The organism is Armatimonadia bacterium (genome assembly GCA_039679385.1).
In the GTDB taxonomy this organism is placed as follows: domain Bacteria; phylum Armatimonadota; class Zipacnadia; order Zipacnadales; family JABUFB01; genus JAJFTQ01.
The window spans coordinates 1-87,076 of sequence record JBDKVB010000128.1; the positions used below are offsets into that span (position 1 = coordinate 1).

Sequence of the window (87,076 nt, forward strand, 5' to 3'; positions counted from 1 at the left end):
GTTCGCTCCGCCGTGACCAGTCCCCAGAACTCGCGTGCGTCCGTATCCTCCTGCACCTCCGGCTTTCCTGCGCGGGCCCACTGGTCGCAGTACTCGTACAGGCCGATTCCGGCGACCTCAGGGTGCAGCAGGATGCAGGCGATGCTCTGCTTGAGGGTTCGCGCTGCCTCCGCCGGGTCCACATGGAGCGTGTGCACTCCGGTCTGGCTCACCAGCACCGGTCTTCTGCCTGCCGAGGACACCAGCCGGTCGATCTCCGCGCAGTAGGTTGGCCAGCTCAGCGCCTGCTCACGGAACACGTCCCCCGAGAGGAGGTCGAGGAAGCGCAGGCAGCTGCCCTCGGAGGCCGGATCCCAGCGCACCCCGCGAGCGAACTGGTAGGTCGTCGGGCAGTCCCAGCCGATCGCCCGCACACCCTCCTGGGCCTGCTGCAGGAAGCCTTCGAAAGCCTCGCGCATGAACCGCCACCACTCCCAGAAGGCCGGTGACCGCTGCCACTCGACGGGTGGGAGTGCCTCGTCCAGGCTAGAGAGGCTCTTCCCGGTCATCTCGTTGTACTGCTCAGCGGTTCCGAAGCGCCCCTTGAGGTAGCTCCGGTAGGCCGCCAGCGTATCGTCGTCAAAGCCGCCGTAGGTGAAACCCAGGTCGCCGCTGTAGGCGCTCCAGGCGTACTCACTGCCCAGGCTCATGGCCAGTATGCCCGAGCTACCCTTGAGGGCGCTGGCCTGGTCGCGTGCAGCGTCCCGAAGGCCCTTGCGGTTCTCCTCCGACACGTAGACCGGCACCGGGCAGTCGTAACCATTGGCAAAGGTGCTCACCTTTGCCGGGCTGTAGAGGATCTGCGGGATCGTGTAGACGCCCAACTTCTTCCAGGCGGCGACCTCGGCCAGCGTTGTTGCCTGCGTGGGCAGGATGCAGTTCGCACCCAGACCCACGATGAGGCGCTGATCCAGGCCCCTGGTCGCCGGCGACAGCTCCCAGCCTTCGCGCGGATGGTAGGGTGACAGGCAGACGCCGCGCACGAAGACGGTCTTGCCCTCCGGCGTTCGAAGACCCCCGGCTGCCACAGGAGGCAGTGCTAGGAGTAACAACGCCAGCGACAAGAGCAGGCCGGACGTGATAGGATGGGGAATTGTGTACGAGCGTGGGCCAAGCATTTCGGGTTGTTTGACCGACGGGGGAGAAGAAGGTTCCGCCTTGGGGGCGGCGATACCCTGTCGGCATGTCCCTTCTGGAGGGTTGCGGCCGCACCTTCGCCCGGATCGGGGGTCAGCTCCAATGTGCAGATATGCGTTACTGTTCCTGCTTGCCTGCGGGCCTGTCTTCAGCGCGCCTAATCCCCTGGTGCGCGAGGCGGTTCAGTTCGCCCTCTGGCACAGTGGTGACAGCCGCGAGCGGCGCACCATCAACGAGGTCCTGGCCGGCGCCCAGCGCAGCCGTCCCGGCCTGAGTGTCGTCGCAGAAGGTCATCCCGGCACCGATCCCTATCGCCAGATGCAGCTTTGGTGCAAGACCGGCGCTGCAGGTGTGCCCGATATCGTGGTGCTCCGCGACCAGTGGCTCCCCGACTTCGCTGCCTTCCTGGAGCCGCTCAACGCTCGCCTGTATGCAACCGACCTGCGCAACATCCCCGAGGCCGTGCGGTCCCGTCTGCGTTTCGCCGGGAACCTCTACGGCGTGCCCTGGCAGGTCAACACCTTCGCCCTCTACTACCGTCCCGACCTCCTCGATGCGGCCGGTATGCTTCCGCCCCGCACCTGGGAGGAGTTGCTCATCTGTGCCCGACGGGTCCACAACCCGCCCGAGGTCTATGGCTTCGGCCTCCCGGGCAACCTTGACGGCGGCGCCGCTGAAGCGCTGCTGCAGATGCTCTGGTCCTATGGGACAGACCTTCCGGGCCTCGATCGCCCTTCTGCCTTGCCCGCCGAGGTGCTCTCGCGCTGCCTGCAGTTGTACAGCGACCTGCACGCGGTTGCCGAACCCGAAGTGCTGTCCTGGAGTCAGGATGCCCTGGAGGACCACTTCCTCAAGGGTAAGCTGGCGATGATCGTCGCCGACAGGACCTTCCGCGACCGCCTGGAAGCGCAGACCTCGGCCCCGAAATGGGCAGTGACGTCGCTTCCGGCGGGAACCTCCTCGGCCGGTCGGCTCACCGTCGATGTGGCCTGTGTTTTCAAGTCCTCGACCCATCGCGAGGCGGCCGCCCATGTGCTGCGATGCCTGACGACCTTCGAGGCCGTCACTGGGCTGACCAAAGTCGGGAGCGTTCCCTTCCACACCGACTTGGTTCGCGACTTGCGCCTGGACCCACTTCAGGCCGCCTTCAGCGCGAACCTCGAGCAGTCCAGGGGACTACCCTTGCAGCGCTGGCCTTCAGCCCGCGACGCCTTCTCGGAGGGCCTCGTGTACTTGCTCTCGGGCCGCATGTCCGTCGCCGAAGCTGCCGACCTGATCCAGAAGCGCCTGGCCGAGGGCGAGGCACCGCACACTCCCTGACGCAGACCCCGCAATCCGCTTGAAGACCGGGCTCTGCCTCCTCACCAGCCGACCGGTGGCGTCCAGGTGTCCGGCACCTTCAGGTCCACCCCATCCAGCCGTCCCCGACGCTTCACTGGCCAGATGATCCGTGTCGCTCGACCGATCACCTGCTTCGCGGCGAGGGTGCCGATGTCTCGGCTATCCTCGCTCAGATTGCGGTTGTCTCCCATCAGGAAGAGCTGGCCGTCAGGCACCCTGGTGAACACGGGGCGCTCCGGCAGGTCCGGCGCCTTCTTGATGTACGGCTCCACCAGCCATTCGCCGTTCACCCACGCATGGCCATTCACCACGCTGATCCAGTCGCCACCCACGCCGAGAACCCGCTTGATCAGGATCTCATGCCCCTGCGGGTGCTTGATCACTAGCACGTCGCCATGCTGGGGTCCTCGCTTACGGTAGGCGTCGATGCGAATCAGGTAGTAGTCGCCCCGCTGCAGTGTTGGCTTCATGGAGTCCGACACGACCATCCCGACCCGCACATCCCGCCAGACCCAGAGGACCACCAGCAGCGCCAAGGCAAGGACAACTGAGCTGCCCCAGCGGCCTACGGGGCGGTTCAGGCGTTGCCAGAGCGTTAGCTGACTTCCAGCCCGTTGTGAAAGCATGCGGGACAAGGGTGTACGCCTCCAGAAAGGCCCAGGGTATGCCGATATGGCCCAGGGACTTTCGAGTCACAACGTCCGCTTCCCTAAGCGGGTTCCATGGACAGCCCAGGCCCAGTGTAGACCGTACTATATTGCTGATTAACTTGAGCAATCAGTAAAGGCATAGTATAACAGTCCATGTAACAGTTAAGCCGACCGCATCAGTAGGGGGAAACAGAATGAAGCGCCGTGCAGTCGTTCTTGTCGCACTCATGGTTGTCATACTGTCGTTCGTCGGCTGTGGGGGAGGAGGCGGCGGTGCGTCGACACGTGTAGACGCCGCACTCGTCGGAACCTGGAGCATCCAGAGCGTAACGCTGGACTCCGCGCCCCAGGCAGTCAACTGGTCAGAGGTCCTGGTTGTTAACTCAAACGGCACCTTCCGCAACGACAGCAACGAAAGCGGGACCGCGCACTTCATCAGTGGAACGCTCAACGCCGCCGGCGGCAGTTTCTCCGCCAGGGTAACCAAGTCGTCGGACCCGGCACAGGTCGGCAACACCCACAGTGGCAGCTACACGGCCTCATCTGGGCAACTGAGCATGACGACGAACGAGGACGGCCACCAGCGCACCGTCGTCTACACGCTCTCCGACAGTGCCGACTGGGCTGTCAACGCGTCCTTCACCGGGCGCTGGGTGCTTGCCTCTCGCACCAGCGACGGTGTGCCCTCCTCGCCCGACACCGCGGTGCTGGAGGTCACGGCGGACGGCTCCTTCCAGCGCTGGACCGACAATGTCGACAACTGGGTGAAGGGCCTCGTCCTGACCAAGGGCAATCAGGTTCGCCTCCAGTGCACCGATGTCCACACCTCCCAGGGGCCCGGCACTCTGGTCGAGGGCACCTACACGCTTGGCAACAACAGTATCCTCCTGACCATGCAGGATGGCGGCCACACCGTGGTCGAGACCTACTCGAAGCTCCAGACCACCACCTCGGCCATCGCCGGAGAGTATCTCCTGGTGTGCGCCAAGAAGGGCGGCAATCTGGAGGGCATCGGCGCAATGGTCATCACCCTGGGCGCCGACAGGTCCTACAGCGTTGTCGACAAGAACTCCGGCTCCACCGTGGAGTCCGGCGTCCTGGAGTTCTCCTCCAACGGTCAGGTTGTGATGCGGGTCACGACTAGCGACGATGCGGGGGCCGTCGGCTCCTTCAAGACTATGTCCTGCACCCAGGCCGACAACTTGCTGCAGTGCACGGAGATCGCGGACGAGACCAGCATGATCAAGCTTGCGAAACTGACCGGCAACGTCGGCGCCGCCTCGCAGGGCACCTGGCTTATCACCGCGTCGAAGGCCCCCAGTGGTACGACAGAGGCACCACTTGGTGACAACGGGACCACCGTCAACGTGAACGCCTCCACACTCCGGGCCACGTCGTGGAGCACCACGCACCGAACCGGCAGCACCCTTGAGGCCTCGGTCGTCGTCTATGGCGGCCAGTACTGGCTCGTGCATCGCACGAGTGGAAGCTGGGATGGCGTTGGTCCTACCTCGGTGCGTCCGACAGTGGTCAGCGACTGGCAACTGTTGGTCAGCAAGCCTGTGGGCAGTCCCACTCAGCTCTATGCCACCCCGTTGGGTCTCAGTGAGGATCCCTTCGAGTACTGCGCGGTGTTCGACAGGTGCGATGCCTCCCTGCCCACAAGTCTGGTCGGCACCTGGACACTGCAGAGTTGCACCGTGAACAACGTCCCGCAGAGCGTCACTGCCGATAGCTTGCAGGTTACCGGCGGCGGGTTCTACACCTACACCAGCGGGAGCTTCTCAGAGACCGGCGCTGTAAGGACCTTCGCAGGCAAGGCCGGCGAGACCACCGTGGCCAGCAACACCCAGACGGGCGATGTTGGCAAGCTGAGCGCCTTCCGCTACTCGGTGTCCGGGAACCAGCTCACTATGCGGCAGCACCAAGACGGAACCGGGAACATCGTATCGATCTACACCAAGTAGTCAGCACCCATAGCCGCCACCCGGAGGGGCGGAGCCGATAGGGTTCCGCCCCTCTTCTGCGCCTATGGCCATCTCACCAGCACGGGGGTAACAGAAGCATGCGTAGAGCAATCGCCGCTGCCGTACTTGCCGTTGCCGTGATAGCACTCGTCGGCTGCTCGGGAAGCAGCGAACCCGTCTCCCGAGTCCCTTCGCCTCTTGTCGGCACCTGGCGTGCCGCGTCAATAGCCCTGGACTCAGAGCCCCAGGAACTGTACTGGGCCGAGGTCGTTGTCATCAACTCGGACGGCACCTTCCGCATGGATAGCGATGAGGGCGAGACCCCTCACACCGTCAGCGGAACCATCTCCGCCTCCAACGGAACCTTCACCGCCAGGATCACCGAGTCCTACGACGCCTCTCAGGTGGGCACGACTCGCACCGGCACCTACTCGATCACCTCCGGCCGCCTCACCCTCACCACCAACTCAGGTGGCCATGAGCGCGTCGTGGAGTTCGACCCGCTCGGCGATGCAGACTGGTCCGCGAGCTCGTCCCTCACGGGTCGCTGGGTGCTCGCCTCGGAGGCCACCAACGGTGTCGTCTCCGCGACAACGGCCCCGGTGCTGCTGCAGTTGGGCGCGGATGGGGCCTTTGTCCGCTACGAAGGCCGCACTGACAACGGCGTCAAGGGCCGCATGCTGACCAAGGGCGACAAGTTCCGGTTCCAGTGCACCGAGATCATCACGGCCCAGGAGCCCGGAACCCTCTCCGAGGGCACCTACGCGCTGCGAGGCAACCAGTTGGTCCTCACCATACCTGAGGACAGCGGCACGAAGATGGAGACCTACGAGAAGCTCCAGCCCACCACCACTTCCGTCGCCGGCGAGTACCTGACGGTGTACGCCGAGGCTGACGGCCAGTCGAATCTGCGTGGTGTCCCCATCTTCACCCTGGGGGCAGACAGGACTTTCAGCATGGTGGACAGGAATAGCAGGCTTGGGGGTGCGTCGGGGATCCTAGAGTGCTCCTACGCAGGCCACCTTGTGCTGCAGTACCGCTGCTGCGAGGGCGACCGCTGGAAGGAAGGGCGCTTCGAGACACTGTCCTGCACCCGCGACAACAACCTCCTGAAGTGCGCTCTCCTCAGCGAACCCACTAATCTCACCTGGCTCGCGAAGCGCGTTGGGAACATCAGCAATGGCGCGCGAGGCACCTGGCTCTGTGTCGGCGCGACAACTCCCTACACCTCCGTCGAGCAGGTTGGCGACAGCGGCATGACTCTTACCGCAAACGCCTCCACCCTTCGCATGAGGACGTGGGCCCCGTGGAGCCCAAAGGAGACCACGCTTGAGGCCGATGTCGTCGTCTATGGCGACTACTACTGGCTACTGCATCGGACTGCTGGTGAATGGGACCATCTGGGCGTCAACGCAGCTAACACCGCGGCAACAGCTAGAGACTGGCGGGTCCATGCGGTCGACGCTGCGAGCCGCACCGGCGACCTGCGCCTTGCCACCTTCTACGAACACAAGGACCCCTTTGAGGTCCACCTATCCCTCAAGCGCTGCGACGGCTATCTACCCGCCGGCCTGGTGGGCGCCTGGACGCTGCAGAGCTGGACCGTCGACGGCACGCCTCAGACCGTCACTCCTGACACGCTGCAAATCAACAGTGGCGGCACCTACTCCTACTCGACCGCCGGCTCCTTCGAGTCCGGTACCGTGGCGACCTTCGGGGGCAAGGCCGGTCAGACCGTCGTGACGAGCTGCTCCGATCCACAAGGCATCGGCAGGCTCAATGCCTTCTTCTACACTCTCTCCGGCAACCAACTCACCCTTCGCATGAACCGTGAGCTCGAGGGTGACGTTGTGCAGGTCTTCCGCAAGTAGCTGCAAGCTGTAGTCTAGACCTCGAGGGGCGGCAGCCACCAGGCTTCCGCCCCTCTTCGTATGTGCCGGGCAAGCAGTGACACCGCAGGCCCGAACCGGGTACAATGCCATGAGCCGCCCAAAGGCGGCCCAGGGAGATCACTTGACCCATTTTCTCGACGACGAGACCTACCTTGGCCTCAAACCCGTTCGCGACAGGGGACGGGCCGTGCTGCTGTTCCCCAATGCCTACCGGCTGGGGATGTCCAGTCTCGCCCTGCAGACTCTCTACGCCCTGCTCAACAACGCCGGACTGGTCTGCGAGCGCGCCTTTCTGCCGGACGCAAAGGCACGCAAACCCCTGGCGACAGGCCTTCGCTCTCTGGAGTCCGAGACCCCACTCGGCGGCTTCGAGTTCGTCCTACTCTCCAGCTCCTTCGAGCTGGACTGGCTGCTGATGCCCGCGCTCCTGGAGGCCGGTGGGATCCCCGCTCGCCGCGAAGACCGCGACGAGATGCACCCGATTGTCCTTGCAGGGGGAGCAGCCGTCACCGCCAATCCCGAGCCCCTGGCCGGGATCGCCGACGTCCTGGTGCGAGGAGAGATCGAGCCGATCGCGGCGCAGTTCCTGGCCATCCTCATGGGTGCCGAGTCACGCGAGGAGGTCTTCGCCGGCCTTGCGTCCCTGCCCGGCGTGTACCTCCCGTCACAGGCCTCCTCGGCACAGACCGTGGAGCGCCTCGTCCAGCGCCAGCTAGATGAGGTTCTCACGGAGACCTCGGTCCTCACCCCACACACCGAGTTTGCGAGCCGCTTCCTGATTGAGGTCAGCCGTGGATGCGGACGCACCTGCCGCTTCTGCATGGCACGACAGCTCTACCATCCGCTGCGGGTGCGTCACCTGGATGCTCTGATGCCGCGCCTTGAGCGCGCCCTGGGGTATACAGACCGCGTCGGCCTCGTTGGGGCAGCCATCTCGGACTATCCCTGGGTCGATGAGCTGGTCAGCCTGCTGCGCGAACGCGGCGCCAGCCTCTCGGTCTCCTCCGTGCGCGCCGAGAACGTCAGCGAGGCTCTGGTCAGGGCGCTTGCACAGTCCGGCCAGGACACCCTGACGCTGGCTCCCGAGACGGGCAGTGATGCTCTGCGTGCCGCCATCGGCAAGACCTTGACCCGCGAGCATCTGCATCGCTGTCTGCGCCTTGGCCTGGCCGCCGGGATCTCTCACTTCAGGCTCTACTTCATGCTAGGCCTACCGGGTGAGCAGCCGGAGGACGTCGAGGCGATCCCGCAGCTCGTTGCCCACCTGCGCGAGGAGAACCCTGGCGCCCTCCTCAGCGCCTCCATCAATCCCTTTGCACCGAAGCCACACACGCCCTTTGCCCAGGCCCGAGTCTTGCCCGAGGCCGAGGTTACTCGCAGGCTGCGCCAGGTGGCCAATGCCCTCCGCAAGGCGGGTGTCCATGACGTGACCACCGATTCGCCCCGTGCAGCCGAAGCGCAGGCAGTTCTCGGTCGCGGCGGACGTGAGCTCAGCGAGCCCCTGATCGCCGCCTCCTTGCAGGGGGCAAGCCTCGGTGCCTTCCGCCGTGAGGTCAACCGCACCGACCGCACCTGGGGCGACTACCTGACACCGGGCGAGGACCGCAGCTGAAGGCTGACCTTCCGGGTACCAGTCCCCCGGGTACTGCACTCACCTTCCCAGCACCTGCAGGAGGCCGCCATGACTTCCGATGCTTCCGCCACGAGCCCCAGGACCCTCACGGGTCTCGATGTTCTTGAGCGCGATGGCTGCAGCGCCCTCTCCGGAGCCCGCGTCGCACTCATCACGAACCCGACCGCCGTCACCCGCAGTCGCCGCCACCTCCTCGATGTGCTGATCGAGGGCGGCGTGAACCTCGTGGCCCTCTTCGGCCCCGAGCATGGGATCCGCGCCGACCATGATGAGACCTTCCGGGTCACCTCCAGCGTCGACGAGGCCACCGGGCTGACGGTCCACAGCCTCTTCTCCGACATCACCCGACCCACGGCCGACATGCTGCGCGATGTCGATGTCCTGCTCTTCGACATCGCCGATGTGGGTGTCCGCTACTACACCTACACCACGACCATGGCTTACTGCATGGAGGAGGCTGCAGTACACGGGCTGCGCTTCATGGTCCTCGACCGTCCGAATCCCATCACCGCCACCCGTGTCGAGGGACCGGTGCTCGATCCTCCCTTCCGGGGTCTGGCTGCGCACCACAGGGTTCCGACCCGGCACGGTCTGACGGCTGGCGAGTTGGCCCGGTTCGCGAACCACGAGTACGGCATCGGCTGCGACCTTGAGATTGTGCGTTGTGAGAACTGGCAGCGCGACCAGTGGTTCGACGAGACCGGTCTGCCCTGGGTCAACCCCTCACCCAACCTGCGCAACCTCAACCAGTGCCTCCTCTACACGGTCTGCGCCGGGATTGAGTTCTCGCAGATTGCCGTCGGGCGTGGCACGGACAGCCCCTTCGAGGTCTTCGGCGCACCCTACATCGACGGAGTTGAGCTATCAGCCCGCCTCAACGACCTCACCGATTGGCCGCTGCGCTTCGTCCCAATCGAGTTCACGCCTCGCTCGCACCGGTTTGAGGGTGAGCGCTGTGGCGGCTGCTTCCTGTTCACCACTGACCGCGAGAAGCTCCGGCCCGTGGAGGCCAACCTCCGGATTGCCTGTGAACTGGAGGCCCTCTACCCGTCGCAACTCGACGCGCGACGCAGTGAGCGCCTTCTCGGCGGCCCGGCCATCGCCGAAGCGATCGCGCAGGGAAGCTCTGCCGACCAGATCATCGCCTCCTACCAGGAGGGCCTTGCCGACTACGAAGCCAGGCGCCCTCAGTATCTTCTCTACGCCTAACGGGTGCCTGTGTTCGGCCATGTCCAGAATCGACGAACCCGCCGCGATGGTGCGCGGCGGGTTCGCTACTTCGTGAGCTCTACCCGGGCGGCCAGGTGTCTGGCTCCTGGCCCGGAGGTCTCATACCGTCTAGAACGGTGGCGGCGGCGGCCCGCTTCCGGTAGGCGTCATGTACACATCGCCGAGGGCGTTGGCGCCCATGACTACCGTGATCGCGCTAGTCAGATTGTCGTAGTTCGTCGCGGTTGCCGTCAGTGTCTGCGTCCCCACCGGTACGTTCGTGATCGTGAAGCTGCCATCAGACAGCGAGGTTGCCGAGAGCGTGCCGATGGCCACCGTGGCGCCGGCGATCGCCGCGCTCGTGGTGAGGTTCTTCAGTCGCCCTGTCACAGTACCGACCGGAGTCGGCGTTGCCATTACCGGGCCGACCCACGCCGTCATCTGCGTGCCGTTCGTCGCTCGAATTCGGTAGTTGTAGGTCGTGCCCATTGCTGCGGTGCTGTCTGTGTAGGTCGTCTGTCCTACCAACGTGGTGACCAGGGCCACCCAGCTTCCGCCCGAGGCCTGTCGCTGGATCTCAAAGGGGGTCAGACTGTCCGAGGCGTTGGTGTCGGTCCAGGCCAGCGAGACCGAGCTGCTCGTGAGGGCAGTCACCCGGAAGTTGCTCGGTGCCGATGGCGGCGTCAGCGTACCTGAAGTCGTGACCGAGACCGGTCCGGCCCAGGACGAGGCGCTGGAGGTCCCGACCGCACGAACCTGGTACTCGTAGGTCGAGGCCGCGTTCAGCCCCGGGTCCGTGTAGGTGCTGACGTTGGCGCCCAGAGTGGCCACCGTGGCCCAGTCCACCGTCAGGGGAGAGGTCTGGCGGCGCTGCACTTCGTACGCAACCTCACTGCCCGCCCGGTCGACCCACGTGAGCGTCACGGAGGTGTTCGTGTGACCGGAGGAAACGAAGTTAGTGGGCGCCGCTACCGTCGTCGTGTCGCCTCCGCCACCTCCCCCGCAACCCACAAGCACAAAGACACCTGCAAGGCAAAGAACGATCGCGCTATCGCGCACAAGCCTGAACATTGGCCGCTCCTCTTACCCTTATCGATAATGGCAAAGTCGCTGGTCTGCCACGTGTGCTACACGAGGAAACGCCCGGCGTGCTGCTCCGGTCCTAGACGGGCATTGTACCCGTTGCTGTCGCCGCTTGGCAACCGCCCCGGGGTCGCCTTGTTTGACGGTTCCCGTCTCACCTAGGTTCCACGCAGGTCCAATCCGTTACCATGGCGAATCCACCTCCGTTGCGTCTTCAGGATCCGCGCAGGAGCAGGCTCCAATGGCAGGGCTGCCACTACCTTCGCTCACGCTTGTGGTGCTGCTGGTATGGCTACCAGTAGCCTCGCCGGCCGTGGAGGCAGGACCCGTGGTCAGCACCCCGGTGGTCTTCCAGGAAGACTTCTCCCACGGCATGCAGAACTGGTGGGCCGAAGGTGGCGTCCGTGTGTGGGTGCAGGACGAGCGTCTTCACGTCAACGCCGATCCGACCCCCGAGGAGGCCGACAAGCCGGCGGTCTGTACCGTGTGGTGCAAGCAGCCCTTCTCCGGAGATGTGCGCGTCGAGTTCGATGCTCATGTTGTCTCCTCCAGCACGAACACGAACAACATCAACCTGTTCCTGCACTACTCAGACCCTTCCGGCAAGGCGCTCTACGAAACCCGCAACCTGCGCTCGACGGCTGACTACAAGCTCTACCACGTGCTCAGCGGCAACATCCTGACCTTCCTGAACGATACCGACACAAAGCCCACACCGCCGGCCGATCAACAAAAGGCGCGGGTCCGTCTACGCCACTGCCCGGGCTTTGAGCTGCTCGGCCAGGCCTACACCTACCATTGCCGCCAGGGCGTCACCTACCATGTAGCCCTGGTCAGACAGGGCACGCGTCTGGCCTGCTACGTCGACGGCAACCTGCTGCTCGAGGCGCAGGACCCAAAGCCGCCATCCAGTGGCCTTCTCGGTCTACGCACCTTCCGCACCTATCTGTGGTGGGACAACATCAAGGTAACAGCTCTCTCAGGTGCCGAAACGCAGACCCGCTAGGCCGCCGCACCGTCAGCACCCAGCCACTTGTTGCCCAGATATCTTCGGCCTCTCCAGCGCCCCGGGGACCGCTCATCACTGCCCGGGTCAGGGAATCTCCTTCATGGAACCGGATGGGCTTTTCTCACAGGAACCCAAGTCATCCTCAACCCAGACCTCACGCGACGGGACGCCTCTGCGCAGGCGGCTCCGCAACTGGTGGAGTCTCGCTCGCGTTGAGCTCGGGCTGCGGCGGCTGCCGGAGGGTACGCGAGCCGACTACGTTGCTCCCGTTGCCACCCGGGCTGCGGAGGAGGACGACCCCGAAGCGGTACGGCGCATGCTTCCCTATGCGTTGTCGGGCCTCGGCTTTGCGGTGCTGGCGGCCCTGATCTTCTGGGTCTACGGCCTGCTAACCGCGCAGCCAACTCCAGGGGCCGCCACCTCTGCCCAGGAGTACGTCCTGCGGTCCCTGGACCGCGTCGCCGCCGGTGATCTCGCAGGTGCCCAGACGCTGCGCGACGAGGCCCATCACAGGTTCCCGCGCACACTCCAGATCTACCTGCTCGACGGCTATCTGCTGTCAGCCGACCGCCGGGCGGGTCCCGCCCAGGCCAAAGACCTGCTTGAGAAGATGAACGCCGGCCGCGCCAACCTCAGCCAACTGGTCACCCTTGCCGGCTACGGCCTGTCGGTCGGGCAGACCGACACCGCGCTGAAGGCCCTTGAGACTGCAGTCAAATGCTCTCCTCGCAGCAGCGAACTGGGCCTGGTGCGGGCCTCTGCCTACCTCATCGCAGGCAAGACACAGGAAGCCCTGGACGAAGCGAACCGTCTCGAAGAGCTCATGGGCCCTTCGGCGCCACCCTATGATGTGCGTGGACGAGCCTACATGCAGATGGGACGTCCCGACCTGGCTCGCCCTCAACTCGCCGCCGCTGTGGAGTACTCACCCAGCACTGCCCATCTGCGTCTGGCGCTCGCCGATGCCCTGACCCAGTTGGGCGACACCACGGGCGCCCTGACCCAGATCAACGACGTCCTCAGCTACTACCCAGACAGTGCCGACGCCTACGTTGGAATGGCGATCCTGAAGGACAAGCACGGCTCCACAGATGACGCCGAGAAGGCCCTGCGCGAGGCGCTCAAGATCAACCCGAACCACGTCAAGGCTCTGAACAACCTCGCCTACCTCCTCGCCGTCACCAGGAGCCGGCCGGCTGACGCCTTGCCCTTCGCCGAGCGGGCCGCCAGGCTTGCTCCCAACGTCCCCCAGGTCCTCGACACTCTAGGCTATGCCTACAGCCTTCTGGGCCGCAACAAGGAAGCACTGCCGCTGCTCGAGAAGGCGGCTGCCTCGCTTCCTGATAACCCCGACGTGCAGAACCATCTGTCACGCACCCGAGCCGCTCTCAATCACTAGGTGCGGCGGTTCCCTCAGCCCAGTCTCCAGTCTCTCGGCAGAACCACAAGAGGAAGTCGGGTGTCCCGCTGGAAATAGTGTCCCTGTAGACCCCTTGGCCGCGAGATCCTGTCTCCAGGAGGCGATTGCATCACCATGTCACCCGATTTCGCCCCAGACCGCTATGATACGATGCCCTATCGCCGTTGCGGATGCAGCGGACTGAAGCTCCCGGCACTGTCACTGGGGTTGTGGCAGGCCCTCGGTGAGCCGGGCAAGGAGGACCTTTGCCGCGAGACCGTCCACTATGCCTTCGACCACGGTGTGACCCACTTCGACCTCGCCAACAACTACGGGCCACCGCCGGGCAACAGTGAGCGCATCATGAGCAAGATCCTCTGCCACATGCCGCGCGACGAGGTGATCATCTCCACCAAGGCCGGGTATACGATGTGGGAGGGTCCCTACGGTGACTGGGGCTCCAAGAAGTACCTCGTCGCCAGCCTCGATCAGTCCCTGAAGCGTATGGGCCTGGAGTACGTGGACATCTTCTACCACCACCGGCCTGATCCCGAGACGCCGCTGGAGGAGACGCTTGGGGCCCTCGACCTGATCGTCCGCCAGGGCAAGGCGCTCTACGTCGGCGTCAGCAACTATCCGGGCGATCGCTTCTGCGATGCCGTCGACACGGTTCGGGCCCATGACTGGGCTCCGCTCACAATCCACCAGCCTCGCTACAACCTTCTGCAGCGTGGCATCGAGACGAACCTGCTGCCCTACAGCACTCGTCTGGGCACGGGTGTCATCGCCTTTGGCCCGCTGGGTGGCGGCGTCCTCACAGACCGCTATCTCAAGGGACTGCCGCCGGACTCGCGCTGGGGGAAGAGGGGAGACGAAGGCCACCGGTGGTGGGAAGACCAGAAGGACAAGGGCGTGTGGGACAAGGTCGAGGCCCTGACGCAGATCGCCGACGAGCGCGGACAGACCCTGGCCCAGATGGCTCTCGCCTGGGTTCTGCGCCTTCCCGGAGTCACCAGCGCCCTTATCGGGGCTTCTTCCGTCGAGCAAGTTCGCCAGGACCTCAAGGCCCTCGACAACCTCGACTTCAGCTCCGAGGAGCGAGCGCGAATCGACGCCTTGACGCAGTAGCGGGGCTCCCGCGAAACCGACCACAGCTTGACGCACCGAGGCCAGTGGGGCATCATGGCTCTCGGTTTTGGACCCTGAGTGCGGAGGTTGCCTACGTGTTGCCTGGAACCGCGAACCGAGCCTTCCTGCTTTGTGCTGCCCTGCTTTGCACGACCTTTCTGATCACGCTGCCAACCTCCGGGGCCATCGCTGCCTCGGGTTCGGTGGCACGGGTCGTCACCACCGACCTGTGCGTCTACGGTGGCACACCGGCCGGAGTCATGGCGGCCGTACAGATGCGTCGCATGGGTCATACGGCGGTGATCGCCGAGCCCGGTAAGCACCTCGGCGGCATGTCCTCTGGAGGCCTGGGAGCTACCGACATCGGCAATGCCGACGCTATCGGGGGAATCTCGCGCGAGTTCTACAACCGCGTGGCCGACTACTACGCCACGGTCTACGGCAAGGATTCTGCGCAGTTCAAGGCCTGTCACGGCGGCTTCCGTTTCGAGCCCCACATCGCAGAGAGGTTCTTCAACCAGTTCGTGGCAGAATCCCAGGTGCCGGTCTACTACAACCAGCGCCTGCAGGAGGTCCGCACCCGCAGCCGCATCCATGAGATCCGCATGGAGGACGGCACCGTCTACCGCGCCCGCATGTACGTCGATGCGACCTACGAAGGCGACCTCATGGCCATGGCGGGCGTGTCCTTCACCATCGGGCGCGAGGGCAACTGGAAGTACGAGGAGACCCTCAACGGGGTGCAGTTCGGCCGCGGCTCTCACAACTTCCGAGTGCCCATCGATCCCTTCCGCAAGCCTGGTGATCCTGCCGGCGGCCTGCTCAAGGGAATCTCCCCGAATGACCCCGGCGTGCAGAACGAGGGCGACGACCGTGTCCAGGCCTACAACTTCCGCATGTGCCTGACCAAGGATCCCGTGCTGCGTGTGCCCTTCCCGAAGCCCAGAGGCTATGACCCGGAGCGCTACACGATCCTGGCGCGCTATATCGAGGCCGGCGTCTGGGATGCCCTGAACTCGAGCATCCCCATGCCCAATGCCAAGACCGACACCAACAACTGCGGCGCGTTCTCCACCGACAACATCGGCATGAACTACGAGTGGCCCGCGGCCGACTGGAAGACGCGAGAGCGGATCTTCCAGGAGCATCTCACCTACCAGCAGGGCCTGATGTGGTTCCTCTGCCACGACCAGCGAGTCACCAAGGATATCCGCGATGCGGTCAACCAGTGGGGCCTGTGTCGCGACGAGTTCACCGACAATGGCGGATGGTCACCACAGCTATACGTCCGTGAAGGCCGCCGCATGGTGTCCGACTACGTCATGACTGAACACAACTGTCGCGGTGCCGCCAAGCCGCTTGACTCGATCGGTCTGGCCGCGTATACAATGGACTCCCATCATACCCAGCGCGTGGTCAAGGACGGGCGAGTGGTGAACGAAGGGGATGTCCAGGTCGGTGGGTTCCCACCCTACCCGATCTCCTATCGCGCGATCGTCCCCCGCTTCTCCGAGTGCCGCAACTTGTTCGTTCCGGTCTGTCTGTCCTCGTCTCACATCGCTTACGGGTCGATCCGGATGGAGCCGGTGTTCATGGTTGTCGGCCAGTCCGCCGGGACGGCAGCAGCCCTGGCCCTGGAGGGCGACGTCTGGATCCAGCGCGTCGATATGAGCCGGTTGCAGGCCCGGCTCCGCGCCGATAGCCAGGTTCTGGCGTGGACCAGGGTCGCAGCCCCCGCGCCGGTTTTCGAGGCCCCGGCGATCGCCGCCTCTTCGCTGAAGGGAGTGGCTCTGGACGACCGCGACGGAGTGAAGCAGGGACAGTGGACCTCCTCGAACATGGCCGCGAGTCGTCGCCTGGGCGTCGGCTACCTTCACGACGGCGACATCAACAAGGGCTCCTGCTCCATCAGCTACACGCCTGATATCCCCACCGAGGGTGAGTATGAGATCCTCGTGCTCGGGCCGCCGCATGCGAACCGTGCGACCAACGTGCCCGTCACGATCAGGGTTGAGGGGCGTCCCGACGTAACCGTCCACATCAGCCAGAAGATCGACACCACCGAAGGCTTCTTCTCTGTGGGCAAGTTCAGCCTGCCGGCAGGGAAGGCCACTACTGTGACTATCTCCAACCGCGACACCGACGGTTTCGTCGTTGCCGACGGCATCCAATTCCTTCCGGTCGGTCGCTGACCCTCAGGGCACCGCCAACCAGGATACGCGTTCAAAGGTGTGCATCGTGAATACCGTACAGGCCCCTGAAGTCGAAGTTCAGACGCCGCCCAGTCCCGCTCCCACCGAGAAGCCCGCTGCCCCCAAGTCAATCTGGCCCGGCCTCCTACTCGCGGTGCTCATCGCCGCGCCCTCAGCCTGGCTGGGCAGCACGGCCCTCAAGCTCATCGGCGGCCCGGTGATAGCCATCATCCTCGGCATCCTCATCAACAACGTGGTGAAGGTTCCGGCCTCGGCTCGTCCAGGCATTGCCTTCTGCAGCAAGAAGATCCTCCAGGGCGCCATCATCGTTCTTGGTGGCAGCCTCAGCCTCAGGCAGGTCTGGGAGACCGGCCGCAGTTCGCTGACGGTCATGCTCCTCAGCCTCTCGGCAGCCCTTGTCGCCGCCTTCGTGATCGGCCGCTTGCTGAAGGTTAGCAGCAACCTCATCAGCCTGGTCGGTGTCGGGACCGGCATCTGCGGCGGATCGGCCATCGCGGCCGTCGCGCCCATCATCAAGGCCGACGACGACGAGATCGCCTTCTCCATCTCCACCGTCTTCATGTTCAACGTCATCGCCGTCCTCATCTTCCCGCTCATCGGGCACGCCCTGGCGATGAACGACAACAGCTTCGGCCTCTGGTCCGGGACTGCCATCAACGACACCTCCTCCGTCGTGGCGGCCAGCTACTCCTTCAGCAAGGAGGCCGGCGACATCGCTACGGTCACCAAGCTCGCACGCACCACAATGATCGTCCCGATCTCTCTGGCCTTCGCTCTGCTGGTCTCACGTCGCCGCGGTCAGGGCAGCTACAGCCTGCGGAAGGTCTTCCCGTGGTTCGTTCTGGGCTTCCTGGTGGCTTCGGTGGTGAACACGCTCGGAATCCTGGGCCCGCACTTCCCCCCCCTTGCGGGGGAGGCAGGTAAGCTCATGATCGTTCTTGCGCTGGCGGGAGTGGGGTTGGGTGCTGACCTGAGGAAGATGATCCAGATTGGGCCGCGCCCAATCCTCATGGGGTTGCTTGTGTGGGTCGTCGTGGCCCTCTCGAGCCTGGGGGCACAAAGCCTCACCGGGCAACTATAGGTCCTTGCAGCCGGGCCCTGTCCTGGGGTCCGGCTTAGCTGTATCCACGAATCAATAACCCCCGCGACCTGAGTCAGCGGGGGTTATTGGTTGTCGATGAGGTTTGCTTACCCTACGACGGTCACGTTTTCGGCGCGCGGACCTTTGGAGTCCGACACGACGTCAAACTCGACCTCGGCACCTTCGCGAAGACTGCGATAGCCCTCGCCAACGATAGCAGAGAAGTGCACGAAGACATCGGTGCCGTCCTCGGCAGCGATGAAACCGTAACCCTTCTGGTCGTTGAACCACTTGACCTTGCCAATAGCCATGGTAGAAGCGCACCTCCTTTTTCCAGTGTTGGCTAGTCGTTCACCTGCAGCCAGGACTGGAATGGTGCGCCTGTCCAGCGAGACAGCAAGATGGAACTTAAGCCCATTTTCCCTCCGGGCCACCTACGTGGGGCGGAGCGAGACAACGGTACCATAAGGCCCCCTCCGAGTCAATCCTTTTTTTGTTCGTGTTGCCGATTGGGTGCGGAATGGGGTCTTGACAACCAGAAAAGACACGATACACTAACACCTGTCCGCAGAACGGGTGGGCCAATCAAGTTTGCGGCCCGTCCGTATACGTTTTCATATCCGGTTCCGGCCCTGTACCACCGGCTGCCCTGGTGCTGATCCGCGATGCCCAGACCCTACGAGTACCTTGATCACACTGCCGACTACGCTCTACGGGCCTGGGGCAAAGACTTCCCACAATTGCTCGCCAACGCGCTCGAGGGGTTCCTCTGCCTTCTCGCGGACACGACCAACCTCACGCCCTGCGCGGACCAGACCTTTGAGGTTCAGGGCGATTCCCGCGAGCAGGTAGTCATCCGGGCGCTCAAACGGGTCCTGGAGCTCCGCGACGATGGGGACATCGCGCTGAGGGCCCGCGTCCTGTGGGCCGATGCGGCAGAAGCCTCCGTGACGGTGGGTACCGTGCCTCTTGGCGAGCACCGCGACCGCCTGGGAGCGGCCGTCAAGGCAGTGACTTACCACAACGTCCAGATCCGCGAACACGAAGGCGGCCTCGCCGTTGAGTTGGTCTTCGACACTTGATCGAACTGGTGCTGGGGGAGACGCCCTCGCCGTATGTGGCGCTGCGTAGTCCCTCGTCAACTTAACTCTCACATAAGATCGGCTTAACCGGCGCCTAGTCTCCGCCGATAAGGCTTATGTTGGTCGGCCGCCTGAGCGGTCGGCTTCGCACAGCTTCACTTGCTCCCCAGGTACGGACCTGCGGTGGCTTGTTACCATGCACTGGTGGTCGAGATAATGCAATCTGCACAACCCAGACGAGAAGAAGACGCCGGGCTTGCCCCACATCTGGTCCACTTGCTGACAGCCGCACGCAACCGCGTCGGCCTGCACATGCTCCTGCTCTTCGGGCATGACCCAACGGCCTGCGACACCGCGAGCGGATTCGCCCTGCGCCTCCACTGCCCGGTGGCCGAGGTGGACGATGCTCTGCGCGCTCTGCGGGATCGTGGCATCCTTGGCGCCTCTCGCTGCCCGGGAGCGGATGCGCCTACGGCCTACTGGCTCTCCGAAGATGCAGGCCTGTTCCGCAGCCTGGGCGACCTCGTCAAGACCTACTCCTCAGACCCGGACGGGCGTCGCCATCTCTTCCGCGCTCTCGGCGCCTGATCTCCGCCGCCCCAGGAACACGATAGGGGACAGGTCCACTGCGACCTGTCCCCTTTGCTTGCTGCACTGGTGACGGTGACCTGATGGACACCATCGCTGCTACGGCACGACTTGCACCAGGTCTCCCAGTACCGTGCTGAGCCGGTTCTCATCTGCGGACGAGAACCCGACGTGCAGTCGCTGCCGGAACCCCTCGCCGTAGGCGACCGGCTTCGGCGCGAACTCGGCCATCTCCGCGCAGTTGTCGCGCATGGAGATCAGGTATGCGTCCTTGCCCTGGCTGACGTCCAGCCAGTCCTTCTGCGAGGCGTGACGCCGCAGCATCTCCTCTTTGACGCCGATCTTCTCGCTGATGTCCACTAACAGCCCCGGCTTGATTGCCTCGCGCAGCGGACCAAGGTTCCCGTAGGGCTGAGCATGGTAGAGGAACACATCCTGCATCGTTGCCTGAACATAGGGGTGAGACGCCCAGTTCGGCATGCCACGGCTGAAGCAGGCAGTCACCGTTAGGCGGGCGGCGTTCTGGTGATCCTCCATGTAGTCCTGCGGAGACTGCGTCAGGACGATCTCCGGCTCGATCTCCCGGATGATCGCCGTGACCTGCCGCAGCACTTCGGCCTCGTAGAAGATCTCGAGGTCATTGACCAGGCCCTCATGATAGGTGGCGCCGATGACCGAAGCCGAGGAGTGTGCCTCGGAGGCCCGGATGCGCTTGATCTCATCATGGGAGTGGACTGCCGAACCGCAGTTGCCGTTGGCAATCGTGAAGATGTGACACTCGTAGCCGGCGTCCTTGAGTAGCGCCAGGGTGCCGGCCATCATGAACTCTACATCGTCTGGATGGGCTGCGGTTGCTAGAGCAACCTTCGAGTCTGGCATTCTCGCATCGCTCCTGACCTTGCTAAGTCCCACGACCGCGAATCCTTCCTCGCCTGCGGGCTCAGACCTCCTGTCCCTTCACCAGGAGGAAGTGTGCCCTCCTCGCAGGAACACAACCAGCGAGTTGTTGCTGCCCGCCGCCCTTACCGCTCCTGGCTGAAGCACACCGCCCACACTAAGTGGAGACTGGCCCATGGACACTTCGCCGCAAGCTCGCTATGACCGCGTGCGGAGGGCTGTGAACCTGCAGCGTCCCGAGTGCCTTCCCTGCTCCGACTGGACCTGGATGGAGTACCGCCCCGAGCTCTACCACCTGGGCAGCATGGAGGTCGTCCCCGACGAGATCGGACAGGTCGTCGTCTCGGCCGATGGCAAGCGGCGGTTCACTCGTGACGGCGGCGTCTGGGCAGTGGGGGACAGGGAGCGCTTCCGAACCTACGAGGACGTGCTCAGCGTCGCACCGGATGGCTTTGAGGTCGAGGCCGTCGGCCCAGAAATGCTCACCAAGATGGACCGTCTGCTTGTCGACGCTCGCACGCGGGGCTATCCAATGGCCCTGCACTACGCGACCTTGCTCACTCGGGCGACCCTCGAGTTCGGCTGGGAACCCTTTCTGGTCGCGGCAGCACTTGAGCCGGAGCGTTTCGGGGCTCTTCTGGAGCGCTTTGCCCTGGCCTCTCTGTCGGTGATCTCCGGCTGGTGCTGCGTCGAGGGCGTCGAGATGATCGCGATCCACGACGACATCGCCGCGACGCGTGGCCCCATCTTGAGCCCCGACTGGTGCCGACGATGGCTATTCCCCTGGTATGGCCGCTTCTTCGAGGCCATCCATGCGGCCGGTCGGAGGGTCATGTATCAGTCCGACGGCAACTACCTGCCGGTCCTCGACGATCTGCTCGCCCTGAAGCCCGACGGCCTCTTCGTTGAGAGCTCCTCCCTCGATCCGGCCGAAGTGATGCGGCGAGGTGGGCCCGGGCTCCTCTATCTCGTCAAGACGGATTCGCGGGCCATCGACGTCGGGACTCCGGAGCAGATTCGCCGCGAGTTGGAGAAGCTGCGCTCCCTGCATCAGCACTACCCGGGGATGCTGATGTACCGGGGTGGAGGCAATCCCTCGCCGGAGAACGCCCGGGCCTTCTCTGAGCTGTACCAGGAGCTGCTGGTCTACTCCTAACCCGCTGCCCGTCTTGCCCCAGGCACGAAACGGCCTCGTGGACTTCTGCCGGACGTGCCGGCGACCACGAGGCCGTTGACTACCACTCAGCTTGTGCAGCCCGTCGACAGGCCGCTACTCCTTGATCCAGGCTCCGTCGCACTGGCAGGCCTTCAGACAGCCTTCCAGGATGCAGGTCCAGTGCTTCTGGATCGGGTCCTTCTCGGCGAAGGCCGCGGCGATCTGCTCGGGCGTGACCTTGCCCGCCGGCGGCTCGGCGTTGGTGATCTGGCCGCCCCACTTCGGACCCTCATCACCCAGCAAGGCGTACTTCTTGGCCCACTCACAGCGCAGGCGGTCCCACTTGCCCAGGCATGCCTCGAAGCCGTTGCAGCCGATCACCGTGCACTCGTCATCGGACAGCGCCGCGACCGGGCACGCCTCGATGCAGGGCGCCTCGCAGTCCTTGCACGGCGAGATTTCGGACAGCGGCTCATCGATGGGCAGCGCAGCGTCGGTGACGATAGCGATGAACCGTTGCGTCACACCGTACTCGGGGGTGATCGCGGCGCCGTGCATGCCGATCCAGCACAGACCGGCTGCTGCCGCCGCGAAGCGGTTCGAGAGCGCATCCGGCTGGGCTCCGCGCGGATTGGCGACCACACTTCCCGAGTCGGACAGGTCGGTGGTGATGACGGACTTGAAGCCCATCTCCTCCAGCCGTCGGGCGGCCTTGACTGCCATGTACCGCAGCCAGCGGTTCGCCTGGTAGGTGGCGTAGGAGTACGGGCCTACAGCCTCCGCCGGCGCCTCGGCTGCTCGCTCCAGGTTCAGCGTCGGGAAGTGGTAGCCGATGACCAGAACGCTCTTGGCGTCCGGCAGATAGTCGCGCACGTTGCGGAGGCGGGCATCCTCTTGAGGTGCAATCTCCGCCTTGACAGGCTGGTGCATGCCGCCCTTGTCGACCACGTTGACCTTCAGCGCCCCTGCGTCGACGGTCGGCCGGTACTGGTCGATCAGTTTGTCGATGCAGGCTGGATCGGCCACGCCCACCATGTCCGCTCCCTCCTCAAGCAGGATCGCCTCGAGGTCGTAGCGGGCCTCGTCCATGTCCTGCGGCGTCTCCGGTTTGACCGGATGTGCGCGCTTGCCCGACTGCAGGTATCCGCTCGTGGCGATGCATGACCAGTAGACCCGCGTTCCGAACTCGGGGGTAACGGTGCGGCCCTTGGCGTTCGACTCGCCAAGACCGGTCGCAGCAATCGCTTTGGCGATGTCGATCTCGGTCCCCGGCACTGCGGAGTAACCCAGGCTCTCCAGGTACCGCGAACCATCCAGGCGCATGAACCAGAGCCAGTCGACGAGGACGCTCCCGGTCAGCGGCTCGGGGCGTGCATCGTCGGCCGGCGTCTTCGGATCCTGCAGCGACTCGGGCACGCGGATCCCGAACACGACCACCGACTCCGCATCCGGCAGAGCTTCGCGCAGGTTCAGCCCGGCCTTCTCGCACTCGGCCCGCGAAGCGATGCCGATGATGTCGGCCTCCATGTCAAACAACTGCTTGCACAGGTTCTCCGTCGCCGGTCGATCCGGAAGTATCGGATCCGGGTCGTTCACCCGATCCTTCATCGGCCGGGCGTCCATGCCCCGGCGGAGTCGGCGGAAGGGACGGCAGTAGTCGGGATCCTTCAGCCGCAGGTGCGGGGGCAGGCAGAACCGGAGGCAGGAGCCGAACTCGCCGCCACGCTTCCCATGCTCTGCCAGTTGCTCCAGGATGACCTGCTCGTTCACCACCTCCGGCTTCGGCAGGTCCAGGTCCAGATCGAAGTGCTCGCCCCAGGCGCAGCGCCACTTGTTCTTGTTGCAGTACCGGACTTCCTTGCCGCCGATATCCAGCACATGCTCGCCCTTGACCTCCTTCGAGAAGGCCTCGGTCGGGCACCACTTCCGGCACTGCATGCAGCGGTCGCACAGGGCCGGGCCGTCGTACAGCGGCGTCGGCTCCAGGTCGGCGTCGCACACGAGGCAGCACAGGCGGACGCGCGGGCCGTACTCCGGTGACATGAACAGCCCGTTGAAGCCGATCTCGCCCAGTCCGGCGGCAACCGCTGCGTGGATGTCGGAGAGGTCCGGCGTGAAGGTCTCGTCGATGTCCTTGTAGGGCCGGAAGCGCCAAACGTTGGTGGCCGGAATCGCCACCACCTTGTACCCGCAGTCGTCGATGTAGCGGGCGAGCTGGAAGCTGATGCACTCCAGCTTCGTGTTCATCGCGTACTGGACCGCATAGGGCCCCACATGCTGGGGCGTGTTCTTGCCGTCTTCCTCGCCGCCCATCTCCACGGCTGCATCGGGGTGGTGGATGCCGATCACAACCACGGTCTTGGCCTCCGGGAGGTGCCCCTGCGGAGACATCATCAGCGGCGCGTTGGCCCAGCGCTCAACCGGCGCGACGCCCACGAGGTCCGCGCCGAGCTCCATGGCCATGGCTTTCAGACTGTCGGTCAAGGCAACGTCTGCCATCTGGAACAACTCCTCTTTGTGGATCGGCCAGAGCCCTCCGGCCGTCCTCTGAGCCCTTGCCTTGCGGCTAGGCCTAGAACTGCATCTCGTAGATATGCACGCCATGGGGAGCGAAGTCCACCGTGAGCTGCCGGCCCTTGGCGGCGATTGCCCCTGCCTGGCCTTGCAGCCGTACAGACTTCGGTGTCGCTCCCAGATCGAAGGTCGCCTGATGCGGCTGAGCGTCGCCACTCGCCGCGATCAGGTATACGGTACCACCAACGCGTCGCGTTGTGAAATGCAGCCACGTGCCCTCTGCGTCAGCCTTCACCGTGAACTCCGGGGCCGGCTCCACCGACAGGATGACCGGGATCATCGGCTTGACCTCGGCGGCCATCTGCTTCACTCGGCCCCACTGGGTGTCGAAGGGCGAGCTGGTGTCTCGGCGCAGGTCCATGAAGGAGTAGTAGATCAGCCCCTTGGCTCCCTCGGCGATGCACTGCCAGGTCATCGAGCGCATCTCCTCCGGGGTCGGCGGACGCTTGCCCTTCCTATCCTCCTCAGTCTTGCTATAGGTCCCCCAGTTGAACACCTGGGGCACCATCCATACCGGCCGCGTGTTGCCCACACTGGCCACGCTGGCACGAGTCCACTCGCCTGCTCGGTTGGCGCTGCTGCTGGGGATCGGGTAGGGGTCCGTCCCGATCGCATCAAAGGTGCGCCGGTACTTCTCTAGCAGGCCCACCTGGTAGAGCACGATCCAGGTCGGGTGGTTCGGGTCGAGTTCCCGCATCCACTGCTGGTGCGCTTCGAGGCGAGGCATGTGCTCGAGTCCCAGTTCGTCGTTCAGATACCAGGCCAGGAGCGCCGGGTGCTTACCGTAGGTCTTCACCTTGCCCTCGAGGAAGGGCCGCTCGTCCTCCACCGACTTGATCTCCTTCGGGCACCAGGTGGTTCCGAAATAGGCATCCTTCACGCTGTAGATGATCTTCAGCCCGAACTTCGCCAGCAGGTCCATCTGCTCCGGCGTCGCCGCCCCGTAGGGCATCACGCAGTTGAAGGGACTGTCCGCCCAGAGCTCTGCATCTGTCTCGTTGACGCCGCCGGCGTACATGCCCAGCGGGAAGAAGGGCTTCCCGTCGACGATCAGCCGGTTGTGCGAGTCGATGTAGTTCCTTCCGGAGTTGGCGGGCTGGGAGGCCAGCACCTGGATTGGCCAGGTCTGCGCTCCGAGTTCCTTGTCGCCCTTGGCCAGCAGGGACACCGTGAGTTGGTAACTCCCCGGAGCCAGGTCAGCCGTCCGGACTGTGATCGGCTGCGGGCTGCCCGTCGGGACGACGCGGTTGGTGCTAAGGGCCTCGCCCTTCGACCCGAGAACCTGGCACTGGATGGTGACCTGCTCCGGCTCAAGCTCGTAGTCGGTCAGATTCATGTCTACCCGCAGGACAGCCTGCGGCGTTCCCTGCAACATCTGTCCGCGGTAGTTCGGCGACAGCAGCACCGTGTCCATGGGCGACTCGCGGTGCTGGCGCACTTCGACGTCATCCCACCAGGCCTTGCCTGTCATCCCCTTGCGCACGTAGCAGGTGATCGTTACGGAAGCTGCTTCGGCGGGAAGGCGGCCGGTGAAGGACTTGAGTTGCTTCCAGTCGGTCGTTCCCTTGAAGCCCGAGGGGTAGTGGCCGCCAAGCCACTTTCCATCGCGGCCGGTCCACTCGAGGCATACCGTCGCCCCGTTGTCCTCGCCCTGTACGTTCTCGGTCTTGATCCACGCCGAGGCCTCATACGACTTGCCGGGCTGTGCGACAATCGTCTGCGTGAACATCACATAACGCTTGGCATCGTTGTTCACGTACTGCAGCGCGCGGCTGCCGCTGTGTGCGGGCGTCGCAACTGCGCTGTACACTGCGGGCTCTCCGTGCCAGGCCGCGAGAACGCCCTGTGCATCCACGGTCTCGAAGCCCGGATTCTGAACCAGGTTGGGCGGTTGCCAGACCTCCTGCGCGGCAGCCATCACGGCCACCAGCAGACTCACGGCTACCAGCAAAGCTCTCATGATGGGTTAACCTCTCCTGTCATCTTGGAACACGAAACGGCCCCTGCGAGGTCTGCAGGGGCCTATTCTCCCTCGTGTCACAAAGGGCCTTCCTGGCGCTCACCAGACCAGTTGCACGGTCGTCTCTGCCTCGCCGCCCGTATCGATGCCCTGTACAGTGAAGCCCGAGCCGTTCGCGGTGACGCTGCGCCCGATCAGCGATCCCTGGTAGACCATCTGCCCCGAACCATTGAAGTCGATATCGCCGGTCGGCGCGAATATGACTCCGGTGCAGTTGTGGCCCGAGCCGTTGAAGGTGATCGACGGTTGGTTCGAGCCTTCCTCGTAGGAGACGAGGAAGATGCCCGGCTCGTTGGGGCTGATGTCCTGGGCGCAGCCCGACCCGTTGAAGTCGATGCTGCCCTTCGCGATGATGGTGATGCCGTCCAGCACGTGGCCACTTCCGTTGACCGTCACATCCCCGTCCACCAGGTACGTCGTCCCGCTCGGGAAGGTGTGCCCCGAGCCTGAGACCGTCAGATCACCTGTGACGTGAACTCGTGACGCCCCGCCGGGAACCTGCTTTCCAGACCCCGTGACCTTGATCGCGCCGCGGGAGTAGCTGTAGGGGAAATCCGACCACTGGTAGTTCACCGGATAGGGCTCGACCTCCCCCTCCGCATAGCCGCCCTGGAAGTCATTGCCGGAGCCCGTCTCGCGGAACTCGCCGCGGTACTCGACCTGCTTGGTCACCGTGTGCCCGGAACCGGTGAACTTGATCTTGCCGTTGGCGTGGATGCGCCCGTCGATGCTGGCGCCCGAACCCGTCACCAGGACTCCCCACTCTGAGTTCTTCTGGTCCTCAGCGTTGTCCTTCGAGAAGATGCAGGCCAGCCCAGACGCCTTCGTCAGCAGCGCCATCGCCTGGCGTGTCACCGTCATCCCCCTCCGACCGATGACCGGCAGAAAGAAGTAGCGTGTGTACGAACTAGCGCGAACCCATAGCACACGCTCGTCTGCTCCCAGCGTGCGGTAGTTGGGTACGTCCTGCCCGGGCCCGTACCACTGCACATCGCCCTGAGCCGGGTCAATCGCCACCGGGAACTTCGCGCCCTCGGGCGAGTTCGCGGCAGCAATCGCCTGCACTTGCTGAATAGCCGCCGCAGAGTCAGGGAGGACCGCAGCCCCTGCGAGGACCGCCGCATCACACACGTCCTGAGTCCGCTGGGCTGAGATCATCACTCGGGGCATGTCCACTGCAAAGGCCACGCACAGCAGCAGAACCACCAGCATGAGCACGAAGTACACGGCCACGACCCCGCGCCGCCGTCGGACGCGGGAACGTGTACAGACTAAGCCCTTACGGGCATGGCGCTCTGTCTTGCAGCGCCCCAGGGTGAGTTCCGATTGCATAGTTATATCTTAATCAAGGTTAACTCAAGATGCAAGATGATTGTGGCTTTTTCCTGGTTTCTTCTCGTTTGCGCCTCGCGCGTGGACACACCAGGCGCCTGGTCGACTGTCTGTCGCGGAGACCCGTTGTGGCCCAGGAATCAAGGGCGCCCTTGCATCAGGGTCTTGCATGGGGGAGACGACCGGGGGGAAAACGACCAACCTAACTTACCTGGGCATTACTGGTCGAGACTGCAAGCCGAGGGGCCGCCTTCGCGACGGGGCGTAGCTGCCACCGGCACCGGATGCTGCCACAGCCGGCGGCCCATAGGGTCCAGGCGGAGGCCGAAGACGCTGGAATCGCCCCTCCAGTGCCCGCCGTCAAAGTCGACCACGTAGAACACATAACTGCTTCCATCGGCGGCCACGACAACCTGCGGCAGGGACACGCTGGCCCCCTGCGGGATGATCACGTCGGTCGGCACGGATCCCCACAGCGGGGACCCAGTGTTGCTCAGACGTTGCGCCGACAGAGCGAAGTTGCCGTACGAGGGCGGCGCATTGACCGGGGAGGTCAGGGCAACGATCGCCTCGCGCTTCATCCCGGCGGCCAGCAGGTACCCGCCAAAGCCCATCTCAGGCAGGGGAAGGAGGTTCACAGGCGTCGGGTGGCCCCACTGCGGAACCCCGTCACCGCCCATTCTCGCAGCCCATAGCTTGCGTGTTCCACTCGGGCCACGCCCCACAAAGCCGCAGATGAAGCCCTGTGCACCGTCGGACACCACGGGAGAGGGACCTTGGAGTGCAGGCGACATGCCGCCACCTTCTGCGGGGAGCACGGCGCACGCCTTCAGCGTCACCGTCCCGTCTCGCGAGAACAGGTCGGCAGCTACGCCGGGCCTGCGTCCCGCGCCATGTTCATACACGGCCCACACGCCTTCATCGGTGACGACGAGGTGTGCATTGCGTGATGCCCGCAGGGATGTACCGACTACTCTCACGCCACTGGTGCCCGATCCCCAGGCCTGGTTACCCAGTCCGTCATACCTACGCAGCAACACCACGGCGGGCTCCACCGCAGCTCGTGCCTCCAGGGGCTCGCGCAGACAGCTCACGTAAGCGCCGCCTCCTCCATCGGCCACCACGGACAACTGCTGGCAGTGCGATTCGGCCTCCTCCACCACCACGGAGCGCTGACCCTCGAGCCACTGCAGCTTGCCCTCAGCCGTGATCCTCTGGCCGCACACGCCGGTCAGGCAGGCGCTGTTGCCGACGGGGACATCCACATGGAAGAACACCAGAGCGCCGCCTGCACCATCGCTCACAACCTGTGCATGGTGCTCCCGGAACTGGGTTGCGGCGACCGGCACAGCAGCTCCCTGGCCCCAGAGCCTTTCGCCTTGCGCGTTCACTCGCTGGGCATAGAGGTCCACGTCCGTGCTCCGTGGGCCGCTGCTATGCTTGAGCTCGAACACCACGATCGCGCCACCCTTGCCGTCGGCCACAACCACAGGCGAGCGTTCGTAGTCATCGCTGCCGGCCAGGCTCACACCGAGCGGCGCCTCCCAGGCACAGGTGCCGTCGGGCAGCACCTTCTGCACCCAGACATCGGTGTTGTTGGAGCAGGCAGGTACCGGTCGCTCGACCTCGAAGGCGACCAGGCACGGCGATGCGCCTTCGCCCCAGAGCAGTCCCTGGCAAAGGAAGGCCAAGGCGGCTACGAGAACCGCCTTGGCCGAATTCGTCTTCAGCATGTTTTGCGGCTTTCTGCGCGTGCTCACGCTTACGGCACCTATCTGGCGTAGGCCTCGGCAACCTTCTTCAGGCCCTGGTAGATGTCCTCGACATCCTCCTCGTTGTAGCCCTCGTTCCAGCTCGTAACGAAGGTGTTGGCCTGTGCCCAGACCGTCTCCGGGTAGTCCTCCGTCCGGTACACAACGTCTCGGCCGTAGGGCGGCTCCCAGGGGAAGTGACCGCTGCCGTAGGCGGTATGGTCTTTCAGACCGGGGTACATGCAGATGGGAATGCCGCCCGCGTAGCCGGTGCTGAAGGACAGACCCTCTGCGGCGATGGCGGCCCGGAAGGTCGGCACGTCGCACTTCAGCACCTCTTCGTCAATCTGGAAGGAGAAGATCCACCAGGAGTGGCGGGCCTTCTCATGGACCCACGGCGCCTTGATGCCCGGGAGGGTGTTGACCTTGTCCCACAGCAGTTGCGCCGAGGCCCGCCGTCGCTCGAGGATGCTCGGCAGCTTGCGGGTCTGCGCCAGTGCTACCGCGCCGGTCAGTTCGTTCATGCGGTAGTTGATCCCGATCCGCGGATAGCCCCGGTACTCGCCGCCGCGGTCGAAGTACTTGTCGTGGAAGCAGCGGGCGTTGACTGCCAGGTCGTCGTTGTTGCTGATGACGATCCCGCCGTCACCGGTGGTGATCTGCTTGCTTTGCTGCATCGAGAAGCAGCCGAGGTCGCCGATCGTACCGACGGGCTGGCCGTCGAAGGCTGCCCCGTGCGACTGCGCGCAGTCCTCGATCACATACAGGCTATGGCGTCGCGCGACGTCCATGATCTCGTCCATCGGCGCCGGCTGCCCGAACAGGTGCACGGCGATGATGGCTCGGGTGCGGTCGGTGATCTGCGACTCGATGGAATCCGGGCGCAGGATCATTGTGCGGCGATCAACGTCGGCGAACACGGGGATCTGGTTGCACTGCAGGATCCCGATGATCGTGCCCATGTCGGTGACGGTGGTGGTGATGATCTCGTCGCCGACTTCGAGCTGCAGGGCGGCGACCGCTGTGTGCAGAGCTGCCGTGCCCGAGGTGACGCCCAACACGTGCTTGGCGCCGCTGAGGGCCCCGTACTCGGCCTCAAACTGCTTGACCGTCGTGCCGCCATAGTAGAAGAGATTGCCCGACTGGATTACCTGGGTCAGGAGGTCGATCTCTTCCTGACCGAAGTCGCGTCCCGACCGGTTGCTAACGCTCGGCCAGGGCTTGATGGAAGTGTCGCGGGTCTTCGGACCCCCATTGACTGCGAGCTCGGCGGCCATGCTGACTGATCTCCTTACAGATGCGTGAAGTGTTCCGGCAAAGCGCCGGCCTTGAGCGGGACGCAGGCCATCTCGGTGCGCTTCAGCGGCCCCAGGGCAGCTCCGAGCCACTGCATCGTCTGGCTCCCCGCCAACCTCAACTGAGCTGACTGGCAGGTCCTTCCCCGGCAGCAGGGGAAACACCTTCTCGCGGTCGCGTTGCTGAGCCAGGGTGGCTCCCGACCCGGCTGCCTCGATGCCGGAGATGGTGCGCGACAGCCTAACATACTCCTTCCCGGCCGATAGCCCAACCCACATTGTGTGGAGGCCTTGTCATGTGGCGCAGAGTCGGTGCCTTCGTGGCAGCAACCGCCCTCCTTACGGCGGTCTCACTCCTGACCCTACGTCCGGCCCAGACTGACGTGGGACCCGGCTATCGGTCGCCCTTCCTCCTGGCCCTGTCTCCCGACAAGACTACGGTCTACGTCTCGGACTGCACCGCAGACCAGGTCGTGGCCTTGGACGCTGCCTCGGGCAAGCGCACAGGTTCCTGCCAGGTCGACGCCCCGACCGGAATGGCGGCCTCCCCCGATGGAAGGACCCTTTACGTAGCCTCCGGCGACCGCGACCAGGTGACCGAGGTCGCCTTGCCCGCAATGACCCCTGGGCGCAGTACCCCGGTGGGTCGCCATCCCGTCGGCCTCACCCTTTCGCCCGACGGTACGAGGATCTACTGCTGCAACCAGTTCTCGGATGACGTCAGCGTTCTCGAGACTTCCTCCCTGCGAGTCCTCGCGCGTCTGCGGGCGGTTCGAGAGCCCAGGTTCGCCGCTCTCAGCCCAGCCGCGAACACACTCCTCGTCGCGAACCACCTGCCCTTGGGCTCGAACCTCGACGACGACCTCGGCGCCGAAGTGAGCCTGATCAACCTCGCCAACGGTGCACACGCCCGGCTGAAGCTGGCTCGCGGCGCCACCGACGTCGGTCAGATCTGCTGCTCAGCCGATGGTCGCTTCGCCTACGTGCCCCATGTCCTTGCTCGCTGGCTCCTGCCACCAACTCAGCTTGACCGCGGCTGGATGGCCACCAACGCCCTCACCGTCATCGACGTGCCCAACAAGCGCGTCCTGGGCACCGTGCTGCTCGACGACCTCGACCATGGCGCCGCGAACGGTTTCGGCGCTGCACTCTCGGAGTCGGGGGACAAGCTCTGTGTCACCCAATCCGGCACCAACGAGGTGCAGCTTCTCGACACGGCCAGGCTCCTCAAGCTCATCACCGAGTGGCCTCCGAAGTCCCAGGTGGCGCTGGAGGACGACCTGACTGCCGTGTACCGTGCCGGCGTGCGCACTCGCGTGAACTGCGGCGGCCTCTGCCCGCGAGGCGTTGTCTGTGCGGGTCGCGAGGTCTTCGTCGCCAACTACTACTCCGGCACCGTCTCGCGCCTGGGTCTGGACACCGGCAAGGTCCTCGCGACGGTTCCCCTCGGTGAGCAGCCGCCGATGGACCCCGTCCGCCGTGGTGAGATGCTCTTCCATGACGCTACGAACTGCTTCCAGGGCTGGCAGTCCTGCGAGACCTGCCACCCCGAGGGTCGGGGCGATGGCCTTGCCTGGGACCTGCCCAATGACGGTATCGGCAACCCCAAGAACGCCAAGTCCCTTCTGCTGTCCTCCAAGACGCCACCATCAATGGCCCATGGTGTCCGGGCCAGCATGAGAGTCGCCGTCGTCGCCGGCTTCAAGTACATCCTCTTCCACCCGCCAACGGACGAGGAAGTCGACTCGGTCTGCGCCTACCTCGACTCCATGAAGCCGGAGCGCAGTCCCTTCCTCAAGGCCGACGGGTCTCTATCCGAGGCCGCGAAGCGGGGCAAAGCGCTCTTCGAGAGCCCGGAGGTCGGGTGCGCTCGCTGCCATCCTGCGCCCCTGTACACCGATCTGCAGATGTATGAGGTGGGGACCAGGGGCAAGTTCGATCAGCGTGCCGACTTCGACACGCCGACCCTTGTCGAGATGTTCCGAACTGCGCCCTTCCTGCATGACGGCAGCGCGGTCACGATGCGCGAGGTGCTCAAGGACTTCAACAAGACCGACCAGCACGGCCACACCTCGCAACTCACTGACCGGCAGCTCAAGGACCTTGCCGAGTACGCCCTGTCGCTGTAGCCTTCGCTCTTGACAAGAACCGCCTCTGCGTCGTACCTCCTGGGTACACTTGGGGCATGGCCCAACGGTACCCGGCGCAATCAACCATCCCTCAATCGAGGAGGACCCTGTGAACGTGCACGTAGCACTCCTGTCTTGCGCGCTGCTATGCATGACCCTCACTCTCGCTGTGGCCCAGGAAACACCGGTGGCACCTCAGCTCACCGCCGTGGGGCAGGTCGTCGTCGAGAAGGACGTGCCCTACCTCCTGGACCCCGACTGCGTGTCTCACCCGCGATTGTCCATCAGTTTCTCGGAGCAAATGAAGCAGTGGGCAGAGAAGGACGCCCTCAATCCCCCGTCAAAGGGTGGGATCGTATTCAACGGCAGCTCCACCTTCACCCGCTGGAAGACGGTGCCCACGGACTTCGCTCCTCTCCCGGCCGTCAACCGCGCCTACGGCGGATCGCGCATCTGGGACCTGTGGTACTGGGCCGACCAGGCAGTCATCGCCCTGGAGCCCAAGATCGTGGTCGTCTACATCGGTGACAACGACATGACGACCCTCTTCAACACCGGCGGCAAGCTCGTCTGGCAGCCGAACGACAACAACGTCGCCTTCTTCATGAAGTACGTGCGGCTCTACGTTGAGAAGATCCGCGCCAAACTGCCCAACACGCGCTTCATCTTTGTTCCCGTCAAGCCTTGCCCGTCGCGCTTCGCCGGTTGGGAGGTTGCCTACAAGCCCCTCAACAAGGCCCTCGCCGAGTACTGCGCACAGCAAAAGAACATGGCCTTCGTCGATACGACCGGCCTCATGATGAACCCGGACGGCACTCCCAACGCCAACTTGTACGAGAAGGACATGCTGCACTTCAAGGCGGAGGTCTACCCCTCCTGGGCCAGGGAGATTCGACCCGTGCTGGATCGCATGTGGGCCGAGGTGAAGTAGCCTCTCCCGCCTCATCGGATTCCAGACGCGAAACAGGCGCACCCCTTCCCGAGGGAGTGCGCCTGTCGGGTTCTGCACTATTCGGAGTCGGCTCCCGAACTGTCCGCCGGCTGCCGAGGGCCCCCTGGCTCAGTCCGACTCGATCGTCATGTTCTCGCTGTGCCCGTTATCCGCCGCCTCACGCTGACGCCGAATCAGATCCTCGAACCGCTCCCCTGCCTCCTCGTCCTCTTCGTCTTCCTCTCCCTCTTCGTCCTCCCCGATGCTCTCGAGTGCGCGGTCAAACATGGCGATGGCGAACTCGAATCTGCCGACCCGCCGGTACAGCTCGCCCAGCAAATACAAGATCGTCCGTGCCTGATCCTCCGCAACTTCGCTGGCGTCGAGGGCCTTCTCAAACAGCATGATCGCTTCGCACTGGCTCTCGGCCTCTCGCTCCGGCAGGCTCTCCTGTCGGGCGCACCAGGAAGCGCGCAGGTACAGGTCGGCCAGACGTAGATCGCTGGCTCGCGTGTCGTGACGATAGCACCGGGCCGCCAGCAGGTACTTGGTCGAGCCCGAGAGTGCCGCACGACCTCCGCCGGCCACCAGTTCCTCCGGGTGGTGTTCCCGCGCCAGGACGAAGTCGCGCACCGGATCCTGAGCGTTCTCGAAGTCACCCTCGAAGGCGGCAAACATGCACCTGGGGCACACATGCACGTAGTGTGGCTGAGGGTCCAGTCCGATCGTGATTGGTCTGAAGTCCGTATCCTGGCCCACGCTGTTGGTCGACGCGATTCGCTGGCTCACAAACCGCGTGCCGCATACGGGACAGGTTAGTTCGATGTTCGCTAGTGTCGTCATCGATGGCTCCCGAGATGCTCTCTTCCTTGTGTCGCCCCCCAACACCTTTGCCCTGCGTGGCAACCCTCCTCGTCCCCTAACGCTTGCTGTCCCTCGGTGCACACACCGTGGTGAAGCTCCCGTCGCTCCACAGACCAAAGCCCTTTTCAGCTTCTCTCTGTCACGGCAGACTCCTTCTCGCGACCCAGGCCGGTCTGCGTCGTTGACGTCTCTACCGCTTGCCCGTAAAATGGCCCGGGGGCCCCCTATGACCGTCTCTCGTGGTGCTTTTGTCGGCCTTGTACTTGGTTCCCTCGCGAGCGTTCTGTGGGGGAGCGTCAACGTCTGTGCTCGGTACCTGGTCGACAGTCGCGGTCTCGACCCCATGTTTGTCGCGTCGGTCCGCTTCTGCAGTGGCGCACTGGCCGCCCTCGGTTTCATGATCCTGACCGGTCGCGGACGTGACCTGCGTGCCGCCACCCGCGAGCTGCCACTCCTACTGCTCCTCGGCGCCATCGGCATCTTCGCCATGGGCAGCATGGTGTTCCTGTCCGCCCGCTACACCGCCTCCGTCAACTCGGCGGTGATCCTCAATGCCAATCCTCTCTTCATTGCCCTGCTGGCGCCACTTGCCGGAGAACGGGTGCCCTGGCTGCGACGCCTCGGCGTTCTCCTGGGTCTGGGCGGTTGTGTTCTGGTGAGTCTGGGCCACGCCACGCAGGCCTCGGCGTCCACCAACGACCTCCTCGGCTGCGGCTTTGCCGCTCTGGGGGCCTTCTTCTGGGCTTCCTACACGGTGATGGGGAAGGGCGTGACGCAGCGTTGTGGTGGGCTTGCGAGTGCGACCTGGAGTCTCGTGGGCGGAGCGGTGCTCTTCCTGCTGGTAGTCTCTCTCACCGGCGGCGCCCGAGCGCTCACCCTCTCAGAGGCGGCCGTCGGGCTCTACCTCGGTATCGGCCCCACTGCCGTGGCAATGCTCGCCTGGTACCGAGCTCTCGAGTGCGTCGACGCGAGTCTCCTCGGGCCCACGCAGTACCTCGCGATCCTGGGGGGTGCGCTTCTGGGGTGGCTTCTGCTGGGGGAGAACCTCACTGCAATGCTGATCCTGGGGGCCGCAATCATTGTGGTCGGTCTGTTCCTTGCCACGCATGAGCCGGATCGCCCCGTCGAGTAACCGAAGCCGCTCCTGTCACGTCCTGGATGGGGATCGGGCCGACAGAAAAGGAAGATGGGGGTGAGGGGAGAGAGGCCCCACCCCCAAGGGCCGCAGGCATGAGCGTGCTAGGTGCCTGAACCGGGACGGTCAGAGGGGGCCACCTCTGACAGGCCTCTGGGCTCCTGCTTCCGCCGCCACCACCAGAAGGCCGGCAAGCCCAGTGCTACCAGAGCAAAGGTACTTGGCTCCGGCATATGGTGCGACTGCATCGGCGCCAGAGTCGGGTCGCCGACGATGGTCAGTCCGTAGTACATGCTCGTCTCGTAGTCCGAGAAGCCGTCCGCCGCTTGCTGGTCGAACCAGTCCAGCAGCGCCTGGCCAACGCACTCCTTACTGTGGAGCGCCTGGTAGAAGGTCCCCAGTTGCGTCAGGCCGCCCGGACTCGTTGAGCCCACTGCGGCCAGACCGTAGTCTGTGCCAAAGACGTACTTGCCCGCCAGGTAGTCCGCCTGCTCGTAGTTCGTGGCCTCGCAGGCAAACAGATCGTAGAAGCCAACCTGAGGGTTGAGCCCCGAGATCTCACTGGCCTGCGTCTCGCCCGCGGATTCCCAGTCGCTGGTCCAGTAGTGCGCGTTCTCGTCCGAATGGGCGGCCACTCGCAGCCAGTGATAGTTGCCCTCGTCCAGACGCGCTTCGTAGTCCGCCTCGCCGGTGAGGGTCGTCGAGTTCACCATCTCCACCGTCCAGCCCGAGCCGCTCATGTCCTTCTGCCAGGAGTTCCCGTAGGCCCACCAGTCGTCATCCACGTACAGCAGCGCCGACTTGTTGAACTGCATGAGCCCCTTCGCGTAGAGATGGTGCCGCGTGAAGTAGCTCGTGAGTGCGCCAACGTCGCCCTCGCTGAAGTTCGGGCTCAGGCGTCCTACCCACACTTCCGGCGCGACACTCCCGTTCCCGGCCGCGTGGCTGTCGAGTACGCCGTCAAGGTTGCTGTCCGACCAGGAGCCGTCAACGTCCATATAGTAGAGGTCCGACGCGAAGGTGTTCCCGCCATACGAGTAACTGGCGCCCGGGAGGTTCCCAACGAAGACGGCCCCGGCAAGACCGCCCGGGGAGGAGTACTCGGACTGCAGGTGCGTGCGGATGCTCTCGGCGCCGCCGCCGTCGTATTCCCACAGCGAAGCCTTCCAGCCGTAGTGTGCCAGGTCGTTGATGTACAGGTCGAGGGAGGGCTGGAGGGCCGAGCGGAGACTGCTGTCGACGATCACACTTACGCGCGAGCACAAAGCGGGGGAGGCGGTTGCACCGAGACACACCAGCACCGCCATCACAACGCACCGACCGGAGCGCAGGGAGCGTGTTCGCGGTCTCTGTCTGGCGTGGCTTTCGAGGGCCTTGGCGGACCGAGTGCGAAGAAGCTGCATGGGCCGATCACACCGCCGTAAGCTCATGATAAGCTCAACTTTGGCTCAAATACTACCCGCGCCCTTGAGCAATGTCAACGGTTTTCTTTAGTAAATCATGAGATAACCGTCCGTCAGCCCACGGACATGGCCACTCGGAACCCGCAAGGAAAGAACGGAGGACCCGCCGGCCGGTCGTAGAACCGAACCGCGCAGCGCACCTCCTCTGGTCGGCTGTTGAACGCCCCGCCACGGATGACGCGATGCAATCCATGTGCCGGTCCGAAGGGATCTACTGCCGGCGCCTCCGCGTAGTAGCCCGGGTCGAACCAGTCGCCGCACCACTCCCACACATTTCCCGCCATATCGAGGCATCCATAGGGGCTCGCCCCCGAGGGATAGCCTCTCACATCGGTGGGGCCGCAGGCGGATTCGGCACAGTTGCAGCGACCTCCCGGCGCGGCCTCCTCGCCCCAGGGATAGGTCCGCGCATCGAGCCCCCTGGCCGCCTTCTCCCACCCCGCCTCCGTGGGCAGCCGGAAACCAACTCCCGTCTGCGCTGAGAGCCACCGGCAAAATCCGACGGCCTCGTAGAAGGGCACGTAGCATGCGGGCAGCCAGTCGCTGTCAGGGCTGCCGGCTCCGGGGCCCGGGAAGGGGTACTCGCCAAGATGGCGCTGGTACGCCGCATACTGAGCCACTGTAACCGGGTACCGCGAGAGAGCGAAAGCGCTCACGAACACCTCGCGCTGTGGCCTCTCCCGGTCCACGAGAGACCGCGCCGAGGGCTGGTCGGCGTCGACCTCTTCGGCGCTGCCTCTGAGGAACTCCCCGCCAGGCACCAACTGCAGCACGATCCCCAGGTCAGCTGCCATCGCCGGGACGGTAACCGTCCTTGCTCCTGCCTCCTGTGCAAGACTCAGGTTGCCTGGAGAAGCCATCTGACATACCTCAATGCGGCGTCAAGAGTCCCGTCCCGGACAGGCCGGGGGCTCGGCGCCCTGGTTACCAACTATGGTCGGGTCTGATTGAATTCTCGGACCTTTGGGCCCACTTCTTGAGCCTAGTCCTTGCGCGCTCCTGGAGAGGAATACTTCCCGCACCTCACCCTGTCTCGCTTCCCTTTCCTTCCCCTTGTCCGTGCGTGCGCAGTGGGGCAAGGCGGTGAGATACCGCCCTGCCTTCCGGCAGAAAAGTGGGCCGGAAACCGGCTTCTTGAAGGGGTTGACAGGCTCTTGGGTTTATGCCATGATAACCGTCGCCCGACGTTGAAATCCCAGTTCACCTGCACGCGTCTGCCGGGCTGGCTCATACCGCTAGGGGCCAGCCGTTGTCGTGTGGACGGGCTGGCGTTGCCACAGCCGGGTCGGGCGTCTAATGGCGGTTAATCTTGTGCCCGAATTCACATGGGCGTGCCGCGGTAGGGCGTTTTTGGGTCGCTGTGAGGGCTGGCCCGGGGTTTCCGGCCAGCCTTCTATTGTGTCCAACTGTAAGTATGTACTTCATTTCACAAAGTAGTCGGCTCAGAACAGGTGAATGAGAATGTCGGAGATAACACTGACGATTGACGGCATCCAGGTGACCGTGCCCCAGGGCTACACAATCATGGAGGCTGCTGACCAGGCGGGCATCAGGATCCCCCGTCTGTGTCATCACCCCCGCCTGTCCATCCAGGGCGCCTGTCGGATCTGCATTGTCGATGTCGAGGGTGCGCGTACGCTTCCGGCCGCCTGCTGCTCTCCCGCTACGAACGGCATGGTCGTCCGAACCCACACCCCCGAAGTCCTTCAGCTCCGCCGCGACATCGTAGAGCTCCTCCTCGACAACCACCCCATGGACTGCAACACCTGCGAGCGGGACGGTAACTGCGAACTGCAGCGGCTCGCCAGTTCCATGGGTATCCGCGAGCGTTTCTTCGAGGGCGAGCGCAAGCACTATCCGAAAGACAACACCGGCCCCGCGGTCATCCGCGACCCCGAGAAGTGCGTGCAGTGCGGTCGTTGCGTCCGCATGTGCGGCGAGGTCCAGGAAGTCGCGGCTCTCGGCCAGGTCGAGCGCGGGTTCAACACCGTCGTCATGCCCGCCCATGACAAGGCCTTCATCGACAGCGTCTGCACCGGCTGCGGCCAGTGCGTCAATGTCTGCCCGACGGCTGCCTTCCTTGAGAAGGACGCGACCCAGGGCTTCCTCAAGGCCCTCGAAGACCCCGAGACCATCGTGGTCAGCCAGATGGCTCCCTCGGTCCGTGCCGCCATCGGCGAATGCTTCGGGATGCAGCCCGGCAAGGCCTGGGAAGGCGAGCTCTTCGCCGCTCAGCGCCGCATGGGCATTGACTACGTCTTCGACACCCAGTTCAGCGCCGACCTCACCATCATGGAAGAGGGCGCCGAGTTCGTCGAGAAGCTCAAGGCCGGCAGGCTCCCCAACATCACCTCCTGCTGCCCGACCTGGATCAAGTACTGCGAGACCTTCCACCCGGACATGATGCAGTACCTGTCCAGCGCGAAGTCGCCCATGAGCATGCAGGGCGCCGTGGTCAAGAGCTACTGGGCCGAGAAGATGGGCATCGACCCGGCGAAGATCTACTCCGTCGCTTTCATGTGCTGCACCTGCAAGAAGTTCGAAGCCACCCGGCCCGAGCTGTGGATGAGCCCCGACATGCCCTCTGTCGACGCGGTCTGCACCACTCGTGAGCTGGCCTGGCTGATGAAATACTTCGGCATCGACTTCGCCAACCTCGCTCCCGAAGAGGCCGACTCCCCCTTGGGCGCGTCCACTGGCGCCGCAGCCATCTTCGGGGCAACCGGTGGCGTCACCGAAGCCGCCCTGCGCTCCGCCTACTTCCTGGCCCTGGGCAAAGAGCTCCCGGACGACGCCATCAACTTCTACGAGACGCGTGGCACCGACGGCGCTCGCGAGGCTTGGGTCGACTTCGACGGCACCAAGCTGCATGTCGCCATCGCCAACGGCCTCGGCAGCGCCAACAAGATCCTCGACCGCATGCGCAAGGGTGAGGAGTTCCACTGGATCGAAGTCATGGGCTGCCCCGGTGGCTGCGTCGGCGGTGGCGGACAGCCCTATGCCGGCGCTAACTCCGTGCCGCTCGACGAAGAACTCCTTCGCCTGCGGGCCAAGTCCCTCTATGACCTGGACACCGACCGCACCATCCGCCGATCGCACCAAAACCCGGACATCCAGAAGCTGTACGACGAATACCTGGGTGCGCCGCTTGGCCATAAGTCCCACGAGTTGCTGCACACCCATTACTATGCGCGGCTGCCGCTTGGCGTTCGGCCGCAGGAGGCGCAGGTTTAATGCCGTACCAGCGCGATATGCTTGAGTCCCCCGAGTGGTGGGCGAAACTCGACGAGTACATCGCCGAACAGAAGCAGCGCAACCCTGAGCACGTTCAGAGCGCTCTCATGCCCGTGCTGCACTACGTGCAGGACCTGTTCGGTTACGTCCCGGAGAAGGCCATCAACCACGTCTCCCAGTCCCTGGGTGTGCCGGCAGTCTACGTGTCGGGCGTGGCCAGCTTCTACTCCTACTACTCCCTTACGCCGAAGGGCACCTTCACCGTAAGTGTGTGCCTTGGCACCGCCTGCTATGTCCGCGGCAGCCAGGGCATTCTGGACGAGTTCTGCCGACAGCTTAACGTCCAGCCCGGCGAGTCAACGCCCGACGGTCTGTTCACAATGGCCGAGGCCCGCTGCCTCGGAGCCTGCGGGCAGGCTCCCGTCGTCATGGTCAACGACCGAGTCCATGCCCGTGTCACGCGCGAGCAGGTTGCCGATATCATCGCTCACTACATGGCACAGGCGCGGGGCGAGGCCGACAAAGCGGCCGAATAGCGTACGGCGGACGATACCCGTCAGGTCGCGGCCAAGGACGCTGCACCGGCTCACCAACCTAACGGGGATCCCCGGGAGACTGTAACTCGTCTCTGGCGGGCCGTATGGGACCCCGACGCCCCTCTGGAGGTGCGGCATGAGCGCCGCCCCTCAGTTGTCGAAGTCGAGGGACCTGCCACTGCGAACGAAGCTGCTGATCTGCTTCCTCGCCGTCACTGTGGTGGGTGGTGCTCTGACCATCGTGGCCGGGAGCTTCGTGATCACCGACATGGCGATCGGGGAGGCCCAGCGGCGGGTCGAGGTTGGCCTCAAGACTGCGCGCTCGACCCTGCAGCAGCGGGCCGACGAAGCAGAGCGGACCGCGAGCATCCTGGCCGACTGGGCCGCACGACAGCCTGACCTGTATGCCAACGGCGTTGCCTCTGAGTACCTTGAGAAGCTGCGCGAGAAGTGTGGGCTCGACCTGCTGCACGTCGTCGACGCCGACGGGACGGTTACGGCCACCGCACGCGGCAACGCCCGGGGCCTTAACATCCTTGGCGACGTCGTCGTCGGTGCGGCCCTTCGGGAGGGACGTGCCTCCTGGGCCTTCACCACGATGTCGGGCAGGCAGCTTAGCGCCGAGAGCGCCGAGCTGGCCTCCCAGGCCTACGTGAAGGTCGTGGAAACCGAGCGCGCCAAGCCCGGCGGACTCAACGAGTTGCGCGAAGCCTTGGTCATCCAGGCGGCTGCGCCCATCATCAGGCCCCCGGGACGTGTTGTGGGAGCCGTGCGGGCGGCAGTGCTGCTCACACGCAACTACGAGCTTGTGGACTACATACGGGACAACGTCTTCACCATGTCTACGTATGACCACAAGAACCTGGGCACGGTGACCATTTTCCTGCGCGACGTGCGCATCGCGACCAATGTCGCCGGTCCCACGGGCGAGAGAGCCATCGGCACGCGCGTTTCCGCCGAGGTCAACGATAAGGTCCTGGGACGCGGTGAGACCTGGGTCGGGCCGGCCTATGTGGTCGGCAACTGGTACGTCTCGGCCTACGAGCCCCTTCGTGACACGCGCAACAGCGTCATCGGCATCCTGTATGTGGGCGTCCTCAAGGACCGCTACGACGACATGCGCAGCCGGGCGATGGGGTTCTTCCTGCTCTGCACGGCCATCGCTTTGATTGCGGCCTTTGTGGTCGGGACCTGGCTTGCAGGTCGGTTGGCGCGACCCCTGGATGAACTGACGGGGGCCGCGGTCCAGATCGCCCGCGGCAACCTTGAGCATCGGCTGCCCGAGCCTGCAAGGGCCGACCATGACGAGCTGAAGAAACTAACTGTCGCCTTCAATGCTATGGCAGCTTCACTACAGCAACGCGACGAAGAGCTCCGGCGCAGCCATCAGGACCTTGCGGAGACCGCCGATGAGCTCAAGCGCTGGAACCAGAACTACCTTGACACCCTGGAGTTTATCACCCACGAGCTGAAGAATCAGGTCGCTGCCATGAAGATCAACCTCCTGGCAGTGCGCGACGGCTACGTGGGCGAGCTCGAGCCGGATCAGCGTGAGGCCCTGGATGACGTGGTGGTCGCTGTTAACCGCACGGAGGAGATGATCCTCAACTACCTCAACCTCTCCCGCCTTGAGAAGGGCGATCTGGAGGTCCGGGTCCGCCCGGTGCAAGTCGAGGTGGATGTCGTGCGGCCGGTGCTGCGCGAGCTCAAGGCACGGTTCGACGAGAAGCAGATGCAGCTTGAGGTGGCACTGCCCGAGGACCTTGTCGTCCAGGCCGACCCCTCCTTGCTGCAGATCGTGTACGAGAATCTTCTCAGCAATGCAGCCAAGTACGGCCGAGAGAACGGCCTTGTGCGGGTGTGGGGTGAGCGCGTCAACGGATGGGCTGAGCTGCATGTCTGGAACGAGGGCCAGGGCGTTGCGGCCGACCAGGCAGACGAGCTCTTCCGCAAGTTCTCACGCCTGCAGCCACCAGGCGAGCAGGAGCGGGGAACGGGTCTCGGCCTGTTCATCACCCGCGAGATCGTCCGCAAGCATGGCGGTGACATCCGCGCTGAGAGCGAGGCCGGACAGTGGATTGACTTCGTCTTCCGACTGCCCCGCCCCGATGTTGTCCTGGGCGAAGAAGAGCAACTTGACGAAACCATCGGTTAGCAGGTGTGACGCACCGTGCGCGCGATGTCCCCGGTGCGCCCACTGTCTCAGGCCGTCCTCTGCCCGGCTCCGCCGGCAAGTGCCCTGGGCGGTTGGCTACGGTCACCCTTAGTCGTACCGGTCCAACATTTCCGATCAGCACCCGATCTCTGGAGTGACCTGACATGAGCGACGAGCGTAAGAAAGTCCTGATGGTGGACGACGACGTAGACTTCATCGAAGCCAACAAGGTGGCCCTGGAAGCTGCCGGTTTCCAGGTGCTCACCGCCACTGATTCCCGCCAGGGCGTGGAGATAGCCCAGAAGGACCTCCCCGATCTCATCATCATGGACCTCATGATGGAGCGGCTCTATGCCGGTTTCTCTGCCGTCGAGGCCATCCGGTCTCACGAAGAGACCCAGCAGACCCCCATCATCATGGTGTCCGGCGTCACAACCGAAACCGGCTTCCGCATCGACCGGGACGGCTCCAAGCCTGAGTGGCTTAAGGTCGTGGAATTCGTCAACAAGCCTGTGGACCCCGTGGTGCTGGCACGCAAAGTGGCCGACATCCTCGGGCAGCAGAAATGAAGTGAGGCGCACCACGAATGAAGACTGCAGAAGCGTTGGCTAATCTGGTCGCGGAGGCGAAGCCGAGTGTCAAGGCGACGCCCGACAAAACGCAAGTCCTGATCGGCATCGCGACTTGCGCAAACGCCGCGGGCGCCCTGGATGTCATGGCCGCCCTCGAAGAGGCCGTGGAGTCCGCCGGTATCGCCGGTGACATCGAGATCTGCCGCGTCGGTTGCGTCGGCCGCTGCAGCCTCGAGCCACTCCTGGAGATCCGCCGTCCCGCCCAACAGCCCCGGATGTACGTCAAGGTCACTCCGGACATGGCCAAGGAGATCGCTCAGCGCGATCTCGTCAAGGGCGAGGCCGTCGCTGACTGGCTCATTGAGAGCCAGGAGGCCGAACCCGGTCAGCCCAAACCCTATGATGGGGCCGAGCGCATCAACCGGTTCCAGCGCGACTACAGTCACCTCGAGTTCTTCAGCCGCCAGACCCGCATCGCCCTGCGCAATGTCGGTCGTGTGGACCCCGAGAACATCGACGACTGTCTCGCCCTCGGTGCCTACGCAGGCTTGGCCAAGGCCCTCGACGAGATGACCCCCGAGGACGTCATCGACACCATGAAGGCCTCCGGCCTGCGTGGCCGTGGTGGCGCCGGGTTCCCGACCGGCGTGAAGTGGGACTTCACCCGCAAGGCCGTCGGTGACCAGAAGTTCGTCATCTGCAATGCCGACGAGGGCGACCCCGGTGCCTTCATGGACCGCAGCACCCTTGAGGGTGATCCCCATGCGGTGCTCGAGGCCATGGCCATCGCGGCCTACGCCATCGGCTCCAACGCCGGTTACATCTACGTCCGCGCCGAGTACCCGCTGGCCATCAAGCGCCTTGAGATCGCTATCGACCAGGCGCGCGCGAAGGGCCTGCTCGGCAAGAACATCCTTGGCTCCGACTTCAGCTTCGACCTGGAGCTCCGCCTTGGTGCCGGTGCCTTCGTGTGCGGCGAAGAGACTGCCCTGCTGGCCTCCATCGAAGGCAAGCGCGGCATGCCTCGACCTCGGCCGCCCTTCCCCGCGCAGAGCGGTCTGTGGGGCAAGCCGACCGTCATCAACAACGTCGAGACGCTCGCCAGCGTCGGCGCCATCCTTGAGCTCGGAGCTGAGTGGTATTCCTCCATCGGCACCGAGACCTCCAAGGGCACCAAGGTCTTTGCCCTGGCCGGCAACGTCGAGAACACCGGCCTCGTCGAAGTCGCCATGGGCGTCACCCTGCGTGACATCATCTTCGGCATCGGCGGCGGCATTCACGGCGGCAAGGGCTTCAAGGCCGCACAGACCGGCGGACCCTCCGGCGGCTGCCTCCCGTCCCAGTACCTTGACACTCCCATCGACTACGAATCCCTGCGTGCAGCCGGCTCGATCATGGGCTCGGGCGGTCTCATCGTCATGGATGACACCAACTGCATGGTAGACATCGCCAAGTTCTTCCTCACCTTCACCCATGACGAGAGCTGCGGAAAGTGCACGCCGTGCCGCGAGGGCACGACCCGCATGCTTGAGGTGCTGACGCGCATCACCCACGGACAGGGCGAACCGGACGATATCCTGCGCCTTGAGCGCCTCGGCAAGGTCTGCTCCCGCGCTGCCCTGTGCGGTCTCGGCCAGACCTCCCCGAACCCGGTCCTCAGCACGCTGCGGCACTTCCGCGACGAGTATGAGGCCCACATCGTGGAGAAGCGCTGCCCGGCTCACCGCTGCCGCAGTCTGGTGAGCTTCGCGATCGACGCCGAGAAATGTGTCGGTTGCGGGTTGTGCAAACGGTCCTGTCCGGTACAATGTATCCTTGGTGAGCCGCGACAGCCCCACGTCATTGACCAGGACCGCTGCATCCGCTGCGGCCAGTGCCACCAGGCTTGCCGCTTCAGCGCTGTGGTGCGTGAGTAGCTCCGGCCCGAGGACGTCGATGATGCTTACCAACGGGGCGAGGCGCTGACTCGCCCCGTTGTTCTTTGTTGCTTGCCGGACCCGGTAGACGCTCAGACCCTGTCGGCCACCCGTTGGGAGGGGCTCCTCTATGCCTGGCGAACCCAAGCCCAGGGTCGCCTTCGTCGAGATCAAGCCGTGGGAGCGTGCCTTCGTCGAAGAGCAGAGCATCGCCTGGGGTTGCGATCCGATCTTCCTTGAGGGTACCGTCGCGGACCTTCCAGCCGCCGACCGTGCCGACCTGACGGTCCTCTCCTGCTTCATCCGTTCCCGAGTGGATCAGGCCGTGCTGGACGACTGCCCAGACCTGAAGCTCGTCTCCACGCGCTCAACCGGCGTGGACCATATCGACCTTGCCACCTGCACGTCGCGGGGGATCACCGTCTGCAACGTCCCCCAGTATGGCGAGAACACCGTTGCCGAGCACACTCTGGGCCTCATCCTGGCTCTCTCGCGCAACCTCTATCCCGCCGTCGACCGCGTGAAGCGCGGAGACCTGTCCATCGAGGGCCTGGTCGGCTTCGACCTCTACGGCAAGACTCTTGGTGTCGTCGGTGCCGGACGCATCGGCCTCCACGTCATTCGCATGGGACGGGCCATGAACATGCGGGTGCTGGCCTTCGATGCGCGTCCCCAGGGCTTGCTGGCCGAGGTGCTTGGCTTCGAGTACACCTCTCTGGAGGACCTGCTCAAGCAGTCCGACGTGGTCAGCCTTCACCTGCCGCTGCTTCCGGCGACACGACGCATGATCGACGCCGAGAAGTTCGCCCTGATGAAGCCCAGTGCGATCCTGGTCAACACCTCCCGCGGCGGGGTCGTGGACAGTGTGGCTCTCCTGCAGGCACTGAACGACGGCAGGATTGCCGGCGCAGCCCTTGATGTCCTCGAGGGTGAGGAGGTCTTCAACGAGGACCATGTCCTGCTGCACAGCGACAAGGCCTCCGTCGATGACTTGCGGCTTGCGGTCGAGGGCTACCAGCTCATGCACCATCCGCGCTGCATCGTCACGGGCCACATCGGCTTCTATAGCCGCGAGGCCCTGCAGCGGATCCTGCTGACGACCATCGACAACATCGGCGCCTTCCTCCAGGGCCGGCCGATCAACCTGGTCAAAGCCTGATCTTCCCATCACTTCCTGGGCTGAGAGGCCGACACTCTGGCGCTTCCCAGGATCGTCCCGACGCCCAGTGTCCCGTCCCAATGGTTGGCGATCTCGCCCGGAGGGCGGCCATGGTAGACGAAGCGACAACCGGTAGCCAGCAACCTACCGCAGAAGAGCGGAGGCCGCATCAGCCTGGCTTCCACAAGGTCCTCGTGATCGACGATGAGATCGGGATCCGCAAGGGCTGTCAGCGCGTTCTCGGCGCTGAGAAGCACGATGTCTTCACCGCTGAGACGGCCGAGCAGGGGCTGGAGGTCCTCGCCGCACACCCGGATACCGATCTGGTCTTCGTCGACCTCAAGATGCCCGGTATGGGCGGGCTGGAGTTCCTCCGCGCCGTGGCAGAGCGTGCGCCGGAGACCGTCTGCGTTGTCATCACCGCCTATGCCACCCTTGAGACGGCTATCGAGGCCACCAAGCGGGGCGCCTACGATTTCCTTACCAAGCCCTTCACTCCGGACGAGCTGATTCGCGTCGCCAACAAAGCCCTGGAACGCGCTCACCTCATACGTGAGCGCAACCGCCTCCAGGCCGAGCGCCAAATGCGCATGCTGGAGCTGGCCACCGAGCAGAGTCGCCTGCGCACCATTATCAACTGCATGGCCGACGCTGTCCTGGTCTGCAATTCCGAGGGCCAACTGGTGCTGTACAACCCGGGTGCCTTGCGTGTCCTGCCTCACCTTACTCCGACCCGTACCGTCCAGAAGCTGGGAGACGTCCTCGAGCCGGCAGAGCTGTTCGAGATGATCTCCGAGGCCGCTGCCGGCCACAAACGTCTCAGTCGCGAGATCCAACTCGGTACACCCCCGCAGACCGGATGGGTCCTCGCCGACGTTGCACCGGTCATCGACGAGAAGTCCGGCCGGTTCCTCGGCGACGTCACCGTCCTGCGCGATATCTCGCAACTGAAGCGCGTCGAGCAGGTGAAGGCACAGTTCGTCAACATGGTCGCCCACGAGCTGCGGGCGCCACTGGCGGCAGTGGGCGGCTACCTTTCCGTCATGATGGAGGGGCTCGTCAAAGAGCCCGAGAAGCAGCAGGAGATGCTGCGGCGGTCCAACGAGCGCCTCAAGGCCCTCCTGGACCTGGTCAATGACCTCCTCGATGTGGCGCGCATGGAAGCGGGCACTGTCCGCCGTGAGATCAGCCGCCAGAACCTGGGCGAGATCATCGGCGAGGTCCTGGAGCTCATGCGGCCACTTGCCCAGCAGCGCCAGATCGAGCTCTCCAGCGCCCTTCCGCCTGACCTGCCCGGGGTTGAGGCCGACAAGGAGGAGCTTGTCCGCCTCTTCAATAACCTGGTCAGCAATGCCATCAAGTACAACCGCGATGGGGGAAAGGTGACGGTCACCGGCAGCGTCTCCGGCCCTTACGTAACCGTTAGTGTCGCCGATACCGGCGTCGGCATCAGCGAGGATGGCGTCAAGCGGCTCTTCTCCGAGTTCTTCCGCGAGAAGCGCCCCGAGACTTCCTACGTGACCGGCACCGGCCTGGGCCTGAGCATCGTCAAGCGCATCGTGGACTTCTACCACGGCCGAGTCGAGGCGCAGTCCAAGCTCCGTGAGGGCTCCACCTTCACCGTCTGGCTGCCCTCCCAGTTCGAGGCCGACGCCGAAGCTCCAGAAGAGGTCGGCGCAGCACCGGCCGCCCTTCCTTGACGCTAAAAAGGGCCGTTGCTACAATACCGCCGTCCCTCTTGCCCCCTGTAAAGGAGTCGTACCATGCCCGAGATCTCCATGGACGAGGTCAAGCACGTCGCGCGTTTGGCACATCTGGCCCTCAGTGAGGAAGAGCTCGCCCGCGTCGGCAAGGAGCTCAATCGCATCCTGGAGTACTTCCGCACGCTGGCCGAAATCGACACCACCGACGTGCCCATCACCTCGCATGCCATTCCGATGCTGAACGTCTACCGTGAGGATAAGGCCCGGCCGTCTCTCCCCGTTGAGCAGGTCGTCGCCAATGCGCCCGACGGCGTCGACGAGTTCTTCCGCGTCCCCCGTATCGTGGAGGACTAGCGGCGACCCGCACGCCCGTCCGACCCTCACCCCATACCGGTTCCGAAGGTGGCTTGTTCTGTGTCTCTCACCGACCTGACCGTTTGCCAGCTATCTGAGAAGCTTCAGGCCAAGGAGCTTAGCGCTCGCGACGTCGTTGCGGCCTGCTACGCGCGGATCGCCGAAGTCGAGGACGACGTGAAGGCCTTCGTTTGCCTCACTCGCGAAGCCGCTGAGAAGAAGGCGGCCACCATCGACGAGCTGCGGGCTGCAGGCCAGCCGCTGGGGCCTCTCGCCGGCATTCCCATCGGCGTGAAGGACCTCTTCTGCACCAACGGCGTCCCGACCACCTGCTGCTCCAAGATCCTGGAGCCCTTTGTTCCGCCCTATGACGCCACGACCTGGGCCCGCTGCGATGCTGCCGGGATGCCCATGATCGGCAAGACCAACATGGACGAGTTCGCCATGGGCTCCTCCACCGAGAACTCGGCTGTCCAGGTCACCCGCAACCCTCTCGACCTTGGCAAGGTCCCCGGCGGTTCTTCGGGTGGCAGTGCCGCCTGCGTTGCAGCCGGTGAGGCCTTCTGCGCTCTCGGAACCGACACCGGTGGCTCCATCCGCCAGCCGGCGTCTCTGTGTGGAATCGTCGGCCTCAAGCCCACCTATGGCCGAGTCTCACGCTATGGCGTCATCGCCTACGCTTCCTCCCTCGACCAGGTCGGCCCGCTGTGCAAGGACGTGCGCGACTGCGCGATGCTCATGCAGGTCCTTGCCGGCCCCGATCCCCTCGACTCCACCTGCGCCACCTTCGAGCCGCCTGACTATGTCGCCTCTCTCGACCAGGGCGTCAAGGGCATGAAGGCGGGTGTCATCAAGGAGCTCGTCTACGGCGAGGGCATCCACCAGCCTGTCAAGGAAGCCGTCCTCAAGACCGTCGACAAGCTCCAGGCCGCCGGGATGGAGTGCGAGGAAGTCAGCCTGCCCAACATCGACTACTCGCTGCCCGTCTACTACATCATCGCTCCGGCAGAGTGCTCCTCGAACCTGGCCCGCTACGACGGCGTCCGCTATGGTCTTCGCACCGTCGAGGACGTCGACGACATCCACGACCTCTTCGCCAAGACCCGTGGTGAGAGCTTCGGCGAGGAAGTCCGCCTGCGAATTATGCTGGGCACCTACGCCCTCAGCGCAGGCTACTACGATGCCTACTACAAGAAGGCGCTGCAGGTCCGCACTCTCATCAAGCGTGACTTCGACGCCGCCTTCGAGAAGTTCGATGTCCTCATCTCGCCGACGTCGCCCTGTGTTGCCTGGGGCTTCGGCGAGTTCGACCAGATGGCCCTCAAGCTGGCCGACATCTGCACCATCCCGGTGAACATCGCCGGTATCGGCGCCATGAGCGTGCCCTGCGGCTACCAGGACCATCTCCCGATCGGGATGCAGATCATGGGCGCACCCTTCACCGAGGACAAGATCCTTCGCGTCGGCTACGCCTGTGAGCAGAGCCGCTAACTTCCCGCATCACCACGCACCAAAAAGGGGCGACTGTTTCAGTCGCCCCTTTTGCATGTCTCGAATCCACCCCGCCCTTGCTGACTAACCCTTCTTGACCTCGCACCGTGCCACTGCCAGATCGCCTGTCCCCAGCACGCTGAGCCGGAAGTCCGCCCCGTTGCTCCGGTTGGCGAACTTGGCGTCCTCGATCTGGAAGGTCGCCGTCTTCCACTCCTCCGTGTTGCCGAGGGTCACCTTCCCGCCGGGCTTGAAGGCGCCTTCACGAACCGAACCCGCCGGGTCCTGCGAGTCATACTGGAGCTCGAAGGCCTCACACCCCGCATCCCGGTACTCGACCGAGATGGTGAGGGGCTGTGGGTCAAGGTCGAAGGCGAAGCTGTCATCCAGCCGGAAGTACAGGTACTTCGCCCCATAGGGATTGGTTGCGGTCTGCACACAGGGCCGCCCACGCAGCACGATCGGCACACTGATCCCGTCGCCGCTGGAGGGCACCTGGATACCTCCGTCCTTGCCACCCTCACCAAAGGTGCTGGAGATCAAGGTAGCCGCGCCGTAGGGCTCCAGCGCCACCTTCAGACGCTCGTTGTTGTGGAAGGCGTCGGCATACTTCCGGGTCAGGTCGATGTACTGGCGGCCGGTCTCCCGGGAGTTCGCCACGTCGGTGCCCTCGTGGAACTCGTTCCAGGTCTCCACCATCGCCAGCCAGGGACGCCGGACCGGGTTCAGCCTCAGCAGCATCTCCCAGTTCCGCGAGTAGAAGGCGCCGTTCTCGCGCTCCTTCACCAGGGGCTGCCGTCCGCGGACGGCGGAGTGGTCATACCCCGGACCCAGGGCCGCGCAGCCCGCCAGTGACAGACCCAGGGCACCGCCCCAGTTGCAGGTGTTGTCGGCCTCGCCCTCCCAGGCGGTCTGCTTGATGATGTACGGGTTCACCCCAAAGTCCTTCTCGAAGCGCTCACGCACATAGGGGAACAGCTCCGGGTCCTGCTTCGCAGCGAAGCCCGGTGAGTACAGCAGGATGATGGGCCGACCGTCGATGGCCGCCCACAGTCGTGGCGGGATGTAGCTGAAGAAGTCGCGCACCGTGCAGTAAAACCACGCCTTGCCGTCGGGAGTTGACAGGTCGACCTTCCGTCCCGACTTGTTGTGGCTCAGCGTGCTGGTGTCGTAGAACAGCCCAATCTTGGGGCACTTCTCACCAAGTCGGCGCAGGTAGTCGCAGGCCCTGACGAGGTTCGGCAGCCCCGCGAAGGACCAGCTCTCCATACCATCCGGCGCACCCCAGTAGACGGGCGCAGCGAAGTCGATCCCAGCGGCGCTGATGTCCTGAAGCTGCTCCTGCCACCAGCGCGTCGAGTAGTAGCTGTAGTCGTCCCAGCTTGCCGGATGGGTGGTGCAGGCGTCTCCGCCGTCACCGTAGTTGACATGCGCGCCGGAGTAGACGTCATACCAGTAGAACAGGTAGGTACCGATCACCGGCTGACCAGCCTTGTAGCTCTCCACGGCCTTCAGGTCATCGGCGGTCAGGCTGATTGACTTCCCCGGCGCCGCCGACTCCGTGAACCCTCCTGCCTCCTGGGCCCATACCGAACCCGCCATCACCATCACCCCACAAACCGCCGGCAGCAGATGCCTTCGCATTCCGATCAGCCCTCCGTAGTCAGCACGCTGCGTAGCACACGCAGGAAGTTGCCGCCAAGAACCTTCAGAACCGTCGTCTCGTCCCAGTTTCGCCTGACCATTTCCCGGGCGATCTCACCCAGATTGCCCACGTGCGCCGGAATCGCGATTCCCTCGTCGCCCAGGCCGTCGTAGTCCGCACCGATGCCGACGTGATCGGGGCCTACGAGGTCGATGCTGTGCTCGATCTGGTCCACCAGCGTCGCCACGTCTGGGTGCTCCTGATGGATGAACTTGGCGTAGCAGGCCACACCGTGCACGCCTCCGCGCTCAGCCAGGGCCCGAATCTGGTCATCGGTGAGCCCTCGACTGTGCGGTGAGATGCTGAACACGCCGCCGTGCGAGAAGATCGGCGGCGTCTTGCTCAGCTCCAGCGCCTCAAAGAAGGTCTTGTCGTTGGAGTGAGCCAGGTCCACTACCATTCCCAGTTCGTTCATCTCGGCGATGGCCGCCCGCCCGAAGTCCATCAGCCCGGCCATGTCACGCCGCATCCGCTCGCGGTCCTCCGCCGTGCAGTAGTCGAACAGACTCGCTTCTCCCTGGCAGCCATGTTCGGGCGCCTCACCGTGGGTCAGGTTGCCGACACGGACACCGAGCCGATACAGTGCCTGCAGCACCGGCACCTGTCCCAGGCAGCAAGACAGGCTCTCGAGTTGCAGCACCACTCCGACCTTCCCGACGACCTTGGCCGCCTTGATGTCTTCTGCACTGTCGATCAGCGAGAACTCGCCCGGGTGTGCCGCCACCATCCGGTGGGTGGCCTCGATCAGCCGCAAGGCCCTCGGCAGGTCTGTGCTCCCACAGTACGAGAATAGCGCGGTCACGCCGGCTTGCTGCAGACGCGGCAAGTCCACGTGATACCGTGGGGCTGCCGGGGCGAGGTCCAGCGCGTCACCTTTGCCCAGACGCCGCTCGAGACTGTCGTTGTGTCCGTCGATGATGGTGGCTTGCTTCTGCAGGACTTCCCAGTCCAAACTCATGAGTCTGTGCTCCTTCGTTGGTTACTTCGCAGACCGCTGACTGCCCTATCTTTCGTTGAACTTGTCCAGCAGGACGGCCCCCAGGATCACGAGGCCCTTCACAATCCACTGCCAGTACTGGTCCACATGCATATGCGAGAGGCCGTTGTTCATGACGCCGATGATCAGCGCACCGACGACCGTGCCCGTGATGCTCCCGCGACCCCCCATCAGGCTCGTGCCGCCGACGACCACCGCGGCGATGGCGTCCAGTTCAAACATCTGGCCTTCCTTAGGGTCGCCCGACATCAGCTTGGCCGCCTGGATGATCGCCGCCAGGCCGGCCATGAGCCCGCTGATCGCGTAGATGAGCACCTTGACCCGCGCCACGGGGATGCCGGAGAGCCACGCCGCGCTCTCATTGCCGCCAATCGCGAACACCGCACGCCCGAAGGAGGTGCGCATCAGCAGCAGCCACGCCAGCACCACGACGCCGGCCATGATGTAGATGGGAATCGGAACCAGCATCCGAGGCGCAACGCCGATGATGGTGAAGGCCTCCGGCAGCTCACCGATCGGTCGCCCGCCGCAGGCCACGAAGGCGCTGCCCCGAGCTACCAGCATCACAGCCAGCGTGGCGATGAAGGGTGGCAGCGCAAACCGCGCAATCAGCCGTCCACTGATCGCGCCAAGTGCTGCGCCGATGGCCAGGGCCGCCAGCGCTCCGAAGACCACCATCGCGACCGGGCTGTCCAGCAGCGGGATCAGTGTGAGCTTGTAGCCGAAGGCCACCAGGTACAGCCCGCGCCTGATGACATAGGCGCACAGCACGCCGCACAGCGCCAGCACCGATCCCACCGACAGGTCGATGCCGGCGGAGATGATGACGAAGGTCATCCCGACCGCCAGGATGCAGTTCACGGCGATCTGGTTGGCGAGGTTGATGATGTTCAGCCGCGAGATGAAGGTGTGCTCCGGCGTCAGCACCGCGAAGAACACGCACAGCGCAAGGAGCCCCACCACGGTGCCGTAGCGGAAGAACAGACGCGGTGCATCCTGTGCCAGACGGCTAAGCGAAGCCTTCATTCCAGGGGCTTTCTGCGGAAGTGTTGCACGACGATTCGCGCCGCGAGCCGCGCAGACCTTCCAGGGGCCAGGGGGAAACGAAACAGCGACCCCTTCGGAGGGTCGCTGCAGAGGAAGTCTTGGGTTGGCTGCCGGGCAAGGACTCGAACCTTGAATGGCTGATCCAGAGTCAGCTGTGTTACCATTACACCACCCGGCAACGGACTTACAATATAGCGTGCCCCCGCCGAGCTGTCAAGCGCGAAATGCCTCCATCCTGCACGCTGCTCCACCACGCAGGAATCGGCCCCTCAACAGGCCAACTTACCCTCTTTGCAGCGCCCATCTGTGGAGGCCGACACCATGTCCCTGCGCGACGAGGTCCTTTCCGCCCTGCATGGCCACAAGACCGGCCGCATCCTGTTCACCTGCTACAAGGGCCTGCTCCCGGCCGGGGCGGAGAGCATCGACGGTATGGCTCTTGTCGCCAGTGCACCCGCCTTTCGCGCCGAGACGCCGGAGGTCAGCTACTCCTCGCGCGACCTGGGCCCCGGCGTGCGCGAGACTACCATGCACACCCCCTGGGGCGACCTGACCAAAGTAGCCCGCACCGAGACGGGCTACGGCAGCTCCTGGACCCGCGAGCACTGGGTCAAGTCCCCCGAGGACTACGCCATCCTCGAGCAAGTCCTTCGCCACACCCAGATCGTGAGCGACCCGGAGCCCCTGCGCAAGCTCCTCGCCGAGTTCGGCGATAGGGGAGTGGCCCTTGGCTGGATGAACCGCACTCCCTTCCAGCGGCTCTGGATCGAGTACACCGGCATGGAGCGCCTCGCCTGCGACCTGGTCGACTACCCACAGGCCGTCGAGGCCGTGCTGGAGGCCCTCTTCGACCAGTCGCGAGAGATACTGCGGGTCACGGCGCAGTGTCCTGCGCAGCTCGTATGGGTCCCCGACAACCTCACGGGTGAGATGACCGGTCCGCCGATCTTCCGCAAGTACCTGCTGCCCTACTACCGCGAGGTCTGCGATGCCCTCCTGCCGGCGGGGAAGCTGCCCTGCTGTCACATGGATGGGATGCTGCGGCAGATCGCCGACTGCATCGGGCAGACCGACCTGCCGGTGATCGAAGCCTTCACCCCGCCGCCGGACGGCAACTTCTCGGTTCGCGACGCGCGGGAGCGCTGGCCGGGCAAGTCCCTGTGGCTGAACTTCCCCTCTTCCGTGCACCTGTGCTCGACGGAGGAGATCACCCGGGTCACCCGAGACCTCGTCGAGCAGGCCGGCGATACCGCGGGCTTCGTGATCGGCGTTACCGAGAACATCCCTGCCTCGGTCGGGAGTCGGTCCCTCGAGGCGATTGCGGCCGCCCTGGCCTGATCGGGCCGAGACCCCTTGGGCCGCAAGCCACACCCGCGGAGGATTCCGGCCGGTCTACGCGAACTGCCCGCGCACATCCCCAAGGAAAGGACTTGCCCTCATGAACCCCTATCCCCTCCAGTTCGGCCTTGGTGGCGTACCCTTCCTCGCCGATGCCCGAACCCGTTCGATCTCAGCCGAAAACCCCCAGGGTCGCAAAGGCGCCGGGGCCAAGGCCGTACCCGAAGGCGGTGCGGCTGGTTGGCTCGGGCAAGGGTGGAAGGTCCGGCCCTGCATGACCCTAAGGGCGGGGGAGACCCTCGCCCTGGCCGACATCGAGGGCCCCGGGATCATCCAGCATATCTGGATCACGGTGAGCCCAAACGCTTACCGTGACTGCCTCCTGCGCATGTACTGGGACGGCGAGGACTCTCCCTCCGTCGAGGTCCCGCTGGGCGACTTCTTCTGTTGCGGCCACAACCTGCGGACGAAGGTGAACTCCCTGCCGATCGCCGTCAACCCCTCCGGTGGCTTCAACAGCTACTGGCCGTTGCCCTTCCGAGAGGGCGCACGCATCACCGTCGAGAACCAGCGTTGGGAAGAGATCGGCGGCTTCTTCTACCAGATCGACTACGCCGAAACCGAGGTGCCCGCTGAGGCTGCGTACCTCCATGCCCAGTGGCGGCGGTCGATGGGCACCCGCGAGTGCCCTGAACACGTCATCCTCGACGGCGTCAACGGCAAGGGCCAGTATGTCGGGACCTACCTTGCCTGGACGCAGCTCTCCGACGGTTGGTGGGGAGAGGGCGAGATCAAGTTCTTCATTGATGGCGACACCGATAGCCCCACCATCTGCGGCACCGGCACCGAGGACTACTTCGGCGGCGCCTGGTGCTTCGGGGACACCTTCTCCACCGCTTTCCTGGGCTATCCGCTCTGGCAGCGTGAGGAGGCCAAGGTGCCCAAGCACGGGCTCTACCGGTGGCACATCATGGACCCGATCCGCTTCGATCAAGACCTGCGAGTCACCATCCAGGAGTTGGGCTGGTGGCCGAACCACAAGTTCCAGCCCCTCACGGATGACGTGTGCTCAACCGGCTACTGGTACCAGATGGAGCCCCATGCTGCCTTCCCGCAGATCCCGGAGGCACGGGACCGCTGGAGTCGCTAGAGGACCTGTTCCAGGGCACTGCCGGGCGACTCAGAAGGGGTCTTCGGCCTTGGTCTGTGCAGGAAGGTGTTCAGTCGTGACGAAAGACTGATTCGTGCGTGCGACCACTGTCCCCAGGAGGGACCAGGAAGATGAAGAGGCCGTTGGTCATCGGAGCTGTGCTTTTGCTCTTGGCGCTCGTAGTCGTAACTGGTTGCCAGAAGGTCAAGGAGCCGTCCTCCGAGACTCCGCAGGCGGAGCAACCCATGCCGACCGAGAACCTGCCGGGCGGGGGCGAGAACATCGCCGCACCGACCGGCGGGGGAAAGGTCGTCGGTGTTACGCTGCTGACCAAAACGCACGTGTTCTATCAGGACCTTGAGAAGGGCCTGCAGGAGGCGGCCGACAAGCTCGGGTACAAGCTCGCCGTCGATTCAGCCGAGTTCAAGGCCTCCGACCAGGAGAAGCAGATCGACAACTTCATCGTCCAGAAGGTCGCTGCCATCGTTGTCTGCCCGGCCGATTCGGCCAGCGTCGGCGGGCCGATCAAAAAGGCCAACGCAGCGGGGATCCCCGTCTTCACCGCCGACATCGCTGCCCAGGAGGGCGACGTCGTCTGCCACATCGCCTCCGACAACAAGCAGGGCGGGCGCAAGGCCGGGGAGTACCTCGCCCAGGCCCTTGGGGGTCAGGGCCAGATCATCGTGATCGACCATCCGGCCGTCACCTCGGTTCAGGACCGGGTAGCGGGCTTCGAGGAAGCCCTCAAGAAGTACCCGAAGATCGAGCTGGTCGAGAAGCCACCCGCTGAGGGACAGCGCTCGAAGGCTCGTGACGTCGCGGCCAACAAGCTCATTGAGTTCCCGCAGTTGCGCGGCATCTTCGGCATCAACGACGACTCCGCCCTGGGTGCCCTCGCCGCCTGTGAGGCGACCAAGGGTGCCGAGAAGATCGTCATCGTCGGCTACGATGCCACTCCGGAAGCCCGGGAGAAGATCGTCAAGGGGACCCAGCTCAAAGCCGACGTCGTGCAGTTCCCCGTCAAGATGGGGCTGACCACCATCGAGACCATCGACAAGTACCTGCGCGGTGAGAAGGTCCCCAAGCAGATTCCCATCGAGGTCGACATCCTCGACAAAGCCAAGCTGTCCAGGGAAGCTCCGAAGCAGTAGCCCGACGTGCCCCACCAGAAACGAACCGTGCCCGGCCTTGTGCCGGGCACGTTGCTTCTGTGCGGGTGCGACGGAGACAGGGCCGCTCAGTACTTGCCGTAGCGCTTGCAGGCCTCAAAATAGGTAACGAGGTTTTCCTTTGGGGTGCCTTCACGGAAGCTGTCCGAGCTGCCGATGATGAAGCCGCCACCCGGCTTGGCGATCTCCATCGCTTCTCGTACGGTGCGCTCCACCAGCTCCGTCGTGCCGTGCTTGATCACATACAGCAGGTCTACGTAGCCCTTCAGCGTCGTCTTGTCTCCGATGCGCGACTTTGCCCTCGCAAGGTCAAAGTCGCCGACCGGCGGCGGCGTGCAGGTCTCCAGCACGTCGACTCCCGTGTCCGCAATCATCTCCATGCTTTGCCTCAGCTTGCCGTCGTCGTAGTAGTCGTAGTAGGCCCCGTAGCTGTGCGCAAGCTCCACGGCCTCCCGAATCTGCGGCACGAACACCTCGGCGAAGATCGCCGGCGACCACCCCGCCGACAGCGAGTTGAAGTACCAGCTCCCGAAGATGAACTCCGCCCCGCCCTCCAGAGCTGCTTTCTCTTCCTGCAGGCTCCGCTCGTGGTACATCCGCAGGATCGCGTCGAAGAAGGGCCGGTCCTCGTAGTAGTCTACCATCAGGTCCTCCATGCCTCGCGCGTCTCCGGCATGGTGGTCCAGCGCGCTCTGAATGTTGATCAGCGCCACGCCACGATCGCCCAGCGTCTCTTTCGCCTGGCGCAGGAAGTCGAAGTTGGTGTTCACCGCAGGCAGCAGGTACCGGAGCGCCGACAGATCCTCGGGGCCCTTCACCAAATGCTCCGTCCGGATCGGGTTCGGCGAGACTCCGTACTCTCTCCCCGCGGGCGGGATCTTGATCCGGTCCGAGAGCGATCCCGCCGGTGTGTGGAAGGTCCGCTCCACCACTGCATAGTCGCCGTCTGCATACCGCCTCTGGTCGACAGATACCTCCGGAAGCCGGTACTCCTCAGGGAAGCTCACGAGGTAGTTCGACGTGCCGTTGCCGAGAACGTGCATGAAGTCGACGTCCGGCAGAAGCTCCATTTGCCCTTCGAGACTCTGCTGACCATGGACCGCCTGCATCCACGCGTGATAGCGTGGCGAGATGGGTACTCGGTCGAGCTCCCCATGCCGAATCGTACACAGGATGCGCTCACGCCCGGTCATCGTGGCGGACATACTCCGGTCTCCTCAGGGCTTCGTAGTTGCAGCGTCAGTGTTAGGCGCTTGGTCACCATCGCCAGGCTACACCCTTCTCCCGTTAGTCGTCAAACTCCCACGCAGCCACCGGTCGGGTCTGTGGGGTGATCCCCTCCGGCGTGAGCTTCCCGGCGTAGAGACGGATCCAGTCGATCTCGACGTCGCCGGGGCCGCTGCCGGGGTCAAACCGCACTTGGTCGATCCTCCCCTTCGCGTCCAGCGGAAGCACGTACTCATGCCACTGACCGTCATGCACCAAGTCAAAGAACACGCACCTGGCGCGCTCGAAGTTGGCCGGACTCGGGTTCCGCCAGAAGAACTGCCCCTGGCCGCGCGTCGCCAACTTCACCCGCAGGTGTGCCGTCACCGGGCCTTCCACGCCGGTCACGGGTGGGCTCATCATGAAGGGGTCGTCGCCGGTCGACTTCATCGTCATGACCCCTTGCGCGAGGGCCAGTTGCGCATCAGCCGAGGCCGTCCATCCGGCGACGCGGAAGTTCGGGTTGTACTTGGGGTTCGGGATCACCCGCTGTGCGCCGACCGAAGTCAGCCAGTCGTCGATCCGCCGGGACATCTCCGCGGCCTTCTGTGGCATCTTCTCCGCGAGGTTCGTCGTCTCGCTGAGGTCCTCGCGCAGATTGTAGAGCTCAAGCCGTCCCTCGAAGAACTTGATGAGCTTGTAGTCGCCCTGACGCATCGCCGCACAGGGGGACACATGGAACTGCTCGGCCGACCCGGCCGGATTCGGAAGTACGTAGTGCGGGAAGTACCAGAACAGCGCATCGCGCTGCGGTGCCCCGGTCTGCTTCAGCACCGGCACGATGCTCTCGCCGTCCATCACGTGACTGTTCGACGGCCTGGCCCCGGCCATCTCGAGGATCGTCGGGCAGAAGTCGACGCTGCACACCGGCGTGTCGCAGGTCGTCCCGGGTTTCACCACGCCCGGCCAGCGCACGATCATCGGCTCGCGAATGCCGCCTTCCCACAGCGTGGCCTTCCCGTCCCGAAGCGGAGCGTTCGAGGTCACGCGGTCGCCTTCCGTATACTTGGTCCTGGTGAGCCCGCCGTTGTCGGACATGAAGAGGACGATGGTGTTGTCGCTGAGCCCCAGTTCGTCGAGCTTGGCCATCACGCGCCCGACACCCTCATCCACGCTCTGCACCATCGCCGCATAGGTGGCGTTGTGCTTCTCCTTCTCGGCGGCGTCCTTGGCCTCGTAGTGCGCGATCATGTCCTGTTTGGCCTGGAGCGGCATGTGCACCGCGTAGTTGGCCAGGTACAGGAAGAAGGGCCCGTCTCGGTGAGCCTCAAGGAACTTGCAGGCCTCCTCGGCGAGGCGGTCCGTCAGGTACTCGCCCTCGGTGCCGGTCGTCACGTTGGCAATCCGGTACGGGTAGAAGTAGCTTGGGGGCGAGGGGTAGTGCCCGCCGGCGAAGTTGGAGTCGAAGCCCTGCTTCTCGGGGTAGTAGGGCTCCGGCCCGAGGTGCCACTTCCCGAAGTGCGCCGTCGTGTACCCGGCACGCTTGAGCTCCTCGGGAAGGGTGATCTCCTCCAGCGCGAGGTAGTTGGGCCCCCTTGGAATCGCCAGCTTGTTCCATGGGTTCGCAGTGGTCGCCGGTGCCGCCTCCTGAGGAGCGAAGCCCTGCGGGTAGACGAAGGCCCCGGTGATGTGCAGTCGGGCCGGGTACTTGCCGGTCATGATGCTGGCACGAGTGGCCGAGCACAGTGGTGCCGCAGCGTAGGCCTGGGTGAACCGAACGCCCTGGCTTGCCAGACGGTCGATGTTCGGGGTCTCATGGAAGCGGTTGCCGAAGCAGCCGCAGTCCACCCAGCCCATGTCGTCGATCAGGATGAACACGAAGTTTGGGGGCTTAGCGGCGGCCTCTGCACTGCTCTGCGAGCCCAACAGACTCGCCCCGGCAAGCCCTGCGGCACTGATTCCCAGCGTCTCGAGAAACCGGCGGCGCGAAAGCTCATGTCCAGGCATCAGGTGATCCCTCCGGTTAGCAGACTGACCATGCCTCAGGTCTCCCTCGGCCTCACGACCGCTTCAGGTCCTGCCACGGGATGACCTTGCACCGTCGAGCCCAGTCCTCGTAGTCGCCGACCATCTCCCGCACCTTCTCCGGGCAGCGGTCTGCAAGGTCGCGCATCTCGGTCCGGTCCTCCGCCATGTCATACAGCTCCCACCTCGCCGGATACCGCGACACCAGTTTCCACCGACCCTTGCGCACGGCCTTGTTGCCTTCATGCTCCCAGCACATCACGTCATGCAGCGGTCGCTCACGCTGCTGGCCGCGCAGGAGGTGGGTCAGGCTGCGACCCTCCATGGGCTGAATCGGCTTGCCCTTGTAGGTCGTCGGGTACTCCGCGCCGCTGACATCGACGCAGGTAGCCATCACGTCCACCAGGTGACCGAACTGGTTGCGGAGGATGCCGCCGTGGTTGCGGATCACGGACGGCCAGTAGGCGATGAAGGGCGACGAGATCCCGCCTTCATGCACCCAGTGCTTGTACAACCGGAAAGGCGTGTTGCTGGCATTGGCCCAGGGCAGGCCGTAGCTAACATAGGAGTCGGCCGTGCCCGTCACAGCGCCCTTCTCGCCGCGCTCGATCCTCTCCGCACAGCCGCCGTTGTCGGCGAGGAACATCACCAGGGTGTCCTCCTCCACGCCGGCTGACCGGACCTGCGCCATGACCCTCCCGATGTTGTAGTCCATCCGGTCGATCTGGGCGGCGTAGATGGCCATGCGCAGGTCGCGCTCTTCCTTGTCCGCCACCTCAGCCCAGGGCGGAGCCTGCTCATCCCGAGGTGTCAGCGGCCACTTCGCGTCGACCAGCCCCATCTCAATCTGCCGCCGGTAACGACGCTCCCGCAGCTCATCCCAGCCGCACAGGTACTTGCCGCGGTACCGCGCGATGTCCTCGGGCCAGGCGTGCAGCGGCCAGTGCGGCGACGTGAAGGCCAGGTACAGGAAGAACGGGTTTTCCTTCGCCGCGTACTCCTGCACATACTGGCAGGCTGCCTCACCGAAAGCGTCGGTGATGTAGAAGCCGGAACTGTCAGGGGTATACGGCTGGTCATCCCGCGCAAAGGTGCGGCCCGTCTCGAGTCGGAAGTAGTTGGAGGCCCCGCTGATCAGGCCGAAGTAACGCTCGAAGCCCCGGTCCACGGGCCAGTGCGGACGCTGCTCACCCACATGCCACTTCCCGCTCATGAGCGTGTGGTAGCCCGCCTCCCGCAGTACCTCGGCAAGGGTCACGCAGCGATCATTGAGAAAGCCCCGGTAGCCCGGAACCTTGTAGTCGCCCACCATGTGACCGACGCCTGCCTGGTGAGGGTGCAGGCCGGTGAGCAGCGACGCCCGGGTCGGACAGCAACGGGCATAGCTGTAGAACTGGGTGAAGCGCACGCCTTTTGCGGCAAGGGAATCCAGGTTGGGTGTGGAAATCTCAGAGCCGTAACAGCCGATGTCGGAGAACCCCATGTCATCGGCCATGATGAGGACGATATTGGGCGGCTTCCTGCTACCCGCAGCGGCCTGTGCGAAGTCCGGCAGAAGCCCGGTGCTTCCGAGGAGCCCGGCAACGCCCAGTCCGGTGGAGCTGAGGAAATGCCGACGGGTCATGGTCCCTTCCTCCCTCCGACAGCTTGCCCAACGGAGCTCCTCTTCGACGGTTCACAACCGTATCCCTTCCAGGGAGACCAAGGCCCTGTGCGCCTCTTTCAACAGCCCTCCTCCGGGGCACCGCACCTTGTGGAGTGACCGAAGCATGGCCCGATCACTTGCCCTTGCGCTGACCCTCCTTGCCCTCCTTCTCTCCTTGGTCCCTGCCTGCGCGGAGGAGCTTGACCAGCTCTACAGCCGGGGCGCCACCTGGCAAGACTCCCTGCAGGCGGCGCTGCAGAAGCTCGCCGACTTCGAGCGCCAGGAGCTTCTCCGTGCGGGTTCGGCCCGGCAGGAGGGAGAGGTCACCCTCGGTCCCTGGTACGCCATCGGCTCCTTCAGCAACGAGCGCGGCGAGGGTTTCGCCCGTGCCTATCCGCCCGAGACCGCCCTTGCGCTGGATGCCACCTACCCGGCGATGAACAACACACAGGCCAAGTGGCGGCTCATGCCCTTCCCGGACGAGCAGGTCATCGACCTGCGTCCTCACTTTGCCGTCGCCGAGGCCGCAATCTGCTACCTGTACCGCAAGCTCACGGTGCCAAGAGCGCTGACCATCACAGGCTACTTCGGCAGCGACGACGGCCTCGCAGTCTGGCTCAACGGGGAGAAGCTCATCTCGCAGGACGTGCCCCGAGGTCCGGGTGCCGACCAGGACAAGGCCGAGTTGAAGCTCAAGCCCGGCGACAACCATCTGCTGCTCAAGATCGTCAACCGCACCGGCGGCTGGGGTTACTACTTCGCTCTGCGTCCAGGCCGGGGCAGCGCTTCCTCCGATCCAACCCATGTGGCGCGGGTGAGCCGCCTCTGGGCGAAGGTCCGGGCCGACTTCACCTCCGCCGACGACAAGCGCACGATGAAGAGCGAGACGGATGATGAGATCTGGCCCATCGAGGGCGACTTCTCTTCCGCCTCCTTGAGCGCCCGCTATCGTTCGGCCCAGGGCCATCATCTCCAGGAGGCTGCCGAGACCCTGACCGGCCTCGAGGCTGACCTGGGCTCCGAAGCCACGACAGCCGAGCGCCGTCGCTATGAAAGCGCCCAGTCCACTCCGACCGCCCTGGAGGGCTGGCGAGCCTCCTACCACAACTCCCTGGCCCTCGGCGAACTCCTCTCGGGCATGGCTCGGCTGGTGAGCTGTCGCCTGGCCCTCGACGACCTCTCCGCAACTTACGGTGCCCGCTACTCCGGAGCCGCCGACTTCCGCACACGTCTTGACGCTCTGCGCACCCGTGGCAGAGAACTCCCGGCCGCACAGTCGACCTCTGCTGCAGACGTGGCCACCTGGAGCGACCAGATCAGCGGGCTCCAGCGCGAGGCCCTCCTCGAGGCCAATCCGCTTCTCGACTTCGGCAAGCTCCTGTTCCTTACTCGCCGTCCGGGGGGCGGTGCACCGGGCCTGCCGCAGAACTGGCAGGGCAATTCCAGCCTGCGGCGCACCGGCTGGGATACCTCGATCCAGGTGCTTTCCCCTGTCCGGCCCGACGGCGCCATCACCACCCTCTTCCACTCCACCAGTCGCTTCGTGGGCGACCTTTGCCTGTCCTTCGATGCGACCCGGATGCTCTTCTCCATGCCCGCCGAGACCAAGCGCGACACCTACCAACTCTGGGAGATCGGCGTCGACGGGCAGAACCTGCGCATGGTCACCGCCGATTCCGCCGATGACTACGACAACTACACCGGCTGCTACCTGCCCAATGGACAGATCATGTTCTGTTCGAGTCGCTGCTACCAGGCGGTCCCCTGCACCGGTGGCGACCACGTCGCCCTGATGTACCTGATGGACGCCGACGGGCGCAACGTGCGGCAACTGACCTTCGACCAGGACCACAGCTGGTATCCGATGGTGCTCAAGGACGGGCGTGTCGTCTACACCCGCTGGGAGTACAACGACACCCCGCACTACTTCAGCCGCATCCTCTTCACCATGAACCCGGACGGGACGCGGCAGCAGGCCCTCTACGGCACCAACTCGTGGTATCCCAACACCATGATGTACGCGCGGCCGGTGCCGGGCAGCAACAGCAAGATCGTCTGCATCGTCTCGGGGCACCACGGTAACCCCCGCATGGGTGAGGTGACGCTCCTCGACACCGCGGTAGGGGAGAGGGAGGCCGACGGCGTCCTCCAGGTACTCCCGCATCGCCACCGCAAGCCGAGTGCACCCATCGTCGACCAGTATGCCACGGGCACCTGGCCGCAGTTCGTCCATCCCTGGGCGCTCTCAGACAAGTACTTCCTCGTCTCCTGCAAGCCCGGGCCTTCAGACCCCTGGGGCATCTACCTGGTGGACGTCTTCGACAACCTCGTGCCGGTCCTCATCCAGCCGGACGCGGCGAGCATGGAACCGATCCCGCTGCGTCCGCAGGTGACGCCGCCGGTCATCCAGCCCTCGGTCAACTACGCGCGCGAGGATGCGACCGTCTTCATGTTCGACGTCTACCGTGGACGGGGGATGGAAGGGGTGCCGCGGGGCACTGTCACCGCCCTGCGAATCGCGGAGCCGGTCTACCGCTACTGGGGCAATGGCCAGACCCATACCGCCGCCATCGACGGCGGCTGGGACGTGAAGAAGATCTGGGGCACGGTGCCGGTCGAGGCGGACGGGTCAGCGTACTTCAAGGTCCCTGCGAACACGCCCCTCTTCGTGCAGCCGGTCAGTCGCGAGGGTATGGCCCAGCAGCAGATGCGCAGTTGGTTCACTGCCATGCCCGGCGAGGTCCTCTCCTGCGTCGGCTGCCACGAGAACCGGCGCGACGTGAGTGCCTCCGGGCAGCGACCTCTGGCGCAGCGTCGGCCGGCCTCCGAGATCAAGCCCTGGTATGGCGAGCCGCGAGGCTTTTCTTTCGTGCGCGAGGTCCAGCCCGTGCTCGACCGCAACTGCCTCTCCTGCCACAGCGGCGGCAAGATCGACCTGCGCAGCCTCCCGGCGCCGCCTCAGAACCGTGCACCGACCGCCTGGACGCAGGCCTACGTCACCCTCCATCCCTACGTGCGGCGGCCCGGCAATGAGTCCGATATCCGCCTCCTGGGTCCCCGGGAGTTCGAAGCCAACACAAGCCCGCTGGTGCAGATGCTCAAGAAGGGGCACATGGGGGTGAAGCTCTCGGAGGAGGACTGGGACCGGCTCATTACCTGGATCGACCTCAACGTTCCCTTCGCCGGTGAGTGGACGGAAGCCGAGCCGAAGCCCCCGCCGCAGCTTGTGAAGCGTCGTGAGGAAATCCGCGCCGAGGACGCCGCGGTCCGGGCAACGCTGGCCCAGGGAGGACACTGATGGGCGACCTCCGCATCTCCTGTGGTTGCCGCTGCCTGGCTCTGCGAGGCACCTGTCTCCTCGGCCTCCTGCTCGCCGGAGCAGTGACCTGCCTGCCGGTGTTGGCCGAGAACCCCTGGCCGATGAATGCCGACCAGGCCCAGACGCTCCAGCAGGAAGCCGCTCACCAGCTCGCGAGCGGCACCGAGAAGGCCCTGGAGCTGGCCCCCGGAATCACCCTCACTCTCGTCCTCGTCCCCACAGGGCAGTTCACGATGGGGGCACCCGACGGCGAGTCACCTCTCGATCCTGACGAGGGGCCACAGAGTCAGGTCCGCATCACAAAGCCCTTCTGGATGGCCAGGTGCGAGGTCACGAACCAGCTCTATCGCCTATTCGACCCCGCCCATGACAGCCGCACCATCGACACGAACTGGAAGGACCGAGTCGGGCCGGGAATCGGCGCCAACGCCGATCAGCAGCCGGTGATCCGCATCTCCTGGTACGAGGCGATGAGCTTCTGCCGCTGGCTTTCAGAGCGAACCGGGTTGGCCTTCCGGCTTCCCACGGAGCCGGAGTGGGAATGGGCCTGCCGGGCCGGAACCGCCTCGCCGTGGCAGTGCAGCGCCGACGACCTGTTCCGCTATGCCAACTACGCCGACAGCAGTGTGGCGTCCGTGAAGCCCTGGGCCTTGCGCGATGCCGCGCACAATGATGGGGAGCGTGTCTCGGCGGCGGTGGGCAAGTATCTGCCCAATGCCTGGGGGTTGTGCGATCTGCACGGGAATGTCGCAGAGTGGTGCAGCAGCTTGTACCGGCCCTATCCCTACACAGCCTCCGCCGAAACGACCGACCCGCAGATCACCGATGCCTCGCAGGCTCCGGTCGATCCGGGGGCGAGAGTGGTTCGCGGAGGCTCCTGGGATGATCGGCCGCTGCGGGCGCGCTCAGCCGCTCGGCAGAGCTACCAGCCGGACTTGCGGGTCTACAACGTCGGCTTCCGCGTGGTCTGTGCCGCGCTGCCCGGCAAGTAGGAGCGCGACCAGGCTGGCTGGCGGCAGTGAGTGCGGGCGTCACCGCTACCCTTGCACGAGCGCCTCGATCTGGTCGACACTCAGCCGGTTCACGGCAGCGCCGGAGCCACCGGCAATCCGGGCGCCTGCGGCGTTGCCCCACTGCAAGCACTCCCGCGGGCTCTTGCCGGCCAGCATCGCGGTCAGGAATCCCGCGTTGAAGGCGTCACCGCAGCAGGTCGTATCCACCACGGAAATGCTGTAGCCCGGTGCGAAGTGCTCGCCCTTTGCGTCGACCAGCAGCGACCCTTCAGCCCCGAGCTTCATCGCAATCGCCGCTCCGGACTCCGACAGCTTCCGAGCCGCCGCTCGGGGATCCTCGGTCCTCGCGATGGCCGGTCCCTCGACCTCGTTAGGGACGAACACGCTTGCGTAGCGCAGAGCCTCCTGGATCCCGCCGTCCCACTCCTCGAAGGGGTCATAGCCGGTGTCCAGCGACGTCGACAGTCCCAGTTCCTGTGCCCGCGCCAGCACCCTGGGCACGTCCGGCCGCAGCTTCTGCTGCATGAAATAGCTGCCGATGTGCACGTGCCGCGCCTGCCGCAGCAGGTCGTCCTCCGCATCGGCCGCCGTCAGGGAGTCGATCGTGCCCAGATAGGTCACGAAAGCCCGGTCCCTGGCTCCGGACAGCGACACGGTGATGCCCGTCCGCAGCTCGGGGTCACGCACGATCAGCTCCGTCGAGACGCCGATCTTCTCGAGTTCCGCGAGCAGGAAGTCGCCGAAGTCGTCCTTGCCGACCCGTGCCCGGAGTGCCACCTTCATCCCCAGGCGCGAGGCGAAGATCGCCACGTTGGCCGTCGAACCGCCCACGTGCATCCCGACCGCGTCCGCCAGCACCTCCTCGCCGAAGTTCGGGAGTCGGTCCACGCCCGAGAGGATGAGGTCAACGTTCACTTCGCCAAGGCACAGGATGTCGTAAGCCATGAAAGTAGGGTATCCGTTGCAATTGGTCTCAGACCCGCGCAAGCGGGTGCAGTCTGTCTGGGGACGCCCTGGGCGGCCCTCTGCTTCAGCATACGGGCCAGCGGGCGTTACTGGGGACTTCCCAGAGGCGTCCTCGTGACGTTCAGGCTCAGGGGTTCTCCGACGCTCGTGGTCTTGTGCAGCCAGGCCTTCAGGTCGGGAATCGGCTTCAGGGAGAACTGCAGTCCGGGTGCGCCGCCTTCGGGTTCAGCACGTCCGGCGACTCGAACAGCCACACCCGACATGGCCCCGACGCTGACCGCCTCCACCACTGTCTCCGCCTTCGAGGGCAGGACTCGCCGCACCTCGAACTCACCCTTGACAGTGTTCCACACCGGTTCCTTGACTGCGCCGTTCTTTTCCAGGTACAGCTTCGTGGCGATCCACATCTTCTGGCCCACGGCGGCCTTGGTACCCTTCGGGAAGCGGGCGCTGACGGCGATCTCCTCCAGGCCAAGCCTCGCCCGGCGGATCTGTCCTTCGACGCCTGATTGCCGCCAGTAGACGAAGGCTCCTCCGTCCGGAGAGCAGGTCATCCCGCAGGGCGCACCGGCCTCCAGACCGGCGTTCTCCAGGGCGCTTCCCGGCACCTGCCGCTGCTCGAGGTCTGCCATCGAGACCGACCACAGCGCCCGGCGTCTTGCGAACAGCAGCGCACTGGCATCCGGCAGCCAACAGGCCGCGCCGGCGTCGTCAGTTACCTTCGTCGGCGGCTGCTTGCCTCGTCCACCGACCCACAGCGCCGCATTGGCGTCGAAGTAGGAGAAGAGAGCTCCGCCAGGCTTTGCACGGTCGTGGTCGGCCTCTGCGCCAAGCTCCACGGTGCGTCCTGACACCGAGAGCCGAAAGCACGTCTTCGAGTGGTCAGTCCACACTGCGATCGGGTCGCTGCCTGGCGAGGTGCGCAGGCCTGTCCATTGCCCGCCCTCGGCCTCGACCAGCGGACGCGGCGCACCAGTCTGCGCGTCGATGGCCAGCGCAAGGCAGTTGCGGGCGTTGTAGGTGAGGGTGCACAGCGTGCCCTCCACCGGCCACGCCAGATGCATCGCCGGGGTAACCTGGCGTGGGTCACCGACAAACCGCGGCTGACCTCCGCTCACCGGCACGATGGCGAGTTGTGCCCAGGTGCCGCCTGTGGTGCTCCAGTAGGCGATCTCCTGCCGCGATGGCGACAGGGCAAAGCGCGGAGTCGCAGGCCGCTCGAGCTTCACCACCGGCCCGGCAGCCGGGGCTACCGCGATCATGGGCTTCGCCGGCCACTGCTCCCAGCCGCCGACCACCACGCCGCGGTTATCCGCGAGCCACTCCACCGAGTCCGCGAGACCGTCCATCACCGCTGTGTCCGACAGAACGAGCAACTGCCGGAACTGGGCCGACGAGAGGGCATAGGCAGGAGCTGACAGGATCGCGCCGATCCCTGCAAGCACGGCTACTCGTACCACGGGCGTCCATCGCATCGTGTCCAGGAACCTCACTAGCGTCCTGTGCCGGGCCACTGCTCGACGTCGACCGGCTAGTGCAGGACGAACTTCTCTATCGCTTCGCCCACGCCTTCAGGGCCACTCTCTGCCACGTACTTCGCCGCCGCCTTCACCGGCTCCTGAGCATAGACCATCGCCACGCCGAAGCCCGACATCTGCACGAGCTCCAGGTCGTTGAGCATGTCGCCCATGCCCATGGTCTGCTCCATCGGGATGCCCAGGTGTGCGGCCAGCCACTGCAGGGCCTTGCCCTTCCCGGCCTCGGCGTTGAGGAACTCGATGTACTCGGGCATCGACCGCGTGACGAACAGGCGCTCACCGTGCTGTTGCTGCCCCTCCGACAGCACGGTCTCGGCATCCTCCGGCGGCACGCAGACGAGTATCTTCGTCGGCTCCTGACCATCAAAGCGGCGCAGATCCCCGGCCGGAACGGGCAGGACGCCCGTGCGCGACCAGTAAAGCCGCGACCACGCCGACATCCGTGTCACGTACATTATGTCGTTCAGATAGTAATGGATGTGGTACCGTCGGTCTACACAGTACTGGACGATCTGCGCTGCCAGGTCGGCCGGTACCGGTCGGCTGTAGAGGGGCTCCGAGTCGCCGGGCCTGCGGATCAGTGCGCCGTTGTAGGAGATGATCGGCACGCCTTCGAGCCCCAGACGCTCCACGAACTGCTCGGCGGAGCTGTGAGGACGACCTGTGGCGATGGCGACCGTCACGCCCTGGGCGGTTGCGGCCCTGATGGCATCGATGTTGCGTTGGGAGACCTCGTGGGCATTGAGTACCAGGGTTCCGTCGAGGTCGATCCCGATCAAACGGATGTCGGGCAAGGGATATCACCTGCTAAGTCGAATAGGGCCACGATACACGAGGGTCTTTCGAGTGCCCCGCGGAAAGGGCAGACGGATTACTGTCGGCCCATTATAGCAGACGACCCCACTTGCGTGAACTCGCCGGCGGCCTGCGCCGAGAGCGGATCCCACTCAGGAGGAGACCATGCCTCGCAGTCATCCCAATATCGTCTTCGTCTTCGCCGACCAGATGCGCGCCTGTGATGCCGGATTCATGGGCAACCCGCAGGTTCACACCCCGAACATGGACCGGCTCGCGGCCGAGGGCGTGACCTTTACCCATGCGGTCTCCGCCTGTCCTGTGTGTACGCCCTATCGCGCTGCGCTGCTCACCGGCCGACACAACCTGAGCAATGGCATGGTGCTCAACGACGTGCGTCTCCCGGTCACGGAGCGGTCGATCGCACACGTCCTCAACGAGGCGGGCTATGACACCGCCTACATCGGCAAGTGGCACCTCGATGGGCCTCATCGCTCGGCCTTCACACCGCCGGGACCGCGTCGGCAGGGGTTCGGCTACTGGGCCGTCTCCAACTGCTGCCACAACTACATGCACTCCTTCTACTACCGTGACGACCCGGAGCCAATCTGGATCGAGGGCTACGATGCCGACCATTTCACCGACCTCACCGTCGACTACGTGCGCAGCCACCAGGAGCAGCCCTTCTGCGTGTTCCTGTCCTTCGGACCGCCGCATGACCCGTGCTTGCTGATGCCCGATTCGTACCATGTGCACAACCCGGCCGACATCAAGCTTCGCCCGAACGTAAAGAACTGCGATCCGCGGGAGGAAATCGCGGGCTACTACTCGCATATAGCAGCCCTCGACCGCAACCTGGGTCGGATCATGGCCGCCGTAGACGAGTCGGGCCTCGCCGACGACACCATCGTCGTCTTCACCTCCGACCATGGCGACATGCTGGGCAGTCAGGGGATGCACCGCAAACAGAAGCCCTGGGACGAGAGTATCATGGTGCCCTATGCCATGCGTTGGCCCGGGCATTCCCCTGCCGGGAAGCGCACGGACTCACTGCTGAATGTGCCCGACCTGATGCCGACGCTGCTGGATCTGGCGCAGGTGCCGATCCCGGAGACCGTCGAGGGAGAGAGCCTGGCTCAGGCGGCCCTGACCGGCGAACACTGCGGGCCCGAGTCCGCCTTCATCTACAACCTCTGCCCCTTCATCGAGCCGATTCCGGAGTGGCGTGGTGTGCGGACCGTGCGCTATACCTATGTCAAGACGCTGGAGGGTCCCTGGCTGCTATACGACAACGAGGCCGACCCCTACCAGCTCAAGAACCTGGTCAACTCGCCCGAAGTCGCCGGGGTGCAGGCACACCTGGAGGACGAGCTCCAGGGTTGGCTGCGCAGGACCGGAGACGATTTCCGCCCCCGAGACGAGTACTGGCGGCGCTTCGGGTATACGGTGGATGACAAGTTCCAGTACCCCATGGAAGGCAGGCAGTTCGGGCTCGTGCCCGAGCCATGACTCGTCGGCCCTTAGGCCGAGAAGGATGTCGTCTGGAGCTAACGCATGGACCAACGCAAGCCTCTACCACCACAACAAGTCGCCCATGCGCTGCGCCACTTCATCCTGTGTGGCGTCCTGTGGGCTGTCTATGGGCCAAATGCCACTCCGGCCGGTTCGATCTTCTCCGGCTTCGGCCTGCATATCGGCCTCAGTGATGCCCAGATCGCCTTCCTTGTCAGCCTCTCCTCGCTGGCCGGCACCTCGCAACTGGTCACCTTCTACCTGACCCGGGCGATCCGCAACAAGCGCCTGTTCATGGTCTTGGTCGGCCAGTTGGAGATCACCTCGGCCAGCGCCATCGTCCTGACCGGGCTCCTGGCGACGCAGTTCCGCTTCGGCGCTGTGGCCGTCCTCTTGGTGACCGCCTACCTGATCGGCCACACCGTCAACCCGCACTTCAGCTCATGGCTCAGCAACGTGATCCCCGAGAACGTCCGGGCGCCCTACATCGGCCGGCGGATGTTCGCGATCACGGTCTCGAGCATGATCTGGCTGTATGTCGCCAGTGAGGGCGTTGACCTTCTCCCGAAGCCCTCTGGCTTCTACCTGGCCTTTGCCGTTGGCTGGGTGGCCGGTCTCCTGGGCTACTGGCTCCTCCTTGTCACCCCCTATCCGGCCACTGAACCATCGGCTGGGGCGAGCTTCGGCAAGAGCCTGCTCGAGCCCATGCGAAACCGCGACTTTCGGCTTCTGGCCCTGTTCCTGTGTACGTGGAACGTGGCACTCTCCATGGCCGGGGCGCTCAGCGGCGTGTACATGATCAAGTACCTGGGCCTGTCGTACAGCCGCATCGCCATCTACACCAACATCACCCTGGCGCTGATGATGGCCGGGTACCTCGGTACCGGTGCCCTTGCTCAGCGCTACGGGTCCAAGCCTCTTACGCAGATCGCCATTGTGCCGGGTCTGGTCGTGCCGGCGTTGTGGGCGATCATGGACAAGAGCAACTGCGGGCTGTTGCTGCCCATCGCCTGCATGCTCGGCGGCCTCTCGGTCTCAGCGATCAACGTGGCGCTCGGGAGCCTGCTGTACAAGATCGTCCCCTCGGGCGTCGAGAACAGCGCTTACTTCGCCAACTGGACGGGGCTGGCGGCCCTTGCCGCAGCCATCGGTCCCTTCCTGGCCGGCACCTTGCGCAATGTGCTGCCTCCCGAGGTGGTCCTGCTGGGCTGGCAGTTCAACACCCTCCAGGCCATCTTCGCGGCAAGTGGTGTGCTCTACCTATTCCCACTGGTTCTGTCGGCTTTCATTGTCGAGGCCGCGGCTGCCTCGCCCCGGTATGTGCTTGGGCAGTTCCGCGGCAACCTGTTGGGCCTGGCCTTCAGCTTTGCCCTCTACAGTGTGGCCCGCGACAACGAGGCTCGTGCCGAAGCTCTGCGGCGTCTGGGGAGGACCAAATCGCCTTTGGCCCTGACACCACTTGTCAGGGGCTTACGCCATGTGAGCCATGAAGTGCGCAGTGAAGCAGCGAAGGGATTGGGGGAGGGCCAGTTCGCCGAAGCCGTCGAGCCGCTCGTCGAAGCGCTCGAGGATAAGCGCTCGGACATCCGTCCCGAAGCGGCCGAAGCGCTGGGCAAGATCGGTCACCGGGCAGTCGCCGGGCCGCTGCTCAAGGCCCTGGAGGACGACGACCCACGGGTGCGCATGAGTGCAGCACTGGCGCTGGGGGATGTCGGCGGTCAGGATGCCCAGGACGCGCTGCTGCAGGCCTTGCGAGAGAACGTCGATCCGGCGCTGTTCCCGACGCTGGTGGAGGCTGCGTCACACCGTCCAGACCTGCGTATCGTCGAGCCCGTCATGGCCGGACTGCCGCAGGTCTCGCTGCCCGTTATCCGGATGCAGGTCATCAACGGCGTCTGTCGCGTCCTCGGCGAGAAGAACCACTTCTACCGCCTGGCCACCGCCGATGCCCTTGAGCGTGCCGGTCTCAGCGAGCCGATGATGCAGCGCGTCCTTCGGCTGCTGACCCGGGCGGCCACGCTGCGGAAGGACTGGGAGGCCCTGCCCGAGCCGGCGAAGCAGGCTGTGGAAGCCCTGGCCGGCGACAACCTGGAGGCCTTCACCCAGCACACCCGCCAGATCGCCGAGAAGGTGCTGGCGGTGCCCGATGCTCCGCCGCTCGCCGCTCATGCAGCCCTGGCGATCTGTAGCTACCTGGACAGCATGCCCGAGAGCTTGGCAGCCGACGAGGGCGTCGTATTCCCCATCATTGCCATGACCGCCCTGGGACGCTCTCTATCCGGCCGTCACCCTCAGGACCATCCGGAGAGTCAGGAAGCCCCGCGGTAGGATACCCGCGGGGCTGTCGAGTAGAGCGACATCAGGCGTCCCTGGCCTAGAGCGTGCCGGGTGTCCGCAGCCACTCCCGCCGAGCACGAGCCAGAACGATGGTCTCGTAGGGATGCTTGCTTCCGCGCTCGTACAGGCAGCCGACGGAGCCGTCCGGCAGCAGCCCAAGGCAGGAGTAGGCCGCCGGCCCGGCAAACAGAAGTCGTGCTGCAGGCCAGGTTCGGCCCTCGTCCTCGCTCGTCTTCACGGTCATCCACTGCCGGTTGGTCCCGGCCGGGTTGGAGAACAGCAGAACCCGTCGCGCCGCCTCCTGCGGGTCCGGCAAGGCAATTAGACTCGCCTGACAGACCGGCTCCACCAGGGCTGGGTCGTGCTCAATCCTGGACCAGGTCAGGCCGCCGTCCGCGCTGGTAGCAATCGCCCGCAGCTTGCTGTCCGAGCCCGTTCCGTTGCGCATGTTCATCAACAGCCTGCCGTCGGCCAGCTCCGCGACCTGGCACTCATTGACGCGTTCGCCGACCACCCCGCCCAGCTTCCAGGACTCCCCATGATCGTCGCTGTAGATCACGTGTGACTGGTGCGCCTTCGTCCCCGCAACGACGTTGTCACAGGGGATCACCAGACGGCCGGAGCGAAGCTGGATGCCCACTCCCGGGCCGGTGGCATACCAGGTCCAGTCGGGGGCCTTGGTGGTCTGCGTGATCTCCTGCGGCCTGGCCCACGTGACACCATCGTCTGCGCTGTGGGTCACCCAGACCGTACGGGTGCCCTCACTGGTACCGTCAATGATGGCGCTCTCGCGGTCCTGGCCGAGGTTGTGGGTGAGCAGCAGCCAGAGCGTCCCCGTGTCGCGATCCACCACCGGGCACGGGTTCCCGCAGGTGTGCGGCCCATCATCCCACAGCACCTCCAGAGGCCCGAAGGTCTTGCCCCCGTCAGTGCTGCGCTTCATCACCAGGTCGATGTCGCCGGTATCCGAACTGCTCCCCTTGCGCCCTTCACAGAAGGCCAGCACGGTACCTCGCGGGGTCACCAGCAGTGAAGGGATTCGGAAGGTATGGTAACCCGCTTCTCCCGCACGGAAGACTACCTCCTGGGCGGGCAACTCGGCCGCCCTCTCGTCCACTTCCCGTAGGGTGAAGCGCACGCTGACCACCGACTGCTTCTCGCCCGGGCTCAGCACAGCATAGGTCGTCGCGACGAAGGTGTCGTCCGGCAGCAGCTCGAGGCCGGGATACCCCAGGTCACCCTTTGTCGGGCTATTGAGCAGCCGAAGGCGGTACTGGCCCTCGCGACCCTTGACGATATCCTCATAGGTGCCAACCCAGGCCACGAAATCACCCCGGGTCGGGCTGCCCTCGGCCATGTCACGGAAGGCGATCACCAGCCGACCGTCGCGGGAGTACCGCGGCATATGGCGGTCGCCCGTCAACGACGCTGGAAGCTCCACCGGCGTCGACCACGTCTGGCCCTCATCGTCACTCACCATCCTCAGCGAGTTGTACCGTCGCGCGTTCTCGCGCATCAGGCACAGAAGCTGCTTGCCGTCCGGCGACCGGACCACAGCGGGCTCACAGGGGTCGGCGAAGGGCACCGCGGCGATCTGGCGCTCGTCCTCCCAGGTCAGCCCGCCGTCCTTCGAGATCGCCTGGTAGATCGTCAGTGGAGAGCGGTCCTGGCCGTCGTGCCCCCAGTGGTACACGGCGAGGTGACGCCCGCTGGCGATCGGGACGATGGTGATGGGAGCGACGATGCCATGCAGCCCGTTCGGGGCGAAGGGTGTCCAGGTCTTGCCCTTGTCCACGGAGACCGACTGCCGCAGGTCGCGGCCGCCCTCGACGACCAGCAATCGCTCCACGCCATCGGGGCCGGTCAGTCGGTGCAGGCACGGGCAGTTCGTGGCGGTCGCCCAGTTCTCGGGCACCGGCAGCCGCTCACTCCAGGTCAAGCCGCCATCGACGCTCTTCTTGAGCACCGCCGCCGGCCCGCCATGACCGAGGGGATAGGTGCACAGAATCGTCTTCCCGTCATCCAGCAGGACCGTCGTGGGGTGGCCCAGGTACTGACCGGGTATCGACTCGACGACGACCTGACGCTGCTTCTCGGCGGAGAGGTCGATGAGCGGGATCGTGAACTGGATGGGTTGCGTCCGCGGGGGCGGCGTCGGCTCGAGCGCCCCTTCGGCCTTGAACTCGCTGATCTGCATTCTGCTCCTCCAGGGACGAAAGGCGATGGTACCCACCGGGCCGGTGCTGACGGTGGTGCGGTACACCTCGTTACCGTCTATGAGAACGCGCAAGGTAGTCTTCTCGCGAAGGAACTCGAAGGTGAAGGGCTTGCCGGGCTGCACCAAAGGCGCCTTGTCGGCAGCAATCTGTGGGGTCCGCGAAAAGAGTGGGCCAGAGAGGAAGGGGACGCCCGAAGCGCCATCAAACCCGAAGTGGCTGCGGTCATCGATGCAGAAGGAGGCGGCGCTGCGGGCGAGATCATGGATCGTGAGCCGTGCCGTCACGTGGAAGTCGCCAACTCCGAGGGCCTTCCGGGCGTACAGATAGCGCTCCGTCCCCTGGCACTCAAGGAACCCGTCGCCCCGGATCCACCCCGAACCGACGGTTCGGGCCAGGACCGGGACACCCTCCCTGACGAAGTACGCGGGCTCGGCAGCGACCTGTGCCGACAGCGACAGTATCGGCCACAGAGCAGGCAGCAAACTCAGGAAAGGGCTCATGGCAGGGGTGTTCGTCGGTCTCGGAACGCAGACCTGCCGGGGCGTCGGCTCGGCGAGCCCGGTCAGCATGACAAAACGCCCCGCCGAAATCATGGCGGGGCGTTGCAGTCGGTATTGCAGGTTTCGGTGCAGCTATCGCTTGGCCGAGGCTGGGAGCGTGACGAACTCCTCGGTGAGCCGCTCCATCTCCTCATCAGAGAGCTGGGTCACCCGGCCCGCTTCGTACTCGGCATCGATGCGCTCCTTGATGGCTTGGACGCCGCTGTTCTCCTTGCCGATGCGCTCCGTGCCGGTGAGCCGGTAGCGGATGTTGATCCACTGGGAGATGCCGGACAGCCCCGATTTGTCGGTGACGGCCACGCCGACCGGACGATTGAGGATCGCTTCGGTGTTGAAGATGTTGTAGATCTCCTCGTCCTTGTACAGACCGTCGGCATGGATACCCGCGCGGGTTACGTTGAAGTCCGCACCCACGTAGGGCTGACTCGGCGGGATCTCCATGCCGATATCGCGGCGGAAGTAGTCGGCAATCTCGGTGATCACGGACAGGTCCATGCCGTCGGTGCCGCCGCGCAGGGCCGCATACTCGATGGCCAGCGCCTCGATGGGGGTGTTGCCGGTTCGCTCGCCGATACCCAGGCAGGTCCCGTTGGCACAGCCGCAGCCGTAGAGCCAGGCAGTAGTCGCATTGATGACGCCGCGGTAGAAATCGTTATGTCCGTGCCATTCGAGCTGCTCGGGCGGGACGCCCGCGAAGGTGTGCAGGCCGTGGATGATCCCCTTCACGCTGCGTGGCAGGGCCACGCCGGGATAGGTCACGCCGAAGCCCAGTGTATCGCACGCGCGAATCTTGATCGGCACCTTCGCCTCTTCGGAGAGCTCCATAAGCTTCTGGACGAAGGGCACCACAAAGCCGTAGAAGTCGGCACGAGTGATGTCTTCCAGGTGGCAGCGAGGCCGAATGCCCTCCTCCAGCGCCATCTTGACCACCGTCAGGTAGTCCTCCATGGCTTCACTGCGCCGCTTCTTCAGCTTGAGGAAGATGTGGTAGTCGGAGGCCGAGGTGAGGATTCCCGTCTCCTTGATCCCCATCTCGCGAACCAACTGGAAGTCCTTGCGTGAAGCCCGGATCCAGCCGGTGACCTCCGGGAAGCGGTAGCCGCGCTCCTGACACTCGTGCACGGCCTTCCGGTCACGCTCGCTGTAGACGAAGAACTCGCACTGGTGAATGATGCCGTTCGGTCCGCTCAGACGGTGGAGCAGGTCGTACAGATGGGTAATCTGCTCGGTCGTGAAGGGCGGGCGTGCCTGCTGGCCGTCCCGGAAGGTGGTGTCACTGATGCGGAGTTGCTCCGGGGGATCCATCGGCATCAGGCGATGGTTGAACACAACCTTCGGAACCGCCTCATAGGTGAAGATCTCGCGGTACAAGACGGGCTCTTCAACGTCCTGAAGCTGGTACCTATAGACCTCTTCCTCGAGGACGCGGGTTACAGGGTTGAATAACAGCATTCGATACCTCCAGATCGGCGCGCCAGGTTGGGACTCCCCAGCGCGTCCGCGGCGTTTTGCCGGTGCTGCCAGACGCTGCACACCGGTCACGCGACCTTCCCAGGCTCCGTCTCCCCCCAAGACCCTGTCTGCTTCTGTGTCTTGCTCCCCCTCTATCCTTGCGGAAGTGGCCGAATGTGTCAAGGGGGGACAGCCTGGGCTACCTTGGTTTCTGGCCTGTTGACGGTCACCCTAAGGCTGCGGTAGGATGGTCGGCGGCTGGTCCTTAGCGCATCCCTAGGAGCCCTCTCACTATGCCTTTCCCCATGACGGAACTGGGCGGAAACGCCGTCTCTCGTCTGACCATCGGCACCAACACCTTCCACGGCTTCTCACACTTCAGCCACGCCCGCAGTGAGTGGCTGAAGCGGCACTTCACCCCTGAGCGCACCTATGAGGTTCTTGAACTGTGCGCCAAGGAAGGGTTGAACCTGACCGTTGCCGCGACGCGCCCCGACTACAAGGAACTGCTGGACGAGGTCGAGCGCAACACCGGACACCACATCTACTATATTGCGACGCCCGGCGGCGCCACCCTGGAAGACCTCAAGAAGGACATCGACCGCTGCGCCGATATCGGGGCGGAGTACTGCTGGCCGCACACCAGTTGGACGGACTCTCACCTGCTGACCTCCGAGAACCGAATCGTGGACGGGCCGGAGATTCTCGAGTACATCCGCAAGCGCGGGATGATCCCCGGCTGGAGCACCCATCGGCCCGAGACCGTGGTCGTCTCCGACCGCAACGCGTACGATTGCGCCGGCTATATCCAGATCTTCAACTCGATCGGTTTCCTGTGTCAGGTCGAGACGGACTGGATGCGCAACATCATCCGCAACACCCCCAGACCCATCGTCTCCATCAAGCCCCTGGCCGCCGGACGGGTCATGCCGCCCACCGGCTTCGGCTTCGTCTACAGCAACCTCAAGCCCATCGATACCGTCGCCATCGGGATGATGTCGGTGGAGGAGGCGAAGGAAGACATCGCCATCGCCCGGCAGTGCATTGAGGCCGCCGCGCAGGGCCCTGAGGCACAGCTCCAGTACTCGCGCAGCAAGGCCGACCTGGTGAAGTAGGCCGGGCCAGAGGGCAACCCACGACTCCATGGCGGCGGGCTCCCTCGAGGGAGTCCGCCGTTGTCTTTGGCCTAGTCGGAAGCCTGCCACATAAGGCCGAAAGCCCCGGAATCCTTGCATCCGCGCCCACATCCTGCTACCATGCCGCAGTTGTCGCGGAGAGCGTCGCCCCTCCCGGAGTCTGGTGTGCGGGCGGCCAAGCGACATGGCGGCAGGTGTTCCCCTGCCAAAAAACCGGGCATAGGCCCCGTTCCCCTGGGAGATTCGCATATGCCAAAGATCGCCTTTATCGGAGCAGGCAGTTTCGGATTCACCCGCACGCTGGTCAAGGACATCCTGACCTTCCCGCTGATGGAGAACGCGGAACTCGCGCTGATGGACATCAACGAGGAGCGCCTCACCTGCATCACCCAGGCTGTTGAGCGAATCGTCAAGGAGGGCGGCTACCCGGCTACGGTCAGCCCGACCACGGACCGGCGCGAGGCCCTCAAGGATGCCGACGCCGTCATCATCACCATCCTGGCCGGCGGCGTGCAGGTTTGGCGGCACGACATCGAGATCCCCGCCAAGTACGGGGTCGACATGAACGTGGGAGACACTCGCAGCGTGGCCGGCGTGTTCCGGGCCTTGCGCACCATCCCCGTCATGCTGGATATCTGCCGCGACATCGAGGAGCTCTGCCCGAAGGCGGTCGTGCTCAACTACACGAACCCGATGGCGATGCTGTGCCGCGCGATGCAGAGCGCGACCACCACGAACTTCACCGGTCTGTGCCACAGCGTTCAGGGCACTGCCCAGATGATCGCCAACTGGATCGGCGCCCCGATGAGCGAGATCCACTATGTCTGCGCCGGCATCAACCACCTGTCCTGGTTCGTCAAGTACCTGTGGAACGGCGAGGACGCGTACCCGCTGCTGCGCAAGGCCATGAAGAAGAAGGCCGTCTACAACCACGAGCAGGTGCGCAACGAGATGTTCCTGGCTCTGGGCTACTACGTCACCGAGTCCAGCGGCCACAACTCTGAGTACAACTGGTGGTTCCGCAAGCGCGCCGACATCATGGACAAGTACTGCAAGAGCGGCACCGGCTGGAACCCCGGCGAGCACGCCTACATCCTCAAGAGCTACCTCGACCGCGAGAAGAACTGGAAGAGAGACATCACCAAGTGGCTGGAGAACCCTGCGCCGCTCAATCTCTCGCGTGGTCATGAGTACGCCGCCCACATCATCAGCGCCTGGCTCGGCGGCGATCCCTACCGCTTCAACGGCAACGTTCCGAACACGGCCGTCGTGACCAACCTGCCGGAGAACTGCTGCGTCGAGGTCCCGGTCTTCGCTACCCGCGGTGCGCTGCAGACCGTCCATGTTGGCGACCTGCCCGCGCAGGTGCAGCCGCTGACCGCGATCAGTGTGGCCGTGGAAGAGATGGCCGTCGAGGCCGCCCTGAAGGGCGATCCCGAGCTCGTCTACCAGGCCCTCTGCTACGACCCGCTGTGCGCTGCGGTGCTGTCCCTGGCCGAGATCAAGGACATGACCAAGAAGATGCTCAAGAAGAACCAGGCCTACCTGCCGCAGTTCGAGAGCGTCAGCTTCTAGGCGTCGTACCGCAAACAAGAGAACCGAAAAGGGGACAGGGCCTGCTCAGGCACCTGTCCCCTTTGATTCGTAGTCTCTGGCTGCGGGGCTACACCACGACGAGATCAGCAGCCCCTGCTCACCGCAGACAAGCCAGGATGCCGTGCGGGTCACCGGCCGAGTACGTCTGGTACTCGATCCCGGCCGCTGCGAGAGCCTCCTGGGTCGTGTCATACCAGCCCGGTGTCAGTAGCTCCTCCGCGATTATGACCGTGGGTCGGTTCGCCTGCCTCGCGCAGACGATCGCGATCACTTCCTTGAGATTCCTCGTCTGCCACTCGTCGTCGCTTTCCTGTGGGATGCTCTCCGGGCGTCGCTCTGCCTCGCGGTGATGCCAGCCATGGACCTTCGAGGCGAACACGATGGCATCAATCGGGCCGACGCAGAAGCGCTCCAGCACGCGAGGTACATCGGTGCACGTCACCGCCGTGTAGACGGCATAGCCCGCCGAGCAGAGGCAGTAGGCGTGCCCGACGTTGAGCGACCTGTGGTCCGACACAACCAGAAGGCACCCCTTGAGTTCCCCTGACGGCAGGTGCTCCTCCACCGACTCCTTTCGGGCTCTGGGCATCGTCTCGCCTCCTTTCGGGCTCATGTCAGTAGGCCAAGGGCAAAGATCACGTCAACGCCTGTCTCCAAGGTTCGTCGGCAGCCGGGCGAGCACCTCCGACGCTCGGAGGTGTGCCTCAGAGGTGCAGGCACAGACCGCCGGCAGGACACTCAACCCCCCTCGGCGAAGGCTTGCGGACAAGGACTGCTCCTGAGGTCGTCAGCCTTCCGGGCACAAGTGAGGCGGACTACATGGAATGCGTACGGACCGTGGGCGTTCTATCAGTCGCACTCCTTCTGTGGGCAGCCGTAGCAGGTTGTGCCGCCGACTATGAGGTCACCGGCATCGGCGGAGCTGGAGGCATGTACACGCCGATGGCCTGTCCCAGTGACCCCGACCTCATGCTGCTATCCTGCGACATGAGCGGCGCCTACCGGTCTCTCGACGGGGGCAAGCACTGGGAGCTGATCCACTGCAGCCAGTTGAACAACTCCCTCGGCTGCTACCCGCTGTTCCTTAAGGACGCGATCCTTTGGGTCAGTGGTGGAACGCTCAAGATCAGTCGCGACAAGGCCGCCACCTGGCAGGCGGTAGTCCAGCCCTCGCCCTGGGTCGGCGGCATCAGCTACATGGCCGCCCTCGAGCCGGAGGGCCGGCCTCCGGTTCTGTTCGTGGCTGCCAAGGACGGCGTATGGCGTTCGCCGGAGGGAGGCAAGACCTGGGAGCGTGTGATCGAGGGCGACTGCCGGAACCTGCTCGCGGTCGGCTCACGGGTCTACGCCGTCTGCGTCCAGAAGACTCTCGTCAGCGCCGACCAGGGGAAGACCTGGGAGGAGATCACCGCGCCCGAACTCAAGGGCCATCAGGTCTTCGGGCTTGGAGGTAGTGCGGACAAGGACGGCAAGGTCTGCCTCTACGCCTCCGCCTGGGGAGTGGGAGTGCTCAAGTCCCTCGATGAGGGCAAGACCTGGCAGGTGCTGCTCGACAAGTACGACGACCAGAACGTGTTCATGGTGCCTGCGGGCCAGATTCAGATCGCCTACATGGCGCAGTCCGGTGGTGGATGGTGCCGGCGAATCTGGCGCACCCGCGATCAGGGCCAGACCTGGGACGAGTGCTTCTTCATGAGTGGCCCGAAGGCCAATGTGGAACTCGCCTGGGTGCAGACGCAACTGAAGTGGGGCTACTACATCACTCCCCGCGGCTTTGGCATGTGCGCCGGTGACCCCAACCTCGTGCTGGTGTCCACTCAGGGCGACCTGTACCTCTCCCGCGACGGAGGCGGCACCTGGCATCAGATCATGAACCTCCCTGTGGAGATCACGGAGGACGGCAAGCAGGTGCGGGGGTACCGCTCCAACGGCTGCGAGGTCACCACCTGCATGCGCTACCTGATCCATCCGCAGGAACCGCGGCGCAGGTACATCCTCCATGCCGACATCGGCCTGTCGCGTAGTCCCGACGGCGGGGTAACCTGGATCCCCTCTGCCACCGGGTCACCGTGGGGCAACACCTTCTACAACGTGGTGTTCGACCCCGACCTCCCGGGCCGCATGTACGCCGCAGCCAGCAGCCGTCACGACATCCCCAACTGGACGCACATCTCCCCGAACACCCCTGCGCACCAGGGCGGCGTTGTGGTCTCCGACGACTTCGGCAAGACCTGGAAGGTGCTCGGTACAGGACTTCCCAAGCTGCCCTGCACCTGGGTGTGCCTTGATCCGAGGAGTCCCGAGGGCAACCGCACTCTGTACGCGGCGATGTATGAGGGCGGAGTCTACAAGTCCACCGATGGCGGCAAGACCTGGGTGCTCAAGTCGCAGGGGCTGGGCAACCCCGGGAACCTGCACGTGTTCATGCTGCAGCTTCACCCGGTGACTGGAGAGCTGTTCTGCAGCATCACGGCGAACCGCCTTCAGGAGGGCAACCGGGCGACCTTCCCGGTGGTTGGAGGGCTGTGGAAGTCCAGCGACGGAGCGGAGACCTGGACTGACCTGACCCGCGACCTCAAGCTGCACTGGCCGAACTCCTTCGCCGTGCATCCCACTGAGCCGAACACGATCTACCTCACCGCAGCGACGATCCCTGGCGGGGCAGAAGGCGGCGTGTACAAGACCACGGATGGCGGGAGGACCTGGCAGCGTCTGATCAAGGACGAGGACTTCGCCAAGACCGGGGCTCCGGGCTACGTGCACGCGCTGTACATCAACCTGCCTCCGGAGAATCCGGACCGCCTCTATGTGGGCACGGTCAGCCACGGTCTGTGGTACAGTCCGGACGCGGGCAAGACCTGGCAGCGCTTCACCAGATTCCCCTTTGCGCCGGTCTGCAACGTCACCTTCGATCCGCAGGACCCAGGGACGATCTACGTCGGCACCTACGGAGCCGGAATCTGGCGCGGAAGCTCGATGCCCTGAGCTCCTGTGCCGGCCGCGAGACTATCCGGCTGCCGCGAGCGCTTTCTCGATCTGTGCCACGGCCTGTTGCTCCAGCTCTCGGCACTGTCTCAGGATCTCGATCTCCCGGGCACGCACCTCCGGCGTCCAGTCCTTAGTGGACTTGCCGGTCCAGGGGCCCAGGAAGACTGTACCGCCCTCGAAGGACGGCCGCAGGAGTTCCTGCTCCTTCTGGTACAGGTCGGCAGCACGCAGCAGCGCCTCTTGCGCCGGGCCTTGCAGAGCACTCGCGTGTGCCTTCAGGTAGCTCGCCGCGCAGCCACGGGCATCGAAGAGCGTCTCCGCGTTCCACCAGTTCGCGAAGAAGAGGTTGGCCTGCACCTTCTCCGACCACTTCGGCGCGAGCGAGAGGTCGTCCATCCACTGAACCAGGGCGCTGTCGCCGTACCAGTAGGCGGTTGAGGGCTCGGGGCCAAGTCTGCGGGTCCAGTTGCGGACGGCGAGATGCAGCGTGCTCAGCAGTACGTCGCGCTCCGAGGGTGGCTCTTGCCAGCCGGACAGGAACAGTAGCCACGGACCGCCGGGCTTGGCTGCGGCAAGCACCTTGGGCTTGTCTCCGCTCCAGTAGTCGTACCACAGGAACTCGGCACCGCTCTTCTGGTACCCGAAGCACACGGCGCAGTTCCAGTCGTCCGGATAACCCACGACGGGCAGGCCGGCCTTGAGGTAGGCCATGACGTCGGGAGCGAAGGCGGCCATGTCTTCGGCGGCGCTCTCACCGGGCAGCATCACGTCCGCGAGTTGCCAGCCTAGGGCGCGAGAGACGTTGTCGCGCTCCTCGGGGAACTCACCCACCGGAGTGGACGAACACCAATTGGGCTCCTGGGTCCAGTAGTACCAGCGAACCCGGAAGGCCAGCGCGGAGACGCCCATGATATCCGTCCGCGAGACCGGGTGCCTGGTGACGGCGAGAGCCGATTCCAGTGCGCCGGCGAAGGTGCAGTCGCCGGACTTCCCCCAGCCCAGAGAGCGAACCCCTGGAAGGCTCAGCGAGTCCTCCGTCGCCTTCACCTCCGAAGTGCCCAGGTCGGCCGGCGGCTGAGGGATCGCCTTGACGATGCTGCACAGCTTCATCTCCGCAACGTTCAGCGCCCAGATCCTCTCCCCGTCGGTCGTCAGGCCGCCGGTTGCAGGGCCGAAGGGCCGATCGCCCCAGTCCAGGAGCTTGCCGTCAGGTGCACTCTTGACGAGGCACCGCGACCAGTAGCCGTCCATCCACACGCCGTCCTTCATCGCTGCCCAGTGCACACCCAGTGCGGCAGCAAGGTGCGGTTCCAATCGCGGCAAGCTCATGGGGTCGGCTCCCTCCGCCAGGGGCTTCGGGTCAGCGGGATCGAGTTCCCAACCGGGGAAGAGGTAGCCTTCAGACAGCCACAGCTTGCCGCCGACCTGCACCGTGTTCGCCGGCGAGGGAGCGAAGCTGAGGTCGATCTGCGCCCTGATCTCCCCGGTCTGCGGGTCGAGCTTCACGAGACGCTTCGGTTCCGTCTGCGTGAGCGCGAGGCCGTCATCCCACCAGCCAAGGCCGGAGGCCTTGCCTTCGGGCAGCTTGAGCCTTCGGACGACGCTGCCGTCCTGAGGCGAGAGGGCAACGACCTCCCTGGTCTTGCAGTCGCGTAGCCAGAAGAGCCCGTCGCCGAAGGTCATGCCCCACCACGCGCCCTCGGGGAGCGAAACCGTCTTCCAGTCCGGCGGCAGAGCCGGGAGCTTGGCCAGAGGCTCGAGCAGGCCCCATCTGTGCAGCGCCCGAAAGACCCCGAGACTGTTCTCACCCCAGCCACCCTTGCTCTCCTGCCAGCGCAGGAGCATCGGGACCTGCTGCTGGAGGATGCGCCTCGCGAGTGGGTGGTCAACGTAGCCCGCAAGATCCGTCAGCCCCAGCGGGTCCCAGTAACTGAGGCAACCCGCGGCATTCATGTTGTCGACGACCCAGGTCAGGCCGGCGGTCAGGGCTGCGTTCACGTCCACCACTCCACGACCGTCCCAGAGCTCCTTCATCGCCATCGGCGGAGTCCAGGGGCACCCCTTCGCAATCCACTCCCGGGGGTGGTCGCAGAGCCATCTCAGAGCTGCAGTAACGCAGGGCAGCTTCGCATCGCCTGCGCGGCAGAGCGGGCCCACCCAATAGATGCGCGAATCGAGTTGCCCCTCCGGTGGCGCAGGCAGAGCGGCAATCCAGGCCACAGCGGACCGGATCTGTGGCGCGTCCGGTGGAAGGCCCAGGTCCAGCAACTCGCTCACGGCACCACTGGTCGCCGACACGTCACCTTCGGGCGGCTTGCCGAAGCTGCCGTTGGGATTGGCACCCTTGAGGACCTCGGCGATGCGGGCCTGGAGGACCGCCGCGTCACTGTCCTTGGGGGTATTGAATACAAGCCTGCGAACGAGGGCCGCCTGCAAGGACGTGTCCTCGCGGACGTACTGCATGGGGTCGTGGCGGAACCCGTAGCGGAAGCTGGGCATGGGGACACCTGCTGCACAGAGGTGTTGGGGAAGAGCCAAAACGGCCAGCACGACAGCCGTCATGAGGGACACGGTAACTTGCATATGCGACGCCTCCGCACGTGGAGGGGCTGTCCGATGGTCGCGTTGGTGCTCCTCTTTCGTCGCAGGTCGCCAGGGCCCTGCAATCCGGCAAGGCGGAGTACGCGGCGCCGGTTTTGGGGGCGAGACGACTACCGCTTCTCAGCCTTCGGCATGCTCAGCGCCGGGTCGCCGAAGAGCATGAACTTCATGCCCTGGAAGAAGATGCTGGGTGGGTACCAGTCCTTGGTGGGCTTGAGGTCTGCCAGTTTCTCTGCCCGCCAGTAGTAGGCCAGCGCATCCTTCCAGGCCATGCCGACGCAGGGGCTTCCCTCGGCAACGCTCTTCAGGAAGCCGTCCAGCAGCGACAGGGCACAGGGCTGAGCGCCGGTGTTGCAGCCAAGGTAGGCCACAGCGCCGCTGCGGGGCATGCGCAGGAGACGCTCGCCCAGGCCGGTGCTGTTGAGACGACCCGGCTGTAGTGCTGCGGGAGCAGGTGGCTCCGAGGCGAAGACCTCGCCCTTCCGTGTGCCGCGATGCAGAAGACCCAGGGCATCAAGGTAAGCGTCGTAAGGAGGTTCATTGGCGAAGTGGGCGGTGCCGCAGCCGACGGAAAAGAAGATGGCCGGAGACGCCGCTATCAGTGCCTCACGCTCCCGGGGCCCAAGGCAGCCGTCCCAGACCTC

The 87,076-nt window shown here is 64.8% G+C and carries 62 protein-coding genes and 1 tRNA gene; 35 read left to right on the top strand and 28 right to left on the bottom strand.

What is annotated here, in order from left to right:
- Positions 1–1,067, bottom strand: a 1,067-nt coding sequence (locus ABFE16_14140) for a hypothetical protein (protein MEN6346436.1), incomplete at its 3' end; no start/stop codon positions are given.
- A gap of 211 nt (positions 1,068–1,278) precedes the next feature.
- Between ABFE16_14140 and ABFE16_14145 the strand changes: the two genes are divergently transcribed.
- On the top strand, positions 1,279–2,496 hold the full coding sequence (locus tag ABFE16_14145; protein ID MEN6346437.1) for an extracellular solute-binding protein: 1,218 nt from the start codon (positions 1,279–1,281) through the stop codon (positions 2,494–2,496).
- 41 nt (positions 2,497–2,537) lie between these two features.
- Here the strand turns inward: ABFE16_14145 and lepB are convergent, their stop codons facing one another.
- Positions 2,538–3,143: a signal peptidase I gene (gene lepB / locus ABFE16_14150; GenBank protein ID MEN6346438.1), complete on the bottom strand. Its 606-nt coding sequence runs from the start codon at positions 3,141–3,143 to the stop codon at positions 2,538–2,540.
- Positions 3,144–3,361: 218 nt separating this feature from the next.
- Between lepB and ABFE16_14155 the strand changes: the two genes are divergently transcribed.
- The 4 genes from ABFE16_14155 to ABFE16_14170 all read left to right on the top strand — a co-directional run bounded on the left by ABFE16_14155 (position 3,362) and on the right by ABFE16_14170 (position 9,868).
- Positions 3,362–5,134: a hypothetical protein gene (locus ABFE16_14155; protein ID MEN6346439.1), complete on the top strand. Its 1,773-nt coding sequence runs from the start codon at positions 3,362–3,364 to the stop codon at positions 5,132–5,134.
- Positions 5,135–5,232: 98 nt separating this feature from the next.
- On the top strand, positions 5,233–7,005 hold the full coding sequence (locus ABFE16_14160) for a hypothetical protein (protein ID MEN6346440.1): 1,773 nt from the start codon (positions 5,233–5,235) through the stop codon (positions 7,003–7,005).
- Between the two features lie 142 nt (positions 7,006–7,147).
- On the top strand, positions 7,148–8,638 hold the full coding sequence (locus ABFE16_14165) for a radical SAM protein (protein MEN6346441.1): 1,491 nt from the start codon (positions 7,148–7,150) through the stop codon (positions 8,636–8,638).
- Positions 8,639–8,707: 69 nt separating this feature from the next.
- Positions 8,708–9,868 carry a DUF1343 domain-containing protein gene (locus ABFE16_14170; GenBank protein ID MEN6346442.1) on the top strand — a complete coding sequence of 387 codons (1,161 nt, stop codon included), beginning with the start codon at positions 8,708–8,710 and terminating at the stop codon, positions 9,866–9,868.
- 129 nt (positions 9,869–9,997) lie between these two features.
- On the opposite strand, the gene ABFE16_14175 is transcribed toward ABFE16_14170, so the two are convergent.
- Positions 9,998–10,939 (bottom strand): fibronectin type III domain-containing protein, encoded by a 942-nt coding sequence (locus ABFE16_14175; protein ID MEN6346443.1) that lies wholly within the window; start codon positions 10,937–10,939, stop codon positions 9,998–10,000.
- A 253-nt stretch (positions 10,940–11,192) separates the two neighbouring features.
- Here ABFE16_14175 and ABFE16_14180 point away from each other — a divergent pair, with 253 nt between their 5' ends.
- From ABFE16_14180 to ABFE16_14200, 5 genes are all read left to right on the top strand, one after another.
- Entirely contained in the window at positions 11,193–11,957 is a 765-nt protein-coding gene (locus ABFE16_14180; protein MEN6346444.1) for a DUF1961 family protein, read from the top strand.
- Between the two features lie 103 nt (positions 11,958–12,060).
- Complete coding sequence (locus tag ABFE16_14185) at positions 12,061–13,359, top strand: tetratricopeptide repeat protein (GenBank protein ID MEN6346445.1); 1,299 nt, start codon at positions 12,061–12,063, stop codon at positions 13,357–13,359.
- Between the two features lie 135 nt (positions 13,360–13,494).
- Positions 13,495–14,487 carry an aldo/keto reductase gene (locus ABFE16_14190; protein MEN6346446.1) on the top strand — a complete coding sequence of 331 codons (993 nt, stop codon included), beginning with the start codon at positions 13,495–13,497 and terminating at the stop codon, positions 14,485–14,487.
- Between the two features lie 95 nt (positions 14,488–14,582).
- A complete protein-coding gene (locus tag ABFE16_14195) occupies positions 14,583–16,679 on the top strand; it encodes an FAD-dependent oxidoreductase (GenBank protein MEN6346447.1) in 2,097 nt (698 codons plus the stop codon).
- Positions 16,680–16,809: 130 nt separating this feature from the next.
- The gene (locus ABFE16_14200) at positions 16,810–17,781 is read left to right on the top strand and encodes a YeiH family protein (protein MEN6346448.1); all 972 of its coding nucleotides are present in this window, start codon (positions 16,810–16,812) and stop codon (positions 17,779–17,781) included.
- Between the two features lie 107 nt (positions 17,782–17,888).
- Here ABFE16_14200 and ABFE16_14205 read toward each other — a convergent pair whose 3' ends face one another.
- Entirely contained in the window at positions 17,889–18,092 is a 204-nt protein-coding gene (locus ABFE16_14205) for a cold-shock protein (GenBank protein MEN6346449.1), read from the bottom strand.
- 354 nt (positions 18,093–18,446) lie between these two features.
- Here ABFE16_14205 and ABFE16_14210 point away from each other — a divergent pair, with 354 nt between their 5' ends.
- Positions 18,447–18,863, top strand: coding sequence for an archease (locus tag ABFE16_14210; GenBank protein ID MEN6346450.1), 417 nt, complete (start codon positions 18,447–18,449; stop codon positions 18,861–18,863).
- Positions 18,864–19,079: 216 nt separating this feature from the next.
- Positions 19,080–19,451, top strand: a complete 372-nt coding sequence (locus ABFE16_14215) for a hypothetical protein (GenBank protein ID MEN6346451.1) — start codon at positions 19,080–19,082, stop codon at positions 19,449–19,451.
- Between the two features lie 99 nt (positions 19,452–19,550).
- Here ABFE16_14215 and ABFE16_14220 read toward each other — a convergent pair whose 3' ends face one another.
- Positions 19,551–20,330, bottom strand: coding sequence for a PIG-L deacetylase family protein (locus ABFE16_14220; GenBank protein MEN6346452.1), 780 nt, complete (start codon positions 20,328–20,330; stop codon positions 19,551–19,553).
- A 193-nt stretch (positions 20,331–20,523) separates the two neighbouring features.
- On the opposite strand from ABFE16_14220, the gene ABFE16_14225 reads away from it, so the two are divergent.
- Positions 20,524–21,504, top strand: a complete 981-nt coding sequence (locus ABFE16_14225) for a uroporphyrinogen decarboxylase family protein (GenBank protein ID MEN6346453.1) — start codon at positions 20,524–20,526, stop codon at positions 21,502–21,504.
- A 114-nt stretch (positions 21,505–21,618) separates the two neighbouring features.
- Here the strand turns inward: ABFE16_14225 and ABFE16_14230 are convergent, their stop codons facing one another.
- The 5 genes from ABFE16_14230 to ABFE16_14250 form a co-directional block, all read right to left on the bottom strand.
- Entirely contained in the window at positions 21,619–24,003 is a 2,385-nt protein-coding gene (locus ABFE16_14230) for a hypothetical protein (protein MEN6346454.1), read from the bottom strand.
- 73 nt (positions 24,004–24,076) lie between these two features.
- On the bottom strand, positions 24,077–26,038 hold the full coding sequence (locus tag ABFE16_14235) for a hypothetical protein (protein ID MEN6346455.1): 1,962 nt from the start codon (positions 26,036–26,038) through the stop codon (positions 24,077–24,079).
- 99 nt (positions 26,039–26,137) lie between these two features.
- Entirely contained in the window at positions 26,138–27,331 is a 1,194-nt protein-coding gene (locus ABFE16_14240; protein ID MEN6346456.1) for a pilus assembly protein TadG-related protein, read from the bottom strand.
- A gap of 317 nt (positions 27,332–27,648) precedes the next feature.
- Entirely contained in the window at positions 27,649–29,163 is a 1,515-nt protein-coding gene (locus ABFE16_14245) for a hypothetical protein (GenBank protein ID MEN6346457.1), read from the bottom strand.
- A gap of 38 nt (positions 29,164–29,201) precedes the next feature.
- A complete protein-coding gene (locus ABFE16_14250) occupies positions 29,202–30,458 on the bottom strand; it encodes a DegT/DnrJ/EryC1/StrS family aminotransferase (GenBank protein ID MEN6346458.1) in 1,257 nt (418 codons plus the stop codon).
- Between the two features lie 314 nt (positions 30,459–30,772).
- Here ABFE16_14250 and ABFE16_14255 point away from each other — a divergent pair, with 314 nt between their 5' ends.
- Both ABFE16_14255 and ABFE16_14260 read left to right on the top strand, forming a co-directional pair.
- Entirely contained in the window at positions 30,773–32,605 is a 1,833-nt protein-coding gene (locus ABFE16_14255) for a hypothetical protein (protein MEN6346459.1), read from the top strand.
- 115 nt (positions 32,606–32,720) lie between these two features.
- A complete protein-coding gene (locus ABFE16_14260) occupies positions 32,721–33,536 on the top strand; it encodes a GDSL-type esterase/lipase family protein (GenBank protein ID MEN6346460.1) in 816 nt (271 codons plus the stop codon).
- 129 nt (positions 33,537–33,665) lie between these two features.
- On the opposite strand, the gene ABFE16_14265 is transcribed toward ABFE16_14260, so the two are convergent.
- Positions 33,666–34,379, bottom strand: coding sequence for a DUF2225 domain-containing protein (locus ABFE16_14265; GenBank protein ID MEN6346461.1), 714 nt, complete (start codon positions 34,377–34,379; stop codon positions 33,666–33,668).
- A gap of 247 nt (positions 34,380–34,626) precedes the next feature.
- Between ABFE16_14265 and ABFE16_14270 the strand changes: the two genes are divergently transcribed.
- Positions 34,627–35,532, top strand: coding sequence for a DMT family transporter (locus ABFE16_14270; protein MEN6346462.1), 906 nt, complete (start codon positions 34,627–34,629; stop codon positions 35,530–35,532).
- A gap of 107 nt (positions 35,533–35,639) precedes the next feature.
- Here ABFE16_14270 and ABFE16_14275 read toward each other — a convergent pair whose 3' ends face one another.
- Complete coding sequence (locus tag ABFE16_14275) at positions 35,640–36,842, bottom strand: PEP-CTERM sorting domain-containing protein (GenBank protein ID MEN6346463.1); 1,203 nt, start codon at positions 36,840–36,842, stop codon at positions 35,640–35,642.
- Between the two features lie 209 nt (positions 36,843–37,051).
- Positions 37,052–37,858, bottom strand: coding sequence for an SUMF1/EgtB/PvdO family nonheme iron enzyme (locus tag ABFE16_14280; GenBank protein ID MEN6346464.1), 807 nt, complete (start codon positions 37,856–37,858; stop codon positions 37,052–37,054).
- A gap of 601 nt (positions 37,859–38,459) precedes the next feature.
- On the opposite strand from ABFE16_14280, the gene ABFE16_14285 reads away from it, so the two are divergent.
- The 9 genes from ABFE16_14285 (at position 38,460) to gatA (ending at position 50,118) form a co-directional block, all read left to right on the top strand.
- On the top strand, positions 38,460–40,232 hold the full coding sequence (locus ABFE16_14285; protein MEN6346465.1) for an NADH-dependent [FeFe] hydrogenase, group A6: 1,773 nt from the start codon (positions 38,460–38,462) through the stop codon (positions 40,230–40,232).
- On the top strand, positions 40,232–40,768 hold the full coding sequence (locus ABFE16_14290) for an NAD(P)H-dependent oxidoreductase subunit E (GenBank protein MEN6346466.1): 537 nt from the start codon (positions 40,232–40,234) through the stop codon (positions 40,766–40,768). The genes ABFE16_14285 and ABFE16_14290 overlap by 1 nt, the downstream gene beginning before the upstream one ends.
- A gap of 136 nt (positions 40,769–40,904) precedes the next feature.
- Positions 40,905–42,923, top strand: coding sequence for a cache domain-containing protein (locus tag ABFE16_14295; GenBank protein ID MEN6346467.1), 2,019 nt, complete (start codon positions 40,905–40,907; stop codon positions 42,921–42,923).
- Positions 42,924–43,087: 164 nt separating this feature from the next.
- The gene (locus ABFE16_14300) at positions 43,088–43,492 is read left to right on the top strand and encodes a response regulator (GenBank protein ID MEN6346468.1); all 405 of its coding nucleotides are present in this window, start codon (positions 43,088–43,090) and stop codon (positions 43,490–43,492) included.
- A gap of 146 nt (positions 43,493–43,638) precedes the next feature.
- Positions 43,639–45,411 carry an NADH-quinone oxidoreductase subunit NuoF gene (gene nuoF, locus ABFE16_14305; protein ID MEN6346469.1) on the top strand — a complete coding sequence of 591 codons (1,773 nt, stop codon included), beginning with the start codon at positions 43,639–43,641 and terminating at the stop codon, positions 45,409–45,411.
- A 130-nt stretch (positions 45,412–45,541) separates the two neighbouring features.
- Complete coding sequence (locus ABFE16_14310; GenBank protein ID MEN6346470.1) at positions 45,542–46,570, top strand: NAD(P)-dependent oxidoreductase; 1,029 nt, start codon at positions 45,542–45,544, stop codon at positions 46,568–46,570.
- Positions 46,571–46,680: 110 nt separating this feature from the next.
- Positions 46,681–48,270 carry a response regulator gene (locus ABFE16_14315; protein ID MEN6346471.1) on the top strand — a complete coding sequence of 530 codons (1,590 nt, stop codon included), beginning with the start codon at positions 46,681–46,683 and terminating at the stop codon, positions 48,268–48,270.
- A 63-nt stretch (positions 48,271–48,333) separates the two neighbouring features.
- Positions 48,334–48,627: an Asp-tRNA(Asn)/Glu-tRNA(Gln) amidotransferase subunit GatC gene (gene gatC / locus ABFE16_14320; protein ID MEN6346472.1), complete on the top strand. Its 294-nt coding sequence runs from the start codon at positions 48,334–48,336 to the stop codon at positions 48,625–48,627.
- Between the two features lie 60 nt (positions 48,628–48,687).
- Positions 48,688–50,118 (top strand): Asp-tRNA(Asn)/Glu-tRNA(Gln) amidotransferase subunit GatA, encoded by a 1,431-nt coding sequence (gene gatA / locus ABFE16_14325; protein MEN6346473.1) that lies wholly within the window; start codon positions 48,688–48,690, stop codon positions 50,116–50,118.
- Between the two features lie 84 nt (positions 50,119–50,202).
- Here the strand turns inward: gatA and ABFE16_14330 are convergent, their stop codons facing one another.
- The 4 genes from ABFE16_14330 to ABFE16_14345 all read right to left on the bottom strand — a co-directional run bounded on the left by ABFE16_14330 (position 50,203) and on the right by ABFE16_14345 (position 54,045).
- Entirely contained in the window at positions 50,203–51,762 is a 1,560-nt protein-coding gene (locus tag ABFE16_14330; GenBank protein ID MEN6346474.1) for a DUF5010 domain-containing protein, read from the bottom strand.
- A gap of 5 nt (positions 51,763–51,767) precedes the next feature.
- Complete coding sequence (locus tag ABFE16_14335) at positions 51,768–52,781, bottom strand: membrane dipeptidase (protein ID MEN6346475.1); 1,014 nt, start codon at positions 52,779–52,781, stop codon at positions 51,768–51,770.
- Between the two features lie 45 nt (positions 52,782–52,826).
- Positions 52,827–53,846: a ribose ABC transporter permease gene (rbsC, locus tag ABFE16_14340; GenBank protein MEN6346476.1), complete on the bottom strand. Its 1,020-nt coding sequence runs from the start codon at positions 53,844–53,846 to the stop codon at positions 52,827–52,829.
- A 125-nt stretch (positions 53,847–53,971) separates the two neighbouring features.
- Positions 53,972–54,045 (bottom strand) — tRNA-Gln (locus ABFE16_14345).
- 143 nt (positions 54,046–54,188) lie between these two features.
- On the opposite strand from ABFE16_14345, the gene ABFE16_14350 reads away from it, so the two are divergent.
- From ABFE16_14350 to ABFE16_14360, 3 genes are all read left to right on the top strand, one after another.
- Positions 54,189–55,205, top strand: a complete 1,017-nt coding sequence (locus tag ABFE16_14350) for a uroporphyrinogen decarboxylase family protein (protein ID MEN6346477.1) — start codon at positions 54,189–54,191, stop codon at positions 55,203–55,205.
- Positions 55,206–55,305: 100 nt separating this feature from the next.
- Complete coding sequence (locus tag ABFE16_14355; protein MEN6346478.1) at positions 55,306–56,355, top strand: glycoside hydrolase family 172 protein; 1,050 nt, start codon at positions 55,306–55,308, stop codon at positions 56,353–56,355.
- Positions 56,356–56,486: 131 nt separating this feature from the next.
- On the top strand, positions 56,487–57,506 hold the full coding sequence (locus tag ABFE16_14360) for a substrate-binding domain-containing protein (protein MEN6346479.1): 1,020 nt from the start codon (positions 56,487–56,489) through the stop codon (positions 57,504–57,506).
- An 86-nt stretch (positions 57,507–57,592) separates the two neighbouring features.
- Here the strand turns inward: ABFE16_14360 and ABFE16_14365 are convergent, their stop codons facing one another.
- From ABFE16_14365 to ABFE16_14375, 3 genes are all read right to left on the bottom strand, one after another.
- The gene (locus ABFE16_14365; GenBank protein MEN6346480.1) at positions 57,593–58,729 is read right to left on the bottom strand and encodes a uroporphyrinogen decarboxylase family protein; all 1,137 of its coding nucleotides are present in this window, start codon (positions 58,727–58,729) and stop codon (positions 57,593–57,595) included.
- 82 nt (positions 58,730–58,811) lie between these two features.
- Positions 58,812–60,737 carry a sulfatase gene (locus ABFE16_14370; protein ID MEN6346481.1) on the bottom strand — a complete coding sequence of 642 codons (1,926 nt, stop codon included), beginning with the start codon at positions 60,735–60,737 and terminating at the stop codon, positions 58,812–58,814.
- 52 nt (positions 60,738–60,789) lie between these two features.
- Positions 60,790–62,379 carry an arylsulfatase gene (locus ABFE16_14375; protein ID MEN6346482.1) on the bottom strand — a complete coding sequence of 530 codons (1,590 nt, stop codon included), beginning with the start codon at positions 62,377–62,379 and terminating at the stop codon, positions 60,790–60,792.
- 145 nt (positions 62,380–62,524) lie between these two features.
- On the opposite strand from ABFE16_14375, the gene ABFE16_14380 reads away from it, so the two are divergent.
- Both ABFE16_14380 and ABFE16_14385 read left to right on the top strand, forming a co-directional pair.
- The gene (locus ABFE16_14380) at positions 62,525–65,698 is read left to right on the top strand and encodes a hypothetical protein (GenBank protein ID MEN6346483.1); all 3,174 of its coding nucleotides are present in this window, start codon (positions 62,525–62,527) and stop codon (positions 65,696–65,698) included.
- Positions 65,698–66,711: a formylglycine-generating enzyme family protein gene (locus tag ABFE16_14385; GenBank protein ID MEN6346484.1), complete on the top strand. Its 1,014-nt coding sequence runs from the start codon at positions 65,698–65,700 to the stop codon at positions 66,709–66,711. Before ABFE16_14380 ends, ABFE16_14385 begins: the two co-directional genes overlap by 1 nt.
- A 45-nt stretch (positions 66,712–66,756) precedes the next feature.
- Here ABFE16_14385 and ABFE16_14390 read toward each other — a convergent pair whose 3' ends face one another.
- From ABFE16_14390 to ABFE16_14400, 3 genes are all read right to left on the bottom strand, one after another.
- The gene (locus tag ABFE16_14390) at positions 66,757–67,677 is read right to left on the bottom strand and encodes a carbohydrate kinase family protein (protein ID MEN6346485.1); all 921 of its coding nucleotides are present in this window, start codon (positions 67,675–67,677) and stop codon (positions 66,757–66,759) included.
- A gap of 107 nt (positions 67,678–67,784) precedes the next feature.
- The gene (locus ABFE16_14395) at positions 67,785–69,158 is read right to left on the bottom strand and encodes a hypothetical protein (GenBank protein ID MEN6346486.1); all 1,374 of its coding nucleotides are present in this window, start codon (positions 69,156–69,158) and stop codon (positions 67,785–67,787) included.
- 71 nt (positions 69,159–69,229) lie between these two features.
- Positions 69,230–70,030, bottom strand: coding sequence for a Cof-type HAD-IIB family hydrolase (locus tag ABFE16_14400; protein MEN6346487.1), 801 nt, complete (start codon positions 70,028–70,030; stop codon positions 69,230–69,232).
- Positions 70,031–70,196: 166 nt separating this feature from the next.
- Here ABFE16_14400 and ABFE16_14405 point away from each other — a divergent pair, with 166 nt between their 5' ends.
- Together ABFE16_14405 and ABFE16_14410 are read left to right on the top strand one after the other, a co-directional pair.
- On the top strand, positions 70,197–71,540 hold the full coding sequence (locus tag ABFE16_14405) for a sulfatase (GenBank protein MEN6346488.1): 1,344 nt from the start codon (positions 70,197–70,199) through the stop codon (positions 71,538–71,540).
- 45 nt (positions 71,541–71,585) lie between these two features.
- Positions 71,586–73,871, top strand: coding sequence for an MFS transporter (locus ABFE16_14410; GenBank protein ID MEN6346489.1), 2,286 nt, complete (start codon positions 71,586–71,588; stop codon positions 73,869–73,871).
- A 46-nt stretch (positions 73,872–73,917) separates the two neighbouring features.
- Here ABFE16_14410 and ABFE16_14415 read toward each other — a convergent pair whose 3' ends face one another.
- Both ABFE16_14415 and ABFE16_14420 read right to left on the bottom strand, forming a co-directional pair.
- The gene (locus ABFE16_14415; protein ID MEN6346490.1) at positions 73,918–76,599 is read right to left on the bottom strand and encodes a sialidase family protein; all 2,682 of its coding nucleotides are present in this window, start codon (positions 76,597–76,599) and stop codon (positions 73,918–73,920) included.
- Between the two features lie 132 nt (positions 76,600–76,731).
- Complete coding sequence (locus tag ABFE16_14420; GenBank protein ID MEN6346491.1) at positions 76,732–78,111, bottom strand: 2-isopropylmalate synthase; 1,380 nt, start codon at positions 78,109–78,111, stop codon at positions 76,732–76,734.
- 293 nt (positions 78,112–78,404) lie between these two features.
- Here ABFE16_14420 and ABFE16_14425 point away from each other — a divergent pair, with 293 nt between their 5' ends.
- Both ABFE16_14425 and melA read left to right on the top strand, forming a co-directional pair.
- Positions 78,405–79,226: a hypothetical protein gene (locus ABFE16_14425; GenBank protein MEN6346492.1), complete on the top strand. Its 822-nt coding sequence runs from the start codon at positions 78,405–78,407 to the stop codon at positions 79,224–79,226.
- Between the two features lie 270 nt (positions 79,227–79,496).
- A complete protein-coding gene (melA, locus tag ABFE16_14430; GenBank protein MEN6346493.1) occupies positions 79,497–80,822 on the top strand; it encodes an alpha-galactosidase in 1,326 nt (441 codons plus the stop codon).
- A 118-nt stretch (positions 80,823–80,940) separates the two neighbouring features.
- On the opposite strand, the gene ABFE16_14435 is transcribed toward melA, so the two are convergent.
- Entirely contained in the window at positions 80,941–81,432 is a 492-nt protein-coding gene (locus tag ABFE16_14435) for a hypothetical protein (protein MEN6346494.1), read from the bottom strand.
- Positions 81,433–81,662: 230 nt separating this feature from the next.
- Here ABFE16_14435 and ABFE16_14440 point away from each other — a divergent pair, with 230 nt between their 5' ends.
- Positions 81,663–83,828, top strand: coding sequence for a hypothetical protein (locus ABFE16_14440; protein MEN6346495.1), 2,166 nt, complete (start codon positions 81,663–81,665; stop codon positions 83,826–83,828).
- Between the two features lie 21 nt (positions 83,829–83,849).
- On the opposite strand, the gene ABFE16_14445 is transcribed toward ABFE16_14440, so the two are convergent.
- Positions 83,850–86,414 (bottom strand): hypothetical protein, encoded by a 2,565-nt coding sequence (locus ABFE16_14445; protein MEN6346496.1) that lies wholly within the window; start codon positions 86,412–86,414, stop codon positions 83,850–83,852.
- Between the two features lie 128 nt (positions 86,415–86,542).
- Positions 86,543–87,076: C25 family cysteine peptidase (locus ABFE16_14450; protein MEN6346497.1), on the bottom strand; the 534-nt coding region annotated here is incomplete at its 5' end.

What these genes read in the sequence shown, in the direction of transcription:
- ABFE16_14145 (MEN6346437.1), top strand. Translation starts at nt 1,279, where the DNA reads ATGTGCAGATATGCGTTACTGTTCCTGCTTGCCTGCGGGCCTGTCTTC.
- lepB (MEN6346438.1), bottom strand. Translation starts at nt 3,143, where the DNA reads ATGCTTTCACAACGGGCTGGAAGTCAGCTAACGCTCTGGCAACGCCTG.
- ABFE16_14155 (MEN6346439.1), top strand. Translation starts at nt 3,362, where the DNA reads ATGAAGCGCCGTGCAGTCGTTCTTGTCGCACTCATGGTTGTCATACTG.
- ABFE16_14160 (MEN6346440.1), top strand. Translation starts at nt 5,233, where the DNA reads ATGCGTAGAGCAATCGCCGCTGCCGTACTTGCCGTTGCCGTGATAGCA.
- ABFE16_14170 (MEN6346442.1), top strand. Translation starts at nt 8,708, where the DNA reads ATGACTTCCGATGCTTCCGCCACGAGCCCCAGGACCCTCACGGGTCTC.
- ABFE16_14175 (MEN6346443.1), bottom strand. Translation starts at nt 10,939, where the DNA reads ATGTTCAGGCTTGTGCGCGATAGCGCGATCGTTCTTTGCCTTGCAGGT.
- ABFE16_14180 (MEN6346444.1), top strand. Translation starts at nt 11,193, where the DNA reads ATGGCAGGGCTGCCACTACCTTCGCTCACGCTTGTGGTGCTGCTGGTA.
- ABFE16_14185 (MEN6346445.1), top strand. Translation starts at nt 12,061, where the DNA reads ATGGAACCGGATGGGCTTTTCTCACAGGAACCCAAGTCATCCTCAACC.
- ABFE16_14190 (MEN6346446.1), top strand. Translation starts at nt 13,495, where the DNA reads ATGTCACCCGATTTCGCCCCAGACCGCTATGATACGATGCCCTATCGC.
- ABFE16_14205 (MEN6346449.1), bottom strand. Translation starts at nt 18,092, where the DNA reads ATGGCTATTGGCAAGGTCAAGTGGTTCAACGACCAGAAGGGTTACGGT.
- ABFE16_14210 (MEN6346450.1), top strand. Translation starts at nt 18,447, where the DNA reads ATGCCCAGACCCTACGAGTACCTTGATCACACTGCCGACTACGCTCTA.
- ABFE16_14215 (MEN6346451.1), top strand. Translation starts at nt 19,080, where the DNA reads ATGCAATCTGCACAACCCAGACGAGAAGAAGACGCCGGGCTTGCCCCA.
- ABFE16_14220 (MEN6346452.1), bottom strand. Translation starts at nt 20,330, where the DNA reads ATGCCAGACTCGAAGGTTGCTCTAGCAACCGCAGCCCATCCAGACGAT.
- ABFE16_14225 (MEN6346453.1), top strand. Translation starts at nt 20,524, where the DNA reads ATGGACACTTCGCCGCAAGCTCGCTATGACCGCGTGCGGAGGGCTGTG.
- ABFE16_14230 (MEN6346454.1), bottom strand. Translation starts at nt 24,003, where the DNA reads ATGGCAGACGTTGCCTTGACCGACAGTCTGAAAGCCATGGCCATGGAG.
- ABFE16_14235 (MEN6346455.1), bottom strand. Translation starts at nt 26,038, where the DNA reads ATGAGAGCTTTGCTGGTAGCCGTGAGTCTGCTGGTGGCCGTGATGGCT.
- ABFE16_14245 (MEN6346457.1), bottom strand. Translation starts at nt 29,163, where the DNA reads ATGCTGAAGACGAATTCGGCCAAGGCGGTTCTCGTAGCCGCCTTGGCC.
- ABFE16_14250 (MEN6346458.1), bottom strand. Translation starts at nt 30,458, where the DNA reads ATGGCCGCCGAGCTCGCAGTCAATGGGGGTCCGAAGACCCGCGACACT.
- ABFE16_14255 (MEN6346459.1), top strand. Translation starts at nt 30,773, where the DNA reads ATGTGGCGCAGAGTCGGTGCCTTCGTGGCAGCAACCGCCCTCCTTACG.
- ABFE16_14265 (MEN6346461.1), bottom strand. Translation starts at nt 34,379, where the DNA reads ATGACGACACTAGCGAACATCGAACTAACCTGTCCCGTATGCGGCACG.
- ABFE16_14270 (MEN6346462.1), top strand. Translation starts at nt 34,627, where the DNA reads ATGACCGTCTCTCGTGGTGCTTTTGTCGGCCTTGTACTTGGTTCCCTC.
- ABFE16_14275 (MEN6346463.1), bottom strand. Translation starts at nt 36,842, where the DNA reads ATGGCGGTGCTGGTGTGTCTCGGTGCAACCGCCTCCCCCGCTTTGTGC.
- ABFE16_14280 (MEN6346464.1), bottom strand. Translation starts at nt 37,858, where the DNA reads ATGGCTTCTCCAGGCAACCTGAGTCTTGCACAGGAGGCAGGAGCAAGG.
- ABFE16_14285 (MEN6346465.1), top strand. Translation starts at nt 38,460, where the DNA reads ATGTCGGAGATAACACTGACGATTGACGGCATCCAGGTGACCGTGCCC.
- ABFE16_14290 (MEN6346466.1), top strand. Translation starts at nt 40,232, where the DNA reads ATGCCGTACCAGCGCGATATGCTTGAGTCCCCCGAGTGGTGGGCGAAA.
- ABFE16_14295 (MEN6346467.1), top strand. Translation starts at nt 40,905, where the DNA reads ATGAGCGCCGCCCCTCAGTTGTCGAAGTCGAGGGACCTGCCACTGCGA.
- ABFE16_14300 (MEN6346468.1), top strand. Translation starts at nt 43,088, where the DNA reads ATGAGCGACGAGCGTAAGAAAGTCCTGATGGTGGACGACGACGTAGAC.
- nuoF (MEN6346469.1), top strand. Translation starts at nt 43,639, where the DNA reads ATGGCCGCCCTCGAAGAGGCCGTGGAGTCCGCCGGTATCGCCGGTGAC.
- ABFE16_14310 (MEN6346470.1), top strand. Translation starts at nt 45,542, where the DNA reads ATGCCTGGCGAACCCAAGCCCAGGGTCGCCTTCGTCGAGATCAAGCCG.
- ABFE16_14315 (MEN6346471.1), top strand. Translation starts at nt 46,681, where the DNA reads ATGGTAGACGAAGCGACAACCGGTAGCCAGCAACCTACCGCAGAAGAG.
- gatC (MEN6346472.1), top strand. Translation starts at nt 48,334, where the DNA reads ATGCCCGAGATCTCCATGGACGAGGTCAAGCACGTCGCGCGTTTGGCA.
- ABFE16_14330 (MEN6346474.1), bottom strand. Translation starts at nt 51,762, where the DNA reads ATGCGAAGGCATCTGCTGCCGGCGGTTTGTGGGGTGATGGTGATGGCG.
- ABFE16_14335 (MEN6346475.1), bottom strand. Translation starts at nt 52,781, where the DNA reads ATGAGTTTGGACTGGGAAGTCCTGCAGAAGCAAGCCACCATCATCGAC.
- rbsC (MEN6346476.1), bottom strand. Translation starts at nt 53,846, where the DNA reads ATGAAGGCTTCGCTTAGCCGTCTGGCACAGGATGCACCGCGTCTGTTC.
- ABFE16_14350 (MEN6346477.1), top strand. Translation starts at nt 54,189, where the DNA reads ATGTCCCTGCGCGACGAGGTCCTTTCCGCCCTGCATGGCCACAAGACC.
- ABFE16_14355 (MEN6346478.1), top strand. Translation starts at nt 55,306, where the DNA reads ATGAACCCCTATCCCCTCCAGTTCGGCCTTGGTGGCGTACCCTTCCTC.
- ABFE16_14360 (MEN6346479.1), top strand. Translation starts at nt 56,487, where the DNA reads ATGAAGAGGCCGTTGGTCATCGGAGCTGTGCTTTTGCTCTTGGCGCTC.
- ABFE16_14365 (MEN6346480.1), bottom strand. Translation starts at nt 58,729, where the DNA reads ATGTCCGCCACGATGACCGGGCGTGAGCGCATCCTGTGTACGATTCGG.
- ABFE16_14370 (MEN6346481.1), bottom strand. Translation starts at nt 60,737, where the DNA reads ATGCCTGGACATGAGCTTTCGCGCCGCCGGTTTCTCGAGACGCTGGGA.
- ABFE16_14375 (MEN6346482.1), bottom strand. Translation starts at nt 62,379, where the DNA reads ATGACCCGTCGGCATTTCCTCAGCTCCACCGGACTGGGCGTTGCCGGG.
- ABFE16_14380 (MEN6346483.1), top strand. Translation starts at nt 62,525, where the DNA reads ATGGCCCGATCACTTGCCCTTGCGCTGACCCTCCTTGCCCTCCTTCTC.
- ABFE16_14385 (MEN6346484.1), top strand. Translation starts at nt 65,698, where the DNA reads ATGGGCGACCTCCGCATCTCCTGTGGTTGCCGCTGCCTGGCTCTGCGA.
- ABFE16_14390 (MEN6346485.1), bottom strand. Translation starts at nt 67,677, where the DNA reads ATGGCTTACGACATCCTGTGCCTTGGCGAAGTGAACGTTGACCTCATC.
- ABFE16_14405 (MEN6346488.1), top strand. Translation starts at nt 70,197, where the DNA reads ATGCCTCGCAGTCATCCCAATATCGTCTTCGTCTTCGCCGACCAGATG.
- ABFE16_14410 (MEN6346489.1), top strand. Translation starts at nt 71,586, where the DNA reads ATGGACCAACGCAAGCCTCTACCACCACAACAAGTCGCCCATGCGCTG.
- ABFE16_14415 (MEN6346490.1), bottom strand. Translation starts at nt 76,599, where the DNA reads ATGAGCCCTTTCCTGAGTTTGCTGCCTGCTCTGTGGCCGATACTGTCG.
- ABFE16_14420 (MEN6346491.1), bottom strand. Translation starts at nt 78,111, where the DNA reads ATGCTGTTATTCAACCCTGTAACCCGCGTCCTCGAGGAAGAGGTCTAT.
- ABFE16_14425 (MEN6346492.1), top strand. Translation starts at nt 78,405, where the DNA reads ATGCCTTTCCCCATGACGGAACTGGGCGGAAACGCCGTCTCTCGTCTG.
- melA (MEN6346493.1), top strand. Translation starts at nt 79,497, where the DNA reads ATGCCAAAGATCGCCTTTATCGGAGCAGGCAGTTTCGGATTCACCCGC.
- ABFE16_14435 (MEN6346494.1), bottom strand. Translation starts at nt 81,432, where the DNA reads ATGCCCAGAGCCCGAAAGGAGTCGGTGGAGGAGCACCTGCCGTCAGGG.
- ABFE16_14440 (MEN6346495.1), top strand. Translation starts at nt 81,663, where the DNA reads ATGGAATGCGTACGGACCGTGGGCGTTCTATCAGTCGCACTCCTTCTG.
- ABFE16_14445 (MEN6346496.1), bottom strand. Translation starts at nt 86,414, where the DNA reads ATGCAAGTTACCGTGTCCCTCATGACGGCTGTCGTGCTGGCCGTTTTG.